Here is a 113,350-nt window from a genome sequence, read left to right as displayed (position 1 = left end):
ATGGTCGTGGAGCGCAAGACCGCTACAGGACGTGTTGTCCGTCAGATCGGCCAGCCTGTACGCCTTGGCGGCGGCACCGAGATTCGCAACCTCGGCCGCGCGCCGGGCGCGGACACCAAGGAAATTCTGGCAGGTCTGACATTGGAGGCACACCTTTTGGAAGCACTCATACCATCTGAATGACCGGGTCGGAGGCCCGGGCGGAACTGCATCTAAAGCGGGAGGAACCCATGACTATTAGAAAATGGACTATTGCACTGCTTGCAGCAGCGGGCCTCGGTCTTTCTTCGGGAACGGTGGTGGCAGCTGAAATCGAGCTCACTTTTTCGACCACCTATACGCCAACCCATCCCTATGGGCGGGCTGACGAGGAATGGATCAAGCGGATCCATGAGCAGACCGACGGCCGCGTCAACATCACGGCATTCTGGGGCGGCTCGCTCATCAACAGCCGAGAGGGCATTGACGAACTCAATGCCGGCGTTGCTGACATCTCTTACATCGCGCCGATTTATGCGAGCTCTGGCTACGACCTGAGCCGCCTGACCCCGCAGTTCTTCTACGGTTACGATGACGCGCTTGAGGTCCTTGAGGTCTACAAAAAGCTCTGGGACGAGTACCCGCAATTTGCGGAGGAACTCGAAGGCGCGAAGGTGCTTGGCTACAATGTCGGCACGCCGATGCACCTGATGCTTCGCGACAAGGCGCTTAACCAGCTCGCAGATCTTCAGGGCCTGCGCATCCGTTCGGCGGTAGACTTCATTGGCGCGCTGACCGCTCACGGGGCAGAAGGCGTGACCATGCCGATGACCGACACCTACCCGTCGCTGCAGCGCGGAGTTCTTGATGGCGTTATCGCTCCTTATGAAGCCCTCAAGTCTCTCAGCTTCGCTGAAGTGGTCAAATACTACTCGGAGCTGCCCCACAGCCGCGGTGCTTATCCGTCCCGCGCAATCAACGCGAATGCATGGGCCAAGCTGCCGGAAGACATCCAGAAGGTGTTTGAAGACAATATCGACTGGTGGACGAAAGCGACCTTCGACTACGCCCAGGAGTCTGAGGATGCCGGGCGCGAATACGGCGTGCAGCACGGAGTTCAGTTCAATGCCGTCGACCCCGCGGTGATCGCAGAATATGCGAAAGCGTTTGAGCCTGCTGCGCGCGAAACCGCTAAGCAGCTTGATGCAAAGGGCATCCCCGGTACCGAGATCCACGACAAGATCCGCGCTGCCTTGAACAAGTAGCAATCCGGTGCTCCTCCGCGCCAGACAAGGCGCGGAGGAGCACCGAACAGCTGGGGGCTGTCATGCAGTTTATCGATACTTTTTTAAAGCGAATTTGCGAGGCCGTGGGTGTCGTCGGTGTGCTGGCGATCCTGTCGCTAATGGCGCTGACAGTCGTGACGGTCGTATTCCGTGCGCTCCATATCGCTTTTCCCGGTACTTACTCGCTATCCGAACTTCTCCTCATCCCAGCAGTCAGCCTTTCTCTGGCTTACGCCGCGGTGAAGAACGAGCATACGCGTGTCGTGCTTCTCGTGGACCGCATCAAGAACCAGCGAATTCGATCAGCTCTGCATGGCATCATGCTGATGATCGGCTCGCTCTTCTGGGTGGCGGTTGCATGGGCGACGCTCCGGGAGGCGATCCGCAAAGGCGCACAAGGCGAATTGTCGCCAATCATTAATGTGCCTGTGGCGCCGTTCCGATGGGCGATGGCCGCCGCCATGATCCTTCTAATCATTGTTATCCTCTGGCAGGGTTACAAGCTCCTGCGTGGCATGAAGCTTGAAGAGGAAAATCACACGCCGGAAAAACAGACATGACCTCCGTTACCATTGGCTTTGCGGGGCTCGCTCTGCTTTTCACAGTCATTGCGCTCGGTATGCCCATTGGTTTCGCCATGGGACTGATCGGCTTCGGTGGCTTCGCACTTCTCGTCAGTTTTGATGCCGCAATCGTCAGGATCGGTGTAACGACCTACAATCTCGCGACAAACCTCGCGATTGGAACGATCCCGCTGTTCCTGTTTATGGCGCATCTGCTTTTCGCCGCGGGACTTGGCAAAGACATGTACGATTTCGCGGCCAAATGGGTAGGCCGCAGGCGAGGCGGACTTGCCATGGCGACGATTGGCGCGTCTGCCGGCTTTTCCTCTGTGAACGCGTCGAGCCTCGCCACCACGGCTACGATGGGTCTCGTCGCTCTGCCAGAAATGCGCAAGCATAAGTACAATTTGTCGCTTGCATCGGGCTCGATCGTCGCTGGAGGCGGCTTCGGGTCGCTGATCCCGCCAAGCGGTATGTTCATCATCTATGGTATTCTGACCGAGACATCGATCGGCAAGCTGTTTGCCGCAGGCATCATGCCGGGCATCACGCTCGCAATCCTGTATATTGCGATGATCGCGATCTGGTGCCGCATCAATCCCAACGCCGGGCCACGCGGACCAAAATATTCTTGGTCGGAGAAACTGCGTAGCTTTTCGAAGACCGGCGAGGTGATCGCTCTTTTCGGTCTCGTGATGGGAGGGATTGTCCTCGGCTATTTCACGCCGACTGAAGCTGGTGCCATCGGCGCTTTGGGTGCAATCATCATTTCGGCGGTTCGCGGACGCCTTACCATCGCAAGTTTTAAGGATGCCATCTACGCGACGCTGAAGACGACCGGTATGATCTTCGGTATCCTGTTTGGCGCGATGGTGTTCAACAGCTTCGTGACTGCGAGCACGATCCCGCTTCACATCGTCAATATGGTCACTGAAAGTGGCTTGTCGCCGATGGGCGTGATGCTGCTAATCCTTGGCGTTTATTTCCTTTTAGGAATGGTGCTGGACGCATCGGCAATGATGACGTTGACGATCCCGCTGTTTTTCCCATTGGTCACGTCTCTGGGATTTGATGCGATCTTGTTTGGCGTTCTTGTGGTTCGCATGACGGAGATCGCTCTGATCACACCGCCGGTCGGGATGAGTATCTTCATCCTTTCCGGTGTTGCGAAGGATGTGCCGTTGACGACGATGTTCAAGGGTGCGCTGCCGTTCGTGTGCATGGACATTATACACGTCGCATTGCTCTTGATCTTCCCGGCTCTGTCGCTCTGGTTGCCTTATCTGTGACAGCAACGGCAAGGGCACGCTGGATTGTCGTTTCGGCAACCGGCGTGCTCACCGGTCTTGGCCACGGCTTTGGAGCGTTTGCCGTCTCGGCCCTCCTGAAGCCGCTGGCCGTAGATCTTGATACCGGGCGAGGGGCCGTATCGACGGCGATAGGCCTTGGCCGCCTCGTGTCGGGTCTCGCCTCGCCACTGGTCGGGCGTGCAACGGACCGCTGGGGCACGCGCTGGATCTCGATTGTTGGTATCATCGTCGCGGCGATCGGGCTGCTGCTGCTTGGGTTCGTTCGTAACGAGTTCGAGCTCTACATTGCCTGGTCGGTAGTCTTCTCGATCGGAACGGCGATTGGATTTACCGTTACGCTTGACAAGCTGGTGGTGACCACGCTGTCAGAGCGACGGGGCATGGCGCTTGCCATCCGCTTCTCAATCGCGGCCGTGGTATCGACGTTTGTCGTTCCGATTGTTTCCTACATGGGGGATACCGTAGGCTGGCGTCAGACGAGCATTGTCTGGGGCTTCGTACTGCTTGCGATGGTAGCTGTGCCACTCGTCTGGTTCCGTGAGCAGAACATCCAAACCACCAGCATAGGACCGGCACTGACCGACGCGGTCCCGGTTCAAAGAAGCGTACTGCGAGATCGCAACTTCTGGGTGATCGGCCTTGCCCTTGCTGCGCAAGCCGGGGTGACGACCGGATTATCGGTACACCTTGTTTCGATCATGACGGACCATGGGCTGGCCGCCACTTCGGCTGGTAGCCTGTTTGGGCTCATGATCTTGCTGTCAATCCCGGTGCGGATACTCAGTGGCTATGTCGCCGATAAATTCGCGACGAGGATATTGCCGATCGTGCTTGGACTGTTGCTGGTTCTTGAAGCACTGGCGATTGCGAGCTTTGCTTGGGAGCCTGGTCTTTTGAGCCTGATCACGCTGATTGGCGCGATGGGCGTTGCTGCTGGCGCACCAACTCTTCTGGTTCTTGTTCTATGCAGCAAATTGTTCGGTGAGAGCAAATTCGCCACGATTCAGGGAAGCCTCATGCTGATGCAGGTACCAGCGACCATGGTGGCGCCGATGGCTGCCGGATATCTTTATGACTACACCGGTAATTATGAGATGGTCTCGTGGGGTTTTGCAGCTGTTCTCCTGTCAGGAGGCACCCTGGTCATGCTTTTGATCCGGACGGATCAAGTTGAAGCCGGGGCTTAGTTAGAACGTCCGCGCCCAAATCTTCCAACTAAGCACCTGCGATTTTGGCGCTGACGAGAAATCCGTAGCTCCAATCCGACGGCAGGACGCTGCTGCAAGCGTCGTCGAGACAGCCGAGACTTTTGTACCTCGTTACCGCTGTTTCAGGGAGCAGGCTTTCACCCGTTAGATGCTCTATTTCATAGCCAGCATCTGTCAGATCGCGAATAACCTCCTGGCGATCGAACAGGTGATAGAAAAGCTCGACGCTGCCTTCCTCGCTGTAGCGGTGGTAGTAAAGGTCGCCTTCCTCAAAATCAGGTGGGCGGCTTGACTGAACCATTGCGGCTTGTTCGTTGCGGAACCGCCGTCGTTTGTTGGGCAGGCCCAACACCAGCCGGCCGTCTGGCGCGAGTGAAGGGAGCAATCCGCGAAGCAGCGCAACTCGCCTCTCTCGTCCTGCAATATGTCCTAAAACTCCGAACGCAAACAGGACTACATCGAAGTTGCCTGCAAGAACCACTTCCTCCTGATAGACGGCGTCTCCGGGGCTGCAGATTTTGAACTGATCGGAAAGCTTGGCCCGATCTATTTGAGCGGCAAGAGCATGGCGTGCTGTCTCGCTGATGTCGACCGCGACCACCTTTGCCGCACGTGACTGCGCAACGGCGAGGCCGTAGCGACCTTCGCCAGCGCCGTAGTCGAGGAGACGTCCCCCATGTGGAACGAGGCGCTCGATCAGGCGCAAAGTTCGTCGATTGGGGCGCGGATAACGTGAGTGGTAAAGACCGGAACTGAAGTATCGGTCATAGCTTTTCGCTATCAACGCTGTGACTCCGACACCACTTAGTCCAGGAGGGGGAGTGCGCGCCTCTCGCATGGTCGCGTCGTGATGTTCGGGCGCCTCCGTTCCGCTCGTCCGCCGGGGTTGCGATTTTGCCATGACGCTCAATCCCGGAAGGTGAGGCGCAGCTCAGCGTGCTCACCGTCCTTGCGTGTACGCACCTGGTCTGCCAGCCGGTGAATGAGATAGCCTGCCATCCGCTGAGGAGCATGCTCGTCCTCAATCATCTCCTCGGGGCTTGGACGCCGATTGGAGATCTCCGGCAGAACGCCTTGATAACGCATGATGATTGCGAGGTTGTGTTCATCCAGACGCGTTTCCAGTTCAACCGTCTTGGCGTCCGGTGCCAGAAGAGCGTTGTCCATCAAAAGTTCAAGGGCTTGCCATGAGGCAAGTTCCGCCCGTTTTACGGACTGGTGCCGCGCACCCCAAACCTTGCCCTGTCCCTCGATGAAATTTCGCATCTCATCGAAATGTGTATCTGCGACCTGAAACACCTCACGGGTTCGTCGTCCAACGCCGATACGGAAAATCGCCTGGAGGAGGACGGCCGTCGTCAGAGAGAGCGCGAAAGAGGAGAAGTCGAAATAGCGGGCTGCAGAGAGGAGGCTTTCAAGACCAATCCGGACGTCGCCATAGGCAAGGAAGATCAGCAAGGGGATGCCGATGGCGAGCGTTCGCCGATTATCTAGCATCCGTGAGCCGATCATCTGCATGCCGCCAATGACGGCGAAGGACGACAAGAACAGGAACAGCGCTCCCAGAACTTCTCCGGGCAGGATAAGCCATGCCACGATGAACTTTGGGCAGATCGCGATCATAAGCAGTAAAGCTGCGGTCCATGGCGCGAGGTAACGGCTCGTACAGCCTGATGCCAGAGCCAAACTCGCTGCCCCACCACTTGCCGACATCGGCAGGGCATTGATCAGAGAGGCGAATATCTGCGCCAGTCCCTCAGCACGTACACCCCGCCCGATGGACTGGAAGTCCGGATGCGAAAAGTCGGCATCCATAAAACGCTGCGCGGTGATCTGAACACCCATCGATGTCAGGGACAGGGAAAAGCCCGTAATGATTGCCGGCACGAGAAGATCGGCGTCGAATTGCCAGCCAAATTGCTGGATGTCAGGAAATTCGAGCCAACTCGCTTGATGGAAGACGAGCACATCTTGAGGTGTCAGGAGGCCGAATATCCAGCTGAGAACCAGCCCGACACCAAGACCCGTCATTGTCGCGAACAGTCGGAGCCGGCTTTTTACCCAGACATTGCAGATGATCATCACAGAAAGCGTGATGGCCGCGACAGTAAACTCGAGTGGGGACGTGCTCTCGGTGTCATCAAGGCTGAAAATCAACCTCAGGCCGATCATGCCGATGCCCGCGCCGATGAGCAGCATGGCAAGGCCCGCGACCTCGACCGTGAAGATGGTTCTCAAACGTCTGATCAGGAACGAGAAGGCGATCATGGACAGTCCGCTGACAGCGAACATGCCGAAACCACCCCCAAGCCCCACCGTTGAGCCGGCCAGGAGAAGGAGTGGTAGCACAGAGGTGGTGCCCTGCACGGGCAGGAATATCCCGGCCCCGATGCCGAAACGTCCAAACGCCTGCAACAGGAGTGCAACTGCCGAATAAATCAAGCCGCAGCCGACGAGCGCCAGAAGCTGCTCATGGTTCAGGCCGAGCTCTCGCCCAATCAGCGAGGGCACCGCGAGGAGGGCGCCCAGGAAGGCGGCCTGCTGCAGTGCCAGCCCGAATGCAATGCGGGCTGGGGGGACCTCATTGGTCCAGTATATAATTGCTTCCGGACGACGCACGGTTCTGCCTCGTCAGAAAATTAAAGGACTGGCATAAGTTGATCGCCACCGGGCTGCGTTTTCCAGAGATCTCCGGTCTCCAGGTCAAACCACCATCCGTGAAGCTGCAGCGTTCCTGTCTCCACGCGGTCACGCAGCCAGGGATAGCTCATGAGGTTTCGGATGGAGTTCATGATCGCGGAGCGCTCGACCAGAAAGGTGTTGTGCTGCAGCCATTCCAGCGTGACAGTGCGGCGGCCGGACTCGGCAGTCGGATCGTTCACCTTCAGCTCGGTCGCATCCAGGGCAATATCCATCCAGTCATTGATAAAGTCGCGTTCCATGCGATTGCCCGCGGCGCCGGCGATCAGCGCCTTGATGCCTCCACAATGCGCATGTCCCAGGACGACGATGTGGTCGACCTTGAGATCGCGCACGGCGTATTCAATAGCGGCGCCGGTCCCATGCAGAGATGCACCCGGTGCATAGGGTGGCACGAGATTGGCGACGTTACGGACAGTAAACAGCTCTCCGGGTTTTGCGCCGGTCAGCAACGCAGGATCTACACGGCTATCTGAGCAAGAAATAATCAGCGTGGCTGGAGACTGACCTTCTTCGACGAGCTTGCGCATCATGTCGAGTTCTTGGCCGTAATTGGTGCTTTTGAACGTCTTTACACCTTCAACGAGGTGGTTGATGTCGCGGCAACCGCAACCGGGCTGATGGTGATCTGTCATTCGGGCCCCTCCCAATGTGAATGCGGGGCCCGGGCGCTGAACCAGAGACCCGTGGAATGTGATCGTTCCTGAAACTCAGCAAGACATTTGCACGAAAAATATGAACAAGCTCTATATCTAACTGCATAAAGGTCGGCCGTGTAAGGTGTATATTATCATTATCTAATGTTCTGGTAAGTGTTGCGTTGCGGCCGCTAAAATATTTACCTTTCCATCCTAATTTCCGGGCCCGCAACCGCAACAGCGAGAACGTTCATGAGCATAAAATTCGATAAGACAGAAAAAGCTGTCGTGATTCACCTTAACGGGCGATTGGACAGCACCAATGCTGCTGCGGTTGAAAAGGAAATTTTCGAGAATATCGAAAGCGCAAACGTGGTGATGGACGCCAGTTCTCTGGATTATATATCGAGTGCTGGGTTGCGGGTCGTATTAGTCGTTGCGAAGAAACTTCAACGCGAAGGCGGCAGGTTTGTTCTGTCAGGCTTGCAGCCGCACATTCGCGACGTCTTCGATATCTCAGGCTTCCTCAGCATTCTCGAGACTGCGGACGACCGCGAGGCCGCTCTCGCTGCCATCTGATCCGTTGTCGCCATCCGTGCGCTGCGTTCCATTGTAGCGCACGACCAGGCAAGTAATGTCGTCGGATTGCTCGGCTCCGCCTACGAACGTCTCAACTGCTGATGTCACGTCGTCCAGCACACGATCGACGCTTACGCGGTCTGCAGTTTGCAGCGCTGCCCGGAGCCTTTCCTCGGTAAATTCCTTGCCTGCTGAATCCATCGCTTCCGATATGCCGTCGGTGTAGAGGAAGAGGGTATCGCCCTCGCTGAGGTTGACGCTGGCCTGCTTGTATTTTGCTCCGGGGAAGACGCCGAGGGCAATGCCGCCCGTGCGGGGGAGATCCGCAACGCTTCCATCGCCGCGGCGGACTATCATGGGTGGATTGTGCCCACCATTGGCGTAGGTCAGGACACCTGTCTCGGTGTTGAGGATGCCGTAGAAGGTTGTGACAAACAGGTCCATCGGGTTTTGCGCGCACAGTGCGTCATTTGCAGCGCCCAGGCATTCGCCAGCGGAGATGGAATCGCGCGCACAAGCCTGGAGGATCGTGCGGGAGATCGCCATGAAGAACGCGGCAGGCACGCCTTTGCCCGAAACGTCGGCGATCACGATGCCCAAATCTCGCTCGTTGATCATGAAGAAATCATAAAAGTCGCCGCCCAACTCCCTTGCTGGAACCATGGTGGCCTTGCCGACATAGGCTGGATGATCAGGCAGGTCCTGCGGAAGAATTGCCGCTTGCAATGTCCGCGCAGCATCAAGTTCAGCCTCGACCCGGCGTTGCGTTTCTTCAAGCAGGAGGTTCTTTTGGTGAAGCTCGGCAGTGCGCGCGCGTACCTGTGATTCAAGATGTTCTTCGCGCGCCTGAACTTCGATCGCCATGTTCTGGAATACACGGGCGAGAACCCCCAGCTCGTCCGGGGTGCAGGCGAGGCTATCTAGGCTCTCCGGCTTGAACTTGCGGCCATCCATTTCTCTGGCGGCCCTCGTCATTTCGGCAACAGGGCGTGCGATCCGGCTCGCGAAGACAGCGGCGGCTCCAATGCCCCCTGCAAGCACCAGCCCGATAGTGCCCAGCCCATACACCAGATAGTCGAAGAGCATCTGGTTGAGGCGATTTCGCGATTGCGAAATGACGGTGGAGCCGATTGCGATTCCGGCGGTGTCGAGGATGGGTGCCGCAACGAATACGCGATCGGCAGAGATATCGAGACGAGGGGCAGTGGCGACGAGTGCGGCTGCGGCAAGCCCCTTGGCCTGGCTGTCCTGCACATCCTCGCCGACCGAGGCGAGCATCTTCTGATCATCATCGAAGACGATGATCGATTGCATTTCGTTCTGGTTCAGCAACGCGCCAAGGAGCACGGGCAGACTGTTCACCGTCCGGACGGTCTCCAAAATCTCCATGGACTGGCCAGCAATAATTGCGCCGCCACCTTCGATGCGTACCCCGACGAATTGCGCGCCATCAGCTGAACCACCCAGCGGCAAGGTGAAGCGGCCACCCTGAGCCAGGGCTTCAAGCGCAGGCTTTGACAGGCCCGCCGGAAGGCTTTCGCCGTTCACGACCGCCTTGTAATCGCCGACAGAGCTGGCCACGATCTGCAGATCTTCGTCCACTATCCAGAGGGCCGGTAGATTTCCCCGTGCTGCAATCTCCGCAAGCAGGGTACCGTGCCCCTGTTTCTCAGGCGCGGGAACGCGTGAGACGGCAAAGGCAAGATTCGACAGATCGTTGGAGATAACCTGCTGCATTTCCTCCAGCGAAATCTCGGTCAAACGCGCGCTTTCAGCGACGATCCGCGCAACAGTCTGAGCCTGTGATGAGGCCTGTTCGATAAGCGCGGAGCGTCCGAGCCAGCCGAAAACAAGGCTCAGGGTAATGACCGCCATTGTTATGCATGCGGCGACCATGAAGATAAGGCGTCTTGTGAGCGTCATGTGCCGGTCCCGCCCGTCTGCGTGTTCATGGTGAGGATGACGTGGTTTCGCTCGCTCTCGCGGCGGTATTCCACCTTATCAAGCATGACCTGGACAAGGTGCACGCCAAGACCGCCTACAGGGCGCTGATCGAGTTCGGCGTCTATCGCGGGCTTGGGCGCTTGCTTGAACGGATCGAATGCCACCCCGTGATCGACAATCTCAACCGAGATGTGGCCTGGTCCCTTGCGGATCACCACGCCGACCGGGTCGGCAGTTCCACTGTGGCGCACGACATTGGTGACCAGCTCCTCTACCGACATGTTGAGCTGAAAAAGGCGGCGCGTATCCAGGGCGCCCTGCGCAGCGTCTTCAATCGCATCCTGGATGAGGGCGATCGATTCAAGCCGAGGTTCAACTTCAAATCGCTCCTCGGAAGTGTCGGTACCTGTCATTGATCCGCCCTCCCATCTGCCCTAACGGCAACTTTGACGTTTGCTCCGCTTGGGTCAACGTTGTTGCCTTGAGCTGCAAGGCCGACCCTAAGCCAGTTCATCAGCCACGATAGTGGCAGGCAAAATCCAAGAAACCACAGCATTGCGTAGCTGTAGACCCAAAGTGTTGCCGCGTGTTCTCCTGCGGCCGCAATCACCGTGTTCGCACGATTTACGAGTTCCGGCACTCCGATCACAGACGCAGTCGAAGAAGCCATCACGATGATCAGGAAGTAGGTCGTCCATGCCGGAATGAAGTACAGCGCCTCGAGGCGCTCTCCCCGACGCAGATGGCGGATGCAAGGTTGAGCGTTGTCAGAAACAAAGCCTACAACCGCCACAGAAAGCGCCAGCGAGGCCTTTAGCCAGGCCGGGACTTCGACCTTGAGATTGCCAAATGCGAACTCACCAGGCAGCAAATAGGCGAAATAGAAGAGCAAAACGAATGTAGGAGGCAGGCGAGCCATTGCGGTAAGCCAGGATGCGGCGCGTGAACCGGATAGGCGGAGCTGTGCAAGGAAGATGCCAATAGGAGTTCCGATTGCCATGGCTGCCAGAGAGATGACGATATTCCATGCGAAGCCTTGGGCCAGGAACGGCGTCCAGACGAACAGCATTTCGGCGGCTTCTGCGTTCGTCATCGCGCGAGCAGCCTCTTCTCGACCTGCCCGAAGGCATAAACGACTGCCAGAACGAGCGCGACATAGCAGCCGAGCAGTATGTTCATCATGACGGCAACATTGCCGTAATCTGCGATGATCGCCGTGCTGGCGTGTAAGAGTTCACCGACCGCAATGGCGCTTGCCATGGCTGTTGCCTTCACAATGTTTATGCAACTGCCCATCACCGTCGGGTATGCCAGCCTTGCTACCTTCCTGGCCCGGTCCTCCGCGCGGATTGAAATCGCAGCAGAAGCTTCCGAGATGGCGATCGCATTAGACGCACCAGCGTAAAGGGAGAGGATCAGCACCGCGACCCAAAGTGCGTTCAAGGTCACTCCATGGGCGGCGAGCAGGCCGCCAATCCCGAAAAAGACAAGGTAGAGTTGCAGCAGCGGGGGGGTCATGCGGAACAACGTGGCCAGCATCTGCGCAGGGGAACGAATAAGACGCTTCTCGCTCTGTAGCATTTTGCCGCCCACTATCCCGAACAACAGGCTGCCGAGCACCGCGGCAACCGCGAGCAGGATCGTCGTCGCGAGCGCTTTCAAGAATCCGGCCCGGCTGAAAGGGTCGTAAAACGGGGTAAGGTCAAGGCCGAATTGATCCCGCAACATAACGAATGCGGTGCCGATCCCACGCAAGTCCTGAGCCTCGATCAAATCCAGGTCCCGGCATTCGACTGGCCATTTGCCATTTTCGTCTTGCCGACAGAGCCAGTTGCCGTTTGCGTCCCGCTGGGTCCAGCGTTGTTCGGCCTGCTCCAGGTAAGATGAGGGAGGTAGGTTCCACGTCTTCTCCAACTGCGTGAGCCACCCCTCCCGCAAAAGCATTGCGACTGTCTCGTCGAGGAAGGTGGCAAGGGGACCGTCATTTGCGACCGCTATCGCCCATGGCGCGACGAATTGCGGGGGGAGCATCCGGAAGCCTGACCATTCCGCTCTGCCAAGAAGATGCATGATGGCTGCCTCATCGTAGAGCCAGCCGGCGCAGCTTTTATCGCGGAGAGCAAGCTCTGCGTCACGCACCGAGCCGAATGCCTTGATTTCGGCGAGAAGGCGGGTCGCTGCCAACCGGTTCCACAACGCACCCTGCACTGCGCAAAGTTCGCGACCCTTGAGGTCATCCCAACTGCGTATGGGGCTCGCCTCTTCCAACAGTACGCTGGCACCGCCACCGTAATAGCCGGGCTCGATCATGCGAACGAGGCGGCGGCGGTCGATCGTGTCACCAAGGGTTGCGATGAGGACATCGATTTCGCCGGACGCAAGCTTTTGAAGGCGGTCGGAGCTCGTAACGGCGATCAGGCGGAGATTTACTCCAAGCAGCTGTGCAACTCGCTTGGCAACGTCGACCTCGAAACCCGCAAGCTCCCCCTCCATGTCGCGATACCCGAAGGGGCGATAGTCGGCTTTTACACCAACGACCAGTTCACCGGTCTGCAGGACAGGAGCGAGGTCATCTGCCCGAGCGCTCGGGGATGCCAGCAACGGGATCATCAAAATGAGCCCAAAAATGATATTTCTTTTTAGCAACTCAGCGCCCCGCCGATATTGAGGGGTACAGTATCGGATAGGGATTTATGAACACTTATACGGCACGCTGGAATGATCTGATTTTGGGGGCGCAGGTGAGAAAACTGAAATTCGCGGCACTCGTAGGTGGGATGCTGACGACCTTTTTGCCTAACGTCGCCGGTGCTGACGTATTGGCTCGTCTTGGCGATTCAGGGGTCTTGCGCGCAGGTACCAGAGTGGATGCCGCTCCATTTGGTTTCATGGACGAAACTCAGCGACCCGCCGGCTTTTCAGTGGATTTGCTTGAGCGCATCCGTGCTGCCGTTGAGGCAAAGCACGGCCGGCCTATCGAACTGGAGCTTACGGTCGTAACGCCGAGCAATCGGATCAAGATGATCGAGGAGAGACAACTCGACATCGTTTGCGAGATCGCTACCCCGACATGGGAGCGTGAGGCCGTCGTTGATTTCTCGATCCCGTTTTTCCGTGATGGAACACGCGTTCTGGCTTTTCGAGAGACCCTGAAAGAAAAGCCGGCGCTTAAGGACATGATCATCGGGATTGCCCAGGGCACGACTACCGGCCAGATCCTTACAGACGCTCTGCCGGGGGTGGAGACACGCACTTATGCCTCGATGGACCAAGCTTTCGATGCCCTGCGAAAGGGAGAGATCGATGGTGTGGCCAATGTGGGCATTATCCTGCTGGGTTTGTCCAGACAGTTGACGCCCGACCAGAGCGTCGTCCTCCTTCCGAGGATCGAGCCTCTTGGAAGCGAGGCGATGGCATGTATCCTGCCGCAAGACGACAGCGCATGGCGCGACTTCATCAATGCGATCATCGTTGACCTGCTTCGCGGTCTTGGAGACTACCGGGGCGATTATATGCAGCTTTACGACAAATGGTTCGGTCGTGATGGCGTCCTGACCTATCCGATCGACAGGACCACGCGTGACTATCTCTTGCGCGGCGACATCTGGGCGCAATAGGGCGCCGCGCCGCGCGCAGCTACACGTCGCAGCTTGATGCCGGTGGCGGCTGCGATCACACCCATGCGCGCTTCCCGCTGAGGATTGTCGTAAAACTTCAATCGTACCGTTACGCAGTTGTCATCAAAGCCCGTCATTTCCTCGCCCAGACGAAATGTCGGGTGAAGATTTATGACAAGTGCAAGCCTGCTGGATGTAAGCAAGTCGTACGGTAGGACCCCCGTGCTGCAGAACATCAACCTGAAAATCAATTCAGGTGAGTTCCTGGCGGTTCTTGGCCCTTCAGGCTGCGGAAAGACAACGCTGCTGCGCGTGCTTGCGGGTTTCGAAGCGCCGAGCGCGGGTGAAGTTCAGCTTGGCGATCAGACTGTCGCAGCTCACGGCCTTATGGTGCCGCCAGAAAAGCGTGGCGTTGGCATCGTCTTCCAGAACTACGCACTGTGGCCGCACATGTCGGTCGCCGAAAATGTCGGCTACGCGTTAAAGGTGGCGCGTCTGCCGCGGCCCATTCGCGAGGAGCGCGTTGGTGAGGCGCTCGCGACCGTGGATCTGGCCGCCTTTGCAGAGCGGCGCCCCGCAGATCTCTCGGGGGGGCAACGTCAGCGCGTCGCGCTCGCTCGCTGCCTGGCAGCCCGCAACAATCTTGTTCTGCTTGATGAGCCGCTTGCTAACCTTGACGTGCATCTGCGCGCGACGATGGAGGAAGAATTCCGACGTTTCCATCGCGAAAGCGGGGCAACGCTTGTTTACATCACCCATGACCAGTCCGAGGCAATGGCGCTGGCGGATCGTGTCGCGGTCATGGACAAAGGTCGCATCCTGCAATGCGCCAGCCCTCGCCAGCTTTACCGGGAGCCTGCGAGCGCGACTGTCGCGTCGTTCATCGGTGACGGGCTTCTGTTCCCGGTTGAAAATGTTCGCCCGGAACATGCCGGCCGGGTTCGGGCCACGCTCCTGGGTGTCGAGGTTGCTCTGCGGGCTGAGGCGGCGCAGGGACCCGTGCCTATGGCAATCGCGACCTGTCATCCGAGCAATCTTCGCCTCAGCGGTCCGAACGAGGCGAACGGGCTGGATGTCGTCATCACAAGCCGGGTTTACCGAGGTGGCCGCTGGTCGTTCGAGATCCGACCGCATGCCGATCCTTCGCTGACCTACACAATTGACCTGCCGGATCACGGTGGATCGCTGCCTCAACCCGGCGAAGACGCCCGGGTCGCGTTCGATGACCTTTGGCTTCTCCCTGAAGGTCAGGGAACGCAGTTCGACTTCACCAAAACCAATCAATCCTCCCCAACAGACCAAAAGAAAGTGTTCCAATGCGTCTGATCACCTCCACCGTTTTCGCGCTTCTTCTGGGGTCGTCCGCGCTTCACGCGGAGACCACGCTGATGCTGTACACCTCGCAGTCGCCGGAAGTGGCGCAGCAGACCGTCGACGCCTTCCACGCCAAGCACCCCGACATCAAGGTCGAGTGGACCCGTAACGGCACCTCGCAGCTGATGAACATCATGAGCGCCGAGCGGGAAGCTGGCGGCATCAAGGCCGACATCCTGCTGATCGCTGATCCGATCAATCTGGGCATGCTCAAGCGTGACGGGGTCCTTCTGCCATGGCCGGAAGCGCCGGTCGAAGGCGTCAATAGCCAGGTCTACGACAAGGACTTCACCTTCTTCGGCACCAAGCTGTCGACCACGGGTATTGTCTACAACACGCAGAACGCGAAGCCGGTGACGAGCTACGCCGAGCTGTTGGTTGACGAGAACGCCGGCCAGATCGCGGCTCCTAGCCCGCTTTATTCGGGCGCTGCCCTCGTTCACATGCACTCGGTGCTTCAGGACGAGAAGCTGGGCTGGTCCTACTACGAACGTCTTGCTGAGCTCGACATTGCACCTGAAGGCGGCAACGGCCCAGTCCTGAAGGCAGTCGCTGGCGGCCAGATGAAGTACGGCATCAACATCGACGCCGACGTTCTGCGCGCCAAGCGTGCCGGCTCGCCGGTTGAGTTCGTCTACCCGGCCGAAGGCGCAAGCTACTTCGCCGAGCCGGTCGCCATCGTCAACGGCACCGAGAAGGCTGAAGCCGCGAAGGCATTTGTCGCCTTCGTTCTCTCGAAGGAAGGTCAGGAACTGGCTGCCTCGCAGGGCTACATCCCGGTTCTGGAAGGCGTTGCCGCTCCTGAGGGCATGCCGTCGCTGTCCGAAATCAAGCTCATGCCTCTCGACGCCGACGCAGCCGTCGCTGCCGACGAAGTCGAGCGGGCGAAGTTCATCGACATTTTCGGCGGTTAATCCCTTGCCCTTATCTGCTTCCATGCCTGCGCAGCGCCACCGAGAGGTGGCGCTGTCAGTCTTCTCCCGGTTCACCGGTCAGAACGCTGTCCTCGTGCTCCTCACGCTTCTGGTCGGCACAATTGCCGTCGCGCCGCTCGGTCGCCTCGCGCTTTCAGCGCTGTTCGATGGCGATGGCTTTGCGGTTGAGCGCCTGACCAAGCTGTTCTCGCGACCCCAGACCAGCGCCGCTCTCGTCAACACGCTGATCATCGCGACCTTGTCGACCATCGCCTCGCTGGTCATCGGTGTCGTGTTCGCCGTCGTGATGGTCTTCACCGACCTGAAGCACAAGTCGGCTCTCGTATTCGCCTTCGTCCTGCCGCTCATGATCCCGCCGCAGGTCACTGCCATGGCGTGGATTCAAGCCTTCTCCCCGTCGAGCCCTGTGCTTGGCATGCTGGGAATGGCAATGGAGCCCGGCAGCAGGCATCCGCTCTATTCCATGACGGGCATGGTTCTCCTGCTTGGCGTCTATAATGCGCCGCTGGTCTACCTGTCGCTGCAGGCAAGCCTTCGCCGTCTGCCGCTTAACCTCGCTGAGGCTGCACGTGCGGCTGGTGCGAGCCCTGCGCGAACCGTCTTCACCGTCCTTTTGCCTCTGGCGCGTGGCGGCATTCTCGCCGCAGCGAGCCTCTCCTTTGTCTCCGCCATTGGCAATTTCGGCATTCAGGCCATGCTGGGCATTCCGGGCCGCGTCCCGACGCTGATGACGCAGATCTATCAGCAGGTGAACAATATCGGGCCCTCGGCACTGCCGAACATGGCGATGCTGTCGATCGTGCTCGTCGCGCTGACCGTCACGGCCGTTCTGATGGCCAACTGGGCTGCAAGCCGCGCTGACACGCGAATTGATCTTGGCACCAATCGGCTGACCGTCGCGCTCGGCGTATACACATGGCCGGTCATGAGCCTCCTTTGGGGCTACATGATCGTCTCGCTGCTCCTGCCGCTCTCGGCTCTCGTGCAAACCTCGCTGGTGCCAGCTTTCGGCCTCTCGCTTTCGGCCGAAACTTTTACGCTCAAGAACTACACTGCAGCTTTGTTCAACCAGCCGATCCTGCGGGATGCGCTCAAGACGTCGCTGTGGCTGACGTCCGTCAGCGTCGTGATCTTGACCGTGATCGCCGTTCTGCTCGGCTACTTCCTGACCTGGCGCAAGGGACCGCTGGTGCGCGTGCTGCAATTCTGCACTGACGCAGCCTATGCATTGCCGGGCGTGTCGCTGGGTGTCGCGCTGATCCTGATCTTCCTGCGTCCGCTGCCGATCTTCGACGTCTCGCTCTACGGCACAGCCTGGATCATCCTCATCGCCTATGTCGCCGGCTTCTTCGCGCTTGCACTGCGGCCAGTCCTTTCGGGCTATCAGCAGATCGATCGCAACCTTGAAGAAGCAGCGCAGGTTGCTGGCGCGAGCTGGGGCCGCCGCATGGTCGAGATCATCTTCCCGCTGGTCGCACCTGCGGCAACGGCAAGTGCCATCCTCGTCTTCATGAGCGCAATCAACGAGATCCAGACGTCGATCATGCTGATCTCGTCCTCGGCTCGCACGCTCGGCCCGATGATCATCTTCCTCGAAGATGGTGGCGCATCGACGCTGGCCGCAGCGGTGGGCTGCCTCATGGTGCTCGGCATCCTCGCGATCATGCTCATCACCAGCATGTTCTCGCGCTACCTGCCGGAAAGGGTTTTGCCATGGCAGTTCTGACAAGTGTCAGCGGTCTGAATGGCAAGCTGCCGGCCGCTTTCGTGCTCGAACTTCGCGGAAAGCGCATTCTGCTCGACCTAGGTGAAGGTCCAGAGCCCGGCGTGCGCCCGGATGCGACCAAGCTTTGCCGCATCGACGCGATCTTCCTGTCGCATGCGCATGGCGATCATGTTGGCTCAATGGACCTCTGGGAGAGCCTGGGCTCTCCTCCAGTCTACGCCAGCGCTGCCACCTTCCGGGGACTTGTGCCGCAAGGCATCAACCTGCCGGACGCTGCGTGCCATGCGCTGCAACTCGTTGGTGCGGTCGAGATCATCGGTATTCCGTTCACAGTCGGAAGGTCGGGTCACGCGATTGGCGGTCTGTGGCTGCATACGCCAGACGATGGCGGCATTCTTTACATGGGTGACTGGAGCCGCGAGACCACGATCCTTGCCTTCGATACACCGCCCAAAGCTGCAGCCGTCATCACCGATGTCAGCTATTGCGATCGCCCGCAGACTTTGGCCGAGCAGATCGATGACTTGGCGAAGGATGCGCCGGCAGGTGCGGTTCTACCCGTTCCACAGATGGGGCGAGGAACCGAACTTGCACTCCGTCTGACCGAAGCTGGCCGAAAGGTTGCTGTTTGCCCTGTCGTCGCCAGCGAAATCCGCATGCTGGCTAGCGACCGCGAAGGTCATGTCAGTGATGCGACGCGCGAAGCTCTGACGCAGCTTATGCCGCGTCTTGGCCGTGCGGCTGAAGCGGAAGCCGACCGGCTGATCGTCGTTGTGGAAGCAGATCATCGCGAAAGTATGCTGCCCTCGCTGGTGCAGGCGAAAGGCCGTCACTTCATCCTCACCGGTCACGTCGCCGCAAACTCGCTTGGCGATATCTTGCTGCAACAAAAGCGTGCCTCGCGCATGCCCTGGAATGTGCATCCACCGCGCGGTTGCAACCTTTGGCTCGCGGATGCTGTCGGCGCGGAACGCGTCTTGCCGGCCTTCGGTGCGATCGCTGATGCACCGCATCTGGCTGCCGGGCTTGGCGCTCGGCTCTCTCTCTCATCCCCTCTCGCGCTCTAAGCGCCCCTCCAAGGAAGTAATATGTTCCACATTCAGGAAAGCGACCTCGAAGTCGCTGAAAACGAGAAGTCCGTTGCCGTTCCGGTGCACGAAGTCACCCACGCTGACGGCCGCAAGGCCATGCTCTATGTCGGCAATCAGGCTGCGGCCTGTAATTCAGATACGCTGCTTGCGCTGAACATCACGTCGACGCTGAACGTGTCGGTCAACATCATCGTGCCGGCAATGCAGCTTGCCGACGGCACGAATGTTCGCCGCGCCAATGTCGGCCTCATCGATGGCAACGGCAATCCGGCCTCTTACCTTGCGGGTGCAGTGCTTACGCTGCATGGTCTTCTCAATCAGGCGAGCCCCGGCAAGACGCATTATCCTGCGCATCGCTATGGCAACGTGCTGGTCAATTGCCGTGGCGGGCGCTCGCGCTCGGTCACCGTGCTTGGCCTTTACATGCACCTGACGGCTCCGGATCAGTGGCCGACTTTGGCCTCCGCCATCGACCACATCCGCGCCCTTCGCGGCAATGCGGCGCACTATCCGCTGCAGCCGATGATCGACATGGCCGAGCGCCTGGTTGACGAGGGTTCGTTGGCAAAGCTCCTGAAGATTTAAGGAGCAACCACATCCTGTCGTAGGGAACAATCTCGCTCCCAGCCGCTTGAACCTGGCAAGAGAAGCGTCAATATTGTGGGCCTGTGCGCTCGCAGATGCGGAAGGTGCGGGTTCATGAATGAGGGTGTAGCTCATCCAGTTCGCGAAGATGCTGAAGCAGTCGTGATTGTTGGAGCCGGTTTTGGCGGTCTGGAGACCGCCAAATATCTTGGCGAAGCCGGCGTGCCGGTCATCCTGATCGATCGAAACAACCATCATCTGTTTCAGCCCCTCCTTTATCAGGTCGCGACAGCAGCGCTGTCAGCTCCCGACATCGCAGAGCCAATTCGCAAGGTCTTGCGCCGCTATCCGTCTCTTCGGGTCGTTTATGGCGAAGTGATCGGCGTGGACAAGGATGCAAGGCGCGTCGAGCTTACCGACGGAAGGTCTATCTCCTATTCCCACCTCGTGATCGCGGCGGGAAGTGTACCGTTCTACTTCGGCAATGACAGTTGGGCGCAGTTCGCGCCCGGCCTGAAAACCATTGAGGATGCACGGCTTATACGGTCGCGTCTTTTGCTCGCCTTCGAGCGAGCTGAACAGGAGGAAGATCCGCAGGAACGGCGTCGATTGATGACATTTGTCATCATTGGCGGTGGCCCCACTGGCGTTGAACTTGCCGGATCAATTGCGGAGCTATCGCGGCACACGCTTGTGCGCGATTTCCGAAATATTTCACCTCAGGAAGCGCGCATCATACTGGCCGAGGGCGGGCCTCGCTTGCTTGGCGGTTTCAGGGAATCGCTCTCTGAATATGCGCGGCTACGTCTGCTTCGCCTCGGAGTTGAGGTTCGCACAAACGCCTCGGTCAAACATATCAGCGACGACCATGTCGTTCTCAATGATGAGGTCTTGCCAACCGGTTTGTCGCTTTGGGCGGCGGGGGTCGGTTCATCGCCCTTGGGAAAAGCTCTGGGTGTCCCGCTTGATCGTCATGGGCGGGTCATTGTCCGTCCCGATCTCTCCGTGGGCGGCTACAATGATCTCTACGTCATAGGCGATCTCGCCCACCTTGTAGACGAAGAGGGTAAGCCGCTGCCAGGTCTGGCACAGGTGGCGAAGCAGCAGGGGGCTCACCTTGGCAAACATCTGCCAGCGTCGATCAAAAACGGGACGCGGGTCCCGGACTTCAAATATAACAGCCGGGGCAATACCGCGATCGTCGGCCGGCACGCAGCCGTATTCGAGGGCGAACGCGTACATTTCAGCGGCTGGGTTGCCTGGATGCTATGGGCGCTGGTGCACGTCTACCTGCTGGTCGGCTTCCAGAACAGGATGTCAGTGTCCCTCAGCTGGCTATGGCGCTACCTCACCTATGACAGAGGCGCGCGGATGATCTATCCGATCCCTGCAGACCTGCGAAACGCTACGCAGTCTGAAACCCCGGTCGTTATGGCGCGTGAACGATCCAGTCATGGTCAGGATGGTTCTTGAACCGCCATTTGCGCAGCGGGCCGGCCATCACGTTCAGATAGTACATTTCGTAGCCGTACGGTGCCCCGCATGGATGGTGCCCCTTGGGGACAAGGACCACATCGCCATCTGAAACCGCCATCGTCTCATCCAGCGAGCCGTCTTCGGTGAAGACACGCTGAACGCCGAACCCCTGTGAGGGGTTCAGGCGATGATAGTAGGTCTCTTCGAGATACGTCATATTGGGATAATCATCCTCATCATGCCGGTGCGGCGGGTAAGAGGACCAGTTTCCGGCAGGCGTGAATACCTCGGTGACAAGAAGGCTGTCGGCGACATCCTTGTCTTCCATGGCGATAGGATGGATGAACCGTGTGTTTGCGCCCTTGCCGCGCTCTTCAAAGCCGATGTCGGCGATGATCGATGCAGGCCGGCCACCTTTGCCCGGCGCGGAGCAGACGGCGAGTGTACATTCGGTTTCGGCAAATGCTTGCCATTTCGCGCCGCTCGGGACGTATAGGCAATGCGGCTTGAGGCGTTCGAAAACGCTCATGCGTTCACCCATGAGACCAAAATCCTGGCCCGCCGCAGACAACTTGGCCTTGCCCTCAACCAGCACGAGGATGACTTCACGATCGCCGGTTATTTCGGCTGCTTTTTCTCCCGGTTTCAGGCGGTAAAGCCCGAAGCCAACATAGCCCCACCCCGCGCTTTCGGGCGTGATGTCATGAATCTTGCCGCTCGATCCGCGTGGTTTGACAAGAAGCTCAGCCATCCCGTCCGCCCTTTTCGTGTGAGTTCCTGTAATTGATGAGCAAGGCCCAAGTGCAAAAAGAGCCGATGGCTCCGAAAATAAGCGCCCAGAGATCTTCACCCATCGCGAATTCGAATGCTGCCCAGGTAAAGGCGAGGATCACGATTGCGACGCGCACCCATAAGGGTTGGAAGAATGGGTGTTCAGTGTCGAGAATGCGCATCCAGATGTTCCTGTCAGGCAGGGTCCAGCCCCGTGGTCTTGGCCATTTGCCGAAGAGCGCGCAGTCCCATTGACTGGTAGGTAACGGGATCGCGAACCTCCGGATCTTGCTCTGCTTCGATCACCAGCCAGCCTGAATAATTGTGGTCGGCAGCGACTTTCAGAACCGGCTCGAAATCGACCGCGCCTTCCGGATCGCCTGGAACGGTGAACACGCCCCGACGCACGCCTTCGAGGAAGCTGAGCCCTTGTTTGCGCACCTGCTCCATGATGTCGGCGCGAACGTTCTTGGCGTGAATATGTGCAACGCGGCCCATATGACGCTTTGCCAGTGCCTCCGGATCTCCACCCCCAAAATAGGCATGGCCGGTGTCCAGTAGCAGACGGGTGGAAGGCCCCGTCAACTCCATCAGACGGTCGATTTCGGCTTCAGCCTCGATGATCGTGCCCATATGGTGATGATAAACGAGCTTGATGCCCTGGTCTTCGCAATAGCGAGCAAGCTCCTCAAGGGCAGCCGCGAATGCCGGCCACTGATCTTCGGAAAGCCTGGGTCGATGGTTGAGGGCGGTGGCGTCGTTGCCATGGATCGCGTTCGAACATTCGCAGACGATGCAGACGCTTGAACCCATGGCCTTTAGAAGGTCCAGATGCGGCTGAATAGCGAGCTTTTCGTCTTCTGCCGTGCGCGTGAGCAGGTTCAGCGAATGCCAGCCCGAGACGAAGCGCAGCCCGTAGGGGTCCAAAACCGCCTTCAATGCCTCTGGCTCGGTCGGAAATTTATGGCCCTTTTCGATGCCGTCGAAGCCGATCTCGCTGGCTTGTTGAAGACAGGTCCCTAACGAGATGTGCTGGCCAAGGGTCTGGTCGTCGTCATTTGACCAGGCGATGGGATTGGTGCCGTAGAGGATCATGTCTGGCTCTCAGTCCTTCAAATTGCCTGACGGCGAACGAGCGCCGCCTCATAATTCTCGCGGGCAGCTTTGACCTCGGGCCGCGCGGAGACCTCGGGAACGGCGACGTCCCACCAATGTCCGCCTGCTTCTGTGGTCTTCATCGGGTCGGTGTCGATGACGATCACATGGCTGCGCTCCGAATTCCTCGCGCGCTGCAACGCCGCTTCAAGCTCTGATATTGAACCGACCTTTTCGGAGATCGCGCCCATCGACCCAGCGTGGGCGACGAAGTCGATCTGGCTTGGAGCAACGTGACGTGCAGTATCAAGGAGGTTGTTGAAGCTTTCGCCGCCTGTCGCAATCTGGAGCCGGTTGATGCAGCCAAAACCACGATTGTCGAGCAGAACGACGATCAGCTTGTGGCCGAGCATGACCGATGTCGCCAGTTCCGAGTTCATCATCATGTAGGAGCCGTCGCCCACCATGACGATGACCTCCCGGTCTGGATGAGCCATCTTCGCGCCGATGCCACCGGCTATCTCGTACCCCATGGTCGAGAAACCATATTCGAGGTGATAGCCGTTAGGGCGCGAGGCCTTCCAAAGCTTGTGCAATTCGCCCGGCAAGCCACCAGCGGCGCAGAGTACGATCGCATTTTCATCGACGCTGCGTTGCACCGCCCCGATCACATGGGCGTCAGAAGGAAGGGTATTGTCTCCGGGATTGGCCGTGGCTTCGTCAACGACAGCGAGCCAGTCCTCACGCAATGAGGGATTCACCTGCGCAGCAGCATAGCCATCGAGCAGTGCATCAAGCTCTTCGAGCACCGCTCTGGCGTCACCGACGACACCGAACGCCCCATGCTTTTGCGCATCGAACGGCTCGATATTGATCGCGACGACCTTTCGTTCCGGGTTCGCAAACAGCGCCCATGACCCGGTCGTAAAATCCTGGAAGCGGGTGCCGATGCCAATCACCAGGTCGGCTTCAGTTGCAATTGCGTTGGCCGCGGATGAACCGGTGACGCCAACAGATCCGAAATTCAGGGGATGATCCCAAGGTAGAGCAGATTTTCCGGCCTGCGTCTCTGAAACAGGAAGCTTATACTTCTCAGCAAAAGCTTTCAGCGCGTCAGTTGCACCGGAGTAGAGAACACCGCCACCTGCAATGATGAGCGGGCGCTTTGCCTCTCGGATAAGCTTCGATGCCTGTTCAAGCTCTTCCCTATCTGCCCGGGGCCTGCGCTGATGCCAGATCTTCTCCGCGAAAAAATCCTGAGGCCAGCCAAAGGCCTCTGCCTGAACATCCTGGCAGAAGGAGAGGGTGACGGGCCCGCAGCGTGCGGGGTCTGTCAAGGTCAGCATCGCGCGGGGAAGTGCGCTCAGGAGATGCTCAGGCCGGGAAATGCGGTCGAAATAGCGGCTGACCGGCTTGAAGCAATCATTGGCCGAGACGATGCCGTCATCAAAATCCTCGACCTGTTGCAGCACGGGGTCGGGAGCGCGGTTGGCAAACACATCGCCCGGAATGAACAGGACTGGCAGGCGATTGACGTGGGCCAATGCGGCCGCTGTCACAAGGTTCAGCGCTCCGGGACCAATGGATGTGGTGACGGCCATTGCTTGGGCGCGGTTCTTGGCTTTGGCAAAGGCAATTGCTGCGTGAGCCATGCTCTGTTCGTTGTGTCCGCGCCAGGTCGGGAAAGTATCGCCGGCCTGCTGCAGCGCTTCACCAATCCCGGCGACGTTGCCATGGCCGAAGATGGCCCAGCATCCCGGGATCAGCATATCTCCGTCGCCGTTCTTCTGTGCGGCCAGATAGCGGACCATCGCCTGTGCCGCCGTCAGTCTGATTGTCGTCATGCTGCCTCCCTGTCAGCTGCGGCAAGCGCTTGGTCCCAACGTGCGCAAAGATCGGCGTAAACGCCAGCCATCTCTGCGACTGCCGCGGCATCATCGATGTTGCCAGCAAGCCACTTTTTCGCTGCGGCCTGAAATATCGATCTTCCCACGGCAAAGCCTTTTACCAAAGGAAAGCGTGCTGCCTGGCGGAAAGAAGCATCGAGTGCATCCACCTCCGCTTCGAGCCCCAGGACCACGATCCCCCGCGTGAGCGGATCATTTCGCTCGATGGCGGCGCACGCATTCGCCCAAGCCGCCTGGGAAGTCATCGGCTCCAATTTCCACCAATCCGGATAAACACCAAGGTCGTAGAAGCGCTGGATGATCGACGCGGTAATCTTGTCATCGACCGGACCCACCTTGGACGGGATCACTTCCAAAAGGAATTCAAGATTGTTCCGGCGGGCTGCGTCAGCGACGCGCAGCACGGTCTCTTCCTGCTGGCGCTTCATGGCATCGTCATCGTCCGGGTGGTAGAAGCACAGAACCTTGACGACGTGTTCTGAAGGCCATTCGGCGAGGTCAGAGCCGAAATCGGGCCCGATCTCGAGACGCAGTGGCCGTGAGCCCGGTTCTTCTACCGGCCGGCCGATCCATAGACCTTGTCCAGCGGCTCGAAACAGCGCCTCTGTTCCCAGCCTCCCGTCACAAAGGAGGCCGTAGCCTTCGTTGCCGCCGGCAACCTGAAGAACTGCTTCGAGACACAATTGCTTGAACTCAGCGATCTTGTCCCGGGAAGCTCCCGCAGCCTCGGCAAGATCCTCCAGCTGCTTACGGTGATCAAATGCGAAGACCCGCATGATCGGCCAGGCGCCCTTGCGGGTGGTTGACCAATGCCGCTGCTCGAGTTCGTCATCGAGGCGCAGCGCGGGGTTCTTGATCCCTCGCGACAAGAAGAACTGCAGTTCGTTCCAGCTGGGGTAGGCGGGCGCGCAGCCATGGCGCGAGACTGCAAAGGCGCCGCACGCGTTCGCGTATTTCAACGCGGTCGACCAATCCTCGCCGTCCAGCCACCCTTTGAGGAGGCCGGACATGAAGCCATCACCAGCACCCAGCACATTGAAGACCTCGATGGGGAAGCCCTGTCCGGACAGTCCTTCATCGAGCGTGTCCGGGATCTCGCCGGTAAAGGCAGACGCCCCCATCGGCCCGCGCTTGCAGACGAGAACGGCGTCCGACACGGTCCGCACTGCGCGCAAAGCAGCGATGGTGTCAGTCGTCCCTCCGGCAATATGGAACTCTTCTTCCGTGCCGACGATCAAGTCGAAGAGATGCAGGGTGGACTGCAGTTTTTTCGTAACGGCGGCAGATTCAATGAACCGGTTCTCGCCATCACCGTGGCCGGAGAGGCCCCAAAGATTGGGTCGGTAGTCGATATCGAGGGCGGTCCGGGCTCCTGCGTCGCGACCAAGACGGAGCGCCTTGATGACGGCAGCTTCGGTCCGTGGGTGAGACAGATGGGTGCCGGTCGCGACGACGCATCGTGCCAAGCCGATGAAAGCAGGGTCGATATCGTCTTCGCACAGCGCCATGTCGGCGCAATTTTCGCGATAGAAGATCAGTGGAAACTGCTTCTGATCTCGAATGCCAAGAAGCACCAGAGCGGTCAGGCGCTCAGGATCGGTGACGATGCCTCGTGTATCGACCCCTTCGGCCGCCAGCTGTTCGAGCAGGAAGCGGCCCATATGTTCGTCGCCGACCCGCGTGATCAGGGCGGACTTCAGCCCAAGACGCGCGGTGCCAACCGCCATGTTTGTCGGAGAGCCGCCAACATATTTGTTGAAGGATCGCATATCCTCCAATCGGCCGCCGACCTGTGCCCCGTACAGATCGACGGAGGATCGGCCAATTGTTATGACATCAAGCTTCTTCATCAGACTGTTCCGCCCAGCGACCCCTCAAGGGCTGCCAGCTCCTGGCCGCCAGCCATCATGTCCTGCAATTCTTCCGGTTGAATCTCGCCTCGCTTTGCCGTTCCAAGTGTCCGGCCGCGATTGAGCACGGTAAAACGGTCACCGACTGCCATAGCGTGGCGCACATTGTGGGTGATGAAGACGATACCGATCCCGTTCTTGCGCACCTTGTCGATGGTGGCGAGAACGTTGGCGGTCTGTCGCACGCCAAGTGCCGAAGTTGGCTCGTCGAGGATCAGGACCTTAGCGCCGAAATAGACAGCTCTTGCTATAGCGACCGTCTGCCGCTCTCCGCCAGAGAGCGTTCCGACCGCCTGATCCGGCGAGCGCAGGCGTATGCCCATTTTCGCCATTTCCTCCAGGGTGACGGCATTTGCCCTGTCAAAATCAAACAGTTGAAGCGGGCCAAATTTGCGGACCGGCTCCCGGCCCATCCAGAAGTTCCGCGTCACCGACATGAGAGGGATCATCGCCAGATCCTGGTACACGGTGGCGACCCCTGCCTCCATCGCGTCGCGGGGGCTTGAGAAGGTGACCTCCTCGCCGTCGATCAGGATTTTGCCCTTGGTGGGTTTGTGGACGCCTGACATCGTCTTGATGAAAGTCGATTTACCCGCGCCATTGTCTCCAAGAAGGCAGTGGCACTCGCCAGGAAGAACCGAGACCGAAACGCCAGCGAGGGCGATGACCGGGCCGAAATGCTTCTGGATGTCGATGAGCTCGATCAGAGGCTTGGTCATTTCAACGCTCTCCCGTGATCATGCGTCGGATGTAGGTGTTCAAAATGACGGCCATCAGAAGGATAACGCCGAGGAACACGCGGAAGAGTGAACTCTCCACACCGGCAAAGAACAGGCCTTGCTGGACAACTCCGAAGATGAGGGCGCCGAGGGCTGCTCCAATGACCGAGCCGTAGCCACCGGTGAGCAGGGCGCCACCGATGACAACGGATATGATGGCTTCAAACTCCTTGAGGAGCCCGCGATCGGCTGCGGCAGAGCCGAACTCCATCACCTGACAAGTTGCAAAGACGGTCGCGCAGAATGCCGAGAACATGAACATCAGGATCTTTACGCGGTTCACCGGGACACCGACGTAGCGGGCGGCCTGCGCGTCTCCGCCAGATGCAAAGATCCAGTTGCCGAAGCGTGTCCGTGTGAGAAGAATGTGCGCGAAAGCGATCAACACCAAGGCCCAGACTATGAGCATCGGCACGCCCTCGATGACCGGCTGCCCGGCGCGCGGACCTGCCACGAACTTGCCGATGAGACCGATATCGGCCAGCCAAACGAAGAGGAAGCCGAGGATTTTCCCGCCGAACAGCCACGCGATAGGATCTCCTGCTGCAACCTCGCTAACGCCACCGATGATGGTCTGGCGGGTTGTGGCAATGGATCCGTAGATCGTCAGACCGCGAAGCACATAGAGGAAGGCGAGGGTGACGATGAAGGAAGGCAGCCCGGTCTTGATGACCAGATAGCCATTGAGCGCGCCGATCGCGACTGCGATTGCGAACGCAACGATGATCGCAAACCACACGGGATAGCCCCAGGTGACGGACATCAACGCGATGACGACACCAGAGAAGCCAATCATCGAGCCTACCGACAAATCGAACTCGCCGGCGATCATCAGCAGGCAGGCTCCGACCGCGATAATCGCAAACTGTGCTGAAACCACGCCCCAGTTGAGAATGCCCTGCGGCGCGAACATGCCGGTTCCCCGGGCGATGATCAGAAAAAATGAGAAGACGAGGATGGTGCCGCAAATAGCCCCCAGTTCGGGGCGAACCAGCGATTTGCGCCACGCGGACATTTCCTTGACGCGCTCATCTTTCACAAGATTTGCCGGGCCTGTTGGGGCGACAGTCTGGGATCGTGGAGTGCTCTCTGACATCAGTGATCTCCGGAAAATAGGCGTGCCTGGTCACTCGCGAAGTGCGCATTTCTGCCGAGTACTGGGTACGATTGGGGGGAGAGGCGGCTCGAGAGCCTCTCCCTTGCGAGCCGTTACCGGTATTGGCCGGCGTGTTTTTCGACGAGCTCGATATTGTCTTTGGTCACGAAGCCCGGGCCGGAGTTAATCGAGTTGCCGGGCACCACGCCGTAACGCGCGAGATTGGTCAGGATCACGACGGGTAGATAGCCCTGAAGGAATGGCTGCTGGTCGATCGCGAAGGCAACAACGTCGCTTTTAATGGCAGCAGCAATTTCAGAGGAGATGTCAAAGGTGCCGAAATGGATGGTACCCGCCTGCCCGTTTTCGTTGAGGGCGGCGATCGTAGGCTCAGCGGATGTCGGTCCAAGCGTGAGGATGCCGTTAGTATCCGGGTTGGTCTGCAGATAGGCCATCACCTTCGACTTGATCTCCGCCGGGTCCTGGCCTGCGTCGATCATCTGGTTGCCCAGTTCAACGCCGAGTGCTTCAGCATAACCCTGGCAGCGCTCTACAGAGGCGGGATTGGTGATGTAGTGATTGACGCATAAAAACTTGGTGACACCGGCAGCCTTTGCTTTCTCGCCTGCACCAAAACCCGCGGCCTTCTCAGGCTGCCCGACATGCATCAGCGCGCCGATTTCCTTGGACTGTTCCTCGGTGCCAGAATTGATCGTGATGACCGGGATGCCCATGGCCACAGCGTTGCCTAGCGGGCCGGACAGAACGTCGAAATCGGCAATCGTAGAGATAATGCCGTCGGGGCTCGATGCGGCGGCCTGTTCGATGATGCGGGCCATATCTGCAAGGTCGCCGGTCGGCGGATTGCGGTACTCGACCGTCACGCCCATCTGCTCTCCGGCAACGTTGATGGCGTTCTTGATCGTGTTCCACCAGCTGTCGCTGTCAGGCGCGTGGCTGACAAGGACGAAGCGCTCACCCTCGGCCGAAGCAGGCGACGCAGCGCCGGCAAAGATGGCAAGCGAAGCTGCCAGCGTAAGAATGGACTTTTTCATTTGCTCCTCCCTCTGAAGATCACGGGTGCCGCCACGCATCGTTGCCGATGTCCTCTCGTGACTACCGTAAGCAGAACGTATATTCCATTTTGGGGGATTTGCAATAGTGTTGTTCTATATTAAAGAAGCCGGCGCCGCGCCCCCACTGCGACTGACAGGGTCATTGCCAGCGTCATGGTCGCTGCAAGGACGCGGAAATTTCCGACGTCAATTTCCGATACAAGCAAATGCAACGCATCAAGAGCCGCCAGAGGGCTTGTGGGGAGATCCGTAATGGCCACGATTTCCACACCGCGTTGCGCGGCAGCTTCCGCAAGGGCGACAGTGTCAGCCGTGTAAGGGGCAAAGGTGATGGCGATTAGCGCATCGCCTTCGCCAAGCATGTGATGTTGCGTCAAATTCCCGACACCGCTGTGCAAGATGGCCGGGATGCTCATCTTCTCGAATGCGTAAGCAAGATAGCTTGCAACGGGAAAGGTCCGTCGCAGTCCGACAATATGGATCGTTCGAGCCCCCGCAAGGACAGTCACCGCCTTGCGCAAAAGCTCCGGATCGACTGAACGCGCAAGGTTTTCAATGGAGGATCGGCCAGCCTCTGAGAACTCCGCCAGGAGGCCGGAAGGCGTCTCGCCGCCGCCATTTCGCAGGCTCGCAAGTCGCGTCGTGTAGTCGGGCCACTTTTGCGAATATTCTTCGCGGTAGAGCTTTTGCATCTGGGAATAGCCGGAAAAGCCCATCTCCTGGCAAAAGCGCATCAATGCTGAGGCCGGTACCTGTGCTCTCGCAGCTATATCTGCAACTGTGGCGAAGGCGATCTTGTCCGGATTCGCCGCCACATATTCGGCGCACTGCTTGAGCCGCTTCGGCAAGGTTCCGCCGACCCGACGCAATCGCTCTTCAAATTCGGCGAGGTTTCTTGGAGCTGGGATTCCGTCTGTCGGCATGCTGGTACCTTGACATGATCTACTTTCCCTGATTTTGGAATATTCATTCTGTTAGCGCAAGCGTGCCGGGATCGATTGCCCCGATGATGCACAGTGTTGGACAGGAACAGGGAGGAAATCGTGAGCATCAGATTTGCACTTCTGGGCGCAGGCCGTATCGGGCGCGTTCATGCGAAAGCCATTGCGGCCAATCCAGACGCGACTCTTGTGGCGGTTGCGGATCCATTCAAGGAAGCTGCCGACGCGATCATCAGCAGGTTCGGCGGCGAGGCCAGAACGGTGGAGGAGATCGAGACGGCTGGCGATATTGATGCGGTGGTAATCTGCACACCCACGGATACGCACGCTGATCTCATCGAGAAATTTGCACGGGCCGGGAAGTCGATCTTCTGCGAGAAGCCCGTGGATTTGACGATTGAGCGCGTGCGCCAGTGCCTCCAGACGGTGGAGGAGACCGACGCAACCTTGATGATCGGGTTCAATCGCCGCTTTGACCCGCACTTTCGCGCTGTGCGCCGCGCGATCGACGACGGGCGCATCGGTAATGTTGAAATGATTCAGATCGTCTCGCGCGACCCAGGGCCGCCGCCTGCCAATTACATCACGTCATCTGGCGGCATTTTCCGCGATATGACCATTCACGACTTCGACATGGCACGGTTTCTCCTCGGCGAAGAGCCGGACACTGTCTTTGCCACCGCCTCCGTCCTGGTTGATCCGCAAATTGGCGAACTCGGAGATTTCGACAGTGCTTCTGTCACGCTGGCGACCGCTTCCGGAAAGCACTGCACCATCTCGAATTCACGCCGCGCTGCATATGGCTATGACCAACGTGTCGAGGTGCATGGCTCGTTGGGCTCGGTGGCCGCAGAAAATCAACGTCCCGTTTCCATCGAAGTGGCGACGAGCGCCGGTTACGAGCGGCCGCCGCTGCACGACTTTTTCATGACCCGGTACACCGAAGCTTACGCAGCCGAAATCGCATCTTTCATTGCCTCGGTTAAGGCAGGGAAGAAGCCGTCACCATCCGGGGCAGATGGCCTTGCGGCTCTCCTGCTGGCGGAAGCTGCGCTCAAGTCTGTGAACGAGGGAAGGGCGGTGCGGCTCGAGGAAATCGGAGGCTGACGGTGGCGAGCGTCGGGATTGGTCTCATTGGCACCGGCTTCATGGGAAAATGCCATGCGCTGGCCTATGGCGCAGTGAGGGCGGTGTTCGGCGATGTTCCGACGCCGCGGCTCGAGCTTTTGTGCGAGATGCCGCGGGACAAGGCAGAGGCGATGGCCGACCAGTTTGGCTTTGCCCGCGTGACGGATGATTGGCAAAATGTCGTCTCTGATCCCGCTGTCGACATTGTCTGTATCACGACACCAAACAAGCTGCATGCCCAGATCGCCATCGCGGCTCTTGAAGCAGGCAAGCACGTCCATTGTGAAAAGCCGATGGCACTCACGTTGGAGGACGCCGAGGCAATGGCTGCCGCAGCCCGGGGTTCTGCTGGGAAGACGATAGTCGGCTATAATTACATCCGAAATCCCGCATTCCAGCATGTCAGGAAGCTGATCGAGGAGGGTGCAATCGGCCGCCCGATCCACTTCCGCGGATTTGTCGACGAAGATTATCAGGCAGACCCGGACCTGCCCTGGACATGGCGGGCAACGAAAGCGGAAGCTGGACTGGGGGCGCTGGGTGATCTCGGCTGCCATATGATCAGCATGGCGGTCGAGCTTATGGGCAAAGTTCGCAGTGTGATCGGCGATGTCCGCACCGTTCATGCAACTCGACCTTCAGCTGAGGACGGGATGCACAGGCCGGTCGAGAACGAAGATATCGCCTCCGCAATCCTTGAATTTGACAACGGAGTTCAAGGGGTCTTTTCGACGTCGCGCTCTGCCTGGGGGCGGAAAAACTACATGGCCGTGGAGGTGCATGGCACGCAAGGCATGATCTGCTTTGACCAGGAGCGGATGAACGAACTACGTCTGTACCAGAACTCCGGCGGCAACACGCAGGGTTTTCGCACGATCCTGACCGGGCCGTCTCATGATCCCTACGGACATTTCGTCCCGGCTCCAGGCCATCAACTGGGCTTCAATGATTTGAAAACGATCGAAGCCGCCAGTTTCTTGCGGGCGATAGCGGATAAAGCAGATGCCTATCCCTCATTTGCCGATGCCCTGCACTTCGAGCGGGTCATTCACGCGATCGCGGCCTCATACGGCAATCGCATTTCCATCTGAAATTAACACCTGCCGGTCGCCACTTTGGACAGTCGGTAGACTTTTGGGCTATGGCAGACCTGCCTTCGATGCGGGTAGGCTTAGACAACCCAATTTCAGGATTCGGTCCCTTCGGACGAGGAGTTGATTATGAAGACACGTGCCGCCGTTGCCGTTGCTGCTGGCAAGCCGCTGGAGATCATGGAAGTCGATCTTGAAGGTCCGCGCGAGGGCGAGGTCCTGGTCGAGATCAAGGCGACCGGCATTTGCCATACAGACGAATTCACTCTGTCGGGCGCTGACCCGGAAGGTATCTTCCCGGCGATTCTTGGCCATGAGGGCGCAGGCGTTGTCGTCGACGTTGGTCCGGGTGTGACTTCGCTGAAGAAGGGTGACCACGTCATCCCGCTCTATACTCCAGAGTGCCGCCAGTGCCCGTCGTGCCTGTCGCAGAAGACCAACCTTTGCACCGCGATCCGCGCCACCCAGGGGCAGGGCTTGATGCCCGATGGCACCAGCCGCTTCTCGATCGGCAAGGACAAGATCTTCCACTATATGGGCTGCTCGACCTTCGCGAACCACACGGTTCTGCCTGAGATCGCCCTGGCCAAGGTCAATCCGGACGCCCCGTTTGACAAGATCTGCTACATCGGCTGCGGCGTGACGACCGGCATCGGTGCCGTCTTCAACACGGCAAAGGTCGAGATTGGCGCAACTGCGGCCGTGTTTGGTCTTGGCGGCATTGGTCTTAACGTTATTCAGGGCCTCAGGCTCGCTGGCGCCGACATGATCATCGGCGTCGACATCAATAACGACAAGAAGGAATGGGGCGAGCGCTTCGGCATGACCCATTTCGTCAACCCGACCGAGATTGATGGAGACGTCGTCCAGCACATCGTCAACATGACGAAGCGCGGCGCGGATCAGATTGGCGGCGCTGACTACACCTTCGATTGCACGGGCAACGTGAAGGTCATGCGCCAGGCGTTGGAATGCGCCCACCGTGGTTGGGGTGAGTCGATCGTCATCGGTGTCGCGGGTGCTGGTCAGGAAATCTCCACGCGTCCGTTCCAGCTGGTCACGGGTCGTACCTGGAAGGGCACAGCATTTGGCGGAGCACGCGGCCGTACCGACGTTCCGAAGATTGTTGACTGGTACATGGAGGGCAAGATTCAGATCGATCCGATGATCACCCACACCATGCCGCTGGAAGACATCAACAAGGGCTTTGACCTGATGAACTCGGGCAAGTCGATCCGTTCGGTGGTGATCTACTGATCGGATAAATGACCGCTATTTACATCGATGCGGATGCATGTCCGGTGAAAGACGAGGCGGCGAAAGTCGCCGCCCGTCATCAGTTGGTTGTCACCTTCGTGTCGAACGGTGGTTTGCGGCCCTCTCGCGATCCGATGGTGCGCCATGTGGTGGTACCAGCTGGAGCAGATGCCGCAGACGACTGGATCGTAGATCATGCAGCTGAGAACGATGTAGCCGTGACTGCCGATATTCCGTTGGCAGCGAGGCTTATCGAAAAGGGCGTGCATGTGCTTGGCCCATCAGGCCGCGCATTTACGCCGAACACGATAGGAATGGCGGTTGCGATGCGGGATCTGAAGCAGCATCTGCGTGAAACCGGTGAGATCAAGGGATACAATCCCGGCTTCTCGGCGCGGGATCGTTCAGCATTCCTGTCCGCTCTCGATCAGATCGTCAGAAGGGCTATGAGATCCAGCAAGGAATGATGACGAGAGGCAGGCACGGACCCTTCTATGCCGCGACACTCGCGGCTGTTACCGCTAGCGTAAGTGCTGCGGCCGTCCCGCCTCTCAACGTTCTGATCCTTGCCTCAAACGCCTTCTTCGCAACCTATATCGTGACATCGGCGCGATGGGCACTCGACGCGGGGTCTGAAGTTCCCAGGTCATGCGACACCGGGAGGCGCCGATTCCGTCTACTATCCGTTCGTAATCGGAATGTGCGCGCAGACGTCAGACATCGAAGTCTCGTCGTCAAAGATACGGCCCAGCGTGCTCGTGCACAGCGTCGTCTCCTTTTTCTTCAACACCGTCCTGGTGGCTGCGGCGGTCAACGCAGCAGTTACCCTGAGCAATTGAGGTAGTCATGAAAACCGTTTCCACAGCAAAATCCTTCGGCGGCACCCAGGGCGTTTACACCCACACGTCTGAAGTCTGCGCCTGTGACATGACCTTTGCAGTGTTTGTCCCGCCACAGGCCAAGAACGGCAAGGTTCCGGTGCTTTGGTACCTGTCTGGTCTGACCTGCACCCATGCAAACGTCATGGAGAAGGGCGAATATCGCCGTATGGCGGCAGAGCTGGGGCTGATCATCGTTTGCCCCGACACGAGCCCTCGTGGCGACGACGTCGCCGACGAGGCGGACAACTGGCAGTTCGGCAAGGGCGCCGGCTTTTACGTCGACGCGACGCAGGAGCCCTACGCCAAGAACTACCGGATGTACTCCTACATCACCAAGGAACTGCCGGCGCTCATCGAAAAGGAATTTCCGGCAGATATGAGCCGGCAGGGCATTTTCGGTCACTCGATGGGTGGACATGGTGCTATGACGATCGCGCTGAAGCACCCTGACACGTTCAAGTCGTGCTCGGCGTTTGCACCGATTGTTGAGCCGTCGACGGCCGGTTGGTCAAAGGGCGCGTTTGAGCGATATCTCGGCGCTGATGAGACGAACTGGCGCGCTTATGATGCCTGCGCTCTCGTTAAGGATGGAAAAAGTTTCCCCGAGTTTCTGATCGATCAGGGGCAGGCAGACAGCTTCCTTGATGAGGGGCTACGTCCATGGCTGTTTGAGGAAGCCGTTAAGGGAACAGACATCAAGCTGACGCTGCGCATGCAGGAAGGGTACGACCACTCTTACTATTTCATCTCGACCTTCATGGACGACCATCTGCGCTGGCACGCAGAGCGTCTCGGCTAAGACAGGCCCATCAGAGCACCCGCACCCCTTGCTGCGGGTGCTCTTCCTCAGTCCGTATCCAGATGCAGCTTATGCAGGATACGATGCACGATCGGCGCGAAGATCACGCTGAACGCGGCAAGGAAAAACAGGTTGGCGTATAGTCCGAACATCGCGGCAAACAGGCGCCCGGCGTAGGTCTCGGGGAACTGGATCAGGCCCAGACCCGCAAGAATGTGAGCGGCGCTCAGGATCGCCTCATCAAAGCTGTAGCCTTCAATCAAGGCAAACCCCGCGGAACCGGCGAGCACGGACAGTGCCATGATCGCGACGACGCAGCCTACGTGCTTGCCAACGCGCCACACGAACCGTTCGAACGAGATCAGGCGCGAAGAAGAGGGTTCGTACAATCTCTATCCTTTCGTAGCGGAAGAAACCGAGGCGGCAGCCAAATCTGGGGTCGTGAGTAGCTGGTTCTGTCCCGCGGGGGAAGGCTGCTTGACTTTGCCCGGCACCCCAACTAGCTGTTGCGTATTCCGAGGGGAGCGCCGCACGGCGCTGAGATGGCAGTGAGCTGGACCCTTGAACCTGATCCGGATCATGCCGGCGTAGGAACGGAAAAATGGCTCAAGGCCGCAATTCCCATTACCTCGCGCAAAACCGGATCTCCGTGATGAAAGTCGGGAGATCGCCAATGCAGTTCACTCACTACAAGATACGCCAGAGAAACCGCGCAAATCGCTGAGCGATTAAAATGCGCAGTATTGGACGGTTGGCGCGCGCGCTGTTGCCGCTTTTGCTCGGCTGGCAAGCCCTTGTGTGGTTGCTGACGCCGCCCCGCTACATTTTGCCCGGGCCCCTGGATGTGCTTGCCGCCGCTCACCGGCAGGGCGAGTGGTTGCTATCCAATACGCTCGTCACCCTCAGCGAGATCGCGATCGGCTTTCTGGCTGGGGCGGGAGCGGGCATTGTAACCGCCCTTACCGTGGTCGCACTTCCTCGCCTGGGACGTCTGGTCTGGCCCATCGTTCTCGTCCTGCAGGCGTTTCCGGTCTTTGTTCTCGCACCTTTGCTGGTGTTGTGGTTCGGCTTCGGTTTGGTCTCGAAGGTGGTGATGACGGCGCTCATCATTTTCTTTCCCGTCGCGTCGTCCTTTGCAGACGGGCTTCGACGAATTCCTCAGGAGCTACTCGATGCCACCGCGCTTACCGAGGCATCGATGTGGCAGGCATTCGTCTATGTGCGAATTCCGCTGGCAATGCCCTCGCTCGTCTCAGGTTTGCGAGTTGCTGCGCCCCTCGCGCCCCTTGGTGCCGTCATCGGCGAATGGGTCGGGGCCTCTGCAGGACTGGGCTTTGTAATGGTTCAGGCCAACGCCAGGATGCAAACCGACATCGTCTTCGCCGCGATGGCAATCGTGGCGATCTTAACCCTCTTGCTGCGGGCTGCTGTCGACATGGCTGCACCCGCGCTCGTCCCGTGGTCGCGCGAGCAATGAGGTTCTTATCGAGCATGTGGAGTAAAGAAGATGATCCGTCGAAGCCTTGCAGCCGCCGCGCTGCTCCTCTCCTCTCTGGGGAGCTCGTATGCGGACGACAAGCTGACTGTGTTGCTGGAGTGGTTTGTAAACCCCGATCACGCGCCGCTGGTCGTTGCGCAAGAACTTGGCTTGTTTGAAAAGGCTGGGTTGGATGTGGAGCTGCTGCCACCTGCGGATCCATCCATGGTGCCGCGCGCAGTTGGTGCGGGGCAGGCCGAAATCGGCGTTCACTATCAGCCGAACCTCTACCTCGATCACGCGGCGGGCGTGCCGATCGTGCGCTTCGGAACCTTGGTGGAGACACCGCTGAACACACTGACGGTTCTCGCAGATGGTCCGGTGAAGGAGCTTGCCGATCTGGCGGGGAAGCGCATCGGCTTTTCCGTATCCGGATTTGAGGACGCGATGCTGAAGCGCATGCTTGGAGGGGCAGGGATCGACCTCTCCAGCGTCGAACTCGTCAACGTCAACTTTGCGCTGACTCCTTCGCTTCTTTCCGGTCAGGTCGACGCGACGATTGGCGGGTTTCGAAATTTCGAGCTGACGCAGATGCGCCTTGAAGGCCATGAGGGCCGCTCGTTCTTTCCTGAGGAGAATGGCGTTCCTGTCTACGACGAACTCATCTTCGTCACGCGGACCGATCTGTTAAGCGATGATCGGCTGAAGCGTTTCCTGGAGGCGGTTGAGCAGGGGGCAATCTACCTGACGAACCACCCGCAGGAGGCGTGGCAGATGTTCATCCGCGCCTATCCGGAGCTTGATGATGAGCTCAACCGTCAGGCGTGGATCGACACATTGCCACGTTTTGCCAAGCGTCCGGCGGCACTGGACAATGCACGCTACGAACGCTTCGGTGCGTTCATGGCTGAAAGCGGGCTGATCCCTGCCGCGCCTCAAGTCGAGGACATTGCGGTGGAGCTGCCATGAGCGGGCTCACGTCTTCAGAATTTGTGCGCCACGCCGCGGCAGCGCTGGAACGCGTGCGCAATACTCGCCCGCGCGTTCACTGCCTCATGAACACTGTCGTTCAAAAGCTTGTCGCGGACGGCCTTTCAGCGATTGACGCTATTCCTTCCATGACCTCTTCACCGGAGGAAGTGGAGGCATTCGTCGAAAAGGCCGATGCTCTTAGCGTCAATCTTGGAACGCTGGACAGTCAGCGCAGAACCTCGATCACCTTGGGTGTCAGCGCGTCTGCACGGCTTGGCCGCCCATGGGTGCTCGACCCCGCGCATTGCGACTACTCTGCTTCGCGAGCCACCTTCGCACAGCAATTGCTGCGAGAAGGTACGCCCATCCTGCGCGCGAACGAAGCTGAGTTCTGGCTGCTTCAAGTGTCCGATGATGTGGTGGGTGTGCGGACCGGAAAGCATGACGTCGTCCGCAAGGGGGCACAATCCATCACCATTGAGAACGGCCATCCGCTCACAGCCAAGGTGACCGGCACTGGCTGCCTTTCAGGTGCCGTGATCGCGGCCTTTCTCGCACTGGGTGAGGATCCGCACCTTAGTGCTGCATCGGCTTTGCTGGCTTTCGGGGTGGCGTCTGAATTGGCGGCTGACCACGCGCGTGGGCCAGGCAGCTTCGAACCGGCACTCCTCGATGCGCTGCACGCAATTTCTCCCGACGACATTTTGAAAAGGGCAAGGATTAGTCATGACCAAGGTTGATTACAGGCTGAACCCGATCATTGATGGCAGCCTGCGTGACGTTGGAAATCTCGCAGAACTTGCTGGAATTGCGGCCCGAAACGGCGCGACAATCATCCAGTATCGCGACAAGGACGCATCTACGCGCGAGATGATCCTTCAGGCCAAGGCAATTCGCGAAGCGCTGGCAGGAACCGGAGTTCCGCTCCTCGTCAACGATCGCATTGATGTTGCCCTGGCGGCCGAAGTTGAGGGCGTACATATCGGCCGCGATGACATGGCCCCCGAGATTGCTCGAAGGCTGCTTGGGCCAGACGCAATCATCGGCCTGACGGTGAAAAACGAGGCGGATGCGGACACAGCAATCGCAGCGCCGATCGATTACGCCTGCATCGGCGGGGTGTTCGACACATTGTCAAAGAAAAACGCCGATGCGCCGGTAGGGATCGACGGCTTTTCAGCGCTGAGCCAGCGGATTGCCGCGGCTCGCCCCAATATGCCGCTTGGAGCCATTGCCGGCATCGATGCGGAACGTGCTGGAGAGGTCGTGCGTGCCGGTGCCGATGGAGTCGCGGCGATTGCGTCAATCTTCAGAGCACCCGATGTTGCGGTTGCAACGTCCGAACTGCGCAGCGCCGTTGATGCGGCACTGGAGGCGCGCGGCAAATGACGTGCATTGCCATAACGATCGCTGGCTCCGACAGTGGTGGCGGGGCCGGCATTCAGGCTGACTTGAAGACCTTCTCTGCGCTGGGTGTATTCGGCACCAGCGCCATCACGGCCATTACCGCCCAGAACACCCAAGGTGTGACGGCGCTTGAAGATATCTCGTCCGGGATTATCGCGGCTCAGATCGATGCAATCTTAGACGACATGAATGTCGGCGCAGCCAAGATCGGAATGGTTTCGAGGGCGGAGACTATCGTCACGATCGCGCAGCGGCTGCGTCATTACCGGCTTCGGCCGGTTGTCGATCCCGTCATGGTTGCAACCTCGGGAGATCGTCTTCTGCAAGAGGATGCGATCGACACGCTGAAAGCCGAGATTCTGCCGCAAGCGGCGATTGTAACCCCCAATCTTCCCGAGGCGGCGTTGCTTACGGGGCTGCCGGTTGCCCGGACAGAAGACGAGATGATCGTGCAGGCGCGCGCCCTGGTGGACATGGGAGCCGGGGCGGCCTTGGTCAAAGGCGGCCATGGAACGGGGCCTGAAAGCGTCGATATCTTGTTTGACGGGCAAGATATTGCCAGGCTTTCTGCTCCGAGGATCGATACACGGAACACCCATGGAACAGGCTGCACACTTTCGGCAGCGATAACCGCAGGTTTGGCCCGGGGGCTTTCACTTATTGATGCGGTTCGTGAAGCCAAGTCGTTTCTTCACTCCGCGCTTGATGCCGCGCAGCATATGAAGGTCGGCAAGGGCAGCGGTCCCGTTCATCACTTCCATCGCTGGTGGGACTGAGGATCGCTGTGACGAGCAATCACACCCGGCTCCAGAGAATGCTGGCCGATGCGTGCGGTCTGACGCTGCTGGCAATGCTGGCGCTGTCTGCGACTTCGATCGTCATGCGCTATGGCTTCGGTACCGGTCACGTCGGGACTGAGGAATCGCTGGTGTGGATGCTCGTCCTGCTAACGTGTCTCGGCTTCCCGCTCGTCGCGGGAGGCCCCCTGGCGATGCGGATCGAACTGTTCCGCCCGCGCGAAGGCTCGACATTCCAATTGGTCCGAGATGTGATCGCGGAGGCAATTGTCTGGGCCGCAAGCCTGACGCTTCTCTTGTCAGGCGTGAAAGCAGCGATGCAGGTAGGGGGAACCTCTCCGCTTCTCGGCATCGGGGAGTGGCTGAGGCCTGCGGCACTCGCGGTAGGCGGCGGCCTCGCACTTGTTATCCGACTGATGACGCTCGTGTCGCAAAAAGTGAGTTGGCGCTACCTGGCTGTGGTTTTTCTGCTGGCATCGATACCGGCCTTGACCGTCGCTTTTGGAAAGCCGATCAGCACCCTTCCACCCAGCGCGGCTGCGGCATGTTTGATTGGAGTGGCGATTATTGTAGCTGCGCCGCTGCCTCACGCTTTCATTCTGGCCGGCCATGTCGCGCTGATTTTCGGTAGTCCGTTGGTCGAACCTGCGCTGGCTCTTTCGCTGTTGGGCGGAATCGGTCGGTACCTTTTGCTGGCAATTCCATTTTTTCTCCTGGCAGGAGGGTTGCTCATCGTTTCCGGGCTCGCTGACGACCTTGTCAGGTTCGCTGCTTCGCTTGTTGGGAGGCGCAAGGCGGGGCTCGGGCAGACCGTCTTGCTGACCAGCGTGATGTTCTCGGGGATCTCCGGCTCGTCGATCGCCAATGCGGCCTTCAGCGCCAAGACTTTCCAGAGGCCGCTGGTTGCAAATGGTTATCTTCCTGAACGCGCAGCGGCGATCATTGCGGCTACCGCGGTGCTCGACAACATCATCCCGCCTTCGATCGCCTTTTTCATCCTCGCTACGGCCACCAATCTGCCCGTTGGTCCGTTGTTGATAGGTGGGTTGGTCGCCGGGCTGTTTTTGGCCGCTGCACTCGCAATCGCTATTCGCCTGGCGTCCGGGAATGTCGCGCCTCCGCCCGTGGACCCTCTTCCTCGCAGAACGTTGGCATTCCGGGCATTGCCAGTGTTCGGTCTCGCACTTTTGGTCGTGCTCGGGATCCGCTTCGGAATTGTCACTCCGACTGAAGCAGCCGGAATGGCGGCACTTTACACGCTTGGCGCTGTTCTTCTCGCCCAGCGTTCCCTTGGACGCGCTCTCGAGGCATTCCGGCAGTCGGCGACGGAGGCAGCCTCAATCGTCATGCTGATCGGTGCTGCATCGCCGCTTGCCTTTCTGATCGCAGTCGACGGTGTGGCAGCATCAGCCGCTGTGCTGGCACGCTCGCTCGGCGATAACCCTTACATGGTGATGCTGGCAGCCAGTCTCCTGCTGCTTGTGGTCGGCCTTGTTCTCGATATCGGCGCTGCAATCTTGCTGTTTGCTCCTATTCTCCTTCCAGTTGCACTTGCAGTTGGGATCGACCGGGTAAATTTCGGCGTCATTCTCGTCGTCAATTTGATGATTGGTGGTCTGACGCCTCCTGTCGGCATTCTGGTTCAAGTGGTGAGCGCGGCCACACACCTTCCAGCGGTCCGCCTGTTCTACGCGGTTCTTCCCTACCTTCTGGCGCTCCTCTTGGCCTTGCTGTGCCTCAGCGTGGCGGCAGTCGCACTGCCCAAAATCTTCTGATGAAAGGAACTCACATGAACCACAGCCGCCGCAAATTTCTCGGTTCGCTGGCACTCGGGCTGGCTGCGCCGGCCGTGATCGGAAGGGCACACGCAGCTACCACGATCGTCGCAGCTTCCTTGCTGGGTGAGGACAAGCCGGAGACGCTGATCTGGCGTCACATCGCGGATGCTGTCGAGAAGGAACTGCCGGGCGGGTTTGCCTTCAATATCGTCCCGAATGCTGCGTTGGGGGGTGAGAAGCAGGTTGTGGAGGGAATCCGCCTTGGTTCGATCCAAGCAAGCCTCTCGACTCTCTCTAACCTGTCCACATGGGTGCCGGAGACCCAGTTGTTCGATCTGCCCTTCCTGTTCCGCGACGTAGAACACCTCAACGCTGCCTTGGCCGCGGACGCGGGAACGAGCTTGCAGGTTCAACTCGCGGCGCAAGGGATCGTCGCCCCAGCCTTCGTGTACTACGGTGCGCGGCATCTGCTCTCGACGGAACCGCTGCCGACGCCAAAATCGGTCCAAGGCAAGCGTATCCGCATCATCCAGAGCCCGCTTCACGCGCAGCTGTGGGAAGATCTTGGCGCTTTGCCCATCGCTTTGCCGATCACCGAAACCTACAATGCACTTTCGACCGGCCATGTTGATGCAATGGACCTGACGAAGTCAGCCTATGCCGGCTTCCGCCTGCATGAAGTTGTGCCTCACGTGACGGAAACAGCTCATATCCACGCCGCAGGCTCAGTGGTCTTCTCAAGTCAGTTCTGGTCGCGGCTCAGTCGCGAAGAGCAGGAGGTTTTCACTTCTGCGGCTGTCGAGGGGGCAACCTACTTCAATGAATTGATGGAAGCGGATGAGCGCAGTTCTGTCGAAGCGGTCAGCAAGGAAGGCGCAATATTCTACGCTGCAGAGGACCGGGGTGCGTGGGAAAAGGGCGCGCGCGGCGTCTGGGACCTTTTTGCAGATCAGGTAGGCGGGATGAGCCAGATCTTGGCTCTGAAAGACCTGTAACGCTGGGTGGCGTCGTCAGCATCAAGAAGTTATCTGCGGCAGGCTGTGTAGCCACGTCTTTCCTTCCTGCGCGCGAGCTTTTCAAATGCCTCCTGCGCTCGAAGGGCATCGTCGTGAAACTCGAGAAGCTGGCGGCCCTTCGTTCCGATCCTGCCCCAAGCACGCACAAGTGCAATCTCGCCGAATAAGGTCGGCTCGATCGACAGATGATAGAAGCGGGCCATATTGCGCGCCGGGTCCTGGCGGTAAAGGAGAAGTGGGGCTGGGATATTCATGTGCGCAGAGTGAAAATTTACCTGCGCTCTGTCCAACGCAAAGGATGAATCGGTTTCGCGCCAAAGATTCATGCCGTTGATGCGTTGAAGTCTTGCGGTGCGTCCTCGCCAGTTCTATATATGACCACAGTGGTCACAGGAGGCGCTCATGCGTGAAATCCAGCTAAAGGACGCCAAGGCGACGTTTTCCGCCGTGGTTGACCAGGCAGTGCGCGGAAACCCGGCAATCATCACACGGCACGGTCGCAAGGAAGTCGTGGTCCTGTCTTTCGAAGAGTACGAGAAACTGTCGCAGGTCCCGAGCCTCGGGCGATTGCTGGCGGCTTTTCCGGGAGAGGATAGCGACCTTCCGGCGCGTGGTGAGGGCTTGCGCGATATCGACCTCTAGCGCTGCCGGGCCCCAGATGATTTCGCGCGGAGCGTGATTGAAGGCATGTTTCTCCTCGACACCAACGTTATATCCGCGCTTGCTCCTTCAAAGCGCGCTACTGCGGCTGAACTTGTCGATTGGCTCGATCGAGCGAGCCCGTTCCTCTACCTCTCGGTAATCACTGCCGCGGAGGCGCAGGCTGGCATTGCTAAGGCCAAGCGGGAAGGGGCGACGACCAAGTCGGCCCTTCTTTCTGACTGGTGGGCGAGCATCGAATACATCTATGCGGATCGTATCCTGCCCTTCGATGTTCGGTGCGCGGCGGCGGCTGGTGCCATTATGGACGAAGCGCGTGCCCATCAGCCGGGTTTTGAGGATATTGCGATTGCAGCCACCGCGAAGGTCATGGGTCTCACGGTTGTGACGCGAAATATCCGCCATTTCCAACCGCTGGGTGTTGAGTGCTTCGATCCGTTTTCAGAACTGCCATCGCTACCTGAGCGAGCATGAAGTTGACGATACCGAATTATCGGTGTCCGAGGAAACTATTATTGCGCATAACTATCTGCTGCTGTATCGATGAGGCGAGTTGGCATCTTTCAGTCCGTCGGGCGATGAAGCGTGCGCGCACGACATTGCGATGCCGGCAACTCGCAGTGGAGGCTGAGCGACATGACCCCCTTTGAAGCACCGATTGACGACATTCTCTTTTCACTAAGCCATGTGGCGCGGGCTGAAGAAGCGGAGTGGGATCGCGAGACCGGTGAGGCGATCATCACGCATTTCTCGGCATTCGCGGCGGAAGTGCTCGCACCGATAAATGCTCTGGGCGATGCGCAAGGTTGCCGTCTGGAAAATGGCCGTGTGATCATGCCGGACGGCTTCCGCGAAGCTTATCAAAAGCTTTCGGGTGATGGCTGGCTCGGCCTCGCCGCGCCCGAAGAATTTGGCGGTCAGAACGTCGACGCTGTGACTGCAGCGGCGATCACGGAGATATTCGCGGGCGCGAACCACTCGCTTCAGATGGTCTCGGGCCTCGTACCGGGTGCTGTCTCGACCCTTCTGCACCAGGGAAGCCGAGAGCAGCAGGACAATTGGATCCCTCGCCTGATCTCCGGAGAATATCTGGCGACCATGTGCCTGACGGAGCCGGAGGCCGGTTCCGATCTTGCGCGCATCCGCTGTGCTGCGACGCAGGATGCCGCCGGCTGGAGCATCGACGGCGAAAAGATCTTCATCTCGGGCGGTGATCAGGACATGTCCGAGAACATTCTGCATCTGGTGCTTGCTCGGACTGCGCCGATGGAAACCGGGTTGAAGGGGCTGTCGCTGTTCCTTGTTCCGGCGCATGTCGATGGCAAGGTCAACGGTGTCACCATCACGCGGATCGAGGAGAAGCTGGGCCTGCACGCTTCTCCTACCTGCCAGATGCGATTTGACGATGCCCGTGCGGAGCTGGTCGGCGTTGAGGGGCAGGGGCTCGCGGCCATGTTCATTCTGATGAACCACGCGCGCATTGACGTTGCGATGCAAGGGGTTGCTCATGCGAGCCGCGCCCATGCGATCTCTTCGACCTATGCGGCGACGCGGGTTCAAGGCCGTCGCGCCGATCGTAGCCCGGCTCATCTTATCGATCATGCAGATGTGCGCCGCATGCTGGATGAGCAGCGAATTCTTGCGCTCGGCGCACGCGCGATGAGCCACGTAGCTCTGGTGGAGTCCCTGCGCGGTGCACCGGTGGAACTCATCGATTTCCTGACGCCGATCTGCAAGATCTTTGGCACCGAGGCAGGCATCCGGGCTTCTGATCTTGGAATTCAGATCCTTGGCGGATACGGCTATCTCACCGAATATGGGCTGTCACAGTGCTGGCGCGATGCTCGCATTACCGCCATCTATGAAGGTGCGAACGGCATTCATGCCCTTCAGCTTGCAACAAGGTGCCTGACGCAGAAGGGCGGGGCAGGCGCAGATGCCTTTATCGCGCTGATCGAGCGGCTGGCAGATGGTGGTGACTGGGCTGAGCGGGCTATCGCGGAGTGGCAGGCTCGTCGTGCGATGATTGTTTCGAGCGACAATCCAGCAGAACTCGCGCACGACTTCGCGGGTCAGACCATAGGGCTTTATCTTCGTGCGGTCTGGCAGCGGATCGCCGACGTAGCCGATGCACATCCGGATGGCGAAGAACTGCGTCGCCTAGCATCCAAGGTCAAGTCGATCCGGATCTGAGGTCGCGACACGTTCATGCCGGCGCGCTCAATCCCCGGCGATGGATCGTAGGGTCGGGTGGCTTGTGAACTGATCGGAACCAGAACCCCGATCAGTTTACCTGAAGAGTCAGCCCCGCCCGCTCAGGCCGCGCTGCGGACCTGAAAAGGCCCGTGAGGAATTTCAGGCGGCGCAAAGCTGTCCGGATTGGCGCGATCCCAGCGGCTATACCAATCCGCCAGCTCCGGAATCGCATCCTCGCTGAGCAGGAAGCCTTCGGGAAGATACGGATAGGCTTCGTTGCCATCCAGGAACTCATGATCCGTTTGCCGGAACATGAAGTGATAAGGCATGAAATCGCTTGGGTTGCTCAGGCCGGCCGCTCCTGCAATCTCCCCCAGCGCCCTCATTGTATTGCTGTGGAAACGCGCAACTCGATCGCTCTTGTCACCGGTGTCGAGCGCCTTCTGCCGGTTCGGATCCTGGGTAGCGATGCCGACCGGGCAGCGATTGGTGTGGCAGGATTGAGCCTGGATGCAGCCAATGGCAAACATGAACCCTCGTGCCGCATTGCACCAGTCTGCTCCCAGCGCGATGGCACGCGCAATGTCGAAGGCCGAGACCACTTTGCCTGCCGCGCCAATCTTGACACGGTCACGCAATCCGGCTCCGCGGAGGGTGTTGTGGACGAAGGTCAATCCTTCCAGCATAGGCATACCGACGCGGTTGGTAAATTCGACCGGAGCAGCGCCGGTTCCTCCCTCTGCACCATCAACAACGATAAAGTCGGGAGCGATGCCGCTCTTGAGCATGGCTTTGACCATACTCATAAATTCGCGGCGGTGACCGATGCACAGCTTGAAGCCAACAGGTTTGCCGTCCGAGAGCTCGCGAAGCTGGCTGACAAATTCCATCAGCCCGGTCGGCGTGGAGAAGGTGCTGTGGGCGGCTGGAGATATGCAGTCGATGCCCATCGGGATGCCGCGGGCTTCCGCGATCTCGGGCGTAATCTTTGCCGCTGGCAGCATCCCGCCATGACCCGGCTTCGCTCCCTGGCTCAGCTTGATTTCGATCATCTTGATCTGCGGATCGGCAGCCAAGGCGCGGAAACGCTCGGGCGAGAACGTCCCGTCGTCGTTGCGGCAACCGAAATATCCCGATGCAACCTGGAAGATCAGGTCACCACCGCCAGCCCGGTGATAGCGGCTGATGCTGCCTTCGCCAGTGTCATGTGCAAACCCGCCCTTCTTCGCACCCGAGTTAAGCGCGAGGATGGCGTTTGCTGACAACGAACCGAAGCTCATCGCCGAGATGTTGAGAAGGGAGGAACGGTACGGTTGTCTGCAGTCTGGCCCGCCAACGGTGATGCGAAAATCAGTGTCGGTGATGTGCGTCGGTACCGCCGAATGCGTCAGCCAGGCATAGCCCGACGTATAGACGTTTTCGATGGTCCCAAATGGCCGTTTGTCCTCGTCACCCTTCGCGCGCTGATAGACAAGCGCTCTTGCCTGACGGCTGAAGGGAATCTCGTCATGATCGCTTTCGATGAGATACTGCCGGATCTCCGGCCGAAAATTCTCCAGTACGAAACGGATATGGCCGACGACTGGATAATTGCGCAGGATCGAATGGCGGCGCTGGGTCACGTCGTGGACCCCGAGGCCGAAGAGGGCACCGGAGATCGCAGCCGGCACCAGCCACCAGATTTCGCCAGTAGCAGCGATCAGGAACAGCACGGTGACGATGCCGAGGCTGATGAAAATAGCGTAGCGGGGCAGGGCGTTGAGCTTATTGATCATGGCAACCGGAGCTTGTGACACGGGACACGGGAAGGGGGCCGGATGACCTTGGACCCGAAGGGTTGAACTTGGGTTACCGTTTGGCCCAGAATGAAGCGGAAAGGCGTGGAGATCAGCGTTTCATGCTGTTTCGATTCCGTTTTGACGAGCCATATCCACGAGCGCGGCGGCGAGTTCGTCTGTAGCCTTCGACCGGGGGCGAAATTTCGACCAATAGAGGTAGGCAGGTACGTCAACGCTGTCCTTTAACGGGCGCGCTACCAGCCCGGACCGCTCGCAGTCGAGGACCGAATACGGGTCAAGGATCGCGACCCCGATATTCTCGGCCACGAATGACAGCGCCGCCTCGACGAAGTGGACATAGACGTGTGTCTCGCGCTCTACGTTTGCGCGCGCATACGTTGCGTCAATGTAACGCCCATGCGTGGTGTTCGGATTGAAGGAGATCAGCACTTCTCCCTCGAGGTCGCTAGGTGAAATGATTTTCTCGCCTGCGAGACGGTGGCCTTTTGGCATTACACAATAAAGCCCGCCTTTCGCGAAGACGGTGCAGTCGAGGTTGGGATCTTCGGCGGGCGCGATGCTCGTTACACAGGAACCCTGTCCGAAAAGAAGATAATCGCGGATGTCCTTTTGAGGCAGGAAATCACAATAGAAGACACGTGATGGCGCGTCGCCGCGAAGCTTGCTCAGCGCCTTGGGAAGGAGTCGCATCCCAATACTTGGGGTCGTTCCGAAGCGGAAAACGGAATTGTCGCCCCGTGCGATCGCGTGGATTGCATCCGACAGGCGGTCGAACTGTCCATAAACGCGATCTACCTCGACAAAGATCAGCTTGGCCTCGTCAGTGGGGACCAGGCGGCCGCCGATGCGTTCAAACAGCGTCGTGGACAATTCGTCTTCGAAGCGACGAATGGTCATGCTTAGGCTGGGCTGGGATACCCCCAATTGCTGGGCAGCGGCCGTCAGTGAGCCGGTCGCCATGACCGTGCGGAAGACCTCGATTTGACGTTCTTTGAGCTTTGGCCGTGCCATTCCCGCTTCCGCCTGCAATTCGCTTGATAACTTCACGTTATATAGGTGCCCTCATATCGTATTGGAAATGATGGTGGAAGATGGGCGATAGCTGGATGGGCATCATGGCTTGATAAGCTCGTGGAGGAATTGCGCATGATCAAGGGTAGCACGCGCCTTGTAGCGATAATCGGAACGCCGATTGCGCAGGTAAAATCTCCAGAAAATTTCAACAGAGCTTTTGCCGAGATGGACCGTGATCACGCGATGATTGCGATGGATATTTCTTCAGAAGCAGTCGCAGGCTTTGTAGAACTTGCGCGGCGATGGGATAATCTCGACGGATTCGTAGTTACGATTCCTCACAAGCAGGCTGTCGCTGCCTTGGCTGACGATGTCACGTCGCGGGTGAAGGCGCTTGGTGCAGCCAATGTGGTCCGTCGTGAGCAGGACGGTCGCCTGGTCGCCGACATGGTGGACGGCCTCGGCTATCTGGCTGCCCTTCAAAACAACGGTTTTGAACCGGCCGGCAAGAAGGCGCTTCTCGTCGGTAGCGGCGGAGCGGGAAGCGCAATCGCTTATTCGCTCTGTGAGGCAGGAGTTGCAGAGCTTGCGATCTCCGAGATTGACGTTGCCCGCGGCGAACAGTTGGCCGCGCGTCTCCGCGAGGACTTCCCTGGTGCCAACATCTCAACCGTCTGCGGCGACATAGGTAATTATGACCTGGTCGCCAATGCCACGCCGCTTGGCATGAAGGCGAGCGACCCACTTCCGATTGGCCGGCTTCATATAGAGGCGCTCAAGGATACGGCTTTGGTGACCGACGTGGTCACGTCTCCGGAGATGACACCGTTCCTCGAAGCCGCGAAGGCACGTGGTCTGAAGATCCAGACCGGACCCGAGATGGCGCGCGCGCAGCTTGGCCTGCTGGGCAGGCATATGGGTGTGCTCTAGCGCGCCGGAATGTAGATTTGGATAGGTTGATGAGCAGAAAAACCGAGACTTACGATGTGGTTGTTGCCGGTGCAGGGGCAGGCGGTATCGCTGCAGCGGTAGGTGCGGCTCGTTCGGGAGCGCGCACGCTTCTGGTCGAACGTTACGGTTTCATGGGCGGGGCGGCGACCAACTCGCTCGTCCTGGCCTACTGCGGATTTTATGCGCGTGGCCAGGAGCAGCGGCAGACCGTCTTTGGCGTAGGAAAGGCGCTGCTCGAGGAATTGGCGGCGATCGGGGCGGACACCGCACCCATCGTCTCAAAGAGCGGATACTGGGTGGTGATGCTTGACCCGGAAGCCACAAAGCTTGGCTTTGACCGGCTCGCGCGCAAGAACAATGTGGAAGTTCGTCTGCATTCCCGTCTGATCGGCGCGAACGTATCGGATGGTCGGATCCGCAGCGTCGATATTGTTGATCATTCCGGGATCGTCACGGTCGAAGCGGGTGCGTTTGTGGATGCAAGCGGCGAGGCAACGCTGGCGACGCTGGCGGGCGTCCCGCTCAGCCAGCCGGGCGGATCGCCGTCTGCGGTCCAGGCAGCATCAATGCCAATCCGCATTGGTGGCGTCAAAGACGGTACGATCTTCGATCGCAAGCTGATGGCCGAGCTGATTGCAGAGCACAACAAGACCGCGCGCCTTCCGATCCTTCGGGCCGATGGCGGCGTTCTGGTTACACTGCCCATCTCAGGCGAGACGTGGTGGATGGCGATCGACCTTGAGACCGATGGCGTCACCAGCGAAAGCTTGACGAATGCCGAGTTCGAGGCGCGAGAACTGGCCTGGACGAACCTGGAAGTTCTGCGTCGTCATCCCGGCTTCGAGAAGGCTTATCTTGCCTCGAGCGGTCCGCAGATCGGTATCCGAGAGACCCGGCGCCCATTCTCACGCGCTGACGTTACAGAACGGGACGTCGTGGAAGGCCTTCGTCATGCTGACGGCATTGCTCGCGGAAGCTGGCCGATGGAAGTGCATGAAGCGCCAGGGCGCGCGCGCTTCGTTGAGGTCGGTGGCGAGGGCTTCTTCGATATCCGGGCCGGGGCAATTGAAGCAGCCGAAATCGAAAACTTGCGCCTCGCAGGGCGTGTGATTGGCGCGGATGCGAAGGCCTATGGCTCGGTCCGAGTAATGGGCACCGCGTTTGCCACTGGCCATGCCGCAGGCATTTCAGCTGCGTTGGAAGCCGATGGCGGGTTGGATGTCGCGACCTTGCAGGCACGGCTAAAAGAGCAGGGCGCTCTCATCTGACGAGGAGCCTTTGGGGGAGCAAATATGAGCGGCATTGAAACGGCGCGTAGCTACGATTTGATCGTGCTGGGAAGCGGTGCGGGTGGCCTTGCAGCTGCAGTAACGGCTGCACATAAAGGTCTTCGCGTTCTGATGCTTGAGAAGGAAGCCCATTTTGGCGGGGCTTCGGCGATCTCGGGCGGGACAATCTGGGTCCCAGGTAACGAGCAGGCGGTTGCAGCCGGACTGGATTCCGCAACGACTACGGCACGAACTTACCTTCGCAACATCATCGGCGATGGCGCAAACACGGAACTCGTCGATGCCTTTCTTGAGCGTGGGCCTGAGGCGCTCGCTTTCCTGGAGAAGAGCACCGAGCTTAAGTTCAAGGTACGGCCTTTCTCGCCGGATTATCATATGGAGATTGCGGGTTCGTCCGATGGTGGACGCGCGCTTGAGGTTCTCGAATATGACGGCAGTAATCTCGGCGAACGGTTTCGGGAATTGCGCAAGCCACCGGAGGGCATGCTGCTATTTGGCGGTATGATGGTCAATCGCGTCGATGTTCAGCATTTCCTGAACATGCGCCGGTCCCTGGCCTCTTTCATGCACTGCATGAAACTGATCGCACGCTATGCCAAGGATCGTCTGTCTTATGACAGGGGCACGCGCCTTGTGGTGGGTAACGCGCTGGTCGCGCGCCTGGTTCGCTCCGCCTTCGACCTCGGCGTTGAGCTCAAAACGAAAATACGAACGGCCCGCCTGATTGAAGAGAATGGCGCAATTTGTGGTGTCGTCCTTGAGGATGGGCAGGAAATTCGCTCCACCTGCGGCGTTGTCCTTGCGACGGGCGGCTTCGGTGCCTCTTCAGGCGCTGAAAGATGGCGGGATCACACGGACAGGTCCCATCGCTCCATGTCCCCTGCCGGCAATGTCGGCGACGGCATCGAGCTTGCCAGCGTGGTCGGTGGCGTTGTTGGCGATGACCTGGTTTCGAATTTTTACTGGGCGCCCGTTTCGGTACGCGTCCACGCTGACGGCCGGGAGGAGTTGTTTCCTCATCTTGTCACAGATCGTGCGAAACCGGGCATTATCGCTGTCAACAAACTTGGACGGCGGTTCGTAAACGAGGCGGATTCTTACCACCGCTTCGTCATGGCGATGCAGGCCAACCAGGCCGCGAATTCTCCCTGCTTCCTGATTTGCGATCAAACCGCACTCAGTGCTTACGGCATGGGCCTAGCGCGTCCGGCTCCGGTGTCCAATTTGGAGTTGATCCAATCTGGTTATCTCGTTGAAGCAGACACCGTCTCGGGACTAGCCGCGAAAATCGGGGTCGACGCCGACGCACTGAGCGCAACGGTCGAGAATTTCAATGCCAGTGCCGTCAAGGGGACCGATCCGGAGTTCAACCGTGGTGGGACGTCATACAACGTTTCCATGGGTGACCCGGACCATAAGCCGAATGCCTGCCTCGCGCCGCTGGAAAAGGGGCCCTTCTACGCGATCAGAATCTTTACCGGCGATCTGGGGTCTGCGCGTGGGCTGAGGACGGATGCGAGCGCGCGGGTTCTTGATGGCGAGAACGTGCCGATTGCTGGGCTTTACGCGGTCGGCAACGATATGAACTCCATGATGAACGGCACATATCCCGGGCCCGGGATCACGCTGGGGCCGGCACTCACTTTCGGATATCTCGCGGCGCTCGACGCAGCGAAGAAGACCACTCGCAACTGAGAGGAAATGCGATGATTTACGAAATGCGCACCTATACACTGCGCCCCTTGAAGATGGGCGACTGGCTGGCTCTCTACAAAGCCGAGGCGCTTCCGGTGCAAAAGGAGATCCTGGGCAATCTGGTCGGTTTCTTCACGACCGAGTTCGGAGAAGTGAACCAGGTCGTTCACATCTGGGCTTATGAAAGCCTCGATGATCGCGCCGCCCGACGCGCAAAGATGGCAGCTGACCCGCGCTGGGCCGCGTTCAGCGCCAAGAACAAGGAACTCGACGCGGTGGTTGACCTAAAGTCATCTGTCCTGAAGCCGACAGACTTTTCACCGCTGACGTAAAGTCAGCCTATGGGGTGCGACGACGAAGTCTTCTAGATTGCTTGATAATCGTGCTAGGAGGCGACCACCCCCCGATAAGATGACGTCCATATCCGCTCTTGGGAAGGAGATTACTTAGATGAAATTTACCCTTAACCGCCGTCAGACGCTGCTGGGCCTCGGTGCGACCTCCGCTTTGGTTGGTTTTGGTCTGCCCGCGCGTGCAAACACGAAGGTCAATGTCGGCGTCATGCGCCTCGCCAGCCATGCGCCGAGCTTCATCGCTTTTGAGCGTGGCTACTACAAGGAAGCTGGCCTTGACGTTGAGCTGAAGTACTTCGAAGCTGCCCAGCCGATGGCCGTCGCGATTGCTTCGGGCGATGCGGACTTTGGCATCACTGCAATGAGCGGTGGCCTGATCAGCTTGGCTGAGAAGGAAGCCGTCAAGGTCATTGGCGGTGCGCTGACCGAAGAAAAGGGACTGGTGGGCGCCATCATCCTTGCCTCTAACAAGGCATATGAGGCAGGTCTCACCCATCCGAAGGAACTGGCAGGCAAGACGTTCGGCATTACCACGACGGGCTCATCCTTCCACTTCATGGCGCACAAGATTGCGCAGGCAAACAACATTTCGCTCTCCGACATCTCCCTGCGTCCGCTGCAGAAGGTCGGCGCGATTGTTGGCGCATTGTCTTCCAACCAGATCGACTCGTGGGCTATCCAGCCATCAATCAGCAAGAAGATGATTGCGGAGAATGCCGCGAAGCAGATCGGTCTGGTTTCAGACTACGCGCCCGACTATCAGGTCACGACGGTCTTTACCTCGACCAACAACGCTGCCAATGAACGTGAGAAGACACAGGCCTTCATCAAGGCTTATGCCCGCGCCGTCGAAGACTACAACAAGGCTTTCGTCGACCGGACCGCTGATGCGGATGAGGTCGATGCAATCGCCAAGATCTGCCACAAATATGTCGAGTCCGACCTCCCGTTCGAGCAGGCGAAGAACAATCTCGTTGAAGGTTCGATGCGGATCAACAGCAACCTGGCCCTCTCGCTGAACTCGGTCACCGAACAGCTTGATTGGTTCAAGGCTGAAGGAATGGTCAAGGGCAACATCACCCCTGAGATGCTGTTCGACACCTCTTACGTCGACGTCATCTGATCTCGTTCACTGAAACTGGTAATCGGAGGCCGTAGATCGGCCTCCGCTGGAGACCTGCATGGATTTGCGGATCGAAAACGTCAGCCACACTTACGGATCGTTCGAAGTGTTGCATGACATCTCACTTGATATCCCTCAGGGACAAATTGTCTGCGTCATCGGGCCTTCCGGCTGCGGGAAGTCCACGTTGCTGCGCTTTCTCGGCGGGCTCGAGCAGCCGGCCAAGGGGGCGATCGTGCAGGTAGGGGAGCCGCCCGCGGATTCACTCAACCCGCTCACCTACGTGTTCCAGCATTTTGCGCTGCTGCCGTGGCGTACGGTGGAGGGCAACATCTCGCTGCCGCTTGAAGAGCACAGGCTCTCCGGGGCCGAGCGTGAGGCGATCATCTCGGACGTGTTGGCGCGTACCCGCCTGTCTGATTTCCGGCGTGCACTTCCAAAGCAGCTGTCTGGCGGCATGAAGCAGCGTGTTGCCATTGCCCGAGCCCTGGCGGTGCGCCCGGCAGTGCTGTTGATGGACGAGCCTCTTTCGGCGCTCGATAGCCAAACGCGCGAGCTGTTGATGGACGACTTGGTGACGCTGTGGGAGCGCCAGCCATTTACTGCCGTCTACGTCACCCACAACCTTGCCGAAGCCGTACGCCTTGGGCATCGCATCGTGGTTTTGTCGCGCCGCCCGGGCCGCATCCGCGAAATCGTCGATATCGATATTCCGCTGTCCGAGCGCGATCTCGCCAATCCGGAACTTGCCGCCAAGCAAAAACTGCTCTGGGACCTGATGCACGAAGAGGCGGCAGCAGCAGATCAGGAGTTGGTGGATGTCTGATGCGGTAGTTCGTCCTGTCGAGTTCCGTGGGCGCGGCTTTGAGCCGAAACATGTTCGCGGAATAGGACTGATCGTTTTCGTCGTGCTGATTGCGCTGGCGGAGTTGGGCACGCGCAGTGGCGTCATCTCTTCTCTCACGCTACCCCGTCCGTCGGCGGTTCTGGAGACTTTCGGCAATCTCTACACGACAGGCCTTCTTTGGAAGCACCTTTTTCCCTCTCTGGAGCGGCTGTTTGTCGGTGGCCTGCTGGGGATCCTCGCAGGCGTCTCGCTGGGCGTGTTGATCGGGCTGTTCAGCTTTGTACGGGCCGGCCTGGTGCCGCTGGTTGCTGCCCTTTTCCCGGTGCCGAAGATCGCGCTTCTGCCGTTGTTTGTGATCTGGTTCGGCATTGATGAAGCCTCCAAATATGCGCTGATCGCCTTTGGCACGTTCACGCCAACCGTCGTGGCAACCTATGGCGCTGTCGATAACGTTGATCGCAGCCTGATCCGTATGGGGCAAAGCTTTGGTCTTTCCTGGTGGTCGATCGTACGCAAGATCGTATTGCCGGGAGCTTTCCCTGCAATACTGTCCGGATTGCGTGTCTCAATCTCCATCGCCATCATCCTGCTGGTCGCTGCCGAAATGCTAGGTGCAGAATATGGCGTGGGTTCTTACATCCTTGAAGCCGGGTCGCTTTATGATCTTGAGCGCCTTTTTGCCGGCGTGACCATTTTGTCGGTGATGGGCCTGATCACGAATTGGATCATTGGCCTGATCGAAAAGCGCTTCCTCAGCTGGCGTGGCTGAGGCCTAGACAAACCTTATCGACGAAGTAGCGAACCCGGGGGCAGCGAAAGCGGCTCCCGGGTTTCGTGTATTTTCTTCAACGGGACCGCAGCCACAACGACGAAACAGTCATTCACTGTTTTTCAGGTTCGCCGGCGAACTGCGGAATGTTACCCCGGTCCAAATTTTTTTGATCAGGAAGTGTTTATACAATAGGCTCGCGGATCTTCAGAACGGTGAATGAAGTCGCGCGTGACGCTTATGAAGTGGTCCGCGACTCGGGTGTTATTGAAGAATTTACTTCACAAGGCAGAATTGTGAACAGCCGTGAAGTTCCCCGTGCCGAGTGGCCTTACGCGTTCCCCGGTGCCGCCTACCTCATTGAGCATGAACGTGTTCCGTTCATCTCGTACCCCTACGAGTGGTCATTCTCCGAGTTGAAGGCGGCCGCCTTGCATCACCTCGACCTGCAAAGGCTGGCTCCCCGTACGTGAGCATGCTGTTGCCGCCGGAGATTTTCTAGGAGGGCGGCAACAAGATTGAAGCCTATCTTCTCGCTGACGAGGCCGGCCAGGGAGTCGTCATGCTTCCTGTGGAGGTTGAGGCCGAGAGCTTCCGGTTGGAGGACGACGGCAAGATGCTGGTTTCAGCGTCCGGTGAAGCACATAGGGTCGCGAATGCCTCGTTCGGTTATGTCGAGCACATTGCATTGGACGCCGGTGCATTGCGACTGATCGGCTGGAGCGCTGCAACTGATACAAAGCAAGCGGTGCGCCTTGTGGCGTTCATTTCAAACGGTAGATTTGCCTGTGCTGCCAGCCCCTCGCTGGAGCGTAAGGACGTCGTGGATTATCTCGGGACGGCGGATGTGCTGGTCAGCGGGTTCTCAACCGTTTGTCCGATCAACGGAGATGATTTCAGCGAGGACCGGCTCACCGCAATTGGCATATCCGAGGACGGCGCAGCGGGTTTTCTGAAGCGGCGAAAATGAACCGGATTTGAAAAACATTGCGCGCTCGTCCTATGTGGTCCTTTGATCAGATGCGTTCAGCGTTTCTTCGCTGGCGTTGAATGCGAAAGGAGAATCGATGTGAGCGTTGCATTTGTGAAGGAAGAAAGTGCGGAAGCTGCGTCGGAGACCATTTTGCCTCCAAGGCCAATTTCCGGTCGCCCAAATCTCGTAACCGAGAAGGGGCTGAAGATGCTGCAGGGTGAGCTTGCTCGCGCGCAGGAACTACTGGAAGAGGCAAACCGCGTCGAGGACGTCAATGAGCGCCGGCGCATGTCGGCGGTGCCCTACAGGGACGCGCAATATTTCGCCGAACGAGTTCGCACGGCGCAATTGATCCCGCTGCCAGCCTCAAACGAAATTGTTTCCTTCGGACATACGGTGACGTTCGAGCGAGATGACGGTCGCGTACAGACTTTCCAGATCGTTGGGGAAGACGAGGCAGACCCGGCTCAAGGCACTCTCTCGCACGGTTCGCCGGTGGCTTTGGCGCTGCTCGGCAAGGGAGTGGGAGACGTGGCTCGTGCTGGGCAGCACGAGCTAGAGATTATCCAGATTGCGTAGCGCTGCTGCCCTGCAGCGATGCTGAGGAATGCGAGTGCTGCCAGCGCGGTCAGGTGGACGATTTCTTGGGACGGCCACGCTTGGGCTTGACCGGCTCCGGCTCCTCGCCGGCTCGTTTCCCAAGTCCCACCTTGCGCGCCAGGTCCGAGCGCTGCGCCGAATAATCGGGAGCGACCATCGGATAGTCTGCGGGCAAGTTCCATTTCTCGCGATATTGCTGCGGCGTCAGGCCATGATGTGACATCAGGTGACGCTTGAGCGACTTGAACTTCTTTCCGTCTTCGAGGCAGACGAGATAGTCCCTCTGGACAGAGCGCTTCGGGTTCACGGCCGGGCGTGCCTGCTGCTCCTCGACGAGAGGAGCCTCCTGCCCCAGCCGCTTCAGCGATTCGTGGACAGCCTCGATCAAGCTCCCGAGATTTTGCGCTGGAACCGGATTATTTGCTACATATGCCGAGACGATATTCGCGGTTAGCGTCACTTCTTCGGCCTTGCTGAGCAGGATGTTGTCGGTGTCTTTCATTTCTTGGCCCTCGTGTTCCTGATTCATGAGGTTGCGCCCGATGTTGGCAAGTAAAGTCTCCGGTTTCTCTATAGATAGATACGAAAAGTGAAGGATCTACGGCGCTGAATATCAAGCTGTATGTTTACCGCTAGCATGATTCTAATTATGATCTCCATCAAATCGAAAGGCCTACATTCTCCTTTGCAAGCAATACAGAGGCGTTTGAACGAGACGAAAATATGTCTATAGAGAGCCTTACTGATTTGGGGTAAATGGGCATTAATTGGGCTTGAAACGACAGAACATGACGAAAACTCCTTGCTGAGGGACCTATCCGATCGGCTGAAAAGTGAGCAGCGATCGCTTTTGCTCTCGGCCGCAAAAAACGGAGATCTACCCGCAAACAGCACGTTACAGCGTGTGGCGCAGCTTGAACTAAATATCGCTGCGATTGAAAACACGCTGACTGAGAAGCCGTAAGCGGAGTTTCGAAGGCGTCTCACCTGGTGTGGAAGAGGGGGTTCTTCCCATCAGGTAACCTTACAAGAATACTACGCGTCCGCTGCTCAATTGATCTGAGGAGCACATGGCGACCAACGGCGCTCGGTGTCCGGATTTACTGCGGATGCTGGTCGGGTTTCTTGTCTTCTGATTCGGACTGTCGTTGCGCAACCAGCGCGCGCTGAAGCTGCATTGCAAGATCAAGAAGCCGCTCAGGGATCGGCTCCTTCTCGATTTCGCGCAGAAGTAGTTCAAATTCGCTTTTGCCCGGGCTGCAATTGTCGCCTGTAGCCTGGTTTTCGCGGATGCCTGAATTATTCAGTTTCGGCATTTCCTGCCCCACTGTCGTACGGCCACCCCAACATTCGATATTCCAGCGAATCGCTCGCGGTTCAAGTACCCCACCAGCAAACACCGGAAAATCCGGCAATTTTACGCTGGTGTGGCGGGTCTACACCACATGGTTTTGAAGTAAACATACCGCAGACGGTTTAGTCGGGCCGCGATGGAGGGTAAGAAGGCGCGGCTCTGCCGCGCCTCGTTGCCGCTCAGGCAGCCTTGGACTTGGCCCGCTTGTTCGCGGAAGCGTCTGCGAGTGCAGAAAGATCGCTGTCGGTTTTGCTTTCTTCGTTGAGGGTCTCTTCAAGAAGCTTGGCCGCGTCTTTCATACCAAGTTCTTCGGCCCATCGACGCAGCGTGCCATAACGAGTGATCTCATAATGTTCCACGGCCTGGGCGGAAGAGATTAAGCCCGCATCAAGAGCAGCCGTGCCCTTGTACTCGTCCATAATTTCTTCGCCTTCAGCCACGATGCCTTCGATTGCATCGCAGGTCTTTCCGCGGGCTGGCTTGCCCAGAAGCTCAAAAACCTGCTGCAGGCGCTCGATCTGGCCATCGGTCTCCTCACGATGCTTCTCAAAAGCGGCCTTCAATTCATCAGACTGGGCCGCACGTTTCATCTTTGGCAGCGTCTTCAGGATTTTCCGTTCCGCGTAATAGATGTCCTTCAAGGTGTCGTGAAACAGATCTTCAAGGGTCTTTTCCTTGGCCATTATTGTTTTCCTTCTCGCAAGAAAATGCTTTCCGGGTGTCCGGATCTAGAGAACAGCTTCTCAAGGTCATTGTTCCATGCCGGCTATGCTGGATGGCAAGAACAATTCCGCGCGAAGCGGGTTTGGCATGTTTCGGGACCAGGATGAGGCACATGACAGACATTGATCGTGAAAAACGTATCCGTATCCGCGCGCACGAGATCTGGGAGAGGGGAGGGCGGCGCGAAGGGCAGGAAGACGAGAACTGGGACCAGGCTCGTCGGGAAATCGAGGTGGAGGACGAAGACGCTGTCGGATTGGGAGAAGTGGTGACAGAGGCGATCGGCCTCACAGTGGGGCAGCAGCCCGCAGGCGAGGAGGACGTGCAGTCTGAACACTCGCAAGATCCGGCGGAGGGAAGCCGCGCTACGGTGGAAAAGCAGTTGTCACGGAAAAAGAAGCCCGCAAAATCCTAGGGATCGGGGAACAAGAGAACGGCGGCGTCCGAGCCGCCCGTTCTAGGGGGTATTAGTGGCGTTCCGGTTCCTGAACGTTCTCGTCATTTCGCTGTTCGCGGAAATTGTTCCTTGCGAACAGCCCTTTCCCTCCTTTGTTCCGTCAGCGAACCCCGAGTAGAACCTCGTAGACATGGTTGTATCGGCGCGACGAGTGTAGCCAGTTGTGCGGACGGGACATCGCCTTTCGGCGCATGCGTAAAAGCATCGAGCGCGACGCAAAGGCACCAAGGGCCCGTGAAACGGCGTTCATCAGTGCGGACAGGTTCATTTCAGAATAGAGGAAGCCGGTTTCGCCATCCTCGATTGTGTCCGCCAACCCGCCGGTTCGGTAGGCAACGGGAAGGGAGCCATAGCGCTGCGCGTACATTTGAGAGAGGCCACATGGCTCAAAGCGTGAAGGCATGAGCAGGAAATCACTGCCGGCGAAAAGACACCGGGCTTCCGCTTCGTTAAAGCCAATTTTCACGCCCACCTTCCCAGGATTGCGTTTGGCGAGGTCCAGCATCGCGTTCTCGAGCGAAGGATCACCCTGACCAGTGACGGCGAGCTGGCCGCCCTTTTGCACAAAATCTTCAGCGGCACGAATGGCCAGGTCGATACCTTTCTGGTGCACCAATCGCGATATGATTGCGAAGAGTGGGCCACGAGAAACACCCAGGCCGAATGCCTCGCGAGCTTGGGCAGCGTTGATGCTGCGCCCTTTGAGATTGGTGCTCGTAAAGGACGCTGGCAAAACCGGATCGCGACTTGCGTCCCAGCTTTCATCGACTCCGTTTAAAATGCCAGTGAGTGCGTGTTGTCGTGCCCTCGTCTGCAAGAGACCTTCAAGGCCACAGCCAAATTCGGGCGTAGTGATCTCACGCGCATATGTTTGGCTGACCGTGGTGACATGCGAGGCGTAGTATAGACCGCTCTTCAGGAAAGAGAGATTACCGTGAAACTCCACCCCTTCCATCTGAAAGGAGGAATCCGGCACGCCGAGCACAGGCAAACGTTCGCGTGGAAACAAGCCCTGGTAAGCCAGATTGTGAACGGTGAGAACGGTCGGCACGTCAAGACCCCGCCAGGACAGATAGGCCGGGGCAAGGGATGCGGGCCAGTCGTTAAGATGGAGCAAATCCGGCTTCCATCCGAGGTCCGGTACGCCCGACGCGATTTCGGCCGCCGCAAAGCTGAGACGTGCAAAACGGACGTCGTTATCGACCCAATCGGAGCCATTTTTGTCGGCGTAGGGCGTGCCTTCCCGATCAAAGAGGTCGGGGCAAACCAGGACGTAGATAACCAGCCCATCCGCCATGTCGATGCGACCGAGGCTGCAGGCGGGCAAGCCGGCGAACGGAGCTAGCTCAGCCACCAGCGCAATCTCGCGGCCGCCCGTGACTTGACGGTAGCCGGGTATGAGGATGCGGATATCGTTGGTTTGGCGGAGCGCTCGTGGCAGCGCAGACGACACATCGCCAAGACCGCCGACCTTGACGAAGTCCGTCATCTCCGAGGTTACGAAAAGTAGTTTAGGGGGAACCTCTGCAGGGTCGAGGTGCTGAACAGCACGCTTTGCGTTCGAACTGCTAGAGCCGATGTATCGATGAGCGCCTCTGACCTGCTGTAACACGCGGTACCTCGCCTGTAACGAAAGCTTTTTTTGCCGCTCGGCCAAGCCGACCGGACCTCCCGAACATGTTGATGCTAGCTATGTTCCCGATTTGACTTCCAAATTATCTGCCGGGTCACATACGCGAACCGCCCGACTGGTCTGTTCCATAATGCGTATTACGCGACCATTGTTGAGTTGGGTGGATGCGCGCTACCGACTATTGGACGGCTTGAGCGGAGGGCGCCGCATATGTCACGTTCACCCTCTCAAGGGCCCTGATCGCCGGAGAATGATGTGTCTCAAACTCAGCTTGTCGTCCTCGGAGCAAGCGGCAATGCACTTGATGCACTCGATGCGCTGCAGGCCGAGCATGAGGTTGTCGGGTTCATCGATGATGATGAAACGCGGCAGGGACAATCGATAGAAGGTATCCCGATCTTGTCGCGCACGGCGCTGGCGAAGTTCCCGCAGGCCCAAGCTGTGGCGTTGATCGGATCTGAGAAAAGTTTCGCAAAGCGCCAGCAAATCATAGATGGTTTTGGTATCGCTACCGGGCGATTTTCAACGATCCTGCATCCGCGTGCCTATGTTTCCCGGCAAGCTGTGCTTGGGAACGGAGTGGTTGTGTTGCCTGGGGTCGTGATCCCGTCAAACGCTCGTATCGGCAATCATGTTCTGATTTTGCCTAATACGGTCATCCATCATGACAGCGTTGTTGAAGATTACTCGATAATTGGCGCCGGTGTAATTATCGCCGGTCACGTCCATATTGGCGCCAGTTGCTATGTCGGCAGCGGCAGCACGATCAAGAACAACGTCACGATCGGGCCGCGCAGCCTCGTCGGCATGGGTGCCAACGTGACCAAAAGCTTTGGAAACGAGATGGTCCTGGTCGGAAACCCGGCTCGCGAGATGAAGCGAGGAGAGGAGAAGGTCGAGCCGCCCCCTCCCCCTGTCTAGCTAAAATCGCTGTCCTCTAAGCTCCGAGCTCCTTGTAGGTCTTGTCGAGAGCAGCACGGACACCGGCAACGAGTTCTTCGACTTGAGCCTCAGTGATGATGAGAGGAGGGCAGAAGGCCAGTGCATCTACCATCGCGCGGCTGATGATGCCTGCTTCCTGCAAATTAGCATTCACCATCGCCCCCAGCTGGCCTGGCGTTGGAAGGGCAGTCTTGGCTTCTTTGTCGGTGACAAGCTCGATCGCTGCGATCAGCGCCATGCCACGCACTTCGCCAACGAGCGGATGATCCGCCAGCGAACGCAGACCGGCCTGCAGTTTAGCGCCGACCTCGCCTGCCCGCTCAACGAGACCATCCTCCTCGATGATGCGGATGGTCTCGAGCGACACCGCAGAGGCGACCGGATGACCGCCTGCGGTGAAACCGTGGCCGAACGTGCCGATCTCGCCGGACCGCTCGCGGATTGGCCCATAGACGCGCTTATTGATGAGCAGCGCTGACGCCGGGATATAGGATGATGAGATCTGCTTCGACAGCGCCATCATGTCCGGTTTGAGGTTGAACGTTTCGCATCCGAACATGCTGCCAGTGCGGCCAAATCCGCAAATGACCTCGTCAGCCACGAGCAGGATGTCGTATTTGGCGAGAACCGCCTGGATCTTTTCCCAATAAGTGGCTGGCGGAACGATCACACCGCCCGCACCCTGCAAAGGCTCGGCGAACATGGCCGCGACTGTGTCGGGACCCGCCGCCTGAATTGCTGCGTCGAGTTCTTCGGCAAGGCGCGTTGCAAATTGTTCCTCTGTCTCACCCGGCTTTCCTTCACGATAGAAGTGCGGTGCCGTCAGGCGAATAACGTCCGGAACGATCAGATCGAATGAATTGTGGTTGGCGGGAAGGCTGGTGAGCGCGGCAGCAGCGATGGTCACGCCGTGATAGGCGCGGTTGCGGACGATGATTTTCTTCTTTTCTGGTTTGCCGAGCGCGTTCGAACGATACCAGATCATCTTGAGGGCGGTGTCGATTGCCTCAGAGCCGGAATTGGTGAAGAACGCCTTACTCATCGGCACCGGTGCCATCGTGACCAGCTTCTCGGCCAGGTCGGCAACGGGGTTGTGCCCCTTGTGGGTAAAGGTGTGGTAGTAGGGCAGCCGCTCCATCTGGCGGGTTGCGGCCTCGACGAGCCGCTTCTCCGAAAAGCCCAGCCCGACGCTCCACAGTCCCGACATGGCTTCCAGATAGCGCTTGCCGTGGTTGTCGTAGACATAGACCCCCTCGCCCCGGTCGATCAGGAGCGGGCCGACTTCTTCATGCTTCTTGGCATTGGTGTAGGCATGCAGATGATAGGCGACGTCGCGGGCTTCGGGAGAGTTCGGAGTGGTCGACATGGGTCACAAAGTCCTTTCAGGCAATGCTGCTCAGATGTGTGTAGGACGAACTTCACGTCCTGTAAAACGGGATCAATGACCATGATGATCAAGCTGTATTGAGCAGGCGCTCCACGATCATCTTGCCAATCGGGATCGATGATGTGGCCGCTGGAGATGGCGCGTTGCAGACATGTAGGCAGTGGTCGCTCTGGCGAAACAGGAAGTCATGGACAAGGCTGCCATCTTCCATCACCGCCTGCGCTCTTATGCCTGCTCCCGGTGTGCCCAGGTCAGCAAGGGTAAGTTCGGGGCAATATTTTCGGCATTCTTCAAGATAGTGCCTGCGCGACAGCGAGTTGCGCATTTCGATGATGCCTGAGCGGATATGGCTCTTCGCCATCTTCCAGAAGCCGGAAAATCTTGCGAAGTCAGCTACATCCTGAAAATTCACGCTTCCCTTTTCGTAGCCTTCGCGTGCAAATCCCAGGACCGCATTGGGGCCGACCGTGATTGAGCCGTCAATCATGCGGGTCAGGTGAATCCCAAGGAACGGGAGGTCCGGGTCCGGGATGGGATAGATCAAGTGGCGGACGATGTTCGCCTTGCTGGGTCGCAGTGTGAAGTATTCACCGCGGAAAGGGACGATACGGAAATCCGGACGAAGTCCTGCCATACGAAGGACGCGGTCGGATTGCAGGCCGGCACAGCTTATCAGCTTCCGTGCGGTAATCCTCTCTTCCGGAGTGACCACGCTCACTTGTGTTGCGGTTTCGGAAATGGCGGTGACCGCGGTGCCGAGGCGTATATCGCCGCCTTGTTCACGGATTTTGATCGCCATGGCGCGGCAAATTTGCGCGTAGTCGACGATGCCGGTCGCTGGGACATGCAATGCGCCAAGACCAGCTATGGCGGGTTCGACCTTCCGAAGTTCAGCCTTGGACAAGCGGGAGAATTGGATGCCGTTCTGGACGGCGCGCTCTTCCAGCGCCTCCATCCGGTAGACTTCCGCCTCATTTGTAGCGACGAGAAGCTTGCCGCATGTCTCGAAGGGTATGTGGTGGTCTCGGCAAAATTGCTTCGTCGCCTCCGCGCCTTCCTTGCATAGCTTCGCCTTCAGCGATCCGGGCTGGTAATAGATCCCCGCATGAATCACGCCGCTATTGTGGCCGGTCTGGTGACGGGCGAAGTCGGTTTCTTTTTCCAGCAACAACAGCTTCGCGCCTGGCGCCTCGCTCTGGAGAGCTATTGCTGTCGCGAGACCGACGATACCACCGCCGATGATGATGAAATCGTAGACCAAGGCACCTCCCCTGCAACGCTCCAGTGTTAGCGTCGCGTTGAGCCGGTTGATACCTCAATCTAATGTTCGGTGCCCAGGACTTGGAAGCAGTTGGATGGCACAAACAGAAATCGCCGCGGAACGTCATGTCCCGCGGCGATCGAAGTGTTTAACCACCCATCGTTACTCGGCAGCAGCCAAGCTGTTGTCGGCTGAGGGCTTCTCAAGGCCGGAGCGCGGCTTTTTTCCGAAGAGCTTCATCACGAAGACGAAGAACACCGGAACGAAGAACACGGCGAGTACCGTGGCGGAAATCATGCCACCCAGCACGGCGGTGCCGATGGCGTTCTGGCTGGCGGCACTGGCGCCGCTGGCAATCGCAAGCGGAACGACGCCGAGAGTGAACGCAAGCGAGGTCATCAGGATCGGGCGGAAGCGCAGCTTGGCGGCCTCAACGGTCGCGTCGAGCAGAGGCATGCCGTCCTCGTATAGATCCTTGGCGAACTCGATGATCAGGATCGCGTTCTTTGCCGAAAGGCCGATAATGGTGATCAGGCCGACCTTGAAGTAGACGTCGTTCGGCATTCCCGCCCAGGTGACGGCGATCACCGAGCCGATCACGCCGAGCGGCACCACCAGCATCACCGACAGCGGGATCGCCCAGCTTTCGTAGAGGGCTGCCAGCAGCAGGAAGATGACGATGATTGTCAGGCCAACCAGCAGAGGTGCTTGCGAGCCCGACTGGATTTCCTGCAGTGACTGTCCGGTCCACTCATAGCCAAAGCCGTTTGGCAGTTGCTCTACGAGACGTTCCATCTCAGCGATCGCTGCACCCGAAGAGTAGCCGGGAGCTGCCGAGCCACTGATGCGGATCGACGGATAGCCATTGTAGCCGACGACCTGCGCTGGGCCCTTGCGCCAATCGATCTTGGCGAAGGTGGAAATCGGCACCATCCCGCCGTGGACGTTGCGAACGTTGAGGTTCAGCAGATCCTCAGTCTGCATTCGCTTGTCCTGCAACGCCTGGATGGTCACCCGCTGCATGCGTCCCAGATTCGGGAAGTCGTTGACATAGCTGGAGCCGATTGCCGCCGAGATCGTCGAGTTGATCGAGGCGAAGGACACGCCGAACGCATTCGCCTTTTCACGGTCGATGATCAGGTTGATCTGCGCCATGTCGGGCATGCCTTCGATGCGCAGGCCACCGACTATCGGGCTTTCATTGGCAAGAGCCATCAGCTGACCGGCTGCTGCCGACAAGGCTTCTTGTCCGAGCCCGGCACGGTCCTGCAGACGGAACGCAAAACCGTCTGATGTACCGAGACCCTGAATCGGCGGAGGCGACAGCGCAAATGACATCGCGTCCTTCAACTGGAAGAGCTGCCCGTTCAGACGGTTTGCGATAGCGGTCGCGGAATTATTGTCGTCGCGCTCTTCCCAATCGGAGAAGGTGAGGAAGGCGAGGCCCGCATTTTCACCAGCACCCGAGAACGAGAAGCCGTTGATGAACGCGCTGTTGGTGATCGCGTCCTCATTGTTGGTCATCGCTTCGATCTGGTCGATGACATTACGGGTACGGTTGCTGCTCGCTTCCGCCGGGGCCTGAATATCAACAATGACGAAGCCCTGGTCCTCGTTCGGCAAGAACGATGATGGCAGCTGCAGGAACAGCCAGCCCATACCAACCAGCAACGCACCGTAGATGACCATGAAGCGGCCGGCGCGGTTCGAGACGAAGCGGGTCATACCCTCATAGCGACGGGTGGTGCGATCGAATACGCGGTTGAACCAGCCGAAGAAACCACGCTTTTCGTGGTGACCGGCCTTCAGCGGCTTGAGGAAGGTGGCGCACAGTGCAGGGGTCAGAGACAGCGCGAGGAAGCCGGAGAACATGATCGAGACGACCATGGTCAGGCTGAACTGCTGGTAGATAACACCAACCGCACCGGGGAAGAACGCCATCGGCACAAACACCGCCGTCAACACCATCGTGATGCCGATGATGGCGCCGGAGATCTGCGTCATAGCCTTGCGGGTGGCTTCCCGCGGAGGAAGGCCTTCCTCCGCCATGATGCGCTCGACGTTCTCGACAACGACGATGGCGTCGTCGACGAGGATGCCGATGGCCAGAACCATCGCGAACATCGTCAGAACGTTGATCGAGAAGCCGGTGATGAGCATTGCCGCACAGGTGCCGAGCAGTGCGACTGGCACAACAAGCGTCGGGATGATCGTGTAGCGGAAGTTCTGCAAGAACAGGAACATCACCGCGAACACAAGGATGATCGCCTCGATCAGCGTCACGATCACCTTTTCGATCGACACCTTTACGAACGGCGAGGTGTCATATGGAATGACGTATTCGACGCCTGCCGGGAAATACGGCTCAAGCTCTGCCATCTTGGCGCGCACGGCTTCCGAGGTCGCCATGGCGTTCGCAGTCGGCGATAGCTGAATGCCGATACCGGCTGCCGGCTTGCCATTGATGCGGGTGCCGAAATTGTAGGTCTCCGCACCAACTTCGAGTTTGGCAACGTCCGAAAGGCGGACGGTGGAGCCGTCGGGGTTTGCGCGCAGAATGATGCGCCCGAACTCTTCAGGCGACGATAGCTGACCCCGTACCAGAACGGTTGCCGTGGTCTGCTGGTCGATCGGGTTAGGCTGCGCGCCGATGCGGCCTGCTGCCACCTGCGCGTTCTGCTGGCGGATCGCTCCGATGACATCATCAGTGGTCAGGTTCAGGCCGACCATCTTGTCGGGGTCGATCCAGATACGCATGGCTCGCTGCGAAGCGAATACCTGCGCACGGCCGACGCCCTCGATACGGCGCAGCTCACCCGCAACGTTGCGGTTGAGATAGTCGCCAAGTCCGATCTGGTCGACCGAGCCATCGCTGGAAATGAGACCGACCATCATCAAGAAACCGGCACCGGCTTCCTGAACATAAACGCCCTGATTCAGAACGATTTCCGGCAGGCGAGGCTCGACGCGCTTGATCGCGTTCTGCACGTCCACCGAAGCCTGGCTCGGATCGGTCCCGGGCTCGAAGGTCGAGGTAATATTGACGAGACCAGACGAGTCCGAGGTCGATTCGAAATAGATCAGGTCGTTGACGCTGTTGAGCTCGTCTTCGATCAGGCGGGTGACGCTCTGATAGATTTCCTCAGGAGAGGCACCCGGATATGTCGCGTAGACGCTGATCTGTGGCGGCGCGACGTTGGGATATTGCGCGACCGGCAGCATCGGGATCGCGATGATACCGCCGAGCATGATGAAGATTGCGACGACCCATGCGAAGATGGGTCGGCCAATAAAAAATTGTGCCATCTGGGCTTATCCCTCGTTGGCGTCTTCAGCCGTAGCTGAGGTTTGGGGCGTCGCGTTCCACTCCTGCGGGGCAACCGGCGCGCCGGGACGCATCTTCTGGAAGCCTTCCACGACAACCTTGTCGCCTTCAGCGATTCCGTGATCGATCACCGCACGGTCGCCGATGTTGCGGCCCGTTCGGATCTGCCGCACCTCAGGAATGTTCTCACCATTGACGACGTAAACGAAAGAGTTGCCGCCGGCGTCGCGCTGAATTGCCTGCTGAGGTACTGCGATGGCAGCGTTTTCAACTCCCTGTTCGATGAGGATGCGAACGTATAGGCCGGGCAGAAGATGGCCGTCAGGGTTAGGAACCTCGGCACGCAGCGTAATCTGCCCGGTGGTTGGGTCGACCGTGGCTTCGGAGAACAGCAACGTCCCCGGATGCTCGTAAGCGCTGCCGTCGTCCATCAGGATCTTCACTTTGGCTTCACCGGGAGCTGGGCTGTTGAGAACTCCAGCTTCCAGCGCCTGGCGCAGACGCATGAGGTCGGAGGATGACTGGGTGAAATCGATGTAAACCGGATCGATCTGCTGAACGGTAGCCAGGCTCACGCTGCTGCTGACCAAGGCACCTTCGGTGACCATTGCCCTGCCAATTCGGCCCGCGATCGGCGCTTTCACCTCAGCGTATTCGAGGTTGAGCTGTGCGGCGTCAAGGCCGGCCTTGGCGGCGGCTACATCGGCGTTGGCCTGCGCCAGCATCGCCACTGCGCTGTCTCGCTGCTGGTCGCTCGCAATTTTGCGCTCACGCAGCTCCTGCTGACGATCAGCCTGCTGTTTGGCAAGGAGCTGGGAGGCCTCGGCACGCAGAAGCGTCGCCTTGGCGCTTTCGACCTGAACGCGGAACGGTTCGGGATCGATGCGGTAAAGCACGTCGCCCTCCGAGACCATGCTGCCCTGTTCGAACACGCGCTCTGTGATTATCCCCGACACTCGTGGTCGGACTTCGGCGATGCGCACGGGAGCGACACGGCCCGGAAGCTCGTTCGTTACTGCAATCGGTTCCGGCTTCGCTTCGACAAAGCTGACCGCAGCTGGCGGCATGGCGGGAGCTGCTGCCGAACTGCCCTCGGATTCACCGCAGGCTGCGACCGACAAAAGTAACAACAGCGAACCTGCCAGTTGGACTGGACGTGAAAAAGCCTTCATGGATTCGGACCTGGTTGGCGTATGAAAAATGGAAATGGTTTGAAGCGGAATGTCAGTTTTTGACGGGGACGGGAGACAGGTCCCTCGGCGGTCTGACAGGAATTTTCTCTGAAATCAGACCCTCAATATCGCGCATGATCTCGGCACGTTTGTCGTCCGGCCAACGGACGAAGCCGAGAACTTCCAGACACCGTACTCCTTCAAGTGCAAGAAAAGCGACAATTGCCGCGCGCTTGTTGGTCGAACTCTCGAGGATCGCCTCCAGCTCGGCGCGGTAGGTATCATTCATGAGGCTGCGCAGATCCGCATCCTGCGCCATCGCCGAAAGAAGATTGAAGGCCACTGCCTCCGGCAAATCTCTCGCATTGTCGCTGATGACGTTAATCCGCGCGCGAAGGTGTACATCGGTTCCTGTACCAAGCTTCTCCGTTGCAAGGCGCAGCTTTTCCTGCTCTTCAGAAACGCGGCGTTCAATCACCGCCCGGATCAGAGCCTGTTTGGATTTGTAGTCGTAGATCACGCTCGCCTTGCTGATACCGGCCGCTATAGCAACGGCATCAAGGGTCAGGCGCGCCGCACCATCCCTGGCGACCACCGCCTCCGCGGCGTCAAGTATTTGACTTTGGTCGATCGTTCTGGGGCGTGACATGCTGTTTCCAATAGTAACCAACCGGTTGGTTGATAAGTGTGCACCGCAATATTGTCAACGGATTCGTGAGGGCGCGGCACTGACTTTCCTGTGATTGGAGGTAGCCGAGAGGCGGAATAACGCGGGTCTGGTTAATGCTTTCGTTCCAGCCGTTCTCCATCGCGCGTTAAGCCACAGGACATTGATATCCCAGGCTGGTTCTTAGGTGTTGCGACTTATATTCTGGTGAGGACAGCCTTCAAGTGGCTTTACGTGGAAGGGTTCTCACGATGAAATATTTACACACGATGGTGCGCGTCACCGATCTCGACAAGTCGCTCGAGTTCTACCGCGACATCATGGGCCTGGTCGAAGTGCGACGCATGGATCACGAGGCGGGGCGGTTCACCCTTGTCTTCCTTGCTGCGCCGGATGATGTCGAAGCTACGCGTTCTGGCGGAGCGCCGACTGTTGAACTCACCTACAATTGGGATCCCGAGGAATATACCGGAGGCAGGAACTTCGGTCACCTCGCCTACGAGGTCGAGAATATCTACGAGTATTGCCAGATGCTGATGGATCGAGGCGTCACCATCAACCGCCCTCCCCGTGATGGTCGAATGGCTTTTATCAAGTCACCTGACGGGATTTCCATTGAACTGCTGCATCGCGGTGGATCACTCGAGCCAGCCGAGCCGTGGGTCTCGATGGAGAATGTTGGCACCTGGTAGGTGGTGTGACGACCACGTGTTGGAGAGCCGGCGGAAACGCCGGCTTATTCGTATGCTCCCGATCAAGCTGTGAGGATTAGCGAGCCTTAGCAAATGCCAGGATGCCGCGCCGGGCTGCAACAGGATTGGCCCCAGCCGCCGTCTCTCGCTGAATCACATCCAGGCTGCTGAGCTGTGCAGGCTTTCCGAACAGATATCCCTGCGCACTGGTGCATCCAATGGACTGCAGAAAGAGAAAATGCTCTTCGCGTTCGACGCCCTCTGCAGTCACCTGAATACCAAGGTCCCGCGCAAGTGCGACCGTCGACTTCACGATGGCGCTGGAGATGTGATTTTCGGTGACATCCATCACAAACGCGCGGTCGATCTTCAATTTGTCGAAGGGAAAAATCCGCAAATTCGCGAGCGACGAATACCCTGTTCCGTAATCGTCCATGGCGATCGTTGTGCCTTGAGCTTTCAAACGACGGACCACCTCCAGCGCTCGAACCGGATCTCCGGTGATGCAGTCCTCGGTGATCTCTATCTCAAGCCGGTCAGCAGGAAGACCAGTTCGCTCAAGGGTGGTGGAGACGATAGTTGGCAGATCCTGCCCCAGGATCTGCGCTGCAGCGATATTGACGGACACTCTCAGGTCAGCCGGCCATTTTACAGCATCAGCGCAAGCTCGTTGGAGAGCCCAATTGCCGATTTCCAGCATCAGGCCGTGCCTTTCGGCGACTGGGAGAAACTGTCCAGGCTGCAACAAGCCGCGGGTCGGGTGGCGCCACCGTAGCAGTGCCTCCAAAGCGATCACATTACGCGTCGCGGTGTCGACAAGCGGCTGGTAATACAGGTCGAATTCATCGCGAGCGAGCGCCCGTTGCAACTCGAAACCCAGGCAGGATTTTTCGCGGTTCGCCTCGTCGAGTAACGGATCATAGAGCATCGGATCGCGACCTCGCATCGCCTTCGAGCGGTACATCGCAAGGTCGGCGGCGGCGAGAAGTTCCTCCGCTCTTTGTGCGTGGTCGGGAAAAATCGCGATGCCGATGCTGGCACCGACCGACAAATGATGGCGCGTGTGCGGAAGCGGCGTTGAGACCGAACGACTTAAACGAGCCGCGAGTTCGTTCAGCTCTTGGTTCGTCGGATTGCCGGATCGGATTGTCACGAACTCGTCGCCGCCGAGGCGTGCGAGGAGTTCGTTTGGCTCAAGCGCCTGCATCATCGACGCAGATACATGCCGCAGCATCTCGTCGCCGGTAAGGTGTCCGTGGACATCATTGATCTGCTTGAAGCGGTCCAGGTCGAGCACAAGCAGGCCGACACGTTCCCGCGCCCGCTCGGCCGCGTGCAGAACTTCGGGGAGCAATGTTGCCAGATGCCCACGATTTGGCAGGCCGGTTAGCGGATCGTGAAGTGACGCATGCCGATATGTCTCGACCATATCCTGGTGAGAGCGCACATCCAGCACGTAGATCGCAATTCCAGTAGCGACCGAGATTGCGGCGACGACGGTGATGGCCAGCAACTCGCTCGATACGGAGTGCGCTACCAGCGCAGTATCCGGCCCAGGGAGAAACGTGGCCGAACCCATGGCTGTGAAATGCATCGTGCAGATTGCAAGGACCAGCGCTCCAAAGCCGATCCATTTGCCACGTTCATTGCGGGCATAGGTTGTTTTGACGAGGGCAAGGGAACTGAACCCCACAGCAAAGCAGAGAGAAAGCAGCACCAGCACGGGATCGTACTCAATTGTGCCCGCGACTGTCAGCCCGGCCATGCCGAGGAAATGCATGACGCAGATGCCGACCCCAATAAGCGCACCGCCGATTGCGAAGCCAGGAGCGTTGGTGGACGAGATCGCGATGTGGAGCCCAGAGATTGTAAAGAGGATTGCGGCTGCCAAAGAGGTGAGCGTAAGTACGGGCTCATATGCATGATCCACGGGCGGGTTGAAACCGAGCATGCCGACGAAGTGCGTGCTCCAAATAGCAGTCCCACCTGCGATACCTGACAAAATAGTCCAAATGACGCGATCGGTATCGCGACGCCTTGCCCGGTCGTAGAGCTGCAGGGTGATCGCCGAGCCGGCGAGACAGACCAATGCAGCTACCAGAACAAACGAATGATCGTGTTCATCGGCCAGGCAGGAAAATACGCGGATCAAGGCAACCCCCCCTTGAGTGTTCCTGCTCACGGATAGGGCCATAGATAAGTTAAGTGTTTATTCAATTACGCTGCGTGATTTTTCCGTTTATTGCTCTCAAGACAACTTTGAACTGTCGGTTAGCCGAAAAATACAGTGTCGAACTGGTTTAGGCGATCGACCAGGGAAGCATTTGCCCGCCTTGGAACACCACAACATCCTCGCCATCTACCGCTACCGAAGCCAGCGCCATAGATGGCTTCTTAACTAGGGTGATGGTTCCCTCATTAGGAACGATGCCATGGAAGCGGGGGCCATTCAGTGAGGCGAAGGCTTCGAACTTGTCGAGCGCGCCTTCCTCATCGAACACCTGGACGTAAGTCTGCAACGCGGTGGCACCGCTGAAAATACCGGCTGAGCAGCATTCGGCTTGCTTGCTCGCGCGCGGATGCGGCGCTGTGTCCGTGCCAAGCATGAAGCAACTTTCGCCCGATGTGGCAGCTTTGCGCAGTGCAATTCTGTGCCGTTCGCGCTTGGCGACAGGAAGGCAGTAAAGGTGCGGACGAAGGCCACCCTGGAAGATGGAGGTGCGGTTGATGACCAGGTGATGCGCGGTGATTGTGCAGGCCGCACGCGAGCTGTGCTCGCGAACAATATCGAGGGTCTCCGCAGTTGTTGCGTGCTCGATGACGACTTTGAGGCCGGGATGGCGCTTGAGGAGCGGGAGCAGGCTCTGCTCCATGAAGACGGCTTCGCGGTCAAAAATGTCAACATCCGGATCGACTGCCTCGCCATGTACCAGGACGGCCATCCCGATCTGCTCCATTCGCTCCAGCACAGGTGCCAAAGCTGCAATATCCGTGACGCCGAAATGCGCGTTGGTGGTTGCGCCTGCCGGATAGAGCTTGGCAGCAAGCCAGACGCCGTCGCGGTAGCCACGCTCAATCTCGTCCGGATCGGTGTTGTCGGTAAGGTAGCACGTCATCAACGGGGTGAAGTCCGCCCCTTCAGGGAGCGCTGCCAGAATGCGTTCGCGATAGGCGATCGCAGCGGCAACAGTTGTGACCGGCGGCGTCAGGTTCGGCATGATGATGCCGCGTGCAAACTGAGCGACGGTGAACGGCAGTACAGCCTTCATCATTTCGCCGTCGCGCACATGGACGTGCCAGTCGTCAGGCCGGCGGATGGTAAGTTCTTGCGGCTGAGGCGTTGGCGCGGAACTGTCAAAAAGGGCGGAAACGCTCATCGGCGGATATCCCCGGCTGGTCAGCTGATCTTGTAGAGCTCTAAGACCATCATCTTCGACGGGTAGCAAGAGGTGCCAGCGAAACTAGCGGTGGAGCACGCGCCTAGCTTTTTTGGGTCCAGCGAAGGCAACCGGCAACCATCGGCGTTGTGCTGACGAGCGCGGCACCATCGAGATAAAGATTGAGAATGCTTGCAAAGGAGATGCCGCTGACGCCCCAGATGCTGCCGCTGGGATCACTCCAGCGTAGATCGGCACCAGCGCGAAGAACCGCCCTCATCTTGGCTTCCTCGGAAATGCTTCCGCGGAAGACCACAATCGTCTCGTTGGGGTTGGAAAGGGCAGGGCCAAAGCCTGCCATCAAACCGGTTGCCAAGGCTGTGACGAGAATGGAAGGCGCGAAAGATGCCGGGCCGCCGAGCCGAGGCAGGCGTAGAGCGATAAGGAGCGGGAGGATCCCGAACATGATGAGCCACGCGACATCCCAGACAATTGGCTGGGCGCTGTCCATGCGGATCCGGTGAATGCCGAGCAACCAGTATGACAGAACTGCATCTGTGATGTGCCAGGTGCTGAAGCCGAGAAGGGAGAGCCTGAATATCTGCCAGCCATCGGGTCGAAGCCCGTTCTGTCTGCGCCGCAGCACAAGCAGGATGCCGAGCAGGGCAAGGAGATACATCAAAAGGTGGAATAGCCCGTCCATCAGTATCTGAAACCGGAGATCGGACGCAGCCGGATCGTCGAGCCCTGACAAAAGGTGATGCCATTGCAGGATCTGGTGAAGGAGGATCCCGTCAAAGAAACCGCCGAGAGCGAAACCGATCATCAGCCAGCCATAAGTCGAACTGCGCTCAGATGCTATTTCCTATTCCTTCCCCTTGGTGATGGACCGGGAACAAGTGACTACGCGGCAGGGTCGCGAGCTGCCCTCCCCTTACTGGCCGGCTCACTTTCAATCGAGGATCTCTAGTCCGAGACGTCGTCGGTTACCTCGATGTGGACGGTCCGTGGCTGTAGTGGCTCCCGGGCCGGACCGGTCAGCACATCTCCAGCCTGATCGAAGCGTGATCCGTGACAGGGACAATCCCAAGTGCGATCTACCGCGTTCCAATCAACGACGCAGCCCATATGCGTGCAGATCGCACTCAGTGCCACAACCTCACCGGAAGGATCGCGCCTCACCGCAAGCTTTTCACCACCATGCGCGACGACCGCGCCCTCGCCAGGTCCTATGGCGGTCAGATCAACAGTCTTTCGACCTAGTATGCGGTCGCCCAAGAGATGAATTCCCGCCTTCACGTTTTCCTTGACGAACTGCGCTCCGCCCGCAATCGGCTTATGGCGGGTTGCATCGTACAGAGGCAGGGCGGGATGCTCTTCACCCAGGACGCAACTGGCGAGGATGTCTCCGGCTACCGCTCCCTGAGTGATACCCCACGCGGCAAACCCTGTCGCGATCAGCAGACGCGGATGATTGCTGTCCGCGGCACCGATAAACGCAGCGCCGTCCATTGGTCGGAAATCCTCGTTGGTCCAAAGATGGGTGGGTTCACGGATCCCAAAGCTATCCTTGAGAAGCCTCCTCAGATCGTCGATCGCCTCATAAAGTTCGTCTGGTTCTCCCGGTCGAAACTCAGCACCTGATACGATCAGGTATCGTTCGTCCTCAAAGCGAGTGGTACGAAGTGAGCGCCTTGGCTCGGAGATATTGATGAACATGCCATTGATATCCAGTCGGGCGGGCATAGGGGCCGCCGCCACGACATGTGCGAAGGGGAAGGCCTTGGCGAAGAAGTGCCCTTGGGAGATGATCGGCTGTTGGGTCGTGACGACCACATGCGCTGCCCTCACCTCCTGCCCATTTATCGTCAAGACACACGGCTGGCCGTAGTCGATGGAGGTCACCCGACTTTCCTCAAAGATCTGGATCTTTTCGCTTATGAGGTCGGCCAATCCCTGAAGATATCCAAAAGGATCGAATTGCCCTTGGGCCGGAAATCGGAGTGCTCCCAACGCCTTTAATGGCAAAGGCACCTGATCAACGATCTCGGCCTTGATGCCCGCCTGTCTCGCAGCCGCCGCCTCGCGTTCCAGCTGTTCGACCTCCTCGTCGGTGGTCGCATAGACGTAGGCATCGCGCACCTCATGCGCCGCTGCCGGCCCGATTGACTGGGCGATCTGGCGTATATGCTGGACAGCCATTTGATTGTGATGCGCATGGAGAGCCGCGTGATCCGCACCAAATTTCTGTGTGATTGTCTGGTAGCTAAGGCCATGCTGTGAGGTGATCTTGGCCGTTGACCGCCCGGTTGCCTGGGTGCCGATCCTGGAGCCTTCGAACAGTGCGACCCTCAGCCCTCGGTTACGCAAGTACCAAGCGCAGTGCAGACCCGCCATGCCGCCCCCTATTATCGCTACATCCACGGAAAGAGGGCCGTCGAGAGCAGGATACGCGTGTAGAGGCTGAGCCGCATCGAGCCAGAAAACATTGCTGAAAGATGGGAACTCGATACTCATTGCAGACGTCCTTCCTGTCGATCCTTCAATGGGCCGGAAGAGAAGGCTGATGCAGCGGAGGCCTCGAGTTCTCTTATCCCCCAGGCGAGGCAGCCGCCCCACACTAGATGCGCCGCCATCATCAGCGCGTTTCGCTGATGCGGGTGCTGGGTTGCAGGCTTCAGGATCGCGGCACCCGGGATCCAGCCAAGATAGCTTGCCAGCCAGACAGAAGGGCCGAACACAAGTCCCGATGTGCTGCGCGGCAAAGCACCAAATATTGCTCCTGCCGCCGCCCCATAAGCAAAGTGCGAGATGATGGTGGCGAGGGCAGCGGATCGCTGCGAAACGGGCAGCAAAGTTTCCGTGATTTCACGCGGAGGCAGTGGATAGCGATCCTGATGATGCAGCGTCGAGTGCAGTGCGCGCATCGTCGCGGTCATTGCCATTGTGGCGCAAAGTCCGGCGATCGCGCCGTAGACGACCCGGCTCATTGGGAGCCTCCGACATTCATTTTTTTGAGCCTGCCGGAGCATCAGTACTCTCTTGCTCCGCTGGGGCCTGATCGGGGAAACTGGGATGCACTGTTTCGGTGCGGACCTGGAATCCGTCGCCGGTTAAGGGAGCTGCCTCGCCCGCGGTGCCCTCAGGCAGAGCGGCGTCACGGTCCGGAACTCCGGTAGGATTTTCAGCCAGAGGCCCCCTTCCATCGTTCTTATGACGCTTTTCCCAAGGATCACGCTGCTTGTCGTTGCCAGCCGGATTGCCGGTGGGGATGCCTTCGCGTGTCATGTCCTGCCTTCATCGCCGTATGCGCTACCTCCACAACCGGCAATGGCGCGAAATGTTCGGCGCGTTGGTCGGGCTTTATTGCACCAGGATTTTGAAGGGTGGGCACGATCTCCGCTTTAGCGCTGGCGCTAATGCAAGGTGAAAATGCCCTCGACGGCTTTCCACTCCGAGGGCTTGATCAATTGATGATGCGCGACGCGTACGGAGTGGAGGGCACCCTCGAGATTTTTGGTCCAGAATCCCAGGAAACCCCGCAGCTCTGGAAAATGGGGTGCCAGATCATATTCCTGCCAGACATATAGCTGCAGCAAACTTGGATGATCCGGCATGTGGTAATGGATCTCTGCAGTCGTCAGTCCGTAACCATCCAGCTGTTTGCGAAATTCGTGGCTGACCTGATTGGGCATATGATACCTCCATGAAGCGTCATCTGCGTGTTCAGATCATGCCTCAAGTACCTGCATTTTCAAGTCGAATGAGCTAAATTTATCGTTCAAAAACATGGCACTAGCAGCGCGTGAGTGTGAGTGCCAAAAATTTGTGCCGAGCCTCTTGAAAGAGCGTTTCGAGACCCCTAGCTCGATAGCGCGGTGCCTGAAGGGCCGCGCCCCGTTCCGGACATCCGGCCGGAGCGGTGGAACCTCTCAACAATTGTTTGTCCTTGAGGAGAACGATATGACGTTCCGTCCATTGCACGATCGAATTCTCGTGCGTCGCCTTGAAGCCGAGGAAAAGACGGCTGGTGGCATCATCATCCCGGACACTGCCAAAGAAAAGCCAAGCGAGGGCGAAGTCATTGCTGTCGGTGCTGGCCGCCGCGATGAAAATGGCAAGCTGATCGAACTCGACGTCAAGGCGGGTGATCGCATCCTGTTCGGCAAGTGGTCGGGCACTGAGATCCGGCTCGATGGGGAAGACTTCCTGATCATGAAGGAAAGCGACATAATGGGCGTGATTGAAGCCCAGAGCGAAGCGAAGACGGCCGCCTGACGGCTTCATCCAACACCAACAAGCCACGCTGCCTATTGAGGAGTGAAAAATGGCTGCAAAAGACGTCAAGTTCAAAGCTGAAGCGCGCGAGAAGATGCTGCGCGGCGTCGACATTCTTGCCAATGCGGTCAAGGTGACCCTTGGCCCCAAGGGCCGCAACGTAGTGATCGACAAATCCTTCGGTGCGCCGCGCATTACCAAGGATGGCGTCTCGGTCGCGAAAGAAATCGAGCTCGAGGACAAGTTCGAGAACATGGGCGCACAGATAGTGCGCGAAGTAGCGTCCAAAACCAATGATCTGGCAGGTGACGGCACGACCACCGCAACGGTGCTTGCACAGGCGATTGTCAGGGAGGGTGCCAAGGCTGTCGCCGCGGGAATGAATCCGATGGATCTCAAGCGCGGCATCGACAAGGCGGCCGAGGCCGTGGTTGCCGAGCTGAAGACCAACGCCCGTAAGGTCACCAACAATGACGAGATTGCCCAGGTAGGCACGATCTCGGCTAATGGCGATGGCGAGATAGGCCGTTTTCTTGCCGAGGCAATGCAGAAGGTGGGCAACGAGGGCGTTATCACGGTCGAAGAGGCCAAGACTGCCGAGACTGAACTCGAAATCGTTGAGGGTATGCAGTTCGACCGCGGCTATCTCTCGCCTTACTTCATCACCAACCAGGATAAAATGCGGGTCGAGCTCGACGATCCGTATGTCCTGATCCACGAGAAAAAGCTCTCCAACCTTCAAGCGATGCTGCCGGTGCTCGAGGCGGTCGTGCAGTCGGGCAAGCCGCTGCTCATCATCGCCGAGGATGTCGAGGGCGAGGCGCTCGCCACGCTCGTTGTCAACAAGCTGCGCGGCGGCCTGAAGGTTGCGGCTGTCAAGGCGCCGGGCTTTGGTGATCGCCGCAAGGCGATGTTGCAGGATATCGCGATCCTCACGGGCGGCGCCGCGATTTCCGAAGATCTCGGCATCAAGCTCGAGAATGTCACCCTCGACATGCTGGGCCGTGCCAAGAAGATCGTCATCGACAAGGAAAACACCACCATTGTCGACGGCGCTGGCAAGAAAGAGGAGATCGAGGGCCGAGTCACCCAGATCAAGGCACAGATCGAGGAGACGACCTCCGATTATGACCGCGAGAAGCTGCAGGAGCGCCTTGCCAAGCTCGCGGGCGGGGTTGCCGTGATCCGCGTCGGCGGCGCGACCGAAGTCGAGGTCAAGGAGAAGAAGGACCGCGTCGATGACGCGCTGCATGCAACCCGCGCAGCCGTCGAGGAAGGCATCTTGCCTGGCGGTGGTGTCGCATTGCTGCGTGCGGCGAAGGCCCTCGACAATGTGACGACCGACAATACGGACCAGAAGCATGGCGTCGAGATCATTCGCCGCGCTATTGAGGCGCCGGTGCGTCAGATCGCGACCAATGCCGGTGCAGAAGGCTCGATCATCGTCGGCAAGCTGCGTGAAAATTCCGACCTCGCCTATGGCTGGAACGCGCAGACGGATGAATATGGCGACATGTTCAAGCAGGGCGTGATCGATCCGGCCAAGGTGGTACGCACTGCGCTGCAGGACGCAGCGTCGGTTGCTGGCCTCCTCGTCACAACAGAGGCGATGATCGCCGAAAAGCCGAAGAAGGAAGCTGCGCCGGCAATGCCAGGCGGGATGGACTTCTAAGCCCATTGCTAACGGAAGCCCGCGCTGCCTCAGGGCGGGCTTCCCCTTCAGAAAGTAGTGCCGTGCCTTCTCGAGGCTCAGCGCAACTAAAAAAGCCGGCAGTTTCCCGCCGGCTTTTCCAGTTTCTGAGGGCCGTTTCCACAGGGGTCACCCCCTACAAGAGCGGCTTTAACTTACCAGGCAGCGAGGATCGAGCCCTGGAAGGTCTCATCGATGAACGCCTTAACCTCGTCATTGTGGTAGGCGTTGACCAGCTGCTTGACCCACTCCTTGTCCTTGTCTTCGCCTCGGACGGCGATCAGGTTCGCGTATGGAGCGTCTCCGCCTTCCTTCAGGATCGCGTCGTTTGCAGGGTTCAGACCCGCCGGGATCGCGTAGTTGGTGTTAACGGCAGAAGCGTCGGTGTCATCCAGCGAACGCGGCAGCTGGGCAGCGTCGAGCTCGATGAAATTGAAGTTCTTGGGGTTCTCGGTGATGTCAGCCGGTCCGATGGCCAGACCCTTCTCCTCATTGACCTTGATGTGGCCCTCATTGGCAAACACGAGGAGTGCACGGCCGCCATTGGTGGGGTCGTTCGGGACCGCGATGGTTGCACCGTCCGGCAGTTCTTCGAAGCTCTTGTACTTCTTGGAGTAGACGCCCATCGGGAAGTTCACGGTGAAGGCGACCTTTTCGATCGCAAAGCCGCGATCCTTTACCTGGTTGATGAGATAGGGCTCGTGCTGGAACGAGTTGGCGTCGAGGTCACCATCGTTCAGCGCCTGGTTCGGCATGACATAGTCGGAGAATTCGAGGATCTCGATTTCCAGGCCGTCCCGGGCTGCGATCTCTTTCACCTTTTCCATGATCTGGGCGTGCGGCCCCGGGGTCACGCCAATCTTGATGGATTCAGCCGAAGCAGTGCCTGTCAGAAGGGCCAGCGCGAGGCCGGCAGCGATGGTGATCTTGCTAAGCATGTAATAGCTCCATGTGAGTGAAGTGAGCAGTATTTTGGATGGCAGCTAGCGCGAACGCTGGCGCTTGTCGAAGCGGCGGGCAAGGCCGTCGCCGATGGATTGGACGATCTGGACGAGGACGATCAGCACGACGACAACGGCAAGCATCACCTCCGGCATGAAACGCTGATAGCCATAGCGGATGCCAAGATCGCCAAGGCCGCCGCCGCCAACCGCACCAACCATCGCCGAGTAGCCGATGAGGCTGACGATGGTGAGGGTCAGGGCGAGCGTGATGCCCGGACGAGCCTCCGCGAGAAGAACTTTCAGTACGATTTGCATCGGTGTCGCGCCCATCGAACGAGCGGTCTCGATCAGGCCGGGGTCGACCTCGCGGATCGATGCTTCGACAAGGCGGGCGACGAACGGGATGGTGGCGATTGTCAGAGGCACGATCGCGGCGGTGGTGCCAATTGATGTGCCCGCGACAAGTCGGGTGAACGGAATAATGGCCACAACGAGGATGATGAACGGCGTCGAGCGCGCAGCGTTGACGATTGCACCCAGCACCTTGTTGGTGATCGGTGCTTCAAAGAGCTCGCCTTTCTCGCTGGTCGCGAGGAAGACCCCGAGAGGGACGCCTATGATGGAGCCGATGACCGCGGCGACCGCCACCATATGCAGCGTCTGAATGGTGGCGCGAACGATAAGCCAGGCGATCTCAGGCGACATATCCAAGCACCTCCGTGGTCAGGTTAAGGCCGGCAAGAGTTGAACGGACGCGTTCGAGACGAGCTTCGTCGGCAAGGAAGGAAACGAAAAGAGTGCCAAATGGCTTGCCCGCGATTTCGTCCACCGCGCCGCCAAGGATGTTGAGGCTCACGCCCAGCTCGCCGGTGAGCCGCGACAATACCGGATCGGTCGCGTGTGGTCCGGAAAAAACGATGCGGAGCACAACCTCTGCCCCTTCCCTGCGTTCTTGCGAAAGGTGCGCTTGCGCATAGGCAGGGAGCTGCATGCCTGGCACGCCTGACAACAGGACCTTTGTCGTGTGATGCTGCGGATGTGTGAAGACATCGAAGGTCGAGCCGCGCTCCACAATCTTGCCGCCGTCAATCACCGCGACGTTGTCGGCGATCGACTTCACGACTTCCATCTCGTGGGTGATGAGAAGGATCGTCAGGCCAAGTTCGCTGTTGATGCGCTTCAAAAGCTCCAGAACGGACTGGGTCGTTTCCGGGTCGAGAGCGGAGGTTGCCTCGTCGGAAAGCAGGAGTTTCGGGCGCGTTGCAAGGGCTCTTGCAATGCCCACGCGCTGCTTTTGTCCGCCCGACAATTCGGCCGGGTAGCGATCACGCTTGTCAGCGAGGCCAACAAGCTCCAGCAGAGGCGTCACGCGTTCGGCGATCTCCTTCCTCGCCATGCCGCCAATTTCCAGCGGTAGGGCAATGTTGTCGAAGACGGTTCGCGAGGACAGAAGATTAAAGTGCTGAAAGATCATGCCGATAGAGCGGCGGATGTGGCGCAGACGGTCTTCAGGCAGTTGCGCAATGTCTTCGCCATCTACGAGAACCCGGCCAGAGCTTGGTCGTTCCAACCCATTTACCAGGCGGATAAGCGTCGACTTGCCGGCGCCGGATCGCCCGATGATGGCGGTGATGGAGCCTTTCGGTGCGGAAAGGTCGATCGAAGAAAGTGCGGTGACGGCAGAACTCTTGCGGGTTGCGGGGAAAACCTTCCCGACACCTTCGAGTCTGACAATATCGGGCACACTATCACTATCTGCCAACGCCGACTGTGGCGGTGAATTCGTCTGCACTGTGTTGAGCATTTCCATCTTCCATCTGCGCAACGCCCGTTGACGTCGGGCTATGCTTACAATTCGGCTCGAACCTGTGCGAGGGAAGCCGTTCCTGAATAGGGTTTGGACGCAAGTTCTGCCGCGTCCTGCCGGTTTCGACACCGCGGGGCCATGCGGTATCGAAATTGTACGATCAGTTCAACGCATACACATGAGCGCGCAAAGGCGGTGCGTTGCGACAGCCCGTGGCATAAGGTCGTTGAAAATCGGCACAGCAAAAATCCTATCCAAGAACAGCGCCAATATGCACGAGGTCGGGAGAAAAGATGAGTTCCCAGCAACCATATTTCGAGGCTGAAGCGGAACGAAAATCCTACAAACGAGGCAAAAGGTAAACAAAAATTGTTCTACGGGGTGACCTTGTGCGGCTCACCCAGCGGCAGGCTTTCGTCAAGAACGCGCAGTGGACGGTCGGACTATTCCAGTCCGCAACTGCGAAGGAAGAGGCTTGTCACCTCTTTTTCGACCCGATCAAAGTCGATCTCCTGGCCTTCTTCGATGCCCATCATGCGGCGCACCTGAGCGTCGAAGTCCGCGTAGTGCTGCGTCACTGCCCACATATGCATATGGAACAGGAGCGGGTCGATCGGGCGAATCTTGCCTTCATCGACCCAGGACTGGATCAGTGCGACGCCCGAGCGGGTAGCATCAACATGGGGCGCCCAGTGCTTGCCCAAAACGGGAGCGCCGCGTGCGATTTCATTGGTGAAGACCCGAGAAGCCTTCGGCTTGGAACGGCTGAACTCGAGCTTCTTGCGGATATAGGCACGAATGATCTCGCCAGGGCCTTCACCGGTGGTGGCATCGATGAACAACTCGCGCCATTCCTCAAGGATCTGCACGAGAATGTCCTCGTAAAGGTCTTCCTTGGAGGCGATGTAGTAATGGAGTTGCGGTTTTGTCAGACCAGCACGTCGCGCGATTGACTGGGTTGATGTGCCCTCAACGCCGCGGGTGGCAAATTCTTCGATAGCCGCTTCATGAATAGCAGCAAGTATAGCTTTTCGGCGCTCGACAATCTTGTCGCGTGCGCTGAGTTCGGGGTCGTTATTATCTTCGCTCAGAACCTTGCTCATAGCCCAAAAAGGCGGAGCGGACCTTGAAGGTGCCGCTCCGTTTCTTCCGTTATGGCTTCAACTGCTTCTTGACGTCAATGCCAACGCCCTTGTTGACGAACTGGTCGGTGGCAACCTTGGACAGGTCAAGATCGGCTTTCTCCACGATGCCCGAAGCGACGGCCAGGTCGTAGAAATCCTTCACGCGCTCCATCGAGATTGCGCCAATACCGTTCTCAGCCGCTTCACCGCTGTCGATCAGGTCCAGCTCCATGATGCGCGCGAGCTCTGCATCGAGGGTCTCGGCCTTCATGTCCGGGTTGTCCTTAAGGATGAGTTCGTATGCAGCGCTGCGGTCACCATAGAGGAAGTTGTACCAACCGATGATGGTCGCATCGACAAAGCGCTGGACGAGATCCGGGTTTTTCTCGATCAGTTCAGTGCGCGTTTCTACGGTGTTCGCATAGGTGTTGTAGCCATAATCAGCAAGCAGGTAGCTGACCGGCTTCGCGCCTTCCTTGGCTGCATAAAGCGGCTCCGCAGTGGCGTATGCCTGCTGAACCATCTTCTCGTCGCTCAGGAACTGGGCGAGGCTATAGCCATATGGGCGGATCTGTTCGTCGCGGAAACCGAACTCCTTGACCAGCCAGAGCCAGTAAGAGAACTGACCGTCCTTGGCGAGCAGGATTGCCGGTGCGTTCGTCAGGTCCTGAAAATCTTTGTATGCACCTTCATGCGCCATCAGGACCTGCGGATCCTTCTGGTAGAACGCTGCAACCACCGTGGTCGGAACGTCGTTGGCGACGTTGTTGAACGTCAGCAAGAGGTTGCCTGTGAGCAGGAAGTCGAGGCGCCCAGCCGCCAGCATCGGGCGGTTGTTGACCTGCGGGCCACCCATATCGATGGTCACGTCCAGGCCGTGTTTCTCATAGGTGCCGTCCGCCAGCGCCTGATAGAAGCCGCCGTGGCCAGCCTGAGCCAGCCAGTTGGTGCCGACGGTCACCTTGTCGAGCGCGTAGGCGACCTGCGCCGACACGATCATCGATGCGGCAGCAAGCGCCGCCTTGAATACAGTCTTCATTAGAATTTGTCTCCCGTAGATAGCCCAGTTCAACCTGTGGAGGCCATGTCAGCCGTCCAGCCTCGCGTCTTCCCTGGATTGAGAAGTCCGAAAGGATCTGCCTGTCGCTTGAAGTCGATCTGCACCGTGTCGATCTGCTTCATGCCGCCATCTTCAATGGTGTAGGCGTGCGGATCGTAAATGGTGCAACCATCAAGCTCTTCAATTTCACGTATGACACGGTACATCTCCGCGCGGTTCTTGTACCGCACGAGAGGGAGACCGAAGATTTGCTGTTCGCCTTGTAGACGCGCCATTTCGTGGTGCATGTACTGCTCGTCACCGTAACGCTGCATCTGGGCGCGCACGATTTCGGGATCAAAAGGACGCGGATATTCGACCTGAAGGTACGTCCATCCTTCTTCAGCCTTAAGGGCTGTCAGCGTCGTGTGGTTCCAGCCGCATTCATAGGCAGGCTGAAGCCCTGCCTGATGGAGTTCGTCCAAGGTCATGGAGAACGAGATCGTACCGCCGAACTCTGCAGCGAGGGCTGCAAAGCGCTCGCGTTCCTGCGGCGCAATCATTGCAAACACCGCGTCCCGGTCCGACGGGAATAGATCACCGAATTTCGTGTAGAAGCGTGCAAAGCGGCGATCGACGGTCGTCAGAAGATAGCAGTCCAGCTTGTCTTCCATCGCCTTGAGGCAGAAGCGCAGCGTCGCGTCGTAGTCCGGGAAGAGGGCGGCAGTGTGGATCCAGTCCGTCGCGTCCGTCAGGCCGAGCTCGATCTCGAGGATGATGCCGTTGGTTCCGTAGGCGTGCTGCACCTTCTGGATGTCATTGCCGTGGAGCTCAATGATCCTCGGCTCCTCCTCGACGGTCATGACCTTCACCGAGAAGACATTTCCGTCATCTCGCAGCATGCCGTGGCGAAGCGAGCCAATGCCGCCGGAGCCGCCCGAGAGAAAACCGCCGATCGTCGCGATCCGGCGGGTGGACGGATACATCATCAGTTCCTGCCCGGTTTCCCGAACAGCGTCATCAAGGCGCGAAATGCGGGCACCAGCTTCGACACGCACGCGGCCTTTCTCGATCGAGATGACCTTGTCGAGCTTGGTCATGTCGAGAACGATACCCCCTTCGAGAGGGATGCACTGGCCGTAATTGCCTGTGCCGCCGCCACGCAGCGTGATCGGAATCCGAAGGCGCGCAGCCGCAGCTGCAACGCGGCCAACTTCCTCCTGATCGGCAGGAATCACGATGAGGTCACCTTTGCAGTGACCAATGTCGTCCGTCAGGATCGGGCTGTACCAGTAATAGTCGCGCGAACGCAGCTCAACGGCCTTGGGATCGTCATAGATGCGGATGCCCTCGATCGCCGCCCGGAAAGCGTCCCAGTCATACGCGCGAGCAGGCTTAGTTGCCACGTTCATGCTTGTCTCCATTGGTTGTGGCATCACCTGAGCTGCGCCCGTCGCGAAACACAACGCGCCGCGCCTGCGGCTTCATCGTCAGATCGTGGGCGTCCTCGGCTTCGTGCCAGATGAAATCGGCAGCGCCTCCAACCCTTAGGAAAGCGCCATCATCGCCACCGCAAATTTTCATAGGCAGCGTGGTAATTGCATCGATCCAGGTGTCTGGATCGACATGGGCAACGGGAGCTGCAAGGCGAAGGATCGAAAGCGGATCATAGTCGCCCCAGGGATAGAAGGCATCTCCGACGTTGTCCGACGCGAGCATCACGTCCATTCCCGCAGCGCGGGCTTCTTTGACTGGCGCAAGGCCGCGGCGGCGTGGCGAACGCCCGCCGATGCGGTCTTGGAGATAAAGATTGCTGGTCGGCAAGGAGACGAGAGCCGCACCCGCCTCTGCCGCTGCGCTTAGGATACGTTCAAGCTCGTCATCATCGCGCAGAGACAAGGAGCAGGCGTGCCCGCAAAGCACCCGTCCGGCCATCTTGTGTCGCTTGGTTGCGTCAACGATCAATGAAAAGCCGTCGGCTTCGGCCTCTAAACCTTCATCGACATGGAAGTCGAGCTTCAGATCGTGGCGGGAAGCAAGGCTGAACATAGCCTCGACAGCATCCACGATATCCGGATTGCGGTAGAAGAATGCACCGAAGACGCCTCCGTCTTGTGCAACTCGCCTTGCTATCCCCTCGCCTGCTGCCAGAACGATATCGCCGCGCACGAGCGCGGCGGTCTCGATGTGGATCCGTCCCTTCCACTCAGCCTTCAAGTCGTTGAGGACGTGCCAAGCGGTGGGGACCTCAGGTGTCGTCCAGTCGATATGCGTGCGCATGACACCAACGCCGGCTTCATAGGCGGTTGCGAGGGCACGCGAGGCACGTTCACGGATATCGGATCCATCCCAATTGGGCCGGTCCATTTCCATCAGGTCAATTGCGTCGAACAGACAATCGACCTTCGCCGGACCGGACCTGCGTATGCGTTCGATCGTGTAGGTTTTGTCGAGATGGACATGACAGTCGGCCAGAAGCGGGGTGATGAAACCACCACCCGCTTGTCGAGAGGGCGCGAGCGCGACGATCTTGCCGCGTTCGACGGTCAGATCATGCGTTCCTGCAAGACCTGCGATCGTTACGCCGATGAAAGTGGTTGTTGCGCCCTCTTGCTGCACGATCACGATTCCCGGCGGATCTCGCTCTCGTGCCAATGTCCGAGGACACGACGCGACAGCCAGCTGGTGACAAGGAAGATGACGATGCCCAGTGCGGATACGAGAAGTAGCGCGGCGAACATGCGCGGAATCTCGTTGCGGAAGCTGGATTCCAGAATGCGCGAGGCAAGGCCGGTGTTCTGGCCAGCGGTACCGGCGACGAACTCGGCAACCACCGCTCCGATCAGAGCGAGGCCACCGGCGACTTTCAGGGCCGCCATGAAGTACGGCAATGCGCTAGGTGCCAGCAGGAAGCGCAGGCGCTGCAACGGGGTCGCCCGGTAGAGCTTGAAAAGGTCGCGCAAATTGTGATCGGCACTGCGAAGACCGATCACCGTGTTGGACAGAATCGGGAAGAAGGCGACGATCCAGGCGCAGATCAGCAACGCGGAAAATGTGTCATGGACGTAGATGAGGATCAGCGGCGCAATCGCGACGACCGGCGTGACCTGCAAGATGACCGCAAACGGGAAGAAGCTCATCTCGATGGTGCGCGAAAGCGCGAACACCATGCCGATCAGCACCCCGCCGATAATGGCAAGCGCCAGCGAGATCAGCGTCAGCTTCACTGTGAACATCATTGAGTTCAGCAGCGACGGACCATCCTTGATCAGCGTTTGAGCGATCAGTGACGGAGCGGGAATGAGATAATGTGGCACTTCGTAATAACGGACGAGTGCTTCCCATACGAGCAGCGCCAAGACGATTGCCAGGGTCGGCATGATAACAGCCTTGCGCTTTTCGATGCGCGCCCGGCGGTTCTGCGATGAGTTGAGGATCGGTGTCTGGGTGGTCATGTTCGCGGCCCTCAGTGATCGATGTCGTCGCTGCCGAGCGTCGCGTTGAGCGCGTCCGCCACCATCTTGCAGCTGTCGTTATACTCAGGTGTGGTGCGGAAATTTTCCGCCCGCGGATAAGTGCCGGGGATCGCGATGTCGGCGACGACACGCCCCGGTCGTGCAGCCATGACGACGACACGGTTCGACAGGTAGACCGACTCGTATACCGAGTGGGTAACGAAGATGACGGTCAGCCCATTCTCCTGCCACAGGCGCAGGACGTCGTTGTTCAGTTTGAAGCGGGTCATCTCATCGAGAGCGGCAAACGGCTCGTCCATGAGAAGAAGGCGCGGCTTGGTGACGACGGCGCGGGCGATCGAAACACGCATCTTCATGCCGCCAGAGAGTTCGCGAGGATAGGCGTCGGCGAATTTGGACAGGCCGACTTGCGACAGAACCTCTTCCACGCGCGGAGCCGCATCCTTGCGTGAAATGCCGCCAAGACGCAGCGGCAGGTAGACATTGTCGAACACTGTGGCCCAGGGCATCAGTGTCGGCTCCTGGAAGACAAAGCCGATATCCTGCGGGCCCGCAGCATTGCCGGGCTCGTGTCCGTTTACGAGGATCTTGCCGGCCGAGACTTCCGCAAGGCCGGCAATCATGCGTAGCGCGGTGCTCTTGCCGCAGCCCGATGGTCCGAGGAAAGAGACGAACTGCCCGTCCTTAATGTCAAGCGACATGTCGCTGACTGCGATAACGCCGGTATTGTACTGTTTATAGACGTTTTGGATTTCGATCAGCGGGCGGGAAGTGGCCGTGGCGTTCGCTTGCGTCATCACTTCACCTTCCAAGCTGGTGTATTGTCGAGCCAGGACAGCGGAGCGCGCTGGATTTCCTCCAGGACTTCCACCAGCCGATCAGCTGCAAAATCGATGGTCTTGCGACCTTTCTCGGCGGTGGCGGCGAGCGCATTGCCAGCGGCGCCATAAGGGTTCATGTCATGCATCTGCCAGCCCGGCTTCGCTCCGGCGAGCTTGATGTGCTTGAACTCTTTCTCGAATGTCTCGGTGAGTGTCGCAAAATTCTGCGCCTTGCTCATGTCCACGAGGTCAGGGTGGAACTCGAGCATGACCGAGGTTTCCATGTCGCCGGCGTGAATGCCGTGCTTGTCCTCATGGGCCGAATAAACGCCCTCCGGCATTCCAAAGCCGAACCAGTTGACGGAGAAAACCAGCATGTCGTGTCGCACGCGCAGCTCGCGAGCGACGATATCCATCGTCGAGATGTGGCCGCCATGTCCGTTGAACAGGACCAGTTTTCGCACGCCGGACGCCGCGACGCAGGCGCCGAGCTCGCACCACATCGAGATCAGGGTCTGAGCTGAGAAGGTGAGCGTACCGGGATAGCGACTGTGCTCATTGCTTTTGCCCACTGGCTGCGTGGGCAGGAAGAGCACCTTGCTGGTGTCTGGCAGGCGCTTGACGATTTCTTTCGTCATCCCGTCGACCACTGCAGCATCGACATTCAGGGGCAGATGGGGGCCATGTTGCTCGATAGCGCCGACCGGCAGGACGGCTACAATGTTCTCATGGTCGAGACGAGAAAACTCCTCGCTCGTATACTCGGCCCAGTAACGTTTCAAATGCGTTCCCCTTTGTCATGCGATGCGACGCGTTCGGGTCGACAGCAGTCGCAACCGGCACCATGGCCGGCAAGATGTTCCCCATTTGCCAGTGAGACTCCCCGGTTCCCCGTCCGTCGCTAGCAACTCCCCGATAATTACTAAACGATCTGATCAATTGGTCAAACTAATTGTTTAAATCTGGCGGGAGATATGTAACGAAGATTAGAGAGCGGTGGAGAACCGTCATCCAAGGGCGAAGCCTGGAGAACTTGGGGGGCCGCTCGTGTAGTGGCGTGCGTCCCGCGGATGAGGTGACATGACTAGAAGAAGTGTGATCGTTGGCGCCGGACATGGAGGCTCACAGCTTTCCGTCAGCCTCCGGCAGGAAGGCTACGATGGGGAAATTGTGCTGGTCAGCGACGAGCCGGATCTTCCCTATCACCGCCCTCCGTTGTCAAAGTCCTATTTGAAGTCGCCAGACGCGGGTGGATTGGTACTGCGGGCGGAAAACGCTTACCGGGATGCGAATGTCGAGCTGGTTTCCGGCGTGCGGGCGATCAAGATTGACGCTGCAGCTCAAACGGTTGAGCTCTCAGATGGCCAAGTCTTGCCTTATTCCGAGCTGGTACTTGCAACAGGGGCCCGGGCGCGGATCCCGGATTTGCCCGGGGTTGATCTGGAAGGCGTCGTAACGCTCCGTACAATTATGGACGCGAGGAGCATTCGCGAGAGGATCGACTCGATCGACTCCGTCGCAATTGTCGGCGGTGGCTTTATTGGCATGGAAATGGCCCACAGCTTCGTCGGCCTGGGCAAGAAGGTCACGTTGATCGAAGCTGCGCCTAGGGTTCTTGCCCGTTCGGTTGCGCCGATCGTCTCTGCACATGTTGAACGGCGCAGCCGTGAGGCAGGGATCGACATCCTTACAGATGTGCAGCTTGCAGGCCTTGAGGGCGAAAACGGGCGTGTGAGTGCCGTGACAACGTCCGACGGACGCACAATTGCTGCCGATCTTGTGGTGCTTGGTATCGGTGCTATCCCGAATGTCGAACTTGCTCGTGACGCCGGGCTTTTGCTGGATAATGGCATCGTCGTTAATGAAAGCCTGCAGTCATCTGCCGCCGGCATCTGGGCTATTGGTGACTGCGTCAGCTATGACCATAAGCAGGCAAAACGACGGGTTAGGCTGGAATCGGTCCAGAACGCCACCGATCAGGCGCGCCACCTGGCGCGTGTGCTCGTCGGACGTGAGACAGCTTATGACGAGGTGGCATGGTTCTGGTCGGATCAGGGTGACATGAAGCTCCAGACGGCCGGCCTGTGCTTTGACGCAGATCGCGCGCTCGTCAGCGGCTCGCCTGAGGATAGTGCCTTTTCCGTCTACCACTTCCGTGGTGACGAACTGATTGCGGTCGACTCGGTCAACAAACCGGCAGATCACATGGTCGCCCGACGGCTGCTCGCTGCGGGCGTCAGCCCGACGGAAGCGGACATTGCCGCTGGGCCGCAGCGTATGAAGGAATTGTCTGGCGGACGTGCCCGCTAGATCTGGGGGGAATTCGGAGGAACGATATGGTGCACTGCCTCATCATTGGTGCAGCGGGGATGCTCGGCGACGGTCTGGCGAAGAGGCTGATACGCGAGGGCAAAGTCGGAACGCGGAAGATCGCCAAGCTGTCGTTATTCGACATCATCGAGCCGAAGAAGCTTGAGGGTGGCGACGTCGAGATCGCCACGGGGGCGACAGACATCGCCGATCCCGCGGCCGCGGTTGCTCTCATCGAAGCGCGGCCTGATGTGATTTTCCACCTCGCGGCCATCGTGTCTGGAGAGGCGGAACGCGACTTCGACAAGGGCTACAGCATCAATCTTGACGGCACCCGCTACCTCTTCGAGGCGGTACGGGCCGCGCATGAGAAAGATGGATATTTTCCGCGCATCGTTTTCACGTCTTCGCTGGCGGTTTTCGGATCCCCGCTGCCAGAGGTGATCAGCGATGACTTCATCATCACGCCCCGTTCCAGCTACGGCACCCAAAAGGCTATCGGCGAGTTGCTGCTGGCAGATTACAGTCGCAAGGGGTTCTTTGACGGAATCGGCATCCGTCTCCCGACGATCTGCATTCGTCCGGGCAAGCCCAACGCGGCGGCATCCGGCTTCTTCTCCAGCATATTGCGCGAGCCGCTAGCCGGACAGGCGGCGGTGCTTCCCGTCGACACGTCAGTGCGCCATTGGTTCGCGAGCCCGCGGGCAGCCATCGGATTCATGGTACATGCCGCAATGGTCGATACGAGCCTCATAGGCGAGCGTCGGAACATGACGATGCCGGGCGTCTCTGCCACAGTGTCTGATGAGATCGAGGCATTGCGCAAAATCGCCGGGGATGAGGCGGTAGCTTTGATCAATCACCAGCCCGATCCGGCGATCGAGGCGATTATCTCGACCTGGCCGCAGGCTTTTGATGCCAAACGCGCGCTTGATCTTGGCTTCGAGGCGGATTCGTCTTTTGAGGCCATCATAGAGGCGTATCTGGAAGATTACGCGCCAAAGATTGGGGGCTGATGATGGAGAACAGCTTTGTTCTCATGGGACTCGGCGCGATGGGCTACGGAATGGGCCAATCGTTGCTTCGTGCAGGCATAGAAGTTGACGGCTTCGATCTGAACGCCGAGACGCGATCTCGCTTTCGTCAGGAAAGCGGGCGCAGTCTCGATATCGACGCTGCGGCCGTAACGGCTGCTGGGGCGATCATCGTCGTCGTCAATGCCGCCCAAACCGAGGAAGCGATTTTTGGAACCGAGGGCCTCGCCTCGAAATTGAAGCCGGGCGCGGTGATCATCTCTTGCGCGACCATTTCGGCTCAGCAGGCTGTTGATTTTGAGGCGCGGGCCGAGGCTCTCGGTCTCATGTATCTTGATGCCCCGATCTCCGGCGGTTCTGCACGAGCGGCCCAAGGAAAACTCTCGATCATGGCTTCTGGCAAGCCCGAGGCCTTCACCAAAGCGCAGCCGGCACTAGAAGCAATGGCCGAAACGGTATTTCGCCTTGGGGACAAGGCGGGACCGGGATCCGCGATGAAAAGCGTCAATCAGCTCCTCGCAGGAGTTCACATCGCTGCCACTGCGGAAGCATTTGCGTTCGGCCTTTCTCAGGGCGTTGATGCCGAGCAGATCATGCAGGTCATCCCGCGTTGTGCCGGCTCTTCATGGATGTTTGAGAACCGGGGACCTTACATCGCGGCAGGCGATTACAGGCCACATTCGGCTGTCGATATCTTTGTTAAGGATCTCGGGATAGTAACTTCCGCTGCGTCAGCATCTTCGTTGGAGCTGCCTGTCGCCAAAACAGCGCTCGCCCGGTTCAGGGACGCGTCGGAAAAGGGGCTCGGAAGAGAGGGGGATGTCGCTGTGGTCAAGCTCTATCGCGATCAGGCCGGTCTTGAACTTCCGTCGCCGACAAACGGGGGAGAGTAAATGCTGCTGGGCTGTATCGGCGATGACTTCACCGGTTCTTCAGATCTGGCCAACACGCTGGTCAAAGGTGGCATGGCGACGACGCTTTACAGCGGCGTGCCGACCGGGCGTGCCGAGGAAGGTGTCGAAGCAGCGGTTGTAGCGCTCAAGACGCGGAGCCTTCCTGTTGAGGAGGCTGTCGCGCAATCCTTGGATGCAATGCGCTGGCTTCAGCAGCAGGGCTGCATGCAGTTCCTGTTCAAGTACTGCTCGACATTCGATTCAACGCCGCAGGGCAATATCGGCCCGGTCGCGTTGGCTCTGGCGGACGCGCTGAGCGCGCGCCGCGTCGTGTTCTGTCCGGCGTTTCCCGGTGCAGGCCGAAGCCTCTATCAGGGGCATCTCTTCGTGAATGACCGGCTGCTCAATGAATCGGGCATGGAATCCCATCCGCTGACGCCGATGACCGACCCGGACATCCGGCGCTGGCTGCAAAGGCAGACAAGTGCGTCTGTTGGCCATGTAGGATTTTCGGACGTTCGCGGCGGCGGCTGTGTGATCTGGCAGGCGCTTGCACGCGAGGAAGAGCACGGTCACCGCTTTATCGTGGTAGACGCGTTGAGCGATGACGATCTTTACGCCATCGGCGAAGCGGTTGCCGACCAACCCCTCGTTACCGGGGGTTCCGGCATTGCCCTCGGCTTGCCGGAAAACTTCCGTCGCAAGGGGTTGATTGGACATCGTCGCGTCAATTTCGAGCCAACAGAGGGACCGGGTCTCATCCTTTCTGGCTCCTGCTCAAACGCGACCCGCGGCCAGGTGGGCGTCTACCGAATTGATCACCCCGCGCTTGAGATTGAGGCCGATGCGCTGATGTCCGGGGAGATGACTGCGGACCTCGCGATTTCCTGGATCAAGGAACATCTGGGCAAGGAGCCTTTGGTCTACTCCTCCGCAAATCCCGACAAGGTCCGGGATGCTCAGGCAAAATATGGCACCGAAGTCATAGCTGAAAAGATCGAGGATTTTTTTGCCCAGATTGCCGCGGCAGCTAGGGAAATCGGCATTACCCGTCTCGTCTCCGCCGGTGGCGAAACATCCGGCGCTGTGGTGAAGGGCCTCGGCTGCACAGCGATGGATGTTGGCCCGGAGATCGCTCCGGGAGTGCCTGCGCTAAGGCTGGCCGGAGAGAACTTTGCACTTACGTTGAAGTCCGGCAATTTCGGAACTGAGGACTTCTTCGTCAGGGCCCTCAGAACAATGGCGAATGGAAGATGAGCGAAGAAACCATCCTTCGCGAGCAGATCTGCTCGATGGCGCGGTCGATCTTCGAGCGCGGTCTTACGGGGGGAGCATCAGGCAACATTTCGACGCGCCTTTCAGACGGTAGGCTGCTTGTCACGCCCACTGGCTCTTCTCTAGGGGCGCTCGATCCAGCCCGCCTGTCCCTTTTCGATGAGAAGGGGAACCACATAGGGGGTGATGCGCCGACGAAGGAGATGCCGCTCCACTCGGCGTTCTATGAAACTCGGGGCGCGAAGACGGGAGCGATCGTTCACCTCCATTCCTGCCATTCCGTAGCGCTCTCGATGCTGCCGGACACCGACCCGGACAATGTCCTGCCACCGTTGACACCATACTCGATCATGCGGCTCGGCAAGGTGAAATTGCTGCCGTACTTTCGACCAGGCGATGCGGCGATCGGCGAAGCTATTCGCGGCTTGGCCGGCAAGCGCAGTGCGGTTCTTCTGGCCAATCACGGGCCTGTTGTAGCCGCAAAGGATCTGGAGGCTGCGGTCTATTCGATGGAGGAGCTTGAGGAGACGGCGCGCTTGGCACTGCTCACCCGCGGCATGAGCCCTCGCCTCCTGACGCCTGAGCAAGTTCGCGATGTCGTTGACCACTTCAATGTAGAATGGGACTGACCCTTGCCAATCGATTTTTCAGCCAATCTGGGTTTCCTGTTTACGGAGCACTCCCTTCCGGGCGCCGTCCGCGAGGCGAAGGCGGCCGGGTTCAAGGCAGTCGAGCTGCACTGGCCTTATGAGGTCGACCCGGCAGCGGTGAAGGCTGCGCTCGATGAAAGCGGACTTCCCGTGCTTGGTCTCAACACCTCCCGCGGCGACCTTGCGGCGGGCGAGTTCGGCCTTTCTGCATTGCCCGGTCGCGAGGCAGATGCCCGTGCAGCGATTGACGATGCCTTGGCCTATGCGGTGAAGATTGGCGCAGGCGCGATACATGTCATGGCCGGCAAGACCGCCGATCCGCAAGCGCGAGACACGTTCATCGAGAACCTGCGCTACGCAGCAGACAACGCGGCTCCACATGGGATTACAATCTTGATCGAGCCGCTGAACCCGTTCGATGCTCCGGACTATTTTCTCCTCGATAACGACCTGGCATCCGCAATCATCGCCGAGGCAGGACGCGAGAACATCAAGATCATGTTCGACTGCTACCATGTCGGCAGGATTGGCCGCGATCCGATGGCGGAATTCGTACGCCACAGACAGAATGTCGGTCACGTCCAGTTTGCAGCCGTGCCGGATCGCGGAGAGCCTGACAGCGGCGAGATCGACTTCGGCTCCCTCCTTCCGGAATTGCAGAAAGCGGGCTGGAATGGCTACTTCGGTGCTGAATACAAGCCGCGTAACGGGACGGCTGCGGGCCTTGGCTGGCTCAGCAACTTCAAACCTGCCTGACCCCGACTATCGGATAATCTCATGACTGATGTGAAACAACTCGAACACCTCGTTCCCTCGACCATGCCTGCTCCATTTGCGGCCTACAGCCACGGAGTCGTCGTGCAGGCAGGAACGGACATGCTGTTTTGCTCGGGACAGCTCGGGATCGGCCCTGAGGCTCATGTTCCGGAGGATGCGGCTGCCCAAGCGGAACTCTGCTTTGCGAATGCGAAGGCCATTCTGGAGGCTGCAGGAATGAGCTTCGCTGATGTCGTGCGCATCAATGCGTATGTGACTGACCGCGCTTACATGCGTCCATATATGGATGTTCGCGACCGCCTGTTTCCGCAGCCAGCACCGGCTTCCACCTTGATGATCGTTTCCGGATTTACGAGGGAAGAGTTCAAGGTCGAGGTTGAAATTCTCGCGGCTCGCAGCCGGGTCTGACAACGGTCGGTATTTCTTAGATCAGAGGGAGCGAGCACCCTCTGATCTAAGCTGGCAATCGGATGGTCAAACCGCTCGCAGATTGCGGATGGGTCGGCCCGGGGTGAGCGCTGCAGCCGCTCGTACGATACCTTGTGCATCGATTCCGTAGTGGCGGTAGAGATCTGCAATCGATCCGGTCTGACCGAAATGCTCGACGCCCAGAGAACGGGTCCGGTGGCCGTGTACCGAGCCCAGCCACCCAAGCGTCGCGGGGTGTCCGTCAATCACGGTGACGAGGCCGCAATGAGACGGCACATCCGCGAGCAACCGTTCCACATGGCTGGTAGCGTGGACGAGCTCACCCTCGCGAGCGCGTTGTGCCGCGGTCCAGCCTGCGTTGAGGCGGTCGGCTGATGTAATTGCGAGCAGACCGATATCGCGTCGGTCCTCGCCCATGAGGCCAATCGCTTCGATAGCCTCAGGGGCTAAAGCGCCCGTATATGCGACAACAAGCTGAGCGTTCGGGCCCGGTTTTCTCAGCCAGTAGCCACCATTGATGATGTCGCGCTCCAATTCTGGCGTCATTTCCCGGTTGATTTGTTCAACCGAGCGGGTGGACAGGCGAAGATAAACAGAGCCGCCTGTTGCGTCGCGAAGCCAGGTCAATTCGTCAGGATCGGCCTCTCCGGAGCGCTGCATGTATTCGAACGCCCAGCGCATCATGACCGCAAGCTCATCGACAAACGCAGGTTCAAAGCTGGCGAGGCCATCCTGAGCCATGCCAATCAGCGGTGTCGCGATAGATTGATGCGCTCCGCCTTCCGGTGCGAGCGTAACGCCCGACGGCGTCGCGACGATCATGAAGCGCGCGTCCTGGTAGCAGGCATAGTTGAGCGCATCGAGACCGCGTTCGATGAATGGATCATACAGCGTGCCCACCGGCAGCAGCCGCTCGCCGAAGATCGAGTGCGACAGCCCCAGGGCAGACAGCATGATGAACAAATTCATCTCGGCGATGCCAAGTTCCATGTGCTGGCCCTTCGGGGAGAACGACCAATTATAGGTCGAGGGGATCCGCTCTGCCTTGAACAGGTCGGCCATGGTCTCCTTGGAGAATAGTCCGCGCCGGTTTACCCACGCCCCGAGATTGGTCGAAACCGTGACGTCGGGAGACGTTGTGACGATCCGTTCAGCAAGTTCGCTGTCGCCTTTTGAAATCTCATGCATCACAAAGCCGAAACCTTGCTGGGTAGACATGGCAGGCTGTGCGCTGAACTCGAGCTTGGCGGGAACGGCTACTTCCGCTGCGGTGAACCTGCGTCTGCCCTTGGCAGCGAAAGGTACCTTTTGCAGGAACGATGTAACCTGCTCTTCCGGCACATGCAGTCCCTCGAACTTTTCCCATTCGTGCCCGACACGCACATTCATGGACTGGCGCAGTGCCTCAACCTGTTTTGGCGTCATCAGACCGGCGTGATTGTCCTTGTGGCCGGCAAGCGGCAGACCGAATCCTTTGACAGTGTAGGCGATAAAGCAGACGGGTCGGTCGTGCTCGCGCGCTGCTTCGAAGGCTTCAATCAAGGTCGGTAAATCATGTCCGCCCAAATTGCCCATCAGCGCCGCGAGTTCGTCATCACTTCGGGCTTCAATAAGGCGGGTGACGTCTCCTTGATCGCCGATCTCGTCCATCAAGCGCTTGCGCCATGCAGCGCCCCCCTGGAAGGTGAGCGCCGAGTAGAGTTGATTGGGGCAAGCGTCGATCCAGTCGCGCAGCTTTTCGCCACCCGGTTCTGCAAATGCGGCTTGCTGCAACTTTCCGTGCTTCAGTACCACAACGTCCCAGCCGAAATTGCGGAAAATCGCTTCAAAACGCGCCCAAAGACCCTCCCGCACCACAGCGTCAAGGCTCTGGCGGTTGTAGTCTACCACCCACCAGGTGTTGCGAAGACCATGCTTCCATCCTTCCAGAAGGGCCTCGAAGATGTTGCCTTCGTCCATCTCGGCATCGCCGACGAGAGCAACCATCTTTCCTTCAGGCATGCCGGGTTTCCAGCCTTTGGCCTGAACGTAATCCTGCACCAAGGAGGAGAACAAAGTCTGCGCGACGCCCAGCCCCACAGAACCCGTGGAAAAGTCGACGTCGTCGATGTCTTTTGTTCGTGAAGGGTATGACTGCACACCCTTATAGCCGCGAAAGTTCTCCATCCGCGCTCGATCCTGGTTCCCCAGAAGGTATTGGATCGAATGGAATATCGGGCTTGCATGCGGCTTTACGGCGACGCGGTCTTCCGGGCGCAAAGCGTGGAAGTACAGCGCGGTTATGATGGTTGCGAGTGACGCTGATGAAGCCTGGTGGCCGCCCACCTTCAAGCCGTCGCCATTGTCGCGAACATGGTTGGCATTGTGAATCATCCACGTCGATAGCCAAAGGACCTTGCGCTCCAGCTCCGACAGCATCTTCAGATCGGTCATCAACTCGCTCCCCATTACCTTGGGAGATGCTACTCCTGTTCAGGAGGTGAAACAGATCAATCTTGCTAGAAAGTGGACTGCAGTTTAGCTTGATTGACCAAGATATTGCTCAAGAATGATGATTGCAGCCAATGCCGAAACTGGACGCTATCGACCGTAAAATTATTCGTTCTCTTCAGGAGGATGGCAAGATCTCGATTGGCGAGCTTGCCGAAAAGGTGGGCCTTTCTCCCTCCCCCTGCGCACGTCGGGTGCGGCTGATGGAGCAGGCTGGCATCATCAAAGGTTATGCAGCGATCATCGACCAGAAGAAGGTCGGGCTGCCGATCAGTGCCTTCGCTTCGATCAAATTGGAGAGACAGCGAGAAGAGGATCTGGACCGCTTTGAAGACGCGGTCTCACGCTGGCCGGAGGTTCTGGACTGCTATTTGATGACGGGACAGCGAGATTATCTGATGCGTGTCGTTGCCGCGGATCTGGAGGCCTACGAGCGCTTCATCAAGGACAAACTCACGCGCCTCGACAACATCGCATCCATTGAAACGAGCTTCGCGCTTGGTCAGGTAAAGCGCGCTGAACTGTTGCCGATCGCCAGATAATTGCAGTCGGAGTAACCAATCAGGCGGCAATCGCCGCCTGATTGATGTGCTTGATGGTCATTTTCAGGATTCAGCGAAAGTGAGCTGAACCTTGACCGCGCGGCTGCGATCTCCCGCGATCTCGAAAGCGGCATGTGCTTCTTCGAGCGGATAACTCGCCGAGATGATGGGAGTAACATCAATGGCACGGCTGTCGATCAGCCTCACCGCCTCTGCAAATTCCGCGTCAAAGCGATGAGAGCCAACCAAGTTGACTTCCTTGCCCACCAGCATGTTCACCGGGATGGGCAGATCGCCTGCCACGCCCAATTGGACGATCGTGCCTTGAGGGCGCACACACTCGATAGATGTGCGGATTGCCGGGGCTGCTGCCGAACACTCGAAGACCACGTCGAAGTAGCCCTTGTCTGCCTGGTAAGGAGCAAGCTTGTCGGCGTCTCTTGCAACGTTCACTGTGGCGGTGGCCCCCATCTTCGACACCGTCGCAAGCGCAGCGTCCTGCAGATCGGTGACGACGATTTCGCTCGCGGCGGCCTGCGCGCACGCAGCAGTCATCAGTGCGCCGATCGGGCCTGCACCGGTGACGAGGACCCGCTTGCCAGCGACGTCGCCATAGCGATTTCGCGCGTGCAGACACACTGCAAGTGGTTCGGCAACGGCCGCTTCGGCAAGGCTGGTCTGCGACCCGACCTTCTCACACTGGAACGACTGGGCAACGAGGTAGTCGCGGAAGCCGCCTTGTTCGTGCGGAAAGCGAAGCGCAGAGCCAAAGAAGCGCATGCTTAGGCAGTGCTGGCGCAAGCCTTCCCGGCAGTAGCTGCACTCATTGCAGGGACGGCTTGGATTGACTGCAACCCGATCGCCCTCAGCCAGGCCAACTACGCCCGAGCCTACAGCGCGGATGGTTCCGGCGACCTCGTGGCCGAGTATGATCGGCTCCTTCACCCGGATGGGACCAAAGCCACCATCCTGATAATAGTGGAGGTCGGAGCCGCAAATGCCGCCTGCTCCCATAGTGATCAGTACTTCGCCTTCGCCAGGCGCGGCGACATCGATCTCCTCGATGCGGATGTCGCCCTTGGCGTGCAGTCTACAAACGCGTGTCTTCATAATAATCCTCACGGTGCCAGCACCGTCGTGGGCAGCCACGTCGCGAATGGCGGGTAGTACGATACGAGTAGCAGCACGATGAAGTTCGAGAGCAGGAACGGTACGATTGCCTTGATCACCGGGAGCAATGGCAGGCGGGCAATGTTGCAAGCAACGAACAGGCAGACGCCAACCGGAGGTGTTGTCAGGCCAATCATCAGGTTCAGAACCGCAAAGGTTGCGAAGTGCAGAGGGTCAATCCCAACGCTGGTGGCGAGTGACAGCAGCGGGACGAACAGAATGATGAGGGCTGCAATTGTCTCCATGAACATGCCCACAAAGAGCAGCAGGATGTTGATCAGGAGGATCACGACATACTTGTTCTCCGTGATCGAGAGAACAGCGGTCACCAGCATCTGGGGAATACGCTCTGCGGCGAGGATTGAACCGAAGACGTTAGCGAAACCGACCAGAGCGAGAATGCCTGCCGAGGAAATTGCGCTATCGATCAGGATCTTCGGCACAGCGCGCAGTGGCAACTCGCGGTAGACCAAGGTGCCGACGAGAAACGCGTAAATGCTCGCCACGATCGCGGTTTCGGTAGGTGTGGCAACGCCGGTGATCAAGCCGCCGATGATCAGGCCGATCATCGCAAGCGCCCACGAGGCCGAAGCCGATGCGCGTGCTAGTTCACCTAAACCCTGCCATGGCTGGCGCGGGTAATTGCGGCGAACGGAGATGACGTAGCAGGTGATGCCCATGGCAACGCCCATCAGGATGCCTGGAACTGCGCCGGCCAGGAAAAGCTGACCAACGGAAATGCCCGAGAGCGCGCCTACGACGATCATCGGGACGCTTGGGGGGAGCATCGGGCCGACGGTCGAGGAGGCAGCGGTAATAGCGGCGGCAAAATCGGCGGGATAGCCGGATTTCTTCATGCCCGGGATCATTACGCCGCCGGTGGCCGCGACGTCAGCGACTGCAGTTCCGGAGACGCCGCCAAACATCATGGAATCGGCAACGTTTGCCATGGCAAGGCCGCCGCGCATCCAGCCCACCAGAGCATTGGCCAGACGGATGATGCGCTCGGTCACCCCACCATAGTTCATCAGATTGCCGGCGAGGATGAAGCCGGGGATGCACAGGAGGACGAAGACGTCCATACCCGCGTACATGCGCTGAGGAATGATGACGACAGGAAGACCGGCGAAGATGATGTAAGCGAGCGAGGAGAGGCCAAGGCAGATCGCTACAGGCACGCCCAGCGCCAGCGTCCCCAAGAACGTCGCCAGCAGAACAAGAATGTCCATAATCAGATTTCCTCGGGACGCTGCGGGTGGCCGTCATCAATGCCGACCAGCATGCCGACCACGCGAGCCACTGCGAAAATGAGCAGGAGAACAGACAAGATCAGCATGCTGGCGTGGAGGTAATCCATCGTCCAGCGTAGGCTTGGTGAACGTTGGAACGCACCGATCGAGGTGAAGAGCCAGGACGGGTAGATCATTGCGATGCACATGCCAGCGGTAGCTACTGCTGCGAAGAGACGCATCCACCAGGCAACTCGCGCCGGCACGGCTTCCTGCAGCATGTCTACGTTGACGAGTTCACCCGTCACAAAGGAAAGGCCAATGCCAAAGGCGGTCATGTAAAGCAGCAGGTAGCGTGACAGCTCCTCGGTCCAGACCGGCGAATAAAGACCGAAAGTGCGGGTAAATATTTGCAGGCTGACGACAGCGATCAGGGCTAAGAAAATTAGTCCGAGTGCAGTTCTGCTGGTTCCGTCAATGATACGGGTTAATAGTGCCAGATATCGCATTGGCCGTTCCTTTCTTGCGCAACGGCGCGGAGCAATTCCGCGCCGTTGGAGCGACATGCGATTAGCGCTTGAAGAGATCTTCGACGATTGGACGGATGCTCTCATCGACATTCTTGATGACTGCATCTCGTGATGCATCCGCGAAGGCCTGCTGGTCGACTTCAACGAAGGTCATGCCCTTCGCTTCAAGGTCTGCGCGGATGGCCTGCTCGTCCTGGAGGAACAGCTCACGCTCGTAAGCCTGAGCGCGCTTGGCAGCTTCGAGAACGTGTCCCTTGTCTTCTTCCGAAAGCTGCGCCCAGACCAGCTCGGAAATCGTCAGGTAGATCCATGAGCGGACGTGCTCGGTCAGGTTCACGTGCGATTGTACCTCGTTGAACGAGGCCGACTGAATCAAGGCAAGCGGGTTTTCCTGGCCAGCAATGGTGCCGTTCTGCAGCGAGGTGAAGACCTCCGAAAACGCCATAGGTGTCGGGAGCGCGCCAAGTGCGGTCCAGACGTCAACGAAGAGCGGAACGTTCGGTACGCGCATACGCATGCGCTCGAGTTCAGCAGGGGTGGTGATAGCCTTGTTGGTGGTCAGGTTGCGCGGGCCGCGAGCGAAATACGCAATCGGGCGGACCCGGGCGGTCTCAATGATCTGTTCTTCAATCTGCTTCCCGATTTCGCCGCGGGCAACGGCATCCATCTCCTCAAGCGACGTATAGCCGTAAGGGATTGCCAGCAAAGCCGCCATTGGCGCCCAGTTCTGAAGGCTTTCGCCGGTAATGGTCATCTCGACCGTGCCCAGCTGCATGCCGTTAATCAGGTCAATCTCGCGCCCGAGAGAGTCGTTCGGGAAAACCTCTACGGCAATTCGACCGTCCGTCAGCGCGGAGAGCTCCTCACCGAATTTGAGGGAAGCCTTGTGCCACGAGTTCTGCTCATTTGCGAGGTGACCAAGCTTAAGCGTCAGCTCCTGCGCCATCGCCGAGGTGGCGAGCATGGCACCGGTGATACCTGCCAAGAAGGCTGTCGTCAGTTTCCGGAATTGCATTTCAATGACCTCCCAGTCAAAACGAGTTTCAGGTTGCAGTTTCAAAGAAGTCTGGACGCGCGACTGCCATGGCCGGCAGATCCGTAAGGATCTTGCGTAGATGTGCTCTCATGGCAGTGGCGGCACCGTCAGGGTCATGCTCTGCAATAGCCTTGACGATCTCGGTGTGTTGCGCGACGAGGTCGCGCTTCGGAAACTGTAGTGCGCTCAGGTAACGGACACGGTCCATCTGGCCTTTGACCTGCTCGATGACCTTCCACGCATACGCTTTGCCCGCTGCTTCAGCGAGGGTGCGGTGAAAGCGCTCGTCGAGCGTCATGAACCGGCTAGCTTCAGTCTCCGGCAATTCTTGCTGTTCACGAATCTGGGCCTGGAGTTCCTTCACCAGAGCGCTGTCAGCCTGCTCAGCGACAAGGCGCACAATGTCGGCCTCAATAGCCTCGCGCACGAACCGTACGTCTGTGACGGCCGCTGCTGAAATCTTGCGCACATAAGTGCCGCGCTGCGGGCGCACTTCAAGAAGGCCATCTTCCGCAAGTTTAATGAATGCCTCCCGAACCGGCTGGCGGCTCAGCGAGTAGCTGGAAGCGATCTCCGCCTCCGAGATTCTGCTTCCGGGCATCAGGTCCGCGCTAATGATGCGCTCACGCAGGATTCGATAGAGCTGCGGCGTCAAGGAGGCGCTTTGGTCCACCGTCCAGTCTTGTTGTTTTAAATCGAGCATTCGTGCCTCTCCCTAAAACCTCCTTACAGCCATACTTCCATACTAGTCAACTAAGGGGATCTGGGTCGAGTATTCTTTCCACCGGAATGCATATGTTCCGCCGAATTCAGTGGGTCCGCGGCTTTTCCGCAGATCCGCCGTGGTACAGCTGAAAGGGCTTTCGCCCTTGCAAATCCTTGCGTGGCGCGGATGAGTTCGCGTGTATATGCGGAAGCAGGCTGGCCCCGACGAAGGGTGGACGAGTCGGTCAATTCCGCCATTTCGCCATTCCGCATCACGAGGAGGCGCCGGCAAAGATGTGTGACGACCGCGAGATCGTGGCTGACGAGAATATAGGTGAGGCCGCGCTCTGTCCGTAGCCGTTCAAGAAGATTGAGAATTTCCGCCTGCACGGAAGCATCGAGGGCTGACGTCGGCTCATCAAGCAGAACGATCTTCGGGTTCAAAATCAGAGCCCGTGCAATTGCTACGCGCTGGCGTTGTCCGCCAGAAAGCTGATGCGGATACCGAAAGCGATAAGCAGGACCGAGCCCGACCTCCTCCAAGGCCGCAACGATGCGAAGGTCCTGGTCGCGTTGTCCGTGAATCGACAGCGGTTCAGACAGTATCCGGTCGATCGTCTGGCGAGGGTGAAGTGAGCCGTAAGGATCCTGGAAAACCATCTGGACCGTAGAATAGAACTGGCGGCCCCTGGGTTCGGTTACCTTATTGCCATTAATGGATATGGAGCCCCGTGCAATGGGAGCCAAGCCGCAAATGGCCCGCAATACGGTCGATTTGCCCGAACCGGACTCGCCGACGAGGCCGAATGCTTCGCCCTCCTCCACATGAAAATCGAGCCCCTTAACGGCTTCTACCCTCAGGCGGCCACTACCGAACACGATAGACAGATCTTTGATGTCAATCATCACCGTGCCCACTCCGGATCGCGCTCCAGGGTTGGCAACGGATGCGCCGAACCGCTGATCGCAGGCAGGCAGTTCATCAAGCCGCGCGTGTAGGGATGCTGCGCGTCAGACAGGTTCCCGGTGGCCAGCTCTTCCATCACCTTGCCACCATACATCACCAGAACCCGGTCGCAGAACGATGAGACCAACCGCAGATCGTGGCTGATGAAGATCAATCCCATCCCACGTTCATCAACGAGTGCATCGAGGATGCGCAGAACCTCCTGTTGGACGGTTACGTCCAGCGCCGAGGTCGGCTCGTCCGCGATCAGGAAATCCGGATCAGTGATCAGCATCATTGCGATCATCGCCCGTTGACCCATCCCGCCGGAGGCCTCATGCGGATAAAGCGAAAACACTCGCTCGGGATCTCTGAGCCGCACGGCCTCGAGCATGGCGAGTGCCTTCTCCTTCGCCTCGCGTATTCCGGCTCGCGTGTGGGCCAGATAGGTCTCCACCATTTGCGCGCCGAGGGTCATGACCGGGTTCAGCGAATATTTGGGGTCTTGCATCACCATCGCCATGCGCCCGCCCCGAAGTGCCCTGAGGGTTCGGCGCGAGGCGGCAAGAAGGTCAATGCCATCGAAGGTCAGGCGATTGGCCAGAACTTCCCCAGGCGGTGGCGTGAGCCCCAACAATGCCCGTGCGGTCTGCGACTTCCCGGACCCGGACTCTCCCACGATCCCGAGTCTTTCCTTGCCCACCTTGAAGGACACGCCGCGCACGGCTTCAACCAGGCCGGTACGCAGATGGAAGCGCACTCTCAGATCTTCGACCTCAAGGAGGGATCTTTGGGTCATTTTTCGGCCTTGGGGTCCAGAACATCGCGAAGGCCATCTCCAAGCAAGTTGAAGCCGAGCGAGACAACGAAGATCGCAATTCCGGGCATGGTCGCGACCCACCAATAGTCGATGATGAACTGGCGGCCGGCGGCGATCATCGCGCCCCATTCCGGCGTCGGTGGCTGAGCACCAAGGCCGAGGAAACCAAGCCCGGCGGCGGTCAGAATGATGCCGGCCATGTCGAGGGTGACCCGGATGATCACCGAGGGGATACAAAGCGGCACGATGTGGCGGGTGATGATCCGGAACGGTGAAGCGCCTTGCAGCCTGACCGCCAGTACAAAATCGCTGTTGCGGATCGTCAGCGTCTCTGCTCGGGCAATACGCGCATAGGGCGGCCACGATGTTATCGCTATGGCGATCACCGCATTGACGATGCCCGGACCGAGTGCCGCGACGAAAGCAAGCGCGAGGATCAGGCGGGGAAAGGCGAGGAAGATGTCAGTGATCCGCATCAGGACCGCGTCTACCCAGCCCCCCATATACCCTGCGACGGTGCCGATAAGCAGCCCGATGGGCATGGCTATGACCGTTACGAGCATCACGACCATGAGGGTTAATCGCGATCCGTGCACGAGCCTTGAGAAGATATCTCGCGCCTGATTGTCCGTCCCGAGCCAATGGTTTTCACCTGGAGGCTGCAAGCGTTCGGTGCGCAGATCTCCTCCGACGACCGGGGAGGGCGTGGCTATTTGATCCGCAAAGATTGCAATGATGATCAGCGCGAGGACGATGATCAGGCCGAGCATTGCGAGCGGATTGCGCGAAAATGCGAGCCATGAGCGATATGCACTGCCAAGACGCGCTTGCCCACGCGAGATCGGCTCGTTTGTGGTGAGCCATTTCCGCAGTCTGCCTCGCCGGGATGATGTCGCGAGGTTACCCATCTCAGCGCGTCCTCGGATCGAACAGCCGATACAACAGATCGGAGAACGTGTTCACGGCAACGAAAACGAGTCCGATCACCAGTGTTCCGCCAAGCACAGCGTTCATGTCAGCATTTTGCAGCGAATTGGTGATGTAGCGGCCAAGTCCCGGCCAGGCGAAGACAGTTTCGGTCAGAACCGAACCTTCGAGAAGATGCGCATAGGAGAGGGCTATGACGGTGATAAGCGGCACCGCTGCATTTCGAAGCGCGTGAAACCATATGATCCGCGTCTCCGAAAGTCCTTTTACGCGGGCCGTGGTGATGTATTCCTGCGACAACTCGTTCAGCATGAACGACCGGGTCATGCGGCTGATATAGGCGAGAGAGTAATAGCCGAGCAGCGCCGAGGGCAGTGCGATGTGGGAGACGGCATTGCGAAACACTGCCCAATCACCGGCCAACGCAGAATCGACGAGGACCATCCCGGTTACCGGCGTCAGCATGTACTCATATGTGACGTCGAGGCGCCCGGGGCCCGCAACCCAGCCGAGCTTGGAATAGAAAACCAGCAGGCCAAGCAGGCCAAGCCAGAAGATTGGTGCTGAATAACCGACAAGCCCAATGACGCGCACGACGTGATCGATGAACTTGCCGCGCTTGACTGCAGCGGCGACCCCAAGCGGGACCCCGAAGAGCGTGCCAAGGAACGTTCCAAGCGTCGCAAGTTCCATTGTAGCGGGAAAATAACGAATAACGTCTTCGACAACCGGGCGCGATGTCAGGATCGAGTTGCCAAAATCGGCGCGAAAGACGTTGCCGATATAGATCGCGAATTGATGCCAAAGTGGAAGGTCCAAGCCCATCTCTTCGCGGACGCGAGCGTAGACATGAGCGGGCGCACGATCCCCAACGACAGCTAGAACAGGATCGACCGGAACGATGCGGCCGATGAAAAAGGTGACTGCAAGCAGGCCGAAGATGGTCACCGCCAGCATGAGTAGAAAACGGCCGGTAGCCAATGTGAAACTCAGGAGCGCGCGCGAACGCTCTCCTGAGGCAATATCATTGGTGGCGTCGGTCATCAGCCGGGATCAGTTCTTTGTCGCTGCGCCGTACTGGTTGGCGTCAAAGGATGGGCCGATGATGAAACCGTCGACGTTGTCGCGCATCGCGGCGACTTCGATTTCCTGGAACATGATGACGAAGGGCCCCGTCTCCATTACCTCACGCTGCATCTCCTCATACAGCGCCGCGCGCTTTTCGCCGTCGGTCTCCAATACTGCGGCGCGTACCTTCTCCGTCAGTTCCGGAATGTCCCAGGCGTTGCGCCAGGCGAGCGGCTTGGCTGAAGCATCGTCCGAATTGTCCGGGTTGGCAGCGAACGCATCAGCGTTTGTATTCGGGTCCTGATAGTCCGGGCCCCAGCGGCCGATATAGATGTCATGCTCGCGGGCGCGATTTTTGGTCAGGGTCTGAGCGCCGTCGCCGGGGATCAGCTCCAGTTTCACCCCGCCTTGCGCAAAAGTCTGCTGAATTGCTTCACCCATACCGGTGATATCCGGTGTGTTGCGGGTGTCCATGGTGACTGAAAAACCATCAGCCAATCCTGCTTCTGCAAGCAGTTCCTTCGCTTTTTCTACATCAAGCTGGAAGGGTGTGTCTTCAACGGCACCAAGGAACCCTTTGGGAAGGAATGCCTGGTGGACTTGCACCTGTCCGGCCATGATCGTGTCGGCAATCGCCTCATAGTCGATGAGATATTTCAGGGCTTGCCGAACCTGCGGGATAGCCAGCGTTTCGTTCTTCTGGTTTAGGCCGAGATAGTAAATGCCGCCTTTGTCGCCGGTCTCGATCTTGATCCCTTCGGCAGACTTCAGCGAGGCGATCTCCTCCGGTCCAAGGTTTCGCGCAATGTCGATGTCGCCTCGTTCGAGCATCAGTCGCTGTGTCGAGCTCTCGGGCACATGCTGGTAGATCACGCGCGTCAGCGGGGCCTTGTCACCTGAGAAATTGTCGTTTCGCTCCAGGACGACAGCTTCATTCGGCCTCCATTGGCGCAGCGCAAACGGTCCAGAACCGGCGTAATTGCGCTTCAGCCATTCATAGCCCAGATCTCCATCTGCTTCGTTTTCGAGGACGAGATTCTTGTCGACGACCGATGCGACCGTTGAAGTCAGGCAGTACAGCACGAAGGTTGGCGCGTAGGCCTGGTCCATCTCGAAGGTGAATTCATAATCGCCCGTCTGGACGATTTTCTCCTCCACATTCTCCGTGGTGAAGCCAAACTGGGTGAGGATGAAAGCCGGTGACTTGTCGAGCTTGACGGCGCGATGCAGCGAAAAGACGACATCCTCGGCGGTCAGGTCGTTACCAGACGCGAATTTCGTCCCCTCGCGGATCTTGAATGTGAGGGTCTTGCCATCCTCGGAGACCTCCCATGTTTCCGCCACCACGCCGAACAGGTCGGAGACGTTCTTCAGATCGTAGCCGAACAGCCGCTCGTAGGTGTTGCCCATGATCTCGGCGGCCGAGAATTCGAACACCTCAGCAGGGTCAAGGGAGATGATGTCGTCAAATTGCCACGCCATTACTAGTGTATCTGGCGGGGTATCTGCCTTGGCGGGAGCAAAAGCCAGCGCGAACATTGCGCTGGCTGCAAGAAGCGTCGCCATCTTTCTCATCAGGTGTTCCCTCTGTTCTGGTTCATTATTATCGAGAAGCTTGCCAATCATGGCCTCACTTTTCGATCCTTGTCCAGCACTCAGAAGGCGTAGGCGATCGTCGAAGGTCCAGCTACGGGACCTAAGTGTATCCGAGGCTAATCCTCCTCTTTCGCGAACGCGTTCAACGCCGCTGCATTTTCGACGGTCACCTGACGATAGCTGGCGGTTAACCAGCCGAGTTCGGCGAATTTTCTGAGAGCCGCGTTCACCTGCTTTCGCGAGGTGTTCGACATCGCGCCAATTTCTTCCTGGGAAAGAGGTACCGCCTGATTGCCGTGAAATGCGGTGCGCCAAAGGATGGCTGCGATGCGCCGCTCGGCCTGAGGTATCTGCAGGTCATGCACGACATGCACCAGCATGTCGGAATTGAGCAGCAGGATCTGGCTGATGTACCGAATGACGTTGGGGTCTTTCGCGGCCATCTCGTCCAGAACGTTCAGCGGGACGTGAAAAAGCCAGGTGTCGAGGATGCAATGGAGCCCCAGACGCCGGGGCCGCCGCGTCAGGAAGCACCCCTCTCCGGTCCAACCACCCGGCCGCCCCATGTGCACCTTCCGCAGGCGGGTACCTCGCGGAAGGCGGTTGACGCCATTGCGCTTGAGCATCCGGGAGACAGTTGCGTCTGATATCTTGATGCCGTGGTAGCGCGCCAGATACCAGACGATCCGCATTGGGCCGAGGTGGTGCTTGCTGCGAAGATGAAGGACCTTCTCCTCGATTTCGACCGGCGTCCGATTGGCATGCCACTTCGGAATCGGCGGCCGATTCACCAGACCGGCATCACCATGCTTTCGGTAGGCTGTTTGCCACCGGTAGAAGCTGCTGCGGCCGACGCCAAAATATCGACAGGTCTTCGAAACGTCACCGGTCTCTTCAGCATGTTGAAGAATACGAAGCTTGCGTGTGATCTCGCGTCGAACCTTGCTCATGAACACCTCCTTCGTCCCAGAATTGGGAGCTTATTGGAGATGTCCCGCGAGTCCCGACATATCTACAATCCTTGCCGTCATTCCGCTGATGATGTTCGTAACTGCGACCATCTTGATGGTTCAGCTGCAGAGCTTTCAGAAGCTCTTGCTCGTCGTATCTGTAGCCCCGCTTGGCGTCATTGGCGTCGTGGCTGCAATGTTGTTGAGCCAAAAGCCACTCGGCTTCGTGGCAATACTCGGCATTCTCGCCCTCGTCGGCATTCTCATCCGAAATTCCTTCATCCTGATAATCCAGATCGAAGCCCTGATCCCTATTTCACGGGACGTGTTCTGGGGACCGATGGCTTACGCGATGATGGGCGGCATCGTGGCCGGCACGCGGATCACTTTGTTCTTTCTGCCTGCCCTTTACGTCGCCTGGTTCAGGATCAAGGAGCCCAGCGAGGGTTCAGCGGACGAGTTGCGCTCGGCTCAGCTAAATGCTGCCCACCCATTCGCATAGCCGAATAAGCGGGCCTTGCGTGACTTCTGGCGCGCTTTCCTGGCCTTCTGCTTGGCTGGTCGAAGGACTGCCACCGGCATTGCAGTGAAAGCGCACGGCGGCTTGCTGCTCTGCTGACAGGCCTGAGAAGTTCGCGCGGAACTCGGTTTCCGGTCGCAGCGTGCCGGTCCCTGTGTCGCTGAAAAGTGCGTCCCCGATCTCTCCATCCCAATCGGGGGGCAAGCTTCCAGTATCGCTGCCAACGCCGCTGACGCCAACTCGGCCGGTCTTTTCCGTCGTCAGAGGATCGCCGCTTTGCGTGTCGGTTTGTGCCACGACCGGATAGGCCAGTGTGGTCGCCAAAATCGTTGCCGTGATCAGTCTCAACATGCCCTATCCTTTCGCTACCGCCGCTCGTTCCAACGACATGGTGCAGGCATTGTTCCGGAACAACGGTCTTGACCGGAGGTTAGTGTACCGTGACGGCGGAATGCCGGGACCGTAGGAGGCGAAAGGTTTTACATTGGAGACTGCATGAACAAAAAAGGCTTGATGCTCCTCGTGCTCCTGGCGGCTGTGGTCGTTCTTGGAGTGGTTATGAACCTGCAGCCAGAAAGCCCGGAGGCTGTTCCGGAGGACACGACGATCCAAAGCGAATAGGCGATCGATGGAGTGAGTGCCGGGCTTGGGGGGCTATTCGGCACCTCGTTCTCAGTCCGGCGCGCTCAGATCGCGCTTGATTGCAGCTTCCTCATCATCGTCGGGAAGCGCTTCATCGCTGTTCTGATAGGGATTGTCGTCATCTTCGCCTAACGGCTCGATGGCGTCCTCGTCCTCCTCGTACCGGAAGTCGCCATTCTCCGGAACGCTGTCGGGGGTAATCTCGGCTCCTTCCAGATCGTCCCAATCCGGCTCTTCCAGTTCTGGTCCCTCAAAATTCGGATCCGGCAGATCGGGATCGAGATCAATATCCTCGGGGTTTGGGTCAGGTATCAGCTCATTCGGGTCACGCGGGCTCATCGTCTTCTCCAGATCTGGCGGATCTTTTGATGCCTGAGCAGGCCAGAGCTGCGGGGCTTGCGGCTAACAAGATGACGGGCTCGAAGGTTCCGACGTTCGTGTGGGTGAGGCCGCGATGGAACGGTCACACGAGATGCGGGTTGTCACGCACGAACAGGAGATCAAAATCGTGACAACGCTGATCGATCCAGCAAAAGTGCAGTGGGAAGACTGGCGGGAGGACGTTCCCGCACGTGTCAAATTGCTTCTGTCGGGAGGACGCACGCCTTCAGCTGAACTCACCCTCGGGATGGTGTCTCTGGAGCCCGGACACTCCCTGCCGGCGCACACTCATCGACAGGCTGAGGCTTGCATAGTGCTATCCGGCAGCGGCGAGTGTGAGGTCGACGGGACGGTTAGCCAGCTACAGGCAGGCCAAGTGGTGTTCATCCCCGGGAACGCGGCTCACCGCATATCCAATACCGACGAAGTGCAGCTCGTCTTCCTGTTTGCCTACGCGGCGGACAGCTTCGATCATGTCAGTCATGTTTTCGGTGCTAGGGAAGCAGACCAGGCGGATGGGCATAAGCTGCAGGCGCTGAACGATCCTGCGCTAAACAATCCCGATGCGACCCCCGGTACCGGGATGTTGCCTGATCTTGGAAGCAACGATCCCAACTCTCAACCGTCAGGTTAGGTAGAGCGAGAGAAATAGCCGCGCGAAAACGATGCTCCGCGCGGCCCCGATGTTCGTCAGAACATTGCTTGTGGGATGAATGTTGCGATCTGCGGGAAGATGACGATCAGCAACAGGGATACGGCCATGGCGAACCAGAATGGCAGGACGCCTTTGAAGATCGTCGTCA

112 protein-coding genes, 4 pseudogenes and 1 riboswitch (1 of these 117 cut by a window edge) are annotated in these 113,350 nt (G+C 58.7%); of the genes and pseudogenes, 55 read left to right on the top strand and 61 right to left on the bottom strand.

Annotated elements, in window-relative coordinates:
* The 5 genes from IOD40_RS14080 to IOD40_RS14060 form a co-directional block, all read left to right on the top strand.
* Window positions 1–183, top strand: partial view of a CaiB/BaiF CoA transferase family protein gene (locus IOD40_RS14080; RefSeq protein ID WP_198477270.1) — the end only. Its footprint begins 984 nt before the window's first position; the window shows 183 of its 1,167 coding nt (coding positions 985–1,167); its start codon lies off the left edge, out of view; the stop codon is at window positions 181–183.
* Window positions 184–230: 47 nt separating this feature from the next.
* Window positions 231–1,244 carry a TRAP transporter substrate-binding protein gene (locus tag IOD40_RS14075; protein ID WP_198477269.1) on the top strand — a complete coding sequence of 338 codons (1,014 nt, stop codon included), beginning with the start codon at window positions 231–233 and terminating at the stop codon, window positions 1,242–1,244.
* A gap of 62 nt (window positions 1,245–1,306) precedes the next feature.
* On the top strand, window positions 1,307–1,825 hold the full coding sequence (locus IOD40_RS14070) for a TRAP transporter small permease (RefSeq protein WP_198477268.1): 519 nt from the start codon (window positions 1,307–1,309) through the stop codon (window positions 1,823–1,825).
* Entirely contained in the window at window positions 1,822–3,117 is a 1,296-nt protein-coding gene (locus tag IOD40_RS14065) for a TRAP transporter large permease (protein ID WP_198477267.1), read from the top strand. Before IOD40_RS14070 ends, IOD40_RS14065 begins: the two co-directional genes overlap by 4 nt.
* On the top strand, window positions 3,114–4,325 hold the full coding sequence (locus IOD40_RS14060) for an MFS transporter (RefSeq protein WP_198477266.1): 1,212 nt from the start codon (window positions 3,114–3,116) through the stop codon (window positions 4,323–4,325). Before IOD40_RS14065 ends, IOD40_RS14060 begins: the two co-directional genes overlap by 4 nt.
* 28 nt (window positions 4,326–4,353) lie before the next feature.
* On the opposite strand, the gene IOD40_RS14055 is transcribed toward IOD40_RS14060, so the two are convergent.
* From IOD40_RS14055 to IOD40_RS14045, 3 genes are all read right to left on the bottom strand, one after another.
* The gene (locus IOD40_RS14055) at window positions 4,354–5,130 is read right to left on the bottom strand and encodes a class I SAM-dependent methyltransferase (RefSeq protein WP_198477264.1); all 777 of its coding nucleotides are present in this window, start codon (window positions 5,128–5,130) and stop codon (window positions 4,354–4,356) included.
* Window positions 5,131–5,252: 122 nt separating this feature from the next.
* Window positions 5,253–6,965 (bottom strand): solute carrier family 23 protein, encoded by a 1,713-nt coding sequence (locus IOD40_RS14050; protein WP_198477262.1) that lies wholly within the window; start codon window positions 6,963–6,965, stop codon window positions 5,253–5,255.
* Window positions 6,966–6,985: 20 nt separating this feature from the next.
* Window positions 6,986–7,681, bottom strand: a complete 696-nt coding sequence (locus tag IOD40_RS14045; RefSeq protein WP_198477261.1) for a carbonic anhydrase — start codon at window positions 7,679–7,681, stop codon at window positions 6,986–6,988.
* A 255-nt stretch (window positions 7,682–7,936) separates the two neighbouring features.
* Here IOD40_RS14045 and IOD40_RS14040 point away from each other — a divergent pair, with 255 nt between their 5' ends.
* Window positions 7,937–8,263 carry an STAS domain-containing protein gene (locus IOD40_RS14040; protein ID WP_198477260.1) on the top strand — a complete coding sequence of 109 codons (327 nt, stop codon included), beginning with the start codon at window positions 7,937–7,939 and terminating at the stop codon, window positions 8,261–8,263.
* Here the strand turns inward: IOD40_RS14040 and IOD40_RS14035 are convergent.
* Genes IOD40_RS14035 through IOD40_RS14020 form a run of 4 tightly spaced genes read right to left on the bottom strand, consistent with a single transcriptional unit; the run spans window position 8,201 to window position 12,817 of the window.
* Window positions 8,201–10,186, bottom strand: coding sequence for a PP2C family protein-serine/threonine phosphatase (locus IOD40_RS14035; RefSeq protein ID WP_198477259.1), 1,986 nt, complete (start codon window positions 10,184–10,186; stop codon window positions 8,201–8,203). The genes IOD40_RS14040 and IOD40_RS14035 overlap by 63 nt on opposite strands.
* Entirely contained in the window at window positions 10,183–10,620 is a 438-nt protein-coding gene (locus IOD40_RS14030) for an ATP-binding protein (RefSeq protein WP_198477258.1), read from the bottom strand. The genes IOD40_RS14035 and IOD40_RS14030 overlap by 4 nt, the downstream gene beginning before the upstream one ends.
* Window positions 10,617–11,300, bottom strand: a complete 684-nt coding sequence (locus IOD40_RS14025; protein WP_198477257.1) for a hypothetical protein — start codon at window positions 11,298–11,300, stop codon at window positions 10,617–10,619. The genes IOD40_RS14030 and IOD40_RS14025 overlap by 4 nt, the downstream gene beginning before the upstream one ends.
* On the bottom strand, window positions 11,297–12,817 hold the full coding sequence (locus IOD40_RS14020; RefSeq protein ID WP_198477256.1) for an ABC transporter permease subunit: 1,521 nt from the start codon (window positions 12,815–12,817) through the stop codon (window positions 11,297–11,299). The genes IOD40_RS14025 and IOD40_RS14020 overlap by 4 nt, the downstream gene beginning before the upstream one ends.
* 83 nt (window positions 12,818–12,900) lie before the next feature.
* Between IOD40_RS14020 and IOD40_RS14015 the strand changes: the two genes are divergently transcribed.
* A complete protein-coding gene (locus IOD40_RS14015; protein ID WP_198477255.1) occupies window positions 12,901–13,824 on the top strand; it encodes an amino acid ABC transporter substrate-binding protein in 924 nt (307 codons plus the stop codon).
* Here IOD40_RS14015 and IOD40_RS14010 read toward each other — a convergent pair.
* Window positions 13,791–13,961 (bottom strand): hypothetical protein, encoded by a 171-nt coding sequence (locus IOD40_RS14010; RefSeq protein ID WP_198477253.1) that lies wholly within the window; start codon window positions 13,959–13,961, stop codon window positions 13,791–13,793. The genes IOD40_RS14015 and IOD40_RS14010 overlap by 34 nt on opposite strands.
* An 85-nt stretch (window positions 13,962–14,046) precedes the next feature.
* On the opposite strand from IOD40_RS14010, the gene IOD40_RS14005 reads away from it, so the two are divergent.
* From IOD40_RS14005 to IOD40_RS13980, 6 genes are all read left to right on the top strand, one after another.
* Window positions 14,047–15,150 (top strand): ABC transporter ATP-binding protein, encoded by a 1,104-nt coding sequence (locus IOD40_RS14005; protein ID WP_325099739.1) that lies wholly within the window; start codon window positions 14,047–14,049, stop codon window positions 15,148–15,150.
* A complete protein-coding gene (locus IOD40_RS14000; protein ID WP_198477249.1) occupies window positions 15,141–16,112 on the top strand; it encodes an ABC transporter substrate-binding protein in 972 nt (323 codons plus the stop codon). The genes IOD40_RS14005 and IOD40_RS14000 overlap by 10 nt, the downstream gene beginning before the upstream one ends.
* 22 nt (window positions 16,113–16,134) lie before the next feature.
* Window positions 16,135–17,859: an ABC transporter permease gene (locus IOD40_RS13995; protein WP_198477321.1), complete on the top strand. Its 1,725-nt coding sequence runs from the start codon at window positions 16,135–16,137 to the stop codon at window positions 17,857–17,859.
* Entirely contained in the window at window positions 17,847–18,926 is a 1,080-nt protein-coding gene (locus tag IOD40_RS13990; RefSeq protein WP_198477248.1) for an MBL fold metallo-hydrolase, read from the top strand. The genes IOD40_RS13995 and IOD40_RS13990 overlap by 13 nt, the downstream gene beginning before the upstream one ends.
* 21 nt (window positions 18,927–18,947) lie before the next feature.
* Window positions 18,948–19,535, top strand: coding sequence for a protein-tyrosine phosphatase family protein (locus tag IOD40_RS13985; protein WP_198477247.1), 588 nt, complete (start codon window positions 18,948–18,950; stop codon window positions 19,533–19,535).
* 114 nt (window positions 19,536–19,649) lie between these two features.
* Window positions 19,650–21,008, top strand: coding sequence for an NAD(P)/FAD-dependent oxidoreductase (locus tag IOD40_RS13980; protein WP_198477246.1), 1,359 nt, complete (start codon window positions 19,650–19,652; stop codon window positions 21,006–21,008).
* Here IOD40_RS13980 and iolB read toward each other — a convergent pair.
* From iolB to IOD40_RS13935, 9 genes are all read right to left on the bottom strand, one after another.
* Entirely contained in the window at window positions 20,965–21,762 is a 798-nt protein-coding gene (gene iolB / locus IOD40_RS13975) for a 5-deoxy-glucuronate isomerase (protein WP_198477245.1), read from the bottom strand. The two genes, IOD40_RS13980 and iolB, sit on opposite strands and share 44 nt — an antisense overlap.
* On the bottom strand, window positions 21,755–21,964 hold the full coding sequence (locus IOD40_RS13970) for a DUF3329 domain-containing protein (RefSeq protein WP_198477244.1): 210 nt from the start codon (window positions 21,962–21,964) through the stop codon (window positions 21,755–21,757). The genes iolB and IOD40_RS13970 overlap by 8 nt, the downstream gene beginning before the upstream one ends.
* A 13-nt stretch (window positions 21,965–21,977) precedes the next feature.
* Window positions 21,978–22,877: a myo-inosose-2 dehydratase gene (gene iolE / locus IOD40_RS13965; RefSeq protein WP_198477243.1), complete on the bottom strand. Its 900-nt coding sequence runs from the start codon at window positions 22,875–22,877 to the stop codon at window positions 21,978–21,980.
* A 17-nt stretch (window positions 22,878–22,894) separates the two neighbouring features.
* Window positions 22,895–24,721, bottom strand: a complete 1,827-nt coding sequence (gene iolD, locus IOD40_RS13960) for a 3D-(3,5/4)-trihydroxycyclohexane-1,2-dione acylhydrolase (decyclizing) (RefSeq protein WP_198477241.1) — start codon at window positions 24,719–24,721, stop codon at window positions 22,895–22,897.
* Window positions 24,718–26,637, bottom strand: a complete 1,920-nt coding sequence (locus IOD40_RS13955; protein WP_198477320.1) for a bifunctional 5-dehydro-2-deoxygluconokinase/5-dehydro-2-deoxyphosphogluconate aldolase — start codon at window positions 26,635–26,637, stop codon at window positions 24,718–24,720. Before IOD40_RS13955 ends, iolD begins: the two co-directional genes overlap by 4 nt.
* Window positions 26,634–27,413: an ATP-binding cassette domain-containing protein gene (locus tag IOD40_RS13950; RefSeq protein WP_198477239.1), complete on the bottom strand. Its 780-nt coding sequence runs from the start codon at window positions 27,411–27,413 to the stop codon at window positions 26,634–26,636. The genes IOD40_RS13955 and IOD40_RS13950 overlap by 4 nt, the downstream gene beginning before the upstream one ends.
* Window position 27,414: 1 nt before the next feature.
* Complete coding sequence (locus IOD40_RS13945) at window positions 27,415–28,569, bottom strand: ABC transporter permease (protein WP_198477238.1); 1,155 nt, start codon at window positions 28,567–28,569, stop codon at window positions 27,415–27,417.
* Window positions 28,570–28,682: 113 nt separating this feature from the next.
* Entirely contained in the window at window positions 28,683–29,624 is a 942-nt protein-coding gene (locus IOD40_RS13940) for a sugar ABC transporter substrate-binding protein (protein ID WP_198477237.1), read from the bottom strand.
* Window positions 29,625–29,743: 119 nt separating this feature from the next.
* Window positions 29,744–30,568 carry a MurR/RpiR family transcriptional regulator gene (locus IOD40_RS13935; RefSeq protein ID WP_198477236.1) on the bottom strand — a complete coding sequence of 275 codons (825 nt, stop codon included), beginning with the start codon at window positions 30,566–30,568 and terminating at the stop codon, window positions 29,744–29,746.
* Between the two features lie 120 nt (window positions 30,569–30,688).
* Here IOD40_RS13935 and iolG point away from each other — a divergent pair, with 120 nt between their 5' ends.
* From iolG to fghA, 6 genes and pseudogenes are all read left to right on the top strand, one after another.
* A complete protein-coding gene (gene iolG, locus IOD40_RS13930; RefSeq protein WP_198477235.1) occupies window positions 30,689–31,693 on the top strand; it encodes an inositol 2-dehydrogenase in 1,005 nt (334 codons plus the stop codon).
* A 2-nt stretch (window positions 31,694–31,695) separates the two neighbouring features.
* Entirely contained in the window at window positions 31,696–32,805 is a 1,110-nt protein-coding gene (locus tag IOD40_RS13925; protein WP_198477234.1) for a Gfo/Idh/MocA family protein, read from the top strand.
* Between the two features lie 129 nt (window positions 32,806–32,934).
* Complete coding sequence (locus IOD40_RS13920) at window positions 32,935–34,062, top strand: S-(hydroxymethyl)glutathione dehydrogenase/class III alcohol dehydrogenase (RefSeq protein ID WP_198477233.1); 1,128 nt, start codon at window positions 32,935–32,937, stop codon at window positions 34,060–34,062.
* Between the two features lie 8 nt (window positions 34,063–34,070).
* Window positions 34,071–34,529: a YaiI/YqxD family protein gene (locus IOD40_RS13915; protein WP_198477232.1), complete on the top strand. Its 459-nt coding sequence runs from the start codon at window positions 34,071–34,073 to the stop codon at window positions 34,527–34,529.
* Window positions 34,530–34,688: 159 nt separating this feature from the next.
* Window positions 34,689–34,901, top strand: a pseudogene (locus IOD40_RS13910) (DUF1345 domain-containing protein); the annotation flags it as partial.
* Between the two features lie 7 nt (window positions 34,902–34,908).
* Window positions 34,909–35,742, top strand: coding sequence for an S-formylglutathione hydrolase (gene fghA / locus IOD40_RS13905; protein ID WP_198477230.1), 834 nt, complete (start codon window positions 34,909–34,911; stop codon window positions 35,740–35,742).
* 47 nt (window positions 35,743–35,789) lie between these two features.
* Here the strand turns inward: fghA and IOD40_RS13900 are convergent, their stop codons facing one another.
* Window positions 35,790–36,131 carry a hypothetical protein gene (locus IOD40_RS13900; protein ID WP_198477228.1) on the bottom strand — a complete coding sequence of 114 codons (342 nt, stop codon included), beginning with the start codon at window positions 36,129–36,131 and terminating at the stop codon, window positions 35,790–35,792.
* A 119-nt stretch (window positions 36,132–36,250) separates the two neighbouring features.
* Window positions 36,251–36,353: riboswitch (TPP riboswitch) on the top strand.
* A 122-nt stretch (window positions 36,354–36,475) separates the two neighbouring features.
* Here IOD40_RS13900 and IOD40_RS13895 point away from each other — a divergent pair.
* Genes IOD40_RS13895 through IOD40_RS13865 form a run of 7 tightly spaced genes read left to right on the top strand, consistent with a single transcriptional unit; the run spans window position 36,476 to window position 43,168 of the window.
* Window positions 36,476–37,219, top strand: a complete 744-nt coding sequence (locus IOD40_RS13895) for an ABC transporter permease (RefSeq protein WP_198477227.1) — start codon at window positions 36,476–36,478, stop codon at window positions 37,217–37,219.
* Between the two features lie 30 nt (window positions 37,220–37,249).
* The gene (locus IOD40_RS13890) at window positions 37,250–38,188 is read left to right on the top strand and encodes an ABC transporter substrate-binding protein (protein ID WP_198477226.1); all 939 of its coding nucleotides are present in this window, start codon (window positions 37,250–37,252) and stop codon (window positions 38,186–38,188) included.
* Complete coding sequence (locus tag IOD40_RS13885; protein WP_198477225.1) at window positions 38,185–38,931, top strand: hydroxyethylthiazole kinase; 747 nt, start codon at window positions 38,185–38,187, stop codon at window positions 38,929–38,931. The genes IOD40_RS13890 and IOD40_RS13885 overlap by 4 nt, the downstream gene beginning before the upstream one ends.
* Window positions 38,918–39,580 carry a thiamine phosphate synthase gene (gene thiE / locus IOD40_RS13880; RefSeq protein WP_198477224.1) on the top strand — a complete coding sequence of 221 codons (663 nt, stop codon included), beginning with the start codon at window positions 38,918–38,920 and terminating at the stop codon, window positions 39,578–39,580. Before IOD40_RS13885 ends, thiE begins: the two co-directional genes overlap by 14 nt.
* A complete protein-coding gene (gene thiD / locus IOD40_RS13875; RefSeq protein ID WP_198477220.1) occupies window positions 39,577–40,374 on the top strand; it encodes a bifunctional hydroxymethylpyrimidine kinase/phosphomethylpyrimidine kinase in 798 nt (265 codons plus the stop codon). Before thiE ends, thiD begins: the two co-directional genes overlap by 4 nt.
* 38 nt (window positions 40,375–40,412) lie before the next feature.
* A complete protein-coding gene (locus tag IOD40_RS13870; protein WP_210336921.1) occupies window positions 40,413–42,170 on the top strand; it encodes a TRAP transporter large permease subunit in 1,758 nt (585 codons plus the stop codon).
* 14 nt (window positions 42,171–42,184) lie between these two features.
* Window positions 42,185–43,168, top strand: coding sequence for a TRAP transporter substrate-binding protein (locus IOD40_RS13865; protein WP_198477216.1), 984 nt, complete (start codon window positions 42,185–42,187; stop codon window positions 43,166–43,168).
* Between the two features lie 29 nt (window positions 43,169–43,197).
* Here IOD40_RS13865 and IOD40_RS13860 read toward each other — a convergent pair whose 3' ends face one another.
* Window positions 43,198–43,443: a WGR domain-containing protein gene (locus IOD40_RS13860; RefSeq protein WP_198477215.1), complete on the bottom strand. Its 246-nt coding sequence runs from the start codon at window positions 43,441–43,443 to the stop codon at window positions 43,198–43,200.
* A gap of 148 nt (window positions 43,444–43,591) precedes the next feature.
* Here IOD40_RS13860 and IOD40_RS13855 point away from each other — a divergent pair, with 148 nt between their 5' ends.
* The 3 genes from IOD40_RS13855 (at window position 43,592) to IOD40_RS13845 (ending at window position 46,042) form a co-directional block, all read left to right on the top strand.
* Window positions 43,592–43,831, top strand: coding sequence for a type II toxin-antitoxin system Phd/YefM family antitoxin (locus tag IOD40_RS13855; RefSeq protein WP_198477213.1), 240 nt, complete (start codon window positions 43,592–43,594; stop codon window positions 43,829–43,831).
* A gap of 45 nt (window positions 43,832–43,876) precedes the next feature.
* A complete protein-coding gene (locus IOD40_RS13850) occupies window positions 43,877–44,323 on the top strand; it encodes a type II toxin-antitoxin system VapC family toxin (protein WP_198477211.1) in 447 nt (148 codons plus the stop codon).
* A 162-nt stretch (window positions 44,324–44,485) separates the two neighbouring features.
* Window positions 44,486–46,042: an acyl-CoA dehydrogenase family protein gene (locus IOD40_RS13845; protein WP_198477209.1), complete on the top strand. Its 1,557-nt coding sequence runs from the start codon at window positions 44,486–44,488 to the stop codon at window positions 46,040–46,042.
* Between the two features lie 122 nt (window positions 46,043–46,164).
* Here IOD40_RS13845 and IOD40_RS13840 read toward each other — a convergent pair whose 3' ends face one another.
* Window positions 46,165–47,820, bottom strand: a complete 1,656-nt coding sequence (locus tag IOD40_RS13840; RefSeq protein WP_198477208.1) for an FMN-binding glutamate synthase family protein — start codon at window positions 47,818–47,820, stop codon at window positions 46,165–46,167.
* 120 nt (window positions 47,821–47,940) lie between these two features.
* On the bottom strand, window positions 47,941–48,855 hold the full coding sequence (locus IOD40_RS13835; protein ID WP_198477206.1) for a LysR family transcriptional regulator: 915 nt from the start codon (window positions 48,853–48,855) through the stop codon (window positions 47,941–47,943).
* A 135-nt stretch (window positions 48,856–48,990) separates the two neighbouring features.
* On the opposite strand from IOD40_RS13835, the gene IOD40_RS13830 reads away from it, so the two are divergent.
* The 10 genes from IOD40_RS13830 to greA all read left to right on the top strand — a co-directional run bounded on the left by IOD40_RS13830 (window position 48,991) and on the right by greA (window position 57,437).
* Window positions 48,991–49,788 (top strand): shikimate dehydrogenase family protein, encoded by a 798-nt coding sequence (locus IOD40_RS13830; RefSeq protein WP_198477204.1) that lies wholly within the window; start codon window positions 48,991–48,993, stop codon window positions 49,786–49,788.
* Window positions 49,789–49,817: 29 nt separating this feature from the next.
* Window positions 49,818–51,077 carry an FAD-dependent oxidoreductase gene (locus IOD40_RS13825; protein ID WP_233713990.1) on the top strand — a complete coding sequence of 420 codons (1,260 nt, stop codon included), beginning with the start codon at window positions 49,818–49,820 and terminating at the stop codon, window positions 51,075–51,077.
* Window positions 51,078–51,101: 24 nt separating this feature from the next.
* A complete protein-coding gene (locus IOD40_RS13820) occupies window positions 51,102–52,793 on the top strand; it encodes an FAD-dependent oxidoreductase (RefSeq protein WP_198477202.1) in 1,692 nt (563 codons plus the stop codon).
* Between the two features lie 11 nt (window positions 52,794–52,804).
* Complete coding sequence (locus tag IOD40_RS13815) at window positions 52,805–53,125, top strand: NIPSNAP family protein (RefSeq protein ID WP_198477201.1); 321 nt, start codon at window positions 52,805–52,807, stop codon at window positions 53,123–53,125.
* A gap of 118 nt (window positions 53,126–53,243) precedes the next feature.
* A complete protein-coding gene (locus tag IOD40_RS13810) occupies window positions 53,244–54,269 on the top strand; it encodes an ABC transporter substrate-binding protein (RefSeq protein ID WP_198477200.1) in 1,026 nt (341 codons plus the stop codon).
* 58 nt (window positions 54,270–54,327) lie between these two features.
* Window positions 54,328–55,095 carry an ABC transporter ATP-binding protein gene (locus IOD40_RS13805; RefSeq protein WP_198477199.1) on the top strand — a complete coding sequence of 256 codons (768 nt, stop codon included), beginning with the start codon at window positions 54,328–54,330 and terminating at the stop codon, window positions 55,093–55,095.
* Window positions 55,088–55,885 carry an ABC transporter permease gene (locus tag IOD40_RS13800; protein WP_198477198.1) on the top strand — a complete coding sequence of 266 codons (798 nt, stop codon included), beginning with the start codon at window positions 55,088–55,090 and terminating at the stop codon, window positions 55,883–55,885. The genes IOD40_RS13805 and IOD40_RS13800 overlap by 8 nt, the downstream gene beginning before the upstream one ends.
* Before the next feature lie 296 nt (window positions 55,886–56,181).
* Window positions 56,182–56,358: a hypothetical protein gene (locus tag IOD40_RS13795; RefSeq protein WP_198477323.1), complete on the top strand. Its 177-nt coding sequence runs from the start codon at window positions 56,182–56,184 to the stop codon at window positions 56,356–56,358.
* Between the two features lie 89 nt (window positions 56,359–56,447).
* Window positions 56,448–56,855: a hypothetical protein gene (locus IOD40_RS13790; RefSeq protein ID WP_198477196.1), complete on the top strand. Its 408-nt coding sequence runs from the start codon at window positions 56,448–56,450 to the stop codon at window positions 56,853–56,855.
* A gap of 99 nt (window positions 56,856–56,954) precedes the next feature.
* Window positions 56,955–57,437 (top strand): transcription elongation factor GreA, encoded by a 483-nt coding sequence (gene greA / locus IOD40_RS13785; protein WP_198477194.1) that lies wholly within the window; start codon window positions 56,955–56,957, stop codon window positions 57,435–57,437.
* A gap of 49 nt (window positions 57,438–57,486) precedes the next feature.
* Here the strand turns inward: greA and IOD40_RS13780 are convergent, their stop codons facing one another.
* The 3 genes from IOD40_RS13780 to IOD40_RS13770 form a co-directional block, all read right to left on the bottom strand.
* Window positions 57,487–57,960, bottom strand: a complete 474-nt coding sequence (locus tag IOD40_RS13780) for a MucR family transcriptional regulator (protein WP_198477318.1) — start codon at window positions 57,958–57,960, stop codon at window positions 57,487–57,489.
* Window positions 57,961–58,558: 598 nt separating this feature from the next.
* A complete protein-coding gene (locus IOD40_RS13775) occupies window positions 58,559–58,774 on the bottom strand; it encodes a hypothetical protein (RefSeq protein WP_198477192.1) in 216 nt (71 codons plus the stop codon).
* 217 nt (window positions 58,775–58,991) lie between these two features.
* Window positions 58,992–59,495 (bottom strand): YciE/YciF ferroxidase family protein, encoded by a 504-nt coding sequence (locus IOD40_RS13770; protein WP_198477191.1) that lies wholly within the window; start codon window positions 59,493–59,495, stop codon window positions 58,992–58,994.
* 152 nt (window positions 59,496–59,647) lie between these two features.
* On the opposite strand from IOD40_RS13770, the gene IOD40_RS13765 reads away from it, so the two are divergent.
* Window positions 59,648–59,950: a DUF2934 domain-containing protein gene (locus tag IOD40_RS13765; RefSeq protein WP_198477189.1), complete on the top strand. Its 303-nt coding sequence runs from the start codon at window positions 59,648–59,650 to the stop codon at window positions 59,948–59,950.
* Window positions 59,951–60,092: 142 nt separating this feature from the next.
* On the opposite strand, the gene glgA is transcribed toward IOD40_RS13765, so the two are convergent.
* Complete coding sequence (gene glgA / locus IOD40_RS13760; protein ID WP_198477187.1) at window positions 60,093–61,604, bottom strand: glycogen synthase GlgA; 1,512 nt, start codon at window positions 61,602–61,604, stop codon at window positions 60,093–60,095.
* 276 nt (window positions 61,605–61,880) lie between these two features.
* Between glgA and IOD40_RS13755 the strand changes: the two genes are divergently transcribed.
* A complete protein-coding gene (locus IOD40_RS13755; RefSeq protein ID WP_198477186.1) occupies window positions 61,881–62,546 on the top strand; it encodes a NeuD/PglB/VioB family sugar acetyltransferase in 666 nt (221 codons plus the stop codon).
* A 16-nt stretch (window positions 62,547–62,562) separates the two neighbouring features.
* Here the strand turns inward: IOD40_RS13755 and IOD40_RS13750 are convergent, their stop codons facing one another.
* The 5 genes from IOD40_RS13750 to IOD40_RS13730 form a co-directional block, all read right to left on the bottom strand.
* Complete coding sequence (locus tag IOD40_RS13750) at window positions 62,563–63,933, bottom strand: aspartate aminotransferase family protein (protein ID WP_198477178.1); 1,371 nt, start codon at window positions 63,931–63,933, stop codon at window positions 62,563–62,565.
* Window positions 63,934–64,021: 88 nt separating this feature from the next.
* Window positions 64,022–65,215 (bottom strand): L-2-hydroxyglutarate oxidase, encoded by a 1,194-nt coding sequence (gene lhgO, locus IOD40_RS13745; protein ID WP_198477176.1) that lies wholly within the window; start codon window positions 65,213–65,215, stop codon window positions 64,022–64,024.
* A gap of 162 nt (window positions 65,216–65,377) precedes the next feature.
* Window positions 65,378–68,521: an efflux RND transporter permease subunit gene (locus tag IOD40_RS13740; RefSeq protein WP_198477174.1), complete on the bottom strand. Its 3,144-nt coding sequence runs from the start codon at window positions 68,519–68,521 to the stop codon at window positions 65,378–65,380.
* 6 nt (window positions 68,522–68,527) lie between these two features.
* Complete coding sequence (locus IOD40_RS13735) at window positions 68,528–69,712, bottom strand: efflux RND transporter periplasmic adaptor subunit (protein WP_198477172.1); 1,185 nt, start codon at window positions 69,710–69,712, stop codon at window positions 68,528–68,530.
* A 52-nt stretch (window positions 69,713–69,764) separates the two neighbouring features.
* A complete protein-coding gene (locus IOD40_RS13730; RefSeq protein ID WP_198477170.1) occupies window positions 69,765–70,361 on the bottom strand; it encodes a TetR/AcrR family transcriptional regulator in 597 nt (198 codons plus the stop codon).
* 269 nt (window positions 70,362–70,630) lie between these two features.
* Between IOD40_RS13730 and IOD40_RS13725 the strand changes: the two genes are divergently transcribed.
* Window positions 70,631–71,071, top strand: coding sequence for a VOC family protein (locus IOD40_RS13725; RefSeq protein WP_198477169.1), 441 nt, complete (start codon window positions 70,631–70,633; stop codon window positions 71,069–71,071).
* A gap of 76 nt (window positions 71,072–71,147) precedes the next feature.
* On the opposite strand, the gene IOD40_RS13720 is transcribed toward IOD40_RS13725, so the two are convergent.
* The 6 genes from IOD40_RS13720 to IOD40_RS13695 all read right to left on the bottom strand — a co-directional run bounded on the left by IOD40_RS13720 (window position 71,148) and on the right by IOD40_RS13695 (window position 78,143).
* Window positions 71,148–73,253 carry a putative bifunctional diguanylate cyclase/phosphodiesterase gene (locus IOD40_RS13720; RefSeq protein ID WP_210336918.1) on the bottom strand — a complete coding sequence of 702 codons (2,106 nt, stop codon included), beginning with the start codon at window positions 73,251–73,253 and terminating at the stop codon, window positions 71,148–71,150.
* Between the two features lie 118 nt (window positions 73,254–73,371).
* Window positions 73,372–74,448, bottom strand: a complete 1,077-nt coding sequence (pyrC, locus tag IOD40_RS13715) for a dihydroorotase (RefSeq protein WP_198477167.1) — start codon at window positions 74,446–74,448, stop codon at window positions 73,372–73,374.
* A gap of 103 nt (window positions 74,449–74,551) precedes the next feature.
* Window positions 74,552–75,274: a DUF2243 domain-containing protein gene (locus IOD40_RS13710; RefSeq protein ID WP_198477166.1), complete on the bottom strand. Its 723-nt coding sequence runs from the start codon at window positions 75,272–75,274 to the stop codon at window positions 74,552–74,554.
* A gap of 140 nt (window positions 75,275–75,414) precedes the next feature.
* Window positions 75,415–76,965 carry an FAD-dependent oxidoreductase gene (locus tag IOD40_RS13705; protein WP_198477165.1) on the bottom strand — a complete coding sequence of 517 codons (1,551 nt, stop codon included), beginning with the start codon at window positions 76,963–76,965 and terminating at the stop codon, window positions 75,415–75,417.
* Window positions 76,962–77,438, bottom strand: coding sequence for a hypothetical protein (locus IOD40_RS13700; RefSeq protein ID WP_198477164.1), 477 nt, complete (start codon window positions 77,436–77,438; stop codon window positions 76,962–76,964). The genes IOD40_RS13705 and IOD40_RS13700 overlap by 4 nt, the downstream gene beginning before the upstream one ends.
* Window positions 77,439–77,864: 426 nt before the next feature.
* The gene (locus IOD40_RS13695; RefSeq protein ID WP_198477162.1) at window positions 77,865–78,143 is read right to left on the bottom strand and encodes an usg protein; all 279 of its coding nucleotides are present in this window, start codon (window positions 78,141–78,143) and stop codon (window positions 77,865–77,867) included.
* Between the two features lie 268 nt (window positions 78,144–78,411).
* On the opposite strand from IOD40_RS13695, the gene groES reads away from it, so the two are divergent.
* Window positions 78,412–78,726 (top strand): co-chaperone GroES, encoded by a 315-nt coding sequence (groES, locus tag IOD40_RS13690; RefSeq protein ID WP_198477160.1) that lies wholly within the window; start codon window positions 78,412–78,414, stop codon window positions 78,724–78,726.
* A 49-nt stretch (window positions 78,727–78,775) separates the two neighbouring features.
* Window positions 78,776–80,398: a chaperonin GroEL gene (gene groL / locus IOD40_RS13685; RefSeq protein WP_198477158.1), complete on the top strand. Its 1,623-nt coding sequence runs from the start codon at window positions 78,776–78,778 to the stop codon at window positions 80,396–80,398.
* Window positions 80,399–80,571: 173 nt separating this feature from the next.
* Here the strand turns inward: groL and IOD40_RS13680 are convergent, their stop codons facing one another.
* From IOD40_RS13680 to IOD40_RS13635, 10 genes are all read right to left on the bottom strand, one after another.
* Entirely contained in the window at window positions 80,572–81,354 is a 783-nt protein-coding gene (locus IOD40_RS13680) for a MetQ/NlpA family ABC transporter substrate-binding protein (RefSeq protein ID WP_198477156.1), read from the bottom strand.
* Window positions 81,355–81,399: 45 nt separating this feature from the next.
* Window positions 81,400–82,065 carry a methionine ABC transporter permease gene (locus IOD40_RS13675; protein ID WP_198477154.1) on the bottom strand — a complete coding sequence of 222 codons (666 nt, stop codon included), beginning with the start codon at window positions 82,063–82,065 and terminating at the stop codon, window positions 81,400–81,402.
* Window positions 82,055–83,164 carry a methionine ABC transporter ATP-binding protein gene (locus IOD40_RS13670; RefSeq protein ID WP_210336917.1) on the bottom strand — a complete coding sequence of 370 codons (1,110 nt, stop codon included), beginning with the start codon at window positions 83,162–83,164 and terminating at the stop codon, window positions 82,055–82,057. The genes IOD40_RS13675 and IOD40_RS13670 overlap by 11 nt, the downstream gene beginning before the upstream one ends.
* Window positions 83,165–83,610: 446 nt before the next feature.
* The gene (locus tag IOD40_RS13665) at window positions 83,611–84,270 is read right to left on the bottom strand and encodes a TetR/AcrR family transcriptional regulator (protein ID WP_198477153.1); all 660 of its coding nucleotides are present in this window, start codon (window positions 84,268–84,270) and stop codon (window positions 83,611–83,613) included.
* A 49-nt stretch (window positions 84,271–84,319) separates the two neighbouring features.
* A complete protein-coding gene (locus tag IOD40_RS13660) occupies window positions 84,320–85,330 on the bottom strand; it encodes an ABC transporter substrate-binding protein (protein ID WP_198477152.1) in 1,011 nt (336 codons plus the stop codon).
* Between the two features lie 29 nt (window positions 85,331–85,359).
* Entirely contained in the window at window positions 85,360–86,742 is a 1,383-nt protein-coding gene (locus IOD40_RS13655) for an FAD-binding oxidoreductase (protein WP_198477151.1), read from the bottom strand.
* The gene (locus IOD40_RS13650) at window positions 86,726–87,955 is read right to left on the bottom strand and encodes an amidohydrolase family protein (protein WP_325099737.1); all 1,230 of its coding nucleotides are present in this window, start codon (window positions 87,953–87,955) and stop codon (window positions 86,726–86,728) included. The genes IOD40_RS13655 and IOD40_RS13650 overlap by 17 nt, the downstream gene beginning before the upstream one ends.
* On the bottom strand, window positions 87,952–88,785 hold the full coding sequence (locus IOD40_RS13645) for an ABC transporter permease (RefSeq protein ID WP_198477150.1): 834 nt from the start codon (window positions 88,783–88,785) through the stop codon (window positions 87,952–87,954). The genes IOD40_RS13650 and IOD40_RS13645 overlap by 4 nt, the downstream gene beginning before the upstream one ends.
* A gap of 11 nt (window positions 88,786–88,796) precedes the next feature.
* Window positions 88,797–89,603: an ABC transporter ATP-binding protein gene (locus IOD40_RS13640; protein ID WP_198477149.1), complete on the bottom strand. Its 807-nt coding sequence runs from the start codon at window positions 89,601–89,603 to the stop codon at window positions 88,797–88,799.
* Window positions 89,603–90,409 carry a creatininase family protein gene (locus IOD40_RS13635; protein ID WP_198477148.1) on the bottom strand — a complete coding sequence of 269 codons (807 nt, stop codon included), beginning with the start codon at window positions 90,407–90,409 and terminating at the stop codon, window positions 89,603–89,605. Before IOD40_RS13635 ends, IOD40_RS13640 begins: the two co-directional genes overlap by 1 nt.
* A gap of 298 nt (window positions 90,410–90,707) precedes the next feature.
* Between IOD40_RS13635 and IOD40_RS13630 the strand changes: the two genes are divergently transcribed.
* The 7 genes from IOD40_RS13630 to IOD40_RS13600 are packed head-to-tail and all read left to right on the top strand — an operon-like array spanning window position 90,708 to window position 96,974.
* Window positions 90,708–91,937: an NAD(P)/FAD-dependent oxidoreductase gene (locus tag IOD40_RS13630; RefSeq protein WP_198477147.1), complete on the top strand. Its 1,230-nt coding sequence runs from the start codon at window positions 90,708–90,710 to the stop codon at window positions 91,935–91,937.
* Window positions 91,938–91,966: 29 nt separating this feature from the next.
* A complete protein-coding gene (gene denD, locus IOD40_RS13625; RefSeq protein ID WP_198477309.1) occupies window positions 91,967–92,953 on the top strand; it encodes a D-erythronate dehydrogenase in 987 nt (328 codons plus the stop codon).
* A gap of 2 nt (window positions 92,954–92,955) precedes the next feature.
* Complete coding sequence (gene ltnD, locus IOD40_RS13620; protein ID WP_233713989.1) at window positions 92,956–93,864, top strand: L-threonate dehydrogenase; 909 nt, start codon at window positions 92,956–92,958, stop codon at window positions 93,862–93,864.
* Complete coding sequence (otnK, locus tag IOD40_RS13615) at window positions 93,865–95,121, top strand: 3-oxo-tetronate kinase (protein ID WP_198477145.1); 1,257 nt, start codon at window positions 93,865–93,867, stop codon at window positions 95,119–95,121.
* Complete coding sequence (otnC, locus tag IOD40_RS13610) at window positions 95,118–95,768, top strand: 3-oxo-tetronate 4-phosphate decarboxylase (RefSeq protein WP_198477143.1); 651 nt, start codon at window positions 95,118–95,120, stop codon at window positions 95,766–95,768. The genes otnK and otnC overlap by 4 nt, the downstream gene beginning before the upstream one ends.
* Window positions 95,769–95,771: 3 nt before the next feature.
* A complete protein-coding gene (locus IOD40_RS13605; protein WP_210336914.1) occupies window positions 95,772–96,545 on the top strand; it encodes a hydroxypyruvate isomerase family protein in 774 nt (257 codons plus the stop codon).
* Between the two features lie 21 nt (window positions 96,546–96,566).
* The gene (locus IOD40_RS13600) at window positions 96,567–96,974 is read left to right on the top strand and encodes a RidA family protein (protein WP_198477141.1); all 408 of its coding nucleotides are present in this window, start codon (window positions 96,567–96,569) and stop codon (window positions 96,972–96,974) included.
* A gap of 66 nt (window positions 96,975–97,040) precedes the next feature.
* Here the strand turns inward: IOD40_RS13600 and IOD40_RS13595 are convergent, their stop codons facing one another.
* Window positions 97,041–99,428: a transketolase gene (locus tag IOD40_RS13595; RefSeq protein WP_198477139.1), complete on the bottom strand. Its 2,388-nt coding sequence runs from the start codon at window positions 99,426–99,428 to the stop codon at window positions 97,041–97,043.
* A 131-nt stretch (window positions 99,429–99,559) separates the two neighbouring features.
* On the opposite strand from IOD40_RS13595, the gene IOD40_RS13590 reads away from it, so the two are divergent.
* Window positions 99,560–100,027 (top strand): Lrp/AsnC family transcriptional regulator, encoded by a 468-nt coding sequence (locus IOD40_RS13590; protein ID WP_198477138.1) that lies wholly within the window; start codon window positions 99,560–99,562, stop codon window positions 100,025–100,027.
* A gap of 63 nt (window positions 100,028–100,090) precedes the next feature.
* Here IOD40_RS13590 and IOD40_RS13585 read toward each other — a convergent pair whose 3' ends face one another.
* From IOD40_RS13585 to IOD40_RS20090, 12 genes and pseudogenes are all read right to left on the bottom strand, one after another.
* Window positions 100,091–101,137, bottom strand: coding sequence for an L-idonate 5-dehydrogenase (locus tag IOD40_RS13585; RefSeq protein ID WP_198477137.1), 1,047 nt, complete (start codon window positions 101,135–101,137; stop codon window positions 100,091–100,093).
* Window positions 101,138–101,145: 8 nt separating this feature from the next.
* Complete coding sequence (locus IOD40_RS13580; protein ID WP_198477136.1) at window positions 101,146–102,426, bottom strand: TRAP transporter large permease; 1,281 nt, start codon at window positions 102,424–102,426, stop codon at window positions 101,146–101,148.
* Between the two features lie 2 nt (window positions 102,427–102,428).
* Window positions 102,429–102,935 carry a TRAP transporter small permease gene (locus tag IOD40_RS13575; RefSeq protein ID WP_198477135.1) on the bottom strand — a complete coding sequence of 169 codons (507 nt, stop codon included), beginning with the start codon at window positions 102,933–102,935 and terminating at the stop codon, window positions 102,429–102,431.
* Window positions 102,936–102,996: 61 nt separating this feature from the next.
* Window positions 102,997–103,971 carry a TRAP transporter substrate-binding protein gene (locus tag IOD40_RS13570; protein ID WP_198477134.1) on the bottom strand — a complete coding sequence of 325 codons (975 nt, stop codon included), beginning with the start codon at window positions 103,969–103,971 and terminating at the stop codon, window positions 102,997–102,999.
* Between the two features lie 28 nt (window positions 103,972–103,999).
* Window positions 104,000–104,695 carry a GntR family transcriptional regulator gene (locus tag IOD40_RS13565; protein WP_198477133.1) on the bottom strand — a complete coding sequence of 232 codons (696 nt, stop codon included), beginning with the start codon at window positions 104,693–104,695 and terminating at the stop codon, window positions 104,000–104,002.
* 50 nt (window positions 104,696–104,745) lie between these two features.
* Window positions 104,746–105,603: an ABC transporter ATP-binding protein gene (locus IOD40_RS13560; RefSeq protein WP_198477132.1), complete on the bottom strand. Its 858-nt coding sequence runs from the start codon at window positions 105,601–105,603 to the stop codon at window positions 104,746–104,748.
* A complete protein-coding gene (locus IOD40_RS13555) occupies window positions 105,603–106,442 on the bottom strand; it encodes an ABC transporter ATP-binding protein (protein WP_198477130.1) in 840 nt (279 codons plus the stop codon). The genes IOD40_RS13560 and IOD40_RS13555 overlap by 1 nt, the downstream gene beginning before the upstream one ends.
* The gene (gene nikC / locus IOD40_RS13550) at window positions 106,439–107,371 is read right to left on the bottom strand and encodes a nickel transporter permease (RefSeq protein WP_198477128.1); all 933 of its coding nucleotides are present in this window, start codon (window positions 107,369–107,371) and stop codon (window positions 106,439–106,441) included. The genes IOD40_RS13555 and nikC overlap by 4 nt, the downstream gene beginning before the upstream one ends.
* A 1-nt stretch (window position 107,372) precedes the next feature.
* Window positions 107,373–108,434, bottom strand: a complete 1,062-nt coding sequence (locus IOD40_RS13545; RefSeq protein WP_198477126.1) for an ABC transporter permease — start codon at window positions 108,432–108,434, stop codon at window positions 107,373–107,375.
* 9 nt (window positions 108,435–108,443) lie between these two features.
* The gene (locus IOD40_RS13540) at window positions 108,444–110,033 is read right to left on the bottom strand and encodes an ABC transporter substrate-binding protein (RefSeq protein WP_198477124.1); all 1,590 of its coding nucleotides are present in this window, start codon (window positions 110,031–110,033) and stop codon (window positions 108,444–108,446) included.
* A gap of 137 nt (window positions 110,034–110,170) precedes the next feature.
* Window positions 110,171–110,374: pseudogene (locus IOD40_RS20095) on the bottom strand (helix-turn-helix domain-containing protein); the annotation flags it as partial.
* 237 nt (window positions 110,375–110,611) lie between these two features.
* Window positions 110,612–111,004, bottom strand: a pseudogene (locus tag IOD40_RS20090) (helix-turn-helix domain-containing protein); the annotation flags it as partial.
* A 67-nt stretch (window positions 111,005–111,071) separates the two neighbouring features.
* Here IOD40_RS20090 and IOD40_RS13530 point away from each other — a divergent pair.
* Window positions 111,072–111,506, top strand: a pseudogene (locus IOD40_RS13530) (AcrB/AcrD/AcrF family protein); the annotation flags it as partial.
* Here IOD40_RS13530 and IOD40_RS13525 read toward each other — a convergent pair.
* A complete protein-coding gene (locus IOD40_RS13525; RefSeq protein WP_198477120.1) occupies window positions 111,480–111,875 on the bottom strand; it encodes a hypothetical protein in 396 nt (131 codons plus the stop codon). The pseudogene IOD40_RS13530 and the gene IOD40_RS13525 overlap by 27 nt on opposite strands.
* A gap of 144 nt (window positions 111,876–112,019) precedes the next feature.
* Between IOD40_RS13525 and IOD40_RS20225 the strand changes: the two genes are divergently transcribed.
* Window positions 112,020–112,145 (top strand): hypothetical protein, encoded by a 126-nt coding sequence (locus IOD40_RS20225; RefSeq protein WP_267905105.1) that lies wholly within the window; start codon window positions 112,020–112,022, stop codon window positions 112,143–112,145.
* A 51-nt stretch (window positions 112,146–112,196) separates the two neighbouring features.
* Here the strand turns inward: IOD40_RS20225 and IOD40_RS13520 are convergent, their stop codons facing one another.
* Window positions 112,197–112,505, bottom strand: coding sequence for a hypothetical protein (locus IOD40_RS13520; RefSeq protein WP_233713988.1), 309 nt, complete (start codon window positions 112,503–112,505; stop codon window positions 112,197–112,199).
* A 115-nt stretch (window positions 112,506–112,620) separates the two neighbouring features.
* Between IOD40_RS13520 and IOD40_RS13515 the strand changes: the two genes are divergently transcribed.
* Window positions 112,621–113,181: a cupin domain-containing protein gene (locus tag IOD40_RS13515; RefSeq protein WP_198477118.1), complete on the top strand. Its 561-nt coding sequence runs from the start codon at window positions 112,621–112,623 to the stop codon at window positions 113,179–113,181.
* Window positions 113,182–113,350 lie beyond the last annotated feature (169 nt).

Origin of the sequence: Aquamicrobium zhengzhouense, from assembly GCF_016124105.1 — a bacterium.
In the GTDB taxonomy this organism is placed as follows: Bacteria; Pseudomonadota; Alphaproteobacteria; order Rhizobiales; family Rhizobiaceae; genus Aerobium; species Aerobium zhengzhouense.
This window is presented reverse-complemented; position numbering and strand designations above follow the sequence as displayed.

Coding starts and splice junctions, on each gene's coding strand:
- IOD40_RS14075 (WP_198477269.1), top strand. CDS start 231: ATGACTATTAGAAAATGGACTATTGCACTGCTTGCAGCAGCGGGCCTC.
- IOD40_RS14070 (WP_198477268.1), top strand. CDS start 1,307: ATGCAGTTTATCGATACTTTTTTAAAGCGAATTTGCGAGGCCGTGGGT.
- IOD40_RS14065 (WP_198477267.1), top strand. CDS start 1,822: ATGACCTCCGTTACCATTGGCTTTGCGGGGCTCGCTCTGCTTTTCACA.
- IOD40_RS14045 (WP_198477261.1), bottom strand. CDS start 7,681: ATGACAGATCACCATCAGCCCGGTTGCGGTTGCCGCGACATCAACCAC.
- IOD40_RS14040 (WP_198477260.1), top strand. CDS start 7,937: ATGAGCATAAAATTCGATAAGACAGAAAAAGCTGTCGTGATTCACCTT.
- IOD40_RS14035 (WP_198477259.1), bottom strand. CDS start 10,186: ATGACGCTCACAAGACGCCTTATCTTCATGGTCGCCGCATGCATAACA.
- IOD40_RS14030 (WP_198477258.1), bottom strand. CDS start 10,620: ATGACAGGTACCGACACTTCCGAGGAGCGATTTGAAGTTGAACCTCGG.
- IOD40_RS14025 (WP_198477257.1), bottom strand. CDS start 11,300: ATGACGAACGCAGAAGCCGCCGAAATGCTGTTCGTCTGGACGCCGTTC.
- IOD40_RS14020 (WP_198477256.1), bottom strand. CDS start 12,817: ATGATCCCGTTGCTGGCATCCCCGAGCGCTCGGGCAGATGACCTCGCT.
- IOD40_RS14015 (WP_198477255.1), top strand. CDS start 12,901: ATGAACACTTATACGGCACGCTGGAATGATCTGATTTTGGGGGCGCAG.
- IOD40_RS14010 (WP_198477253.1), bottom strand. CDS start 13,961: ATGACGGGCTTTGATGACAACTGCGTAACGGTACGATTGAAGTTTTAC.
- IOD40_RS14000 (WP_198477249.1), top strand. CDS start 15,141: ATGCGTCTGATCACCTCCACCGTTTTCGCGCTTCTTCTGGGGTCGTCC.
- IOD40_RS13995 (WP_198477321.1), top strand. CDS start 16,135: ATGCCTGCGCAGCGCCACCGAGAGGTGGCGCTGTCAGTCTTCTCCCGG.
- IOD40_RS13990 (WP_198477248.1), top strand. CDS start 17,847: ATGGCAGTTCTGACAAGTGTCAGCGGTCTGAATGGCAAGCTGCCGGCC.
- IOD40_RS13985 (WP_198477247.1), top strand. CDS start 18,948: ATGTTCCACATTCAGGAAAGCGACCTCGAAGTCGCTGAAAACGAGAAG.
- IOD40_RS13980 (WP_198477246.1), top strand. CDS start 19,650: ATGAATGAGGGTGTAGCTCATCCAGTTCGCGAAGATGCTGAAGCAGTC.
- iolB (WP_198477245.1), bottom strand. CDS start 21,762: ATGGCTGAGCTTCTTGTCAAACCACGCGGATCGAGCGGCAAGATTCAT.
- IOD40_RS13970 (WP_198477244.1), bottom strand. CDS start 21,964: ATGCGCATTCTCGACACTGAACACCCATTCTTCCAACCCTTATGGGTG.
- iolE (WP_198477243.1), bottom strand. CDS start 22,877: ATGATCCTCTACGGCACCAATCCCATCGCCTGGTCAAATGACGACGAC.
- iolD (WP_198477241.1), bottom strand. CDS start 24,721: ATGACGACAATCAGACTGACGGCGGCACAGGCGATGGTCCGCTATCTG.
- IOD40_RS13950 (WP_198477239.1), bottom strand. CDS start 27,413: ATGACCAAGCCTCTGATCGAGCTCATCGACATCCAGAAGCATTTCGGC.
- IOD40_RS13945 (WP_198477238.1), bottom strand. CDS start 28,569: ATGTCAGAGAGCACTCCACGATCCCAGACTGTCGCCCCAACAGGCCCG.
- IOD40_RS13940 (WP_198477237.1), bottom strand. CDS start 29,624: ATGAAAAAGTCCATTCTTACGCTGGCAGCTTCGCTTGCCATCTTTGCC.
- IOD40_RS13935 (WP_198477236.1), bottom strand. CDS start 30,568: ATGCCGACAGACGGAATCCCAGCTCCAAGAAACCTCGCCGAATTTGAA.
- IOD40_RS13920 (WP_198477233.1), top strand. CDS start 32,935: ATGAAGACACGTGCCGCCGTTGCCGTTGCTGCTGGCAAGCCGCTGGAG.
- IOD40_RS13915 (WP_198477232.1), top strand. CDS start 34,071: ATGACCGCTATTTACATCGATGCGGATGCATGTCCGGTGAAAGACGAG.
- fghA (WP_198477230.1), top strand. CDS start 34,909: ATGAAAACCGTTTCCACAGCAAAATCCTTCGGCGGCACCCAGGGCGTT.
- IOD40_RS13895 (WP_198477227.1), top strand. CDS start 36,476: ATGCGCAGTATTGGACGGTTGGCGCGCGCGCTGTTGCCGCTTTTGCTC.
- IOD40_RS13890 (WP_198477226.1), top strand. CDS start 37,250: ATGATCCGTCGAAGCCTTGCAGCCGCCGCGCTGCTCCTCTCCTCTCTG.
- IOD40_RS13885 (WP_198477225.1), top strand. CDS start 38,185: ATGAGCGGGCTCACGTCTTCAGAATTTGTGCGCCACGCCGCGGCAGCG.
- thiE (WP_198477224.1), top strand. CDS start 38,918: ATGACCAAGGTTGATTACAGGCTGAACCCGATCATTGATGGCAGCCTG.
- thiD (WP_198477220.1), top strand. CDS start 39,577: ATGACGTGCATTGCCATAACGATCGCTGGCTCCGACAGTGGTGGCGGG.
- IOD40_RS13870 (WP_210336921.1), top strand. CDS start 40,413: ATGCTGGCCGATGCGTGCGGTCTGACGCTGCTGGCAATGCTGGCGCTG.
- IOD40_RS13865 (WP_198477216.1), top strand. CDS start 42,185: ATGAACCACAGCCGCCGCAAATTTCTCGGTTCGCTGGCACTCGGGCTG.
- IOD40_RS13860 (WP_198477215.1), bottom strand. CDS start 43,443: ATGAATATCCCAGCCCCACTTCTCCTTTACCGCCAGGACCCGGCGCGC.
- IOD40_RS13855 (WP_198477213.1), top strand. CDS start 43,592: ATGCGTGAAATCCAGCTAAAGGACGCCAAGGCGACGTTTTCCGCCGTG.
- IOD40_RS13850 (WP_198477211.1), top strand. CDS start 43,877: ATGTTTCTCCTCGACACCAACGTTATATCCGCGCTTGCTCCTTCAAAG.
- IOD40_RS13845 (WP_198477209.1), top strand. CDS start 44,486: ATGACCCCCTTTGAAGCACCGATTGACGACATTCTCTTTTCACTAAGC.
- IOD40_RS13840 (WP_198477208.1), bottom strand. CDS start 47,820: ATGATCAATAAGCTCAACGCCCTGCCCCGCTACGCTATTTTCATCAGC.
- IOD40_RS13835 (WP_198477206.1), bottom strand. CDS start 48,855: ATGGCACGGCCAAAGCTCAAAGAACGTCAAATCGAGGTCTTCCGCACG.
- IOD40_RS13830 (WP_198477204.1), top strand. CDS start 48,991: ATGATCAAGGGTAGCACGCGCCTTGTAGCGATAATCGGAACGCCGATT.
- IOD40_RS13825 (WP_233713990.1), top strand. CDS start 49,818: ATGAGCAGAAAAACCGAGACTTACGATGTGGTTGTTGCCGGTGCAGGG.
- IOD40_RS13820 (WP_198477202.1), top strand. CDS start 51,102: ATGAGCGGCATTGAAACGGCGCGTAGCTACGATTTGATCGTGCTGGGA.
- IOD40_RS13815 (WP_198477201.1), top strand. CDS start 52,805: ATGATTTACGAAATGCGCACCTATACACTGCGCCCCTTGAAGATGGGC.
- IOD40_RS13810 (WP_198477200.1), top strand. CDS start 53,244: ATGAAATTTACCCTTAACCGCCGTCAGACGCTGCTGGGCCTCGGTGCG.
- IOD40_RS13805 (WP_198477199.1), top strand. CDS start 54,328: ATGGATTTGCGGATCGAAAACGTCAGCCACACTTACGGATCGTTCGAA.
- IOD40_RS13800 (WP_198477198.1), top strand. CDS start 55,088: ATGTCTGATGCGGTAGTTCGTCCTGTCGAGTTCCGTGGGCGCGGCTTT.
- IOD40_RS13790 (WP_198477196.1), top strand. CDS start 56,448: ATGCTTCCTGTGGAGGTTGAGGCCGAGAGCTTCCGGTTGGAGGACGAC.
- IOD40_RS13780 (WP_198477318.1), bottom strand. CDS start 57,960: ATGAAAGACACCGACAACATCCTGCTCAGCAAGGCCGAAGAAGTGACG.
- IOD40_RS13775 (WP_198477192.1), bottom strand. CDS start 58,774: ATGCCGAAACTGAATAATTCAGGCATCCGCGAAAACCAGGCTACAGGC.
- IOD40_RS13770 (WP_198477191.1), bottom strand. CDS start 59,495: ATGGCCAAGGAAAAGACCCTTGAAGATCTGTTTCACGACACCTTGAAG.
- IOD40_RS13765 (WP_198477189.1), top strand. CDS start 59,648: ATGACAGACATTGATCGTGAAAAACGTATCCGTATCCGCGCGCACGAG.
- IOD40_RS13750 (WP_198477178.1), bottom strand. CDS start 63,933: ATGTCGACCACTCCGAACTCTCCCGAAGCCCGCGACGTCGCCTATCAT.
- IOD40_RS13740 (WP_198477174.1), bottom strand. CDS start 68,521: ATGGCACAATTTTTTATTGGCCGACCCATCTTCGCATGGGTCGTCGCA.
- IOD40_RS13735 (WP_198477172.1), bottom strand. CDS start 69,712: ATGAAGGCTTTTTCACGTCCAGTCCAACTGGCAGGTTCGCTGTTGTTA.
- IOD40_RS13730 (WP_198477170.1), bottom strand. CDS start 70,361: ATGTCACGCCCCAGAACGATCGACCAAAGTCAAATACTTGACGCCGCG.
- IOD40_RS13725 (WP_198477169.1), top strand. CDS start 70,631: ATGAAATATTTACACACGATGGTGCGCGTCACCGATCTCGACAAGTCG.
- pyrC (WP_198477167.1), bottom strand. CDS start 74,448: ATGAGCGTTTCCGCCCTTTTTGACAGTTCCGCGCCAACGCCTCAGCCG.
- IOD40_RS13710 (WP_198477166.1), bottom strand. CDS start 75,274: ATGATCGGTTTCGCTCTCGGCGGTTTCTTTGACGGGATCCTCCTTCAC.
- IOD40_RS13705 (WP_198477165.1), bottom strand. CDS start 76,965: ATGAGTATCGAGTTCCCATCTTTCAGCAATGTTTTCTGGCTCGATGCG.
- IOD40_RS13700 (WP_198477164.1), bottom strand. CDS start 77,438: ATGAGCCGGGTCGTCTACGGCGCGATCGCCGGACTTTGCGCCACAATG.
- IOD40_RS13695 (WP_198477162.1), bottom strand. CDS start 78,143: ATGCCCAATCAGGTCAGCCACGAATTTCGCAAACAGCTGGATGGTTAC.
- groES (WP_198477160.1), top strand. CDS start 78,412: ATGACGTTCCGTCCATTGCACGATCGAATTCTCGTGCGTCGCCTTGAA.
- groL (WP_198477158.1), top strand. CDS start 78,776: ATGGCTGCAAAAGACGTCAAGTTCAAAGCTGAAGCGCGCGAGAAGATG.
- IOD40_RS13680 (WP_198477156.1), bottom strand. CDS start 81,354: ATGCTTAGCAAGATCACCATCGCTGCCGGCCTCGCGCTGGCCCTTCTG.
- IOD40_RS13675 (WP_198477154.1), bottom strand. CDS start 82,065: ATGTCGCCTGAGATCGCCTGGCTTATCGTTCGCGCCACCATTCAGACG.
- IOD40_RS13670 (WP_210336917.1), bottom strand. CDS start 83,164: ATGCTCAACACAGTGCAGACGAATTCACCGCCACAGTCGGCGTTGGCA.
- IOD40_RS13665 (WP_198477153.1), bottom strand. CDS start 84,270: ATGAGCAAGGTTCTGAGCGAAGATAATAACGACCCCGAACTCAGCGCA.
- IOD40_RS13660 (WP_198477152.1), bottom strand. CDS start 85,330: ATGAAGACTGTATTCAAGGCGGCGCTTGCTGCCGCATCGATGATCGTG.
- IOD40_RS13655 (WP_198477151.1), bottom strand. CDS start 86,742: ATGAACGTGGCAACTAAGCCTGCTCGCGCGTATGACTGGGACGCTTTC.
- IOD40_RS13645 (WP_198477150.1), bottom strand. CDS start 88,785: ATGACCACCCAGACACCGATCCTCAACTCATCGCAGAACCGCCGGGCG.
- IOD40_RS13640 (WP_198477149.1), bottom strand. CDS start 89,603: ATGACGCAAGCGAACGCCACGGCCACTTCCCGCCCGCTGATCGAAATC.
- IOD40_RS13630 (WP_198477147.1), top strand. CDS start 90,708: ATGACTAGAAGAAGTGTGATCGTTGGCGCCGGACATGGAGGCTCACAG.
- ltnD (WP_233713989.1), top strand. CDS start 92,956: ATGGAGAACAGCTTTGTTCTCATGGGACTCGGCGCGATGGGCTACGGA.
- otnK (WP_198477145.1), top strand. CDS start 93,865: ATGCTGCTGGGCTGTATCGGCGATGACTTCACCGGTTCTTCAGATCTG.
- otnC (WP_198477143.1), top strand. CDS start 95,118: ATGAGCGAAGAAACCATCCTTCGCGAGCAGATCTGCTCGATGGCGCGG.
- IOD40_RS13600 (WP_198477141.1), top strand. CDS start 96,567: ATGACTGATGTGAAACAACTCGAACACCTCGTTCCCTCGACCATGCCT.
- IOD40_RS13595 (WP_198477139.1), bottom strand. CDS start 99,428: ATGACCGATCTGAAGATGCTGTCGGAGCTGGAGCGCAAGGTCCTTTGG.
- IOD40_RS13590 (WP_198477138.1), top strand. CDS start 99,560: ATGCCGAAACTGGACGCTATCGACCGTAAAATTATTCGTTCTCTTCAG.
- IOD40_RS13585 (WP_198477137.1), bottom strand. CDS start 101,137: ATGAAGACACGCGTTTGTAGACTGCACGCCAAGGGCGACATCCGCATC.
- IOD40_RS13580 (WP_198477136.1), bottom strand. CDS start 102,426: ATGGACATTCTTGTTCTGCTGGCGACGTTCTTGGGGACGCTGGCGCTG.
- IOD40_RS13575 (WP_198477135.1), bottom strand. CDS start 102,935: ATGCGATATCTGGCACTATTAACCCGTATCATTGACGGAACCAGCAGA.
- IOD40_RS13570 (WP_198477134.1), bottom strand. CDS start 103,971: ATGCAATTCCGGAAACTGACGACAGCCTTCTTGGCAGGTATCACCGGT.
- IOD40_RS13565 (WP_198477133.1), bottom strand. CDS start 104,695: ATGCTCGATTTAAAACAACAAGACTGGACGGTGGACCAAAGCGCCTCC.
- IOD40_RS13560 (WP_198477132.1), bottom strand. CDS start 105,603: ATGATTGACATCAAAGATCTGTCTATCGTGTTCGGTAGTGGCCGCCTG.
- IOD40_RS13555 (WP_198477130.1), bottom strand. CDS start 106,442: ATGACCCAAAGATCCCTCCTTGAGGTCGAAGATCTGAGAGTGCGCTTC.
- nikC (WP_198477128.1), bottom strand. CDS start 107,371: ATGGGTAACCTCGCGACATCATCCCGGCGAGGCAGACTGCGGAAATGG.
- IOD40_RS13545 (WP_198477126.1), bottom strand. CDS start 108,434: ATGACCGACGCCACCAATGATATTGCCTCAGGAGAGCGTTCGCGCGCG.
- IOD40_RS13540 (WP_198477124.1), bottom strand. CDS start 110,033: ATGAGAAAGATGGCGACGCTTCTTGCAGCCAGCGCAATGTTCGCGCTG.
- IOD40_RS13525 (WP_198477120.1), bottom strand. CDS start 111,875: ATGTTGAGACTGATCACGGCAACGATTTTGGCGACCACACTGGCCTAT.
- IOD40_RS20225 (WP_267905105.1), top strand. CDS start 112,020: ATGAACAAAAAAGGCTTGATGCTCCTCGTGCTCCTGGCGGCTGTGGTC.
- IOD40_RS13520 (WP_233713988.1), bottom strand. CDS start 112,505: ATGAGCCCGCGTGACCCGAATGAGCTGATACCTGACCCAAACCCCGAG.
- IOD40_RS13515 (WP_198477118.1), top strand. CDS start 112,621: ATGGAACGGTCACACGAGATGCGGGTTGTCACGCACGAACAGGAGATC.